A 115,343-nucleotide genomic window follows, 5' to 3' on the forward strand; every position below is an offset into this window, starting at 1 on the left:
ATCTGGACGTTGACTTTTTTGTTTCTGTTTTTTCGTTGATTGTGTTAGTTTTTCTGCCTGTGCTTGTTTTTTCTTGATAGCATTTTCTAAACGCTTCTTCTCTTTTTGAAAATGATCTGCTAAACGCTCTTTTTCGATGCACTCTGCTTCTTTTTGTTTCACATACTCTGTATAATTTCCGTGAAATTCTCTCACGCGTCCCTCTTCAATTTCCCAAATTTTGGTCGCGATTTGGTTTATGAAGAATCGGTCATGACTGACTACAATTAATGTACCGTAATAATAACTTAGTTCTTTAATCAATGTTTCAATACTCTGGCTATCCAAATGAGTGGTTGGCTCGTCCAGTAATAAGCCCATTTGATAATCTGATAGCTGATTGGCTAAACGAAATTTCGCTTGTTCTCCCCCACTAAGAGTCTCCATTCCCATTGTTGGAACAGCAAATCGACTTAACAGTTCGCCATCTAGTTGGTTACTAACGTGGACCTTTGTTAGCTCTTCGCTTTGGGCATAGTAATTAAATTCAATTTCTCTTTGAACTTTTCCACGATCAGGCTCGACTTTACCAGCAATCATTTTTAGTAATGTTGATTTTCCACTTCCGTTTTTTCCAATAATTGCAATTCGTTCATTTTGATAAATCGTTAATTCATCAATAGATAAAATGTTTTTGGCGCCAAAATTTTTTTCAATATTTATTAATTTAACAGCTAAAGTTTCCATTTTTTCCGCTCCTTTTATGAGGGAAAAGTGTACAAAAAAGAGGTAGCCATAAGCCACCTCTTTGATTTCAATCAAAATTATCGAAGGAAAAAGGATACACTCATCCCCTGAAATCACATGTGCTTAGGACTTTTTTATTAACTAAATGTCATTAAAAGTTCAATGCGCAATTTCATGGAAGCAGTCATCTTTGTTCTCCTTTACTTTTTCTTTTCTAAACTATAACAAAAATACCGATGTCCTTCAAGCCTCGGCTACTTGCCGTTCATCCTTGAAGCCTGTTTTCGCGAAAATCCATAATAGTAACAAAACAGCTACCGTTGACTGGATACCTAACATTAAAATCAGATCAAAATGTACAAAACCAACTACCGCAGCAAGAATCGATCCTACACCCAAAACATTCAGCATTAGATTCGCACTTTCCTTAAACGTTTGGATAGAAGAAAAACGACTCTTTCTTGTCATCCATAAAAAGAGAGATGCGCCAAACAAAATCATGATAGTCATAACGAGTAAGATAAACCCCAAACTTAGACTATAGGACAAAATAATCACTGGACGATTGCTGAGATAAAATTGTTCTTCTAGAAATTGTTCAAATTCTTGTGGTGTTTGACTCATTGCTGGTGTAAAAGACGGCCCATAGTTCATCGTATAGCTTCTAGTTTGTCCATTTTCTTGTTGCTGAATGTGCCACTGTGTTTTTTCAAAATTAATAAACGTACCCTTTTGTTGAACACTCTTTGGTAAATCCACGCCCACTATCAGCTCTTGGTTTTCAAAAATGATAGCTTCTTTCCCCTTTAATTCGCCGTTGACAACTCGTAAGTGAGAAAATTGCTCCACACCTGCTTGATCTATCATCTGATTGACCGCTAAAAATTGCTGACTCGGTATTGCTGTAACCTGATTTGCGTAATAAAGAGTGATTGGGATCGTCATAAAAGAGACTAAAAAGACTAATATTAAGAACAATTTTGGCCATGAAAGTTCCTTTCGTCCAGCAAACAAACGTTTTGGTCCAGCTAGACTGGCGAAATAATTAAATGGGAAAGTTTGCATTTCTGATACCTCCTATCCTTTGGTTCCGCCTGAAGTCAGCCCTGTAACAAAGTTCTTTTGTAAGAAGAAGAATAACAAACAAATTGGTAAAGCAATTAAGATTGCTCCCGCTGCAAATAACGATACTCTTTGATTCGTCACATCAGAGATAAATGTTTGCAACCCAACTGCTACGGTTTGGTTCTCAGGTGTGCGTAATAAAAATTTCGATAGCATGAAATCGCCAAATGGTCCCATGAATGCCCACAATGCTTGAACGGCAATCATTGGCTTAACTAATGGCAAAACAATTTGAGCGAAAATTCGAAAATGACCTGCGCCATCTAACTTCGCTGATTCATCAAGGTCGATCGGCACAGTATCAAAATAGCCTTTCATCAACCAAGTATTCATCGGGATGCCACCACCAATATAAATCATTGTTAGGAACCAATACTTGTCTAGCGCATCAAGCAAGAATGCCATAACATAAAAGGCAGTCAAAGCCGCCATTGTTGGCACCATCTGAATAACTAAGAAAAACATCAAACTTGATTTGCGACCAATAAAGCGATAACGACTATATGTGTAACCTGCTAATGTTACAACCGTTACTTGTATCACCATTGTTAATACAGAAATAATCAAGGTATTTTTATACCAAGTGCCATACAATGTTTCATTAAACAAACGTGAAAAATTATTTAATGTCCATTCACCGGATAAGTCTAAGCTAAATGCAGCAATGTTCCCTGGCTTAAATGCTGTACTAGCAGTAATCAATAGTGGATATAAAATAATGATTGAGAGAAATATCAAGAAGGCATACGTAAAAAAATGTGACACACTTCGTTGAAATCTCGCACTAGAATTTATTTTTTTCATCTGCTAATCCCCCATGTTGAACGCATTTGTTTTCTTAAAGACAAGCAAGGAAACACAAATTACTACAGCAGAAATAATCAATGTGATTGCCGAAGCCATTGAATACTGTGGTGATGTCCCTGTTGTCAGTTTATAGATCCAAGAAATCAAAATATCAGTTGAGCCTGCGCCACCACCGACACTACCTGGCCCTCCATTATTAAATAGGTAGATCATCGAGAAATTGTTGAAGTTCCCTGTGTATTGCGTAATGAATGTTGGCGCCGCCACTAAGAAAATTGCAGGTAACGTTATATTTGAGAAACGTTTCCAAGCATTCGCCCCGTCAATTTTTGCAGCTTCATACAAATCTTCAGAGATTGACTGCAAGATTCCAGTGACCATGACATAGATATATGGGAAACCTAACCAACCTTGAACAAGAATAATTGCCACTTTTGTCCAATTCGGATCTGTTTTCCAAGAAATTGCGCCAATATCAACCAAAGGTAAGTTGTTCAAAAATGGGATAACTTGTGTGTTAATCGCTCCAACACTGTCATTAAAAATGTTAGAGAAGCTCATAATTGTAATAAAAGCAGGAACAGCCCAAGGTAATAAGAAAATAATACCAAATACACGTTTAAATTTAATAAACTTTTGGTGAGCAACTACGGCAGTCAACACGCCTAAGCTAATTTGCAAAGTTGTTGCACACAAAGTCCAGATGATTGTCCAACTGAAAACAGATAAAAAAGTATTTCGATAGGAACTTAAAAAGAAGATACTAAAGAAGTTTTTGAATCCCACCCAATCAATCAAACTTGCAGGCGGAATGTGGTTGAAATCGTAGTTTGTAAATGCTGTAAATAAGGTAACCAACACTGGAAAAATAATGGTAAAAATCATTAAAAGATAGGCTGGTAAAGTTAGTAAGTAAGGAAATCCTTCATCCCCAATAGTCTGCAACGTTTCTTTCATTGTTACATTGATTTTTTGGCCATTTTTTCGCATAGTTGCGACACGTCGTGCATCATAAAGATTTAAACCATAAAAGAGAAAGAAAATAATCGTGATGATTAATTGTAATGTTCCTTCAATCAAAATAAACAATGAATGATCTTCTATAGGGATACTTCCCAGTGTTACTAATCCAACTAATGATTGAAAACCACCAAGGATCATTTGAATCACAAAAATAAGAAAGATACTGAAAAAGGCAATTCCTTTCGCTTTTTGTCCATTTGCTAGCTGACCGAAGCCAGGTATTAGCGAAAAAAGTGTCACTTTATTGACTTGAACTTCATTTTTCGTTCCAGACTGTTTCATCTAAAACGCCCCCTAATCATTTGATTCTAACTAGTTAAAGGGGAAGTGACCTAAGCCACCGCTCCCCTTCTTCCTTTATGTCTAGCTTTGTGAAACTTTAATATTTTTGCTCAATTGCCTCAGTAATTGTTTTGACTGCGCTGTTAGCAGATTCTTTTGGTGTTTTAGCACCAGAAGCTGCATCAAACATTAAGTTTTCTGCCCCTGTCCAAACTTCAGCCATTTCCGGAATGTTTGGCATTGCTTGTGCTGTTTCATACTGTTCGATTACCGCAGTTGTCAATTCATCATTTTTAGCTTTAGCTGTTTCACGTGCGCTTTGATTTGCAGGAATTTCATTGACCATTTCGAAGAATGTTTCTTGGTTTTCTTGGTTAGTCACATAATCAAGCCACTTTTGAGCCACATCTTTATTTTTTGCGTAGTTGCTAACAACCCAACCTTTACCTCCACCAAATGGTTGGTAAGATTCACCGTTATTTAATGTTGGAATTTTTGCTACGCCGTAGTTAACTTTACTTTCTTTATATGATTGTGCTTGCCATGGTCCATCAATAATCGCTGCTGCTTTGTTTGAAGTAAACTGTTGTGTCACAAAGTCGCCAGCACTAGTCACATCTTGCATTCCTTTTGGCCAAACATTTTGGAACCAGTCAGTTGCATAAGTGATTCCTTCAACTGCACCAGCATTGTTTAAACCAATATCTGAAGCATCCGTTCCATCTTCACCAAAAACATAACCGCCATAACCTGCAAGTAGTCCGTATGAATAATAAAAATCAGTCCATTTTGCTAGGAAGCCAGTGTTTTTACCTGCTTCTGAATCAAATGCAAATCGTTCGTCTTTCGCAAGATCTTCGACTTCTTTGAATGTTGTTGGCGCTGCATCGATCAAGTCTTTGTTATAATACAAAACCAGTGTTTCAATTACAGCAGGTTCTCCGTAAATTTTGCCATCATAAGTTACTTGTGCTTTATCCGTTTCATCGTAATCTGCTTCATTTCCTAATTTTACTTCTGCTAAGTGACCTTGTTGTCCCAAAGCACCGATTCGGTCATAAGCAGCCATCATCACATCTGGCCCTTTTCCTGCAGGACCATCAAGAGCTAACGCTTCTAATTGGTCAAACATGTCTTTTTCAACTAATTTTATTTTGACATCATTCTCTTTTTCAAACTTACCTTTAATCTCGTTCATGTAATCGGTATAACCTGAATCAACAGAAATCGTTAGTGTTTTCTCATCATCTGCTGCTTTACTGTTTGATTTTCCACCATTACCACAAGCAGCAAGTCCACCAATCACACCGACTGAAAGCAAACCTAAACCTAATGTCTTCATCATTTTACTTTTCATTTTTTATTTCCCCCTGTAGTTTATTTTTCTGTTTTCTTACTAAAATCATTATACTGTTATTAAAAATATTAGTGCAACCGCTTTCTCTTTGTTACCGGTAACAAAATATCAGCAGCTAAGAATAAACCCATGTGGTTGGATCTCAATTTTTTCATCTTTCAAGACATGAACACCTTGTGAAAAAAGTACTTCACTTGGTTGGTCTACGACATACACGTTCTCTGATTCATTAAAAATGGCTTGAACTTTTTGTTGATCTAGTTGTCGAGCAAACGAAATAATTCCTTGTGTTTCAGGTGATGTTTTCCACAAAGTTTCTCCCTCGGATAAAATCAAATGCAACCGTTTGCGCAAATGAATAAGTTCTTTCATAAAGGCAAAAAGTTCCAAGTCTTGCTTTTCTTCGTCCCAAATCATACATTTCCGACAATCAGGATCATCATGTCCTGTTAAACCAATTTCTGTTCCATAGTAAATACAAGGTGAACCTTTTTGTAAAAACATGAACGTCATGACAGCTTTCAGCAACTCTTTATTTTCTTCACACATCGTGAGAATTCGCGCTGTGTCATGGGAATCCAATAAATTGAAAGTTCCTTCATTGACTTGGTCTCGGTAAAGCATTTGTTGTTGATTCATTCCGCTAATCATTTGCGAAACACTGATTTTCTTTTTCACAAAATAATCTTTGATTGAATCTGTAAATGCATAATTCATTACTGCGTGAAATTCATCTCCCTGTAACCAAGCTTGTGAAGAATGCCAGATTTCACCCAAAATATAGATATCGGGTTTTGCCTCAGTGACTGCTGTATAGAATTTCTTCCAGAAGTGATGATCGACTTCATTTGCTACATCTAATCGCCAACCATCGATATCGAATTCTTCGATCCAATAAGTCGCAATCTTTAAAAGATGTGCTTGCACTTCAGAATTTGCCGTATTTAGCTTAGGCATATGTGGCGTAAATGCAAACGTATCATACGAAAGATGTTCTGCTGTTTCTGGCACCTCTGTCAACCGGTAATCGTCCACTGGAAAGGAATGAATATGAAACCAATCTTTATAAATCGACTCTTCACCGTTTTTAATTACGTCTTGCCATTGTGGTGAATCATCGCCCATATGGTTGAAAACAGCATCTAACATCACGCGAATTCCTCGTTGATGCGCTTGCTCAATTAATGTTTTAAATAATTTTTTATCACCGAAATGAGGATCAATCTCTAAATAGTCAATCGTGTCATATTTATGATTAGACGTTGCTTTAAAAACTGGACAGAAATAAATACCATTGATTCCTAAATCAACTAAGTAATCCAGATGATCAACTACTCCTTGCAAATCACCGCCAAAAAAATCATCCCGATCCGGCGCTTTACTTCCCCACGGTAATGTGTTTTCTGGATCGTTATTCGTATCTCCATTAGCAAAACGTTCTGGGAAAATTTGATACCAAACAGTTTCTTTCACCCATTCTGGCACTTTGAAACGATCAATTTCTTGAAAATAAGGCATTCTAAAGTACATGTTTGGTTCTGCTAAAAAGCGATTTTGATAAGGAAACACGCCTTGATCCCCATAAAAACATTCCGTTTCATCTTTGCCAATCACATGAAACCCATATTGGATTCTCCTTGTATCACTATGGACTTCAAGTTCCCAATAATCATGCACATTGGTACTTAATCCTTTTTTCATCGGCACTTCTTCTAAGTACCACTGTTCCGTCGTGAATGTGTATGGATCACCCTTTATCACAAATACTTTTTCGATATCATCTTTGCCAGTTCGTAGCCGCAAACGAAGTGTTTCTTTCGTATACAAATAAGCAAATTCGCTTTCTGGGCGATGATAAACTGCTGCTGTGTTCATGTATTTCCTCCTTTTTTACTTCTAAGATAATTTCACTATAAAAGAATCAAGCACGAAAGACAACGCTTTCAAAAATGTTAACGATAACAAGTTCTCTTGAAACAAAAAAATGTACGAAAACATTTTTTGTTTTCGTACATTCACTTACTGATTGCTTCAATGTTTTTATTGATAGGTTTGTTTCTGGTCACAAACTTGTTCAATCACTTGCCAATCTAACTCAACACCTAAACCAACTCCTTGAGGAACGACAATATTTCCTCTTTCCATTTTTGCCGGTTTCTTTATGACGTCTGCAGTGTAATAACGATCAGCAGCTGAGATATCACCAGGAAAAGTAAAGATATTTTGGCTAGCAAACTGTAAATTTAACGCTCGGCCAATTCCAGACTCGAACATTCCTCCAAGCCAAACTAGTAACTGATGTGTTTGACAAAAATCAACGATTCGTAGAGCTTCTGTGATTCCTCCCACGCGTGGAATCTTCAAATTGATTCCTTGACAACTTCCTAGCGTATAAGCGGTTTTCACATCCTCCAATGTCCGAATATTTTCATCTAAACAAATCTTTGTCTGAAGATGTTGTTGAAGTCTGGCATGATCGACAAAATCTCGTTGATGAAAAGGTTGCTCAATCATCGCTAAGTTCAATTGATCTAGTTGTTTAAATAACTCTAAATCAGCGAATGTATACGCTGAATTTGCGTCTGCCATCAGGGGAACATCTGGGAACTCTTCACGAATAGCACTTAGTGGCACAATGTCATAGCCCGGTTTGATTTTCACTTTGATTCGCTGATATCCTTGTTCAAGATAATTTGATACTTGTGCAATCAAATCCTCTGTTGTTGCATGAATCCCAACACTGACACCAACTGGGATTTCTGATTTGTGGCTGCCAAAATAACTTTGTAAACTTCGCTGTTCTCGTTTCGCAAACAAATCCCAAACGGCCGTTTCCAATGCTGATTTTGCCATAAAATTTCCTTGGACAGTTTGAAACAATGACCAAACATCCCCTACCTTTTGCAAATCAGCTTGAAATAGACGTGGCACTAATTGCTGTTCAATAAGTTGCCGATCCGCACCAATCGTTTCTTCGATATAATCAGGTTGTTCAAAAGAAACTAGCTCTCCGTATCCTTGATTGCCTAGCTCATCTTCTAAAATCAAAAGGTCTAACGCTTTTTCGTTAAGGACACCATAACTAGTTTGAAAAGGGGTAACTAACGGTAAACGTAGTTGGTACTGCTCAACTTTCATAATTTTCATCACATGTTCCTCACTAACAGTGCGTTTTTCTTTTTGCTAACCATTGAGACAATTTGTTCGCAAAAGCTTGTGACTGTTCCAGATGCACACAGTGACCACTATCAGGAATAACTGTCAATGTCGAATGTGGCAGTTGTTGACACAACGTATCCCCAATAGCAAGAAATTTTGGATCTTGTTCCCCTACCACGTATAGAACTGGTTGCTTTAACTCTTCTAATTCCAACCAATAATTTTTTTGTACACCTGTCCCCATAAACCACAAACTCATTGCCAAACCAAATTTATTTTGACTCAATCGCTCATCTCGAATCTTTTTTTGTATTTCTTTCGGTAATTTTTTTTGGCTAGAAAATAACGGAAGATTTTGCCAAAAATCTACAAAATCAACGAGTGGTTCACGCCATAGCCTGAGCGCTAATCGTTGGTCAGACTCTTTTCGCTGTTTTCTTTCTTGCTCGTCTACAATTCCAGGAGTTCCAGCTTCTAAAATGACACCAAGAAGTTTACTTGGATGCTCAATCGCCCAAGCTAATGCGACTCTTGCCCCCATAGAATAGCCTAAAACATACCATTGGTTAATTCCTAATTCCTGTATCAACTGATTGAGGTCCTTCACTATTTCGGACAATTGATAACGCCACGGATGTACAAAAATACTTGATTCACCATGGCCAAGCAAATCAATGAACAGGAAATTATATATTGGATCTTGAAGCAACTGAAACGTTTGCCTCGTTCCAGTGAAACCATGCAAGCAAACAATCGTCTCCTTTGAAGGATCATATTTTTGTTGCCAGCTATACGCATATTTTACGCCACGAATGATCTTATTCATTTATTTCACCGATTTTTTCTCGGTATTCAGCTACTACCTCTTGCCAAAACTGCACTGGTTCATCTTGATTTCCTGCAATCTCAATCAATGTCCAACGATCAGCAAACCGACTTTTCTCGATTGCAAATTCAAATTCAGCTAAGGAAGTTGGTTTGATATACTGGCCATCGTATAAATCAGCCACTTTTGCAAAATCCAATGAAAGTGGTGTCTCAAATAACGGAGTAAAATCTGTTTTATCCAATTGTTTTTGTGGTAAAAAAGAAAAGATTCCGCCACCATTATTATTGAGTAATACAATTGTAACTGGTAACTTCAATGAACGGATCATTTGCAATCCATTCATATCATGAAAAAGTGCCAAGTCCCCAATCAATAAATAAGTCCGTTGTATCGTAGCAGCTGAAATACCGGCTGCCGTTGAAACAATGCCGTCAATTCCATTGATTCCACGATTACCAAATACTGGATAAGAAGTGACGCTACTCATTGCATAACGGTCTACAAAACGAATGGCATTACTGTTTGATAAAAAAAGTTGTTCATCAGCATAAAGTAACTCACTCAATTTCAAGCTGGCACTACTTTCATTGAAAGACTGTGTCAGGGTTTCTTTTTGAAGTACGACTTGTGCTGTTTCTTCAGCTTGCTTCCATCCATTTAGCCAGCTTGAATGCTTTTGTTTTTCTATCGAATCCACAGCTAGGGCTGATTGACAAAAAACGGAAATCGTGAAAGGTAAAAAGTAATTGGTTACGTGTAATAAGTCTTGCCACTGCTCCTGCTCATCGACTAACACAAAAGTCGTCGTTTCTCTAGTTAGTTTTTGTAAATACAGCATGACATTTTTCGTAACTGGTAGCCGACCAAAACGAATTACTACTTCTGGCTGTTCCACCTTTCTACTAGAGAAAATCAACTCGGCATGCTTCAAGTAATTCTCACTTTGACTACCACAGGTTGCTAAATTAGTTAGCGGATCGCCAATAATCGGCCAGCCCAAATACTCTGCAAGCTGGATCAACAATTGTGCTTCTGTTACACTCACTTCATTTCCAACAATCAATAATCCTTTTTTTTCCAACCAATCTGAAAGCTCTGGTATTGATTGGACTGCTTCTTCAGTTTTCGTCAATTTTTCACTCTTAAAAGATTTTTCTAACTGAAAATCTAAATCTGGTAGCAATGGCTCACGAAAAGGTAAATTGGCATGAACAGGCCCCATTGGTATTTGTTGAGCAGTATATCCTAGCTGGACACCTTGCCAATAACTATAACGTTGCATTGACTCCGAGCCTTCCGGAACAGCTAACTCCACAAATTTTTTCACATGGGTCCGATAAAGCTCCTGTTGATTCATCGTTTGAGGTGCACCCACTTCACGTAGTTCTGGCGGGCGGTCTGCAGTTAAAACAACCAATGGATGATTGGTTTCTTTGGCCTCACAAATTGCTGGATAATAATTTGCTGCCGCTGTCCCAGATGTACATAACAAGGCAACTAGTTCTTTTTTTGATCCTTTAGCTAAGCCTAAGGCAAAAAAACCCGCAGAGCGCTCGTCAACGTCAACGTAACATTCAACTTCAGGATCGCGAAAAAGCAATAGTGCTAGAGGTGTAGAGCGTGAACCAGGACTAATGACTACTTTCGTTAACCCACCTTCTTTTAAGCCTTGAATAAAAGCTAACAGATAACTAGTTGTTTCTTGTTTACTCGTCATTGCCTTTCACCCCTCTAATCATTGGTTGAAATTTCAACCTTGTTTCCAATCGTTCTGCTTCTGGATCTGAATCATCAACAATTCCACAGCCAGCATATAATAAGCCTTGATTTCCGCTAAAAATACCTGAACGAATCCCCACTGCAAACTCACCGACATCTTCGGTTAAGTCAAGCCAACCAATTGGTGCGCCATAAAGTCCTCGTCCGGCGACTTCTTTTTCCGCCAGCCAACGTAAAGCCTCTGCCTTAGGCTCTCCACCTAATGCAGGCGTTGGATGCAATTCTCGAACAACATCTAGCAAACTAGTTTGCCCTTTCCTAGAACCTTTGACAGTTACAAATAAATGCTGAATGTCTCGGTTTTTTAAAAGACTCTTATCTGAAACAAGCAATTCACCTTGCGTAAAATCTTTTAGCTGCTTTTTGATTCGTTCGACTACCACTTGATGTTCATATGAGTTTTTAGCGTCTTTTAAAAGTTTCAAACTATTTTCCTGGTCTTCTGTTTGATTTTTCCCTCGTGAAATTGAACCTGCAATGCCCGCTGTTGCAAACATCGTTCTGCTTGCTTCAACAAGTCGTTCAGGCGTTGCTCCGACGAAAGCTTGCTGTTTGTCCTCCAAGGCAAAAACATAAGTATTTGGTTGTTGTCGCAATAAATTTTCGACAATTGTTTCGATTGAAAAAGACTTTCCCTTGAGTTCCATTTGACGTGCTAGAACAACCTTTCTGAGTTTAGCATTTGTTTTTTTGATTTCCTCCACGCTTTCATCAACCAAGGAAACAAACGCGCCAACGTTTCGTTCTTTCCTAACGACATTTGTGCATGAAGATTCGACAGGAGGGTGATCGAGTAAGTTCGCAACTTCATTTTCCAATGATTCAAAGTGTTTCTCAAGTCTTTTAAAAAACTCTGAGTCGCAAGTCTCTTTTTCTTGATGACAAGTTAGCGTGACTACGCAAAAATCCTCTCTTTGAGTAAACAAAATTTCAGGTAATACAAAGTAGCCATTTTCTAGCTTCCTCCAAAATGATTCTTTCGCGCCCTCACGGTCAAACGGGAACCCACCGAATAAGATAGGTGCTTCTTTTCGTTTACTCACCATGCAAAAACTTTTAAAAAACTCCTTCTTAAATCGCTCAATCGCTTCAAATTCTGTTTCCGCATTGAAAAACTGCTTCACTGTTCCTAACCCAATATAGCTTAAGTGACGGTCTGGGGTTTGCCAAAAAAAACGCGCACCACGGTAGTCGCTAGTTTTAGCAAATAACTGACCAAATTCTTGAGACGGAAGTTCATAACTATAACTGAAGTAGGCTTTCTCAGTTGAAGACACTTTTTCTTTCCAATTACTTAAGTTGATTTTCAATATAATTCACTCTTTCTTCTGTCAGAAATAGTCGTTTCAATGGTTTGCCACTCGCCGTTTTTGGAATACGCGACACACTAAAGACTTCACTAGGATGTTTAAACGTTGCTAACGGTTGTAAGACTCTGGCTAATTCATCACTTGTTAAATCAGCCATTTCTCTCACTACTAAATAGGCTACTGGTCGTTGTCCCCAGCGTTCGTCTCTTCGTCCTACCACCACGACTTCTTGGATCAACTCACTCTGGAGCAACGTAGATTCAATTTCTGCAGGATAAATGTTTTCGCCACCAGAGATAATCAATTCGCTCATCCGGCTATCCACATATAAAAAACCATCTTCATCCAGATGACCTAAATCCCCCGTTCTGAACCAGCCATCTTGTGTCCATGATTCTTCGTCGCGATAGTTTAAATAGTGACTAGCAATTGTCGGCCCTTTTAGTAAAATTTCTCCAGTAGTTTGCTGATCCTGGTTCGTTTCGATTTTCAACCTAGTTCCGGTCAACGGGACACCAGCAGAACCCAATTTTTCTGACGCTTTTTCTGGTGATAAAGCAACCACTTGTGAACAAGTTTCTGTCATTCCATAAGACTGGATTACCAATAGTTTTTTGACTACACATTCGCTTAACGTTTCCCGATCAACTGGCCCACCACCCAATAATAGTTTTGGTGCAGTAGCATACCCATTTTCCGGAACAAGCGGTAGAAGGTCTTTTAACGTTTTTGTCACAACAGAAAGACAGATTTCTTGCCCTTCCAATAGCTCTTCATGGATTCTTTCTGGAGAAAAATTCGTATGTAAACGAACACTAATACCCAACACTAATGAACGCAACAAGATTGCCAAACCACTAATATGATACAGAGGCAAACAACAAATCCAGCTCTCAGAAGCTGTCAGTTTCATGTTCATCTTGGTTGCGAAAGCGCTGGCACGATGATTCGCAAATGTTTGTGGCACTCCTTTTGGTTTCCCTGTCGTTCCAGATGTATACATAATAGAAGCAATTTTTTCCTCATCATAACCAGAATCATGATAGTCCAGTTGATCCACTACAGGCAATTGTGTTGGACTTGGAAATTCCAATAAAGAACTAGTTACGGAAATATGTGCATGTTCTGTAATCAGCCACTTAGTTTCAGCATCAGCTAATTGAAATGCAATCTCCTCCGATGTCAGGTGTGTGTTTAAGAACTGAACTTCAAGACCTAACTCCCACAAAGCCAAAATTGTCAAATAACATTGCTCTGAGTTTTGGCTATAAATGGCTACTCTTTTTTCGTTTTCAGGCAATTTTTGTGCAAAATAAGTCGCGTATCTTTGGACAAATTGGTTTAATGCAGCAAAAGACCACCTTTTATTTTCAAAATAAAAAGCTGGTCTAGTTGGATGAAGCTGTGCTTGTTGCTGCAACCAACTCCTTGGATGTAGCCTATGGGAATTTAGGGAATTGATCAAAATCTGGTTCTCGTTTTTCTTTAAAGGCATCGCGCCCTTCTTGTGCTTCATCCATAGTGTAATAAAGTAACGTTGCATCACCAGCAAGTTGTTGAATGCCAGCAAGGCCATCTGTATCAGCATTCATAGCAGCTTTAATCATGCGCAATGCCAATGGACTTTTTTTCAACATTTCTTCTGCCCATTCAATTGTCACATCTTCCACATCAGCTAGTGGAACCACCGTATTAATCCAATTCATTGCTAATGCTTCTTCAGCTGTATATTGTTTGGTCGTGAACCAAACTTCTTTTGCTTTTTTATGACCTACGACCCGCGCTAAATAACCTGCGCCATAGCCGCCATCAAAACTACCAACATTAGGACCCGTCTGCCCGAATTTGGCATTATCAGCCGCAATCGTTAAATCACAAACCAACTGCAATACATTTCCTCCACCAATTGACCAGCCCTTAACCATTGCAATTACTGGCTTGGGAATCACACGAATTAAGCGTTGTAAGTCAAGAACATTTAAACGTGGAACTTGATCGTCACCAACGTAACCCCCATTCCCTCGAACTTTTTGATCACCACCAGAACAAAATGCCTGATCCCCAGCGCCAGTTAAAATAATGACACCGATATCTTGACGTTCACGACTAATTGTAAAAGCGTCCATCATTTCAAAAACTGTTTTTGGGGTAAACGCATTATGAACCTCTGGGCGATTGATTGTGATTTTCGCGATTTTTCCATATTGTTCAAATAAAATTTCACTATATTCTTTAATTGTTTGCCATGTTCTCATAATTTTCCTCCTTCAATTCATCCTTTTTATTATACACAAGAACGAAAGAAAACGGTTAAAAATCCGCGGAATTTTTAGTATTCTGTTATACTAAGAAAAAGAACGGAGTGATATTTGTATGAATTTACTGGAACATTTACAAATCAAAACGCTAGAACTTTCTCCAGAAAAAGTTGTCTTATCTTTAGACATCCACGCCATTCATTTGCAACCTTATGGCTATCTACATGGCGGAATCAATGGCGTTTTGATTGAAACAGCTTGTAGCCTTGGCGCAAATCAACATTTAGAGCAACCTCATTTTGCTGTTGGTGTGGATCTACAAGTAAATCATCTCAATAAAGCACAGACGGGTACGTTAACTGTCATTGCTGTGCCAGACAAAGTTGGACGCTCTTTACAAGTTTGGCATGCAGACATTTTTTTAAATCAACAAACAAAAATCGCAGTCGGACGCTGTACCTTAGCTGTCAAATAAAACAGGTGAAGCTTTCAAGTTATTTTTGAAGAGCTTCACCTGTTTTCAGTAAAACGATTAATGTTTAACTATTACTGTTTGAATGGTTTGATACATCACTACAATTGCACAGAAAATCAAGAAAATCCCCATAACTGCTGGCGCAGAATGTCCCAGCGAGACATATAGCTGTCCACCAATCAATGGTCCGATAACTCTTGCTAACGATTGGATTGCTTGACTTCCACCTTGCACGCGTCCTTGTTCCTGTTGTGTAACTGCTTTAGATAAGAGGCCGTTGAACGCTGGCCCAAAAATTGAATCACCAAAACCAAAGATAAACATTCCGATAATAAATAAACTTGGTTGGTGAAAAATTGTCGAACAAGCAATCAATACATAGCCAACAATTTCAGCACTCATTCCTAAGGTAACAATTTGACGATCCGTGAGCCATTTTAGTAGTCGAGGCATGATTAAGCTTTGAGAAAAAATATCTTGAATACCAATTATTGAAAAAACTAAACCGATAACTGTCGGCTGCCAGTGAAAAGAATCAATCGTAAATTGAGAAAACACTGCTTGAAATGCACCGTTTGGAATCCAAAGCAAAAAACCGGCGAACAATAAACGACTGACTTGCTTAATGGAAAGAATATTTTTTAATTGGGTAAATGGATTTAAGCGACTAACAGGAACTGCGGTCAAGCGACTTTCTTTTGCTAAACTTTCTGGCATAAAGAAGTACCCAAATAAAAAATTGAGAAACGTTACAAAAGCACCGGCAAACATTGGAATTGCATAACCAAAATTAGCAAGTAAACCACCGATCGTTGGTCCGAATACGACACCAACACCGGTAACAGCACTAATCCAGCCAAAATATTTCGTTCGTTCCTCAGCTGGAGTGATATCTGAAAAATAGGCAAAAATCGTACCAATCGTCCCTCCCGTGAACCCTTCAATTATCCGACCAAGAAATAAAATCCAAAGTGCACCACCTAAACCAAATACTAAATAGCCAATTGTTGAACCTAACAAGCAAATCAGCAACACAACTCGTCGGCCAAAGCGATCGCTTAATGCACCTAATCCAGGAGCTGCCAGAAAAACACAAACAGCATATACAGAAGTCAGTGCTGTCACTGCAAGTGCTTGATTGGCTGGATTACTGATATAAGGTTGAACTAAAAATGGAATCACAGGTGAAACAATTGTAAAACCAATGCCTGAAAGAAAAACTGAGATCAAACCAAAAAGAAAAGCCTTTTGGTCGATTTGATTACGTGATTTGATCGTATTTTGTTGATTAGAAAACATAAAAAACTCCTTTGTTATAAATATCATATTGTGTCCCAGGCAACAAAATAATATTCTTTTTTGTGTCCTTGTCAACAATTTTTACGCAAAAAAATAGAGCGAATGATTCGCTCTATTTTCAGTCAACATTTTGCTCTCTAAATTTTCTTCTCACAAACCTAATTTCTCGATTTCCTGATTTAGATGTTGGTCATACTTTGCTAAAAAAAGCCCTAATTCTTCATACTGTTGTTCCGTCACTTGGTCAAAAATCACTTGGTCTCGTTGCTGAAATTCTTGATGTGTCCGTTCGTGCACTTCAAAAACTTCTTTTCCCTTCCCAGTCAATTTGAAATAAACTTCTTTTTTATTGTCAGGTTTTTGATAACTTTCGATATAGCCTTTTTTCACTAATTTTTTAGTTATTTTACTAATTGCACTTCTTGTCATAAATAATGAACTAGCAAGCTTAGTCACATTTGAGTCCTGATTTTTCCCGATGAATTCGATACAGTGGACTTCTGATGGCTGATAGCCTTCTAATCGTTTTTCCATTGTTAATTTGTTCAGCCACGCCATTTTGCTGAAAACATTTCTTGCTTTATCCATAACGGCTGCATTTGTTTCCTTTTTGCCCATTTCTAGCCCTCCCGTAAGCTTCTTCTCACCTAGTATAGTGATTTTTCGAAGTTGATTCAACTACATCCATTATTTTTCAAATCAAAAGAAATGTTCGCTATGCCTAAAAAAAAACACAAACCACAGTTAACATTACACAAAAATTAGGTTATAATGAACTACTTGAAAAAAAGGAATTAAAACAAAATGTGTTTAGGATGTGGATGAATGAGACAAACAAAAGATTTTATTTGGACTTACATAAAAATTCTTTTTGCTTTACTTATTTTAGGTGTAAGTATCAACTTATTTTTAGGCCCTCACCATGTAGCGGCTGGCGGTGTTAGTGGGCTAGGTATTTTATTTGAATCCGCTTTTGGAATGAATCGTGCTTTAGTTATTTTGGCTTTGAATAGTCTCATGCTAGTGCTTGCTATTCTCTTTTTAGGCAAAAAATTATTTTTAAAAGTTCTTTTTGGTAGCATCGTTTTTCCCCTTGTGATTGCCATCGTCCCTGAGACAATGGTGACCTCTGATCGCCTACTATCAGTTATTTTTGGTAGTGCCATTTTTGCCTTAGGTGTTGCGATTTTATACAACAACAACTCTTCTAGTGGTGGAACGACCATCCCTCCGTTAATCTTTAAAAAATATTTTCACTTGAATACATCCATTGGGTTGCTGTTAACTGACGCTGTGGTAGTCTCCTTAAACTTACTTATTTTCGGTTTTGAAGAATTTCTTTATGCCATTCTCTCCATTGTTATTACTTCAATTGTCATGACCTATATCGAAACTGGTCTCAATCGTAAGAAATCAATTATGATTATGAGTGAAGATTCATTAGAAGAAATCCGTATTCGTTTAACTGCGGAGATTGGTCGCGGTTTGACTTTATTAGAAGCAAAAGGCGGCTATAATCGAAAGCCTAAAGAAGTCTTACTGATTGTCACGACGGATCAGGAATTTACTCGGATCAAACCATTGATCAAAGAAATCGATCCAACTGCTTTCGTTATCGCAAATAATGTTGCTGAAGTTACAGGTAGTGGCTTCACCTATCATCCGATTGAATGATGAGCTTTTATGCTTTTTTTAAGGTTCATTCCTTATTATTAGGACATCCCAAAACTCCTAATTTTTTCATTTTCTTTTCTCAAAAAATAAGCAGAACTCATCTTTGGACACAAAGTAAGTTCTGCTTATTTTGATTTCTGTTTAGCTGAAGGAATCCCCATTGATAAACGTCGTGTAAATGTGCTCATCTTCTGTAGATTCGCCTTGGATCAATTGAATAATTTTTTCTGCTGCTAACATTCCCCAACGATGTTTAGAATATGAAATCGTTGCTAACGTTGGTGTTAAAAACTCACCAATTTCGATATGGTCAAACCCGATTATACGAACGTCTTTTCCTATTTCATACGGCGTTTCTTTGAAAAATTTATACACACCTACCGCCATTTCATCATTGAAAGCAAAAATATCAATTGGAAAATCCGGTTGGCTAGCTACGATTTCTTTGGCTGCTTGATACCCAGATGGCTCTGTAAAATCCCCCTCAATTGTTTGATAATCAATACCAAATCGTTGAAGCTCTTTTGTACTTGCAGCTAAACGTTGCTGACTATCATATGCTTTTGTTGAACCCGTAATCAGATGAACAAATTTCGTCTGTTTTGCAACCATTTCACCTACTGCCAGTGTTGCTCCACCTTTATTATCTAACAATACTTTCCGAACATGTTCATGAGAAAGTTTACGATCCAACACAACGATTGAATGTCCCCGTTGTGCAAACTGTAAAATTTCCTGTGAATCAAATGTCCAATCTAAAATGATTGCACCGTCGACCATTCGTTCAGGAATGAATAAATGAGATTTCTCACCACTACAAACAATCATCTCAAAGTCATAAAATGCTAAGCCTTTTTTGATTCCATCTAATAATTCACCATAAAAACTGCCACCATAATCTGCTAAATAAACACCAATAATATTTGTTTGTTGTCTTTTTAATGTACGAGCAGCCATATTAGGAACGTAGTTTAATTCATCCGCAATTGCTTTGATTCTTTCTCTCGTTTCTTCCGTCACCTTTTGGCTACCATTTAAAGCGTACGAAACAGTAGAGATGGATACCCCTGCTTTTTTTGCGATATCTTTAATTCCCACCATGTTGCTCTCATCTCCTAACAATAGATATCAATTCGATTTGTTGCTTGTAAATGCGCTATAATCGCCTGGTTAGATACTTTCAAGCCACCCGTTCGATACGGATTTTTTTCATGTTCAACTGGCAACTCTTGCTGGTTCAACATCACTTTTGATTCACCTGAACCTAAATGGTAATGAATAGTGACTGGTTTTCCTAGCAATTGATAGCGAAGGCTTAATTGGTCCAGCTCAGTTGGCAATACTGGATCGAAGGTTACGCTCTGACTTGTTTCTCGAATACCTAAAACACTTGAGATCAATTGGCCTAAATAAATTCCCGGACCACTTGAATAAATGCGCCAGCCACCTTTTACTGGTACACTTCCATCTTTCAGTTTACCAAAGTTTGATTCCGCTTCATACCTTGTTTTAAAATCTCCATCAGAACTACTGAAATAGACATTTGCTTGTCGTAATTTTGCATGCTTCACTTGGTTCGTTATTCCGATAGGATTAATAATATTGAGTGCATGCCAAGTTTCTTCTGTCTTGCCTAATTTCGCCATGGCTTCTGTAAAACGAATGTGTGCATGCACATATTGTAACCCAATTTCTCTCCCAAAATTGGCAGATTGTTCTGCCCGTTTGAAGTTCGTACTTACACCACCTTGATAAGCCGCTGGGCGATTCATCAACCGAACACCATCAGGAAATTGTAAGTGTTTTTTGATAATGGCTAAATGATGTTCAGCCTGTTTTGGCGTCAGTAATTCAGCAATCATTCCTCTAGTCATTGGCAACAAACGATAATGAATGCCCGTTTTCTGATCATTTGGATGGATCATCAATTCTACTTCGTTTTGTGCGTCCATTCGGACAAAGCCTGGCAAAGTATCGGTTGTGAACATATATGTTTCATAATCCTGTTTTATTTTAGCAACTAATTCACTCAAATGCTGACTATAAGACTGATCGACCTCTCTCAGCAAAATACTTAACTTGTGCAGTACTTGATACGTCAAAGCGACTGTCCAGCTACTTGCCATTGATTTCTTTAATTGATTATCAAATGGTTGCAACGTATCATCCCAATCACCGTCACCGTAGCAAGACAAAGCTGTCCCAGGTAAAAAGTGGGATTCGATATAGGAAATTTCTTTTTTGATATGGTCTAATAGTGTCTCTGCTTCATTTGTTTTCAAAAAAGTTTTACGATCAGTATAAGTTATATTTTCGTTCAGAATGCCCCAATCACTCGTTTTATCCAAGTAATCTGCAACAACCTTCATTGGCCAAACGATTACATCTCCATGGCTTTCATCCGCTTTTTGTGTTTCGTAACGATCAAACATAAACCATTGCGGCCAGTTTCCATCATCAGAGAATTGGTTAGCATAAACTTTTTTGATAATGGACGCAACAACTTCTGGTCGATTCACAGCAAAGAAAAATTCAGTTGGTCCTTGCGAAACATCTCTGGTTCCCCAGGCAGCTCCGCCATATTGTTCTAACCCATGTGGAGATAAATAATGAACTAACATATTATGGGTGTACCAGCGTGCAATCAAATTCATTTGCTCAACTGTTTGTGTTTCATGCACTAATTCAAAGTTGTTTAATAACTCATTGATATATTCTGTATACTGTTGATCTTGTTCAGCAAGAGTTGTTGCTTTAGCTGCTTTAAATTCACCTGTTAGGCTTCCTTCAATTTTGACTGTTACTTCTGCTTGATTTTCAATTAGGAAAATAGTTAGTTTCTGGTCATTATTAGGACTAGCAAAAAACAGTGATTCGTCTGTTAGCTGAAACGGTTGATCCAAGGTGAAACGATAAGCTAGATTAGGATACGTTTGCTGTGTATCTGACTGTTTACTCCCTGTTACCGTCACCACTTGCTTGTTTTGCTCTAACTGATAAGTTGGTTGTGCTTCATCGGCACCCATCACTAGCTGGTTGGTAATCGCGAATGTATAGTTTTTCCCTTTCTGGCTGTGGATCTCTGTTCGGATTTCACGGCCGTCAACCACCGTATAAGTCGTAATGGTCAACAAATCGTCCTCTAATTTATAGTACCATTTAGCCGAATTCAGTCCCATCTCAAATAAAGAAGGCATTGTTAAAATCCGCCAATTTTCGCCCTGTTTCAAATAGATTCTTTGACCAGATTCCTTGATAACATTTAAAGCATTTCGACTATTACTCATCAATTTATTCATTGTCGTATTGCCTAAGACCACTTGGGAATTAAAAATTCCGGGCATATAAACAGTTGTACTTAATAAGGGGCAATCAACATCTAGCTCAGTTCCGCTTAATAAGATATGTCCATGCGTTCGCTCCATTGCTCGCTCTTTTGCTTTAGTAACGACATGATGATAATTGGTTGTAAAAAAGGAAAGTAACTGCTGATTTTCTTGTTCAACTTGTTCTTTCACAGGAAAGTACTTCAAAATTTCTTCTTTAGTCATCGTTTCACCAACAATTGGCTCGCCCAAATGTTTCGTTACTTGTTTTCCTTCAGTCCCCATAAACGAATGACCAAACGTTAATGAATGATACGAGGCTACAACTTCTGCTTTTGAAAAAGCTGGCTTTGTCACAGCCGTTGCTTGATTTGCCAGTGTCCCACCATAAAAAATAATTGTTTGTTTCTCTTGTGTAACTGTTATTTTTTCTGACTGCAACGCAACATAAGCAAATTCATATTGATAAACTTCATTTGCTAAAAATGGCTGGTTCAATGCTTCTGGCTGATTTGTTTCTTTATAACTCTGGCCAAAAAATTGATACCCATCTGTTGAAAAAGCAACAGCATTTGTTAAACTTCCTACTTCTACTAAAGGATAATTTTCCCCTTGAATTTGATTTTGGCGCGAAGAAATCACAAGTTTATCATCGACTTGGGTAATATGGTGATCCAAGTATTGTGACATATACGCCTCGTTTGAACGAACTGCTCCTGGTAACGCATTGCCTAAATCTTGTCCATAAATCACATCTGCTTGCTGTCCCGTTCCTTGCAAATTGACTTGCCAAAACCACAAGCCAGCGTTTGCTAATTGAAAGTCCACTTGATAACTAACTCCTGCAAATTGTCCTTTCCACACCAATTGATTCTCTTTTTGGAAAAACTGACTATGCGCATTCGACCCAATCATTGGCGCAAATAAAATAGTTTCTTCTTGATAAACTCTTAAATAAAGTTGAGTTAAACTACCATCTAAATAATTTCCCATTAGTTGGTTGATCATCATCCCATGACTTTCGATTTCTGCTAAATCACCTGTTGGCAGAAAAGAAAAATGGCTATTTTTTTCTGTCAAATCAATCATTTTTTGTGTCATCATCTAATCTTCCTATCTATTTTTTTAAGTTGAAACGCACCGACGAAACTTCTCGGCTGTTTGGACCAATCATTGCTTCAAACTCACCTGCGTCACTGCTCATTTCTTGGTTACTGTGTACATATCGCAAAAGCGACTCATCAATCGAAAAAGCCACCGTTTTCTCTTCAAAAGGTGCCAAGTGAACTTTCTGGAATCCTTTTAGTTCTTTGACTGGTCGAACAACTTCACCGACTAAATCATGAATATAGAGCTGAACCGTTTCTTCACCCGCAAAAACTGATTGATTTTTGATCGTAACAGAAACAGTTATCTCCGTTGCTGGTGTCAATTCATCACTGGTTAAAGAAATTGCTGAGTAACGAAAATCGCTATAGCTGAGGCCAAAACCAAACGGATATTTTGCATAATTTGAAACATCTAGATATTTTGAAACATATTTTTCATCAGGTGTCGTCTCAAACGGACGACCAGTATTATCACAATTATAATAAATCGGTACTTGACCAACTGTTTCAGGAAAGGACATACTTAATCGTCCACTTGGATTATATTTCCCCCAAAGAATTTCTGCTAATGCTCTTCCACCTTCTGTCCCAGGAAACCATGCTTCAATGATTCCTTTTGCTTCATCAATTCCCTGTAAGTCTAATGGACGACCATTATACAAAGTAACAACAACTTGATCATTTATTTCCAAAACTTGTTGGAAAAATGCTAATTGCGCATCTGGTAAGCGAATATCACTGCGACTTGCGGCTTCTCCACTCATTTCTTCTAATTCACCTAATGCAATAACAACTTTATCTGCTTGTTCTGCTAACAATAAGGCTTCTTGAATCGCCTCAGTCGTTGGTTCTAAATAATCAAATACTTCGTTTCCAACTAACAATTTCTTGCTTAAACTAGCGGCACCTTCAACTAACGAAATTGCCTCTTCTGATTTCCCTTGCCAAGACCACGCACCTAAAATTTTCTTAGAAGCAGCAGCTGGGCCAATAATCGCGATGGTTTCTTCTTTTTTAAAAGGTAAGATATCATCATTTTTCAATAATACCATTGATTTTTTAGCAATCTCACACGCGACTTCTCGATGTTCATTGGATAGAACAATCTCTTTTTCTTTCACTGGATCTGCCCCACGGAATGGTTGTTCAAACAAGCCTAAATCATTTTTCAATTCTAAAATTCGAACGACAGCTTCATCTAATAATTCGACAGAGATCTGTCCTTCTTCAATCAACTCACTTAAATAATTGCTGTAGCAAGTCGTCATCATTTCAATATCTACTCCAGCTAGCAACGCTTGTTTAGCCGCTTCTTTTTCATCTTTGGCAACGCCGTGTGGAATCAGTTCTTTTACTGCACCCCAGTCAGAAATCACAACTCCTTGAAAATTAAGTTCTTTCCTGAGAACTTCTCTAAATAACCACTTATTCCCTGTTGCTGGAATACCATCTATGGTGTTAAAAGAAGTCATTACTAATTTAGCACCTGCTTCTAGTGCAGCCTGATACCCGGGAAGATAGCTTTCTCTCAATTGGCGTTCTGACATGTTCACCGTGTTATAATCACGACCAGCAATCGCTGCTCCATAAGCTGCAAAATGTTTGACACAAGCAGCCACTCTGAAGAAATCTTCTTTTAAATCTTCTCCTTGATATCCCTTCACAAAGCGCTCAGCAAACCGACTATTTAGAAAGGAATCTTCACCCGTTGATTCCATTACTCTGCCCCAGCGCGGATCTCGAACGAGGTCAACCATTGGTGAAAAAGTCACATGTAAGCCAGATACAGCGGCTTCTTTCGCTGAAATCTCTGCCATTTTTTCAGCAGCATCCAGATCCCATGAACTCCCTAACCCTAATGGAATCGGAAAAATCGTACGAAACCCGTGGATGATATCTGCCATCAAAATAGTAGGAATACCCAAACGGTTTTTTTCTAAATATTTTTTTTGGATTCGAATGGCTTCTTCTGCACCTGAAACCCCTAACGTTGTCCCTGCATTTGCAATGGTTGCTTCAGTTAAGCCTAAATCAGCCATTGGACCTGTTCGTTCTTCTGCGTTTTCCGAATAAAATTCTGCTGCTAATTGTAACAGCTGATCGATTTTTTCTTCTAGCGTCATTTTTTCAAGTAAATTCAGAATTTCTTGTTGTTTCATGCGTAAGCTCCTCTATTTATTACCAGACACATTGTACCCATCTAGAATATATTTTTGTAAAAACATAAAGATAATAATAATCGGTACGACCATAAAAGCAGATCCTGCCATTTGTAACGCATAGTTGTTTGCATATTGACCTTTTAATAACTGCAACCCAACTGATAACGTGTAATATTTTTCATCACTTGCCATAATCAACGGCCATAAGAATGAGTTCCAACCACCGATAAATGTGGCAATTCCTTGAACAGCCAATACTGGTTTAGAAATTGGCAAAATGATTCTCGTAAAAATAAACCATTCACTCGCACCATCCAAACGAGCAGCTTCTAATAACTCATTTGAGATTGCTGACATGAACTGTCGGAACAAGAAGATACCATATGCTCCAACCAAGCCTGGCAATACAATCCCCGGCATCGTATTAGTCAAGTTCATTGAATTCATAATCAAGTAAACGGGGATCATTGTCACTTGACCAGGAATCATCATCGTTGCTAATACTAAATAAAAAAGAGGTTCTCTTCCCTTAAATTTATATTTAGCAAAACCAAAACCTGCCATCGCATTAAAAATCATTCCTAAAAAAGAAAATGCGACAACAATCAGCGTATTTTTTAAGTACGTCGTAAAATCAAATGCATTGAACAATTCAATAAAATTATCTAAACTCGCTTTTTCTGGAAAAATTCTAGGTGGAAATTGCATGATTTCCATATCCGTTTTTAACGAGGATAATAGCATCCAAATAAACGGCAACATCCAGACTAGTGCGCCAATCGTTAGAACCAGACCCATAACAAATTTCACTCGTCGGTTACTTTGTAATTCTTTATTCATAACAGTCACACCTCTATAGTTGATTTTCAATATTGCGTTTTTGCATTCTAAATTGGAATAAAGTAACTAGGATAATTACCGCAAATAAAATAAATGACCCCGCAGCGGCATACCCAAATTTACTGAATTGGAACCCATTACGATAAATGAATAACGCAACTGAAGTCGTGCTATCTAATGGTCCACCATTCGTCATTACAAATGGTTCTTCAAAAAATTGAAGCCAGCCGATTAAAGTTGTCACCGTTACAAAGAAAGTTGAAAAACGTAAGGACGGAATCGTGATATAAAAAATCTGTGCTTTTTTTGAAGCTCCATCTAATGATGCTGCTTCATATAATTCTTTGGGGATTCCTTGGATTGCCGCTAAAAAGATTAACATATTTGTTCCAACAGCCCGCCAAACACCCAAGATAATCAAGGATATTTTTGCGATGGTTGGATCCGTTAGCCAAGGAACAGCTGGTAAATGAACTAAAGACAACAAATAGTTCAAGAAACCAAAACTTGGATTGTAAAGATAACTAAACACCACTGCAACGGCAACCACATTGGTAATTGCTGGTGTGTAAAAAATCATTCGAAAAGCTGAGAATAATTTATTTTTTCCAAAGTTAATCATTAACGCTAAGCCTAGCGACATGACAATGACTAACGGCACACCCAAAACAACATAAAAAATCGTATTTTGAATACTTTTTAAAAACACCGGGTCACTAATGATTTCTTGATAGTTATCGAATGAAACAAAATTGATTTTTGACCAATCTGCTAACCCTACCAAGCTCATATCAGTAAAACTAATAAAAAAAGCGACAAAAATCGGAATGATTGAAAAAAGTAAAAGCAAAAGAAGTGCAGGTGCAATAAATAAATAAGGTGCTTTAAGTGTTCGACTTTTTTTCACTTTCAGAACTTCCTTTCTAGAATGGTGAAAGCTAGCTTGATTGCTATTTGACAAGCAAACATTAAATTCTTTCGCCAATTTAATTGAATAAATCGGCCCGAGATAGCGACACGAGTTGCTGACCTCAGGCCCGATAAACTATTTATTTAATAAAGTTTCTGTTTCTTGATTGAATGAATCCATTTCTTTTTGAACATCTTGACCACCTAAATAGATTTGTTCAAAATGTTTCAAATAGTTTTGAGCGATTTCTTCAAATTGTGTGATTAATGGCATTGGTTCTGAATTAAGTAGTTGTTCATTGAAGACACTATAAATTGGATCATCTTTCAATTCAGGATTTTCCCAAGTCTTTTTAGCTGTTGGAAGTGCGTCTGTCAAATGCATCCACTCTAACTGATTGTCTGGCTGTGCCATAAAGTTAATAAATTTCGCCGCGTCATCTTTTTTCTCTGAATATTCAAAAATAGTTAAGTTTGATCCACCCATTGATGAGATATTGTTTTCTTTACCCGGTAACGGTGCGATTGCCCATTTTCCATCAATATCTGGAACAGTATCCTTCACCGTTTTTGCCATCCACGGTCCACTAATGAACATTGGAACCATCGCATCGCCTGAAAACGTTTGGCTGACATCTAAGCCAAGATCTTGCTTAGGCGCATAGCCTTTTTGGATAAAGTTGTTCAAGTAAGCAACACTGTCGACAAAAGGTGCTTGGTCAAATTCTGGTTGGTTATCTTTAATCAAAGGTGAACCATTTTGTCGTGCAAACATGAACCCTAATGTTTGTTCCTTGGAATCAATATTGATTCCATATTTATCATCTCCACGTGCTGCTAATTTTTTCGCAGCATCTTCTAATTCTTCCCAAGTTTTTGGTGGTTCTTTATATCCTACTGATTCTAAGATATCTGTTCGGTAAAACAAGACACGTGTTTCTGCCGCCCAAGGAATACCATAAGACTTCCCATCAAACTGTGTCGTTTCAACAGAACCTTCATAAAAGTTATCTGGATTCATCGCATCGTACTTATCAATGTAACTTGACATATCTGCTAATGCACCAGCTTCTTGAAATTCAGGCATCCAAGTCGTTCCCATCTGTAAAACATCTGGACCACTTTTTGAAGCCACAGCCGTTAGTAGTTTATCGTGTGCATTCGACCATGGGATAGATTGAATTTTCACTTCAATTCCAGTTTCATCTGTAAATTTATCAGTCATTTTTGATAACTGCTTTACTTCGTCCCCCATTCCCCAAATATTTAAAACTTCGCTATCTTTTGCTGAATTATTGCTTGAACCACACGCCGCCAATCCACCAAGTGCCATTACAGCTGTCAATCCTAATAAGCCAATTTTCTTCGATAGTTTCATTTTTTTACTCCTCCATTTTTTAGTGAAACGTTTCTACAGGGAGAAGTATACTAGCTTGCTTCTAATTTGTAAAGCGCTTTCTAAAATATTTTTTCGATAAAAAAGCATTGAAAGCTTGATTTTTTTGATTATAATGAAAGCTAAGTCAGGAACTTGTTTGAATTTTATCAAGCGATTCTTAGAAACGTTTCACCAGAAAGGAGTTTTTTATGAATAAAGACAATAAAGAGACTATACCTTGGTGGCAATCAGCGGTTTTTTATCAAATCTATCCAAAGAGTTTTCAAGACAGCAATCATGACGGGATTGGTGATATCAACGGTATTGTCTATCGCCTTCCCTACTTGCATCAACTGGGAATTGATGCGATTTGGCTATCACCGGTTTATTCCTCGCCTAACGTTGATAATGGTTATGATATTGACAACTATTATGCAATTTTAAATGAGTTTGGAACAATGGCGGATGTTGAACAGTTAATTACCAAAGCGAAGTCTTTTGGAATCCGAATCATTATGGATTTAGTTGTTAATCATACATCTGATCAACATTCTTGGTTTTTGGAAGCAGAAAAAGGAAATAAAAAATATCAGGATTATTATATTTGGCAAAAAGAACCACCCAATACTTTGCAGTCCTTTTTTGGCGGAACGGCCTGGACATTTAACGAAAAACAAAATCGGTATTATTTGCATTTATTTTCCAAACATCAACCAGATTTAAATTGGGAGAATCCCAATATGCGAAAAGAGATTTGGGAAATGATGCGCTTTTGGATTGATAAAGGGATCGGTGGCTTTCGATTAGATGTTATTGATTTGATTGGAAAGCAACCTGAAAAAGAAGTACTCGGTAACGGACCAAACTTACACACATACCTCCAAGAAATGTATCATGAAGTCTTAAAAGAAACTGACCTAGTGACTATTGGCGAAGCAGGAAGTGTGACTCCTGAAACTGCACCGTTATATACGGCACCAGAAAGAAACGAACTTTCAATGGTCTTTCAATTTCAACATATGGCATTAGATGAGCAAACTGGGCACTCAAAGTGGGCACTTAAAAAGTTAAGTGTTCCTGAACTAAAAAAGGTGCTTTCAAAATGGCAAACTGCCCTGCCTGAAAATGCTTGGAATAGTTTATTTTGGAGCAATCACGATCAGCCTCGCATTTTATCTCGTTGGGGAGACTTAAACTATCCATTAGAGAGCGGGAAAATGTTAGCAATCCTGCTTCATTTGATGCGTGGGACCCCATTTATTTATCAAGGTGAAGAAATCGGTATGACGAATTTTCCGATTCATTCCGCCAAGCAGATTCAAGATATCGAAAGTCTAAATTTTTATCATAGTCAACAAGAAGCGGGGATTGCGAAAGAAAAAATTTTTGAAGCGATCAATACCAAAGGTCGTGACAATGCACGTACACCTATGCAATGGGACGATTCGCTCTTTGGGGGATTCTCAACCGTTTCTCCTTGGTACCCAATCAATCCAAATCACGAACAAATCAATGTCGAAGCAAATTTGAATCATCCTAATTCGCTTTTCTTTACTTATCAAAAGCTGATTGCTTTACGAAAAAAATACCCACTTATTATTTGGGGAAACTATGAGTTATTAGATACTCCCCCTACAATTTTTGCCTATAAAAGAAATTACGAACACGAGACTTGGTTAGTCTGCGCAAATTTTTCAGATCAAAAGACTTTCTATTCTTTTTCTGAAAAACCAGAAATGACAATTATCAGTAATTACGATGCCACTTATTCAACACTTGACCAACTTAACTTACGTCCATACGAAACTTTTGTTGTAAAACTTACACCTTGACTACTCTGCTATTTTTCTATTTACGATTTTAGTAACTAGAAAAATAGCAGTTTTTATTTATAGCAAAATTATTTCAAAAGTAACCGCTAACTTAAATTTCATTTTGTCATTTTAATTTCCTGATTAATTCTTTAATTACTAGTTACAATATAGTAAACTTATTTAATAAGATGGTTATTTTAAGATTAACTTTAACTCAACTTGTTTATCACTAATACAAACTGGTACTTTTTCGCATAAAATCAAGGAAATATAACGTTTTTTATTTACGCAAAGATCGAACTAGAGCGCACTAGAAATAGTTTTTTGCCCCTTCCGTCTCAGAAAATCAACTTTACAATAAGAACGTTTGTTCGTATAATATTTTCGAGGTGATCTTATGTTTGCAATTGATGGAGTCTATCTGTGGTTCAACTATGACCCAACACATAAATTCGTTAAAGACTTGTACAAATTTTGGAGTACTGAAATCATATTTGAAGCTATCGAAGATAGATTGCTAATCAATTTATATTATAGTCAAAAAAAATACATTAAGATTTCGGCATCTAAGAGTAGAATTGGCAAGTCAATCTATTTTTTATTTAATGTTAAAACAGATGTCCCCGATGTTCGCCAAAAACATCGACGTTATGACTATATAAAGTATACTTTCGTTGATCCAGAAAGGTATATAGATTAAAATAAGTTACCTAAAAAGGACAAATACAAATTTTATTATCTTATTCATAGTAAGAAGATAATTTTAAGATTGCGAAATACGATACTATTTGTAATCTATAGTATCAGTCCTATAAAATAAACATCTAATTAATTACTCTAAATCCTAATTATAAGCCTTTTTTCTCACTTTTTTTCAAAAATATGGTATGCTTCTTAGTGAATTCAAATATAAAAGAGTTTAAAGCGTAAAACACTTATGGGGAAGTGGTTTGGGGTGCGCTTTAAACTCTTCTTTATTATTATCTCACAGCATGCTTAAAAGGTCTATAGATTAAATTATGTAAAAAAGTGCCTCTTTAAACGTCCTAAAATCCAAACAAGGATAGCATAATATACACTATCGTTGATCCAGAAAACAGGTAAATAAATTTTGCAAAAGCAATAAGTTAAAAACATTACAAAAAAGACAAGGATATCACATCAAGAAAAAATGTTTTGAAAATATCTTTGCCTTTTTGTATTATATCTATATTAAATAATCAATCACAACACATTAACTAATTTATATATTTAATTTGTTGTTTTTCTATAATTGGATAACTAATTAACTTATGACTATCTAAGTCTTCTTTATTCATATCAATTGCAGTAATTTGACTGTCTTCATATGTTCGATAATAATATATTCCTTTGTCAACATTGCAACAAGAAGAATAAATTGTATATTCATATTTTCCATCACCAACATCACACAAACCTTTTTGTTGTTCTACTGAACCTAAGATATGGAAAAATTGACTAATACTTTCTGACTCTGAATCTCCAGATACAGAATTCAGCTTCGTAAAAGTCGCTTTAACAAAACGAGATACTGAGGATAAATCTCCAGGCAAGCCTATCCCTCCCATACCGCGGCTATAGGCATTCAAACTTATTTGATTTGAAAAATTATTTTTAGGAGTTTCACTCGATAAGACACGATAATTGTTTAAATTAAATAATTGATAGTCAAATGAAGGATTATTGGTAAGAACGCCCACAGGGTTATCATATATATGAAGTCCATCTTTCATACTTTCAATGACAATTGATTTTTCTTTATCAGCTAATAGCCAATGTAAAGGGGATAAAGGAAGTTCATCACTATAATTTATATTTGCTAAATTGATATTTTTTAACAATTTTTTAGCTTCTCCTACTGTTGAGCATTGTCCTAAAATCCAAGGAATAAATTCAAAAGGAGATACATTGTCTTTCCCTTCTTGTATTTCTTTATAATCAGCATACCCAGAAAAATTTAGCCCAGCCATACTCAATCCTTTTTCATTTGTCGCATCGTAATAAAGAGGGTAGTCATCTATACCAGCGGCAATACCAATCATTGCATAATGAGTATCCAAATCATTTACCTTTCGAAAATTCAACTTATAATTTCTTGGAGTAACAGTGACTACTTCATTGTAAGATATTTCATAATCAAAATTCCTTCCAAAATAATGATCACTTGTTACATAAGTAATAGACGTACACATAGTTTATTCCTCCTAAATATTGTTCTGTCCACGTTCATTTTACTCCAAAGTTTTCCTCATTTCAAAAGAAAATCACAGAATACACGAAGAAGCGTTTCTATTTGTATAAACTATATCAAAGTTCTATACTTAAATTATCAAATAAAAAGGACGTGAAGATAAATGTCAAATTTAGAAAACAAAGAAGAAAAAGTTGTAAACAAAATTGTTTCTGTTGTCAATAAACTGGATAAAGAGTTAGACGAACTTGATACGTTATCTGAAAATCCAGAAAAAAAACATAACCTAAAAAAATGGTTAGTTGAACGAAAGGCTATTCATGAAATTAAAAAAGTTCTTCATGAAGCTGATAAATATGAAAAATATGATGAAAAAGAACTTGATAAAGAATTTAAAGAAATCAATGACTTATTACTATAATTGATTTATACGACTCATTTTTGAGTCGTCAGACTGCAAACAACACTCTAAATTTAGGAGTTTGTCTACAGTCTGAATAAATTTTAAATTTATTGTCCATAATGTTATTATGAATTTATAGCATTAAGAAAAGAGATAAGACTTTACATTTTTTTAGGAATGTAAAGTCTTATCTCTTTTCTTAATTGTACAATTAGTACTATCTGCACTACTTTATAATTAAATAAATTTTTAGTTATTAACTTGATTAAAATCAGAGATAATATCATTTAATTCAGTTTGAAGGGTTGTAACGATTAAATGGAAATTTTCTTCATCTGTTTTATTATATGGGGATGTTTTCGTTATATATAACAACTTTTCTTTTTCAATTTTCATTAATAACTCTGTCGAAGTCTGTACTTTATCTTGATAATTAAATGCAGACATCCCACTTTGTATAATTGTAATTATTGCTGAAGCAATTGAAACAATCAATAGTAAAGACCTGTGTTCGGAAGCCTGATCAATTAATATTGGGATACTAGCTGATAAGACTATTTTTATAATATTTCCGATAGCAATTACTCTATTATAAAATCGAATTTCTTTTTTTAATCTATCGATTGTAGAATCAATAGATTCGATAAACGCTTTTTGATCCATCATTTTCTCTCCAATCATTTTATTAAAATCATTAACAAAAATATTATAATAGGATTTAATTAAGTTCTAACTAATCACACATAAAAATAAAAAAACATTTGTATTTTATCAAAGTTTTATTATACTTGTCAATTTGTGTACATCCTAAAATATAAGCTATTTGTTTACTTCTGTAGAATATATACTTTGTTGTTAGATAAGTTGTACATGTTTATAGAATCTAAATAATAAATTTTTATGTACCGCCCCTCAAAGAGGGGGGAATTTTTTATCGTTGTGGAATATTTAAATACCAACGCTTGTCATGAAAATCTTGTGCTCCACCCTTAGTATTTCCTTCTGGATCGTTTGTCGCACGCATCATGACGTATACTTTCTTATTAGGGAAATCACGCATATTGAAAGATACATGATAGCCAACTTTAAATAACTTTTACACAACTATATGGCGACTATCGCTACCTGCCAATAAGTGGGAGCAAAAATTATCTAGGAGGAAAAAATGAAAAAGAAAAATGGGGTAACTTGGTTTCTTGCAGGGATTGGGATGGTTTTATTCTTTCAATCAATAATTAATATGGAGGCAACTGCCTCGATTACATTGGGTACCTTACTCTTTGCATTCGTTGGTTGGCAACTAAAACAAACACAAAGAGTTCAATACAAGAAATGGCTTTTGCCAATAATCTTTTCCCTTTCACTGATTCTTGGTGCCTGTGGAACTGGTTCGGCTATAACTACAGAAAGCACCAGTAGTTCGACCAACATAACCAAGTCATCAAAAACAAGTGAATCATCAACTAAAGATACTACTGAGATTTCAAAAGAAAAAGCTAAGAAAAAAGAACTAGAAAATTTAACAAAACAGGCACAACAAGAAGTTGAAAAAGCGGAAAAAGAACCAACCAGAGATCAACTAAACATTGCGTTGACAGCGATTGGAAAAATCCCTGGTGGAAGCAGTGCATTAACTGAACGAACAAATAAAGTTGAACAAACCATCGTTACTGCGGAAAAAAAGGCAGCAGAAGAAAAACGCGTCGCTGAGGAAAAGGCCGCTGAAGCCAAACGAATTGCTGAAGAACAGCGAGTCGCCGAAGAAAAAGCTGCGGCTGAAGCTAAACGTGTCGCTGAAGAGCAGGCTGCAGCTGAAGCTAAACGTGTTGCCGATGAGCAGGCTGCAGCTGAAGCTAAGCGGATCGCCGATGAACAAGCAGAACAAGCTAGAGTCGCTGCGGAACAAGCCGCCGCTGCGCAAGCTGCAGCCCAGCAAAATCAAAACCAACAAATGGTTTATATTGCTCCGGATTCTGGTCGAAAATATCACTATAATCCCAATTGTCGTGGGCTAAATAACGCAAATTCGGTTGTAAGTATTCCATTGTCCGAGGCACAAGGTTCGTATGGTTTATGCGGCTTTGAGGACTAGCAACGAAAATAAATTAAACCACGCATAAAATGCGTGGTTTTTTTACATGCTTTGCGAAAAAATGACTAAAGTCTCTAATAAAAAAATCCTAGGAATTTTTTCATCCTAGGATTTTTTAAATTGTTTCCATTATGAGCCTACCTGATAACAAAAATCACTCTTATCTTTACTCAAATTATTCATTCAAAAACGTGGTAATCGCATCTTGGTTCATTTGATTATCAATGACTAAGACACTTCCTGCATACTCACTGTTACCATAATCCCAAGAGCCGTCAACTGGTACGCTTAGTCGATCGATGCCAGTTGCACCACGAGCAATTGAAAGCAGATGAGTAGCTATAAATGTTGCGGTAACGTCTGTCGAAGTATACCCAATTGCTTTTCCAGCCGCATAAGGTGCTCGAAGTAAGTTAATTGGATTTTTTAGTTGACTGAAAATCGCATTCATCACCTGTTGCTGACGTCTAACACGACCAAAGTCCCCTTCCTCATCCATTCGAAAACGAGCATATTGCAATAAGACATGGCCATCCATTTTTTGGACCCCTTTCTTGATATCGACACCATCAAGATTCAGGTCTTTCTCAGCATCTAGCTTCACACCGAACATAAATAACGCATCAATTACTTTTTCAAACGACTGAAAATCAACTTTTGCGTAATACTGACACTCGATTCCAAAGTTTTCTGCTAACGTCTGCCGGACTAGCTCTGCACCGCCATAGGCATAAGCAGAATTGATTTTGTTTTGCCCGACACCAGGAATGTTAACAAAGCTATCACGCATAAAGGAAACGAGCTTCGGTTTGTGCGCTGGACCTCGTAGCTGCAAAACCATAATTGTGTCTGCCCGACCAGCGTCTTCTCCCCTTGTATCACTTCCCAAAATCAAAATGTTTTTTGCTCCGTTTTCTGACTGAACACCATTAAAGGTCTCAACTGGTGCATTAGCTAAACTACTGTCATGCTCAGCCATAAATTTTCCTACAAAAAAAGAAATACCTGAATAAAGTAGAATAAGAATGAAAAGACCAAAAAGTATTTTCTTCCCTGAACGTTTTTTTCGTCCTTTTGGTGGTGGCTGTGGTGATTTCTTTTTCCGAAAAAATTTCTTTTTCTCAGTTGTTTGCTGATTCAATTGCTCATATTCATTGTATTCATCAAATGGTCGATTCAATTGGTTGTTTGATGAATCAAAATCATTCGAAAATGACTGATTGTTTTGATTTTGTTCTACATGTTGATCTGATTCTCGCTGAATATCCTGTTTTCGTTGACGGCGAGCGAAGAGATTATCTGTATTGTTTTTTAAGGATTTCCCTTTGTTTTTTTTATTGTGACGGTCCATCCGACTCATCGCATTTCCTCCTAATTACCTAATGATAGTTCAAGGATACGTTACCTATCGATAAAAAGCATGCTACTTAAGTCCAATTTAATAAAAAATAACGATTTTTTATTTGAAATACTATTTTTTTCAGTCAATTTCGTAAAAAAGTAGGACAGAACAAACTTCTTGTTTTCCCCCACTCTTCTTTGCTAATTTACCAATAGTCATTCGAGATGCTTTCTTAACAGTGTGCTAAAATTTCTGTCACGATTTGTTGTGGCGATTTGTTCGTCGTCTCAATTTGAAACGTGGCTACTTCTTGATAAAATGCTTTTCTAGTCTGATATAGTTCTGAGAATTCAGCAACTGTCTTCTGTCGTGCCAAAGGTCTCACATTTTTTTCGTCATGAATGACTCTTTGATACAGCTCAGCAATTGATGCTTCTAAAAAAATAACATTTCCACCATTTTTTAGCAATGTTCGATTTCTTTGATTTAAAATAATGCCACCACCAGTAGAAATCACTTGTGCTTTTGAAACAGTCAATTGTTCTTGAAGCAGCTTTGTCTCAGCTTGACGAAAGTGTGATTCGCCATATTTTTCAAAATATTGTGTAATCGTAGTCGCATATTTCTGTTCGAACAATTCATCTAAATCGACTAAAGAAACAGCAAGTTTTTCTGCTAAGAGTGTGCCAATCGTGGTTTTTCCCGACCCCATAAAACCAACAAGTATAATCGAATTATTCATTTGATGTACCTTGGACTAATTTAGCTAAATCACCAAAGAACTGAGGATATGAAATGGCTACCGCTTCTGCTTCCGCTAGTTCTATTTCGCCAGTTTCGACTAACAAAGCAGCAATTTGTAACATCATACCAATCCGATGATCGTTATGGCTAGAAACTTGTTGTTTTTTTTGGAAAACTCGAAGTGGTGTTGGTCCCTCAATGATTAGCCCATCTTCTGTCGCTTGGATTTTTGCACCCAATTTTGTTAATTCTGTCGCCACTGCATCAATTCGATTGGTTTCTTTCACTTTTAATTCTTCGGCATCATAAATTCGGGTTGTTCCTTTTGCTTGGGTAGCAAGTAACGCAATCACAGGTAGTTCATCAATCAGTCGCGGAATGATTGCCCCTCCGATTTCGATGCCTTGAAGTTCAGATGTTTTCACCTGAATCGTTGCTGATTGGTTAACAGAATCTTCTTCCGTTAGCTTGATTTGACCATTCATCTGTTTAACTACATCTAAAATGCCAGTTCGAGTTGGGTTAATACCGACATTTTTTAGTGTAATTTCACTTTCTGGACACAACAAACCTGCAACAATAAAAAACGCAGCCGAAGAAATATCACCGGGAATGTTTACTTCACAGCCGGTTAATTTTTGTGGTCCAACAAGTGTGATTTCTTTTCCTGACTGCTGAATTCGCCCACCAAACTGTTGGATCATTTCTTCTGTATGATTTCTAGAAGGTGTTTTTTCAATAATTGTTGTCGTACCTTCTGCCTGTAAGCTTCCAAATAAAATAGCTGATTTTACTTGAGCACTTGCAACAGGCATTTCATATGTGATTGGTATTAATTGATTTGTTTGATCGATTTTCAGAGGTAACAAACCTTTCTCCGTCGCCCCAGTTATTCGAGCATTCATTTGAGTCAGCGGATCAATGATTCGGTTCATTGGTCGTTTGCTTAACGAAGCATCTCCAATTAACGTTGACGAGAAGGCCGCACCAGCTAAAATTCCTGAAACGAGCCGAACCGTTGTTCCTGAATTCCCACAATCTAGCGGACTACTACTTGGACGTAATCCTTCAATCCCTTTTCCATTGATACGAATAGTTTGGTCTATCTCCTCAGTGATCTCGACACCTAAGTTTCGGAATAGCTGTAACGTTGAAAGGCAGTCTTGTGCCCGCAAAAAATTATGAATAACAGTTTCTCCATAACTGATTGCACCAAACATAACACTTCGATGAGAAATTGATTTATCTGCAGGTACTTGTAAAGTGCCTCGGAGCTTCGTCTGATTTGTCAGTAATTTCATCTTTTGTCCCACTTCCTAACATAGCTGAAATAATAGCTAAACTATTTGTTGCCGTTAAAACTGAGCAATTCGATCGCGATACAAGTCAACAGCTTCTTTTAATTCCCCACAAGTGTCCGCAGAAAATTTTGTTAAAAATGCTTTAGCTATCTCTGTTGCCACGACGCTTTCGCAAATGACGCTTGCTGCAGGAACAGCTGTCGTGTCAGAACGTTCAACACTTGCACGGTATGCTTCTTTTGATTGGATATCAACACTTTGTAACGGACGATATAAAGTTGGAATTGGCTTCATTACTCCTTGTACGATAATCGTTTCACCATTGGTCATGCCGCCTTCGAAGCCACCTAAGTTATCAGACTGCCGAGTAAATCCACGCGTTTCATCCCAAGTGATTTCATCCATGACTTTTGATCCAGGCAAGTTTGCCATAGTAAAACCTAAGCCAAACTGGACACCTTTAAAAGCATTGATACTCATCACTGCTTGGGCGATTTTCGCATCTAGTTTTTCATCCCAATGGACATAGCTTCCCAACCCAGCTGGAACATTTGCTACTAGCACTTCGACTACGCCACCCAAAGTATCTCCCGCTTTTTTCGTCTGATCAATCAACTCTTTCATCGCAGCTTCAACTTTAGGATCAACTACACGTAATTCGGAATTTTCAGAGCGATGTTTGATTTCTTCTACTGTCAAGTTATCCGGTAGTTCACCTCTCAAACCTCCAAGGGCTAATACGTGCCCAGCAACCGAAACGTCCAGTTCCTTAAGCAATTGTTTACAAACGGCTCCAATCGCTACTCGTATTGCCGTTTCACGCGCGGATGATCGTTCCAAAACATTTCTTAAATCGCGGTGACCATACTTCATCCCCCCAACAAGATCTGCATGTCCTGGTCGAGGTCTAGTCACTTGTCGCAGGGGTGCATCTTTCTCAGAAACTTGTTCAGGCGACATCACAGTTTGCCAGTTTTTCCAGTCTTTATTCTCAATAACTAATGTTACTGGGGAACCTAGTGTATAGCCATGACGAACACCCGAAGTAATTTTTACTCGATCCTTTTCGATTTTCATTCTGCCACCACGACCATAACCGACCTGACGTCTTGCTAGTTCAAGATTGATTTCATCAACAGATAAGAAAAGACCTGCTGGCAATCCTTCGATAATCGCGGTTAATTCTAATCCATGCGATTCTCCGGCTGTCAAAAAGCGCATCTCATTTCTCCTCCTTCTTCAAATAATCCATTAATTCATTTAAGGGGGTCGGCAAAATAGTTGCTTCACCAATTTTATTGAGCACAATTAATTTCACTCTATTTCCTCGTGCTTTTTTATCGTGAGTGATAGCTTCAAATAATGCACGCTCTTGCCATTCAGTTGTTTCTTCAGGAAGTTCAAATTTCCGCACCATTTCACGTAAACTTTCCGTTGTTCCTGTTTCCGTTAAACCCTTTTTTTCCGCGACTTTGGTTAATTGAATCATTCCGATTGCAACAGCTTCTCCATGGGTAATCTTTCCATAACCGGCAGTTTTTTCAACAGCATGACCGATTGTATGGCCAAAATTAAGAATTAGTCGTTGCCCATTATCAAATTCATCTGCTTCAACTACTGTTTTTTTTATAGCTAAACACGCTTCAATTATTTGTTCAGATTGCTGAACTATTTCCTCTCGTCCATTTATATTCACTAAGGTTTCCCATAAATTTTTGTCAGCAATTGCAGCATATTTAATTACTTCTGCTAATCCTTCACTGACTCTTCTTGGTGTTAACGTAAGTAACGTATCCGGATCAATCAATACCCCTTCAGGTTGCCAAAATGCACCAATGATGTTTTTGGCATACGAGGTATTCACTGCTGTTTTTCCACCAATACTACTGTCTACTTGAGCAAGTAAAGTCGTCGGGATTTGTAAAAAATGAATACCACGCATAAACGTTGCTGCAACAAAACCTGCTAGATCACCAATTACGCCACCACCTAAAGCAATGATGCCATCACTTCTAGTAAATTGTTTTTCTGTTAGTAACTGAAACAACTTTTCTGCTTGCTGCAATGATTTGCTTGCTTCGCCCGGCTCAATCACAGCTTTGATTACCATGTAGCCTGCATTAGTTAATTGTTCACTCACTGTTTGAGCATAAAGTGAATCAACATTTTTATCAGTTATCAAACAAATTTTTTGTGGAGACCACAAAGCGTTCACCCATTGACCGATTCTCGATAATGCACCTTTTTCAATAATGATTTCATAAGAATGTTGTGGTAGCTCTACTTGAATACTCATGTTCACACCTGCATTTCCTTTGTCATTAGCTATTTAATTTACGAATTTCTTTCATTGCTTTTTCTAAAATATGCACTTCTTCCATCATCTTCAGATACGTTTTTTCATTCAAAGACTGCGGGCCATCTGACCAAGCATTAACCGGATCGGGGTGGATTTCAACAATCATGCCATCGGCACCTGCAGCAACACCAGCACGAGCCATCGGCGGAACCAAATCCCAAACTCCAGTCCCATGGCTTGGATCAACAATGATTGGGAAATGACTAAGCTTTTTAATCAAAGGAACGGCACTTAAATCAAACGTATTTCGAGTTGCCGTTTCATACGTTCGAATACCTCTTTCAATAAAAATAATCTGATTATTATTTTGAACAGCAATATATTCTGCAGCATTTAGCCATTCATTAATCGTTCCAGCAATCCCTCGTTTTAATCCAATTGGCATGCCTGTTTTTCCAACCGCTTCAAGTAAACGGAAATTTTGCATATTTCGTGCGCCAATTTGTAAAATATCACTATAATGTGCCACCATTTCAATGTGGGCTTCATCCATTACTTCAGTGATGACCTGCATATTAAGTTCGTCTGCCGCTTGGCGAATGTATTTCAATCCTTCTTCTTCCAACCCTTGGAAAGCATAAGGTGAAGTTCTTGGCTTGAATGCACCACCACGCAAGATTTTCGCACCACCAGCTTTAGCCATCCGAGCTGTTTCGCGAATTTGATCTAAGCCCTCAATGGAACATGGGCCCGCCATTGTGACAAACGAACCATCACCGATTTTGACGCCGTTAATATCCACAACTGTATCTTGTGGATGAAACTCACGCGAGGTTAGTTTGTACGTATTTGTAATACGAACAATTTCTTCTACTCCGTCGTATCGTTGAAAGGCAACATCCTGAATTTTTCTAGTATCACCAACTAAGCCAACGATTTGTTGCTCATTTCCACGATTCATTTGAACAGCTAAGCCTTCTTCTTTTACACGATTCACGACTTGTGAAATTTGTTCATCTGTTGCATTTTGTTTCATAATAATAATCATTTCTTTTTCCCCTTTATTCAAATAAATCTTTCATGATATCAAGTGGCATTTCGTGATTCGTCCATAAATGAAAAGCCGTTGCACCTTGATATAATAGCATACCTAAACCATTAAAGGCAGGCGCACCTATTTTTTCTGCCTCTTTTAGTAATTGTGTTTTTCTTGGTGAATAAATTAAATCAATCACAAATAAGTTTTCATGTAAAAAGGTAGCTTTTGCTAACGGCGATTGTCCTTCTTTTTTACCCATGCCAATATCTGTTGCATTCACTAATAGCTCACTCGTCTGCAAGTCACGTACGAGTTGTTCCTCATCTGCATAATCAACCACTCGTACGATTGAATCAGTCTGTTCTCCAATTTTTTCAAAGTCACGTTTCACCGTTAAAAATCGTTCATTTTTTCTTTTATATAAAACAACTTCTCTAGCACCTTCAAGAGCAGCCTGGACAGTGATTGCTTTAGCCGCACCACCAGCACCGAGAATAGTTATTTTTTTGTCTTTTATCTTAATTTTTGCGGTTTCTGCCATTGCTTTCACAAAACCAATACCATCTGTATTATAGCCGATCAGTTTCCCATTTTGATTCACGATCGTGTTGATTGCACCAATCAACTGTGCTTCTTGACTTAGTTCATCGACATAAGCGATAGCCGTCGTTTTGTTAGGCATTGACAAATTCACACCTAACATATCCAATGTGCGAATACTTTCAATTGCTCGTGCCAGATTTGTTTGATCTACTTCAAAAGCTAAATATACCGCATCAACACCACAAGCTTGAAACCCACGATTATGCATCCGTGGTGATAAACTATGTTCCGCTGGATTTGCAAAAAAACCTGCAAGTTTTGTTTTCCCAGAAATCACGCTTTGTCCTCCTTGATTGTCCAAAGTAATACTATTTTGTTTATTTATCTTGTCATGAAATATAAAAAAACCACCTAGTGTTTTCGTACTAAACAAAAAGTACAGTAAACGACTACGTGGCAAGATGTCTTGAACTATTCACAAAACGTAAAGCATCTCATGAAACTTATTTAATTTTCACTCAAAGTATAACCTCACGAAACGCCTAAACTGTCTTAGATTGTACTAAGTATAGGACGAATGAAAGGAGCTTGTCAATTCCTTTTTCATTCTACTTCGCCAGCTAAAAAGAGGTAAGGATAGATAGAAGTCCTTACCTCTTTCTTCTGATTGTATCCGATTCAATCAGAAGAAAACGTCCACAAGTTGTAGACACGACTCAATGTTGCGCAAACATTGGCGAAGACATTCGGAACACTCTGGCGTGGTTCTCAATACTACTCATTTTTTTACCTTTTTTAATCAAGAACTTCCTCAAAAAATTGTAACAAATCACTCATTGATAAGTTTTGTTTTTCTTGTGCATTCAAATCTTGAACAATTCGTCCCTTTTGTAAAACAATCAATCGGTTTCCATAATTTAATGCATCTTCCATTCGATGAGTAATCATCAAACAAGTTAATTTTTGTTCCGTGATTCGGCGGTTGGTTAGTTCCATTAATGATTTCGCTGTTTTAGGATCTAAAGCCGCTGTGTGTTCGTCTAACAGCAATAGTTCTGGTACTCGAATCGTTGCCATCAATAAACTTAGGGCTTGGCGCTGTCCGCCAGAAAGTTCACCTGCTGGCGTATCTAAATGTGTTTCCAATCCATTTCCGACTTCTTGACATAATTGGTAGAAAAATTCTTTTTGTTTTTTTAAATTTCTCAGGTGTAAAGGACGCTTTTGTCCACGTTTTTGTGCTAACAATAAATTTTCAGCAACAGTCATTCGTGGCGCTGTTCCCATTTTAGGATCTTGAAACACACGTGCCAGAAACGCTGCACGTTTTTCTTCGGAATCTTTCGTAATCACTCGATCTTTAAACAAAATACTGCCTTGAGAAAGTTGCAGTGTCCCCGCAATTGTATTGAATAGCGTGCTTTTACCTGCCCCATTTCCGCCTAAGACAGTAATAAAATCTCCTTCATTGATTGAGAGGTTGATATCTTCAAGTAAAACTTTATTTTCATTCAGTCCATTATTCACAACTTTTTTTCCATTTTGGATGGTTAAGATTGCTGTCATTTATTTTGCCTCCTTCTCAAAGCCCGTTTTTAGATTCAGCGCTTTTTTCACTTGCGGAATCATCAAACAAAACGCAAGAATGATTGCTGAAAATAGTTTCAAGTAAGTTGTATCAAAACCTAATTTAATAACGATCAAAATCAATAATTGATAAATAATACTACCAACAACAATAGCAATCAATCGTTCCGCCAATGTTAGCTCTTGAAAAATCACTTCGCCAATAATGATCGAAGCAAGACCTATAACGATTACACCAATTCCCTTATTTACATCTGCATAACCATCATTTTGAGCAATTAATGCACCAGAAAGAGCTATCACCCCATTTGATAACGTTAACCCCAAAATTTTCATTCGATCTGTTTTAATTCCCAAAGAACGTGCCATCGTTTCATTATCCCCTGTTGCAATGTATCCTTGACCTAAATCTGTATTGAAGAAAAACAACAGAATAGAAATAATCACACCTAACGCAATTAAACCTAACAAAACTGTATCAAAATAATTTGGTAGTTGAAGTCTTTGGAAACTATCTTGTAAAATGGGACGATTCAATAAAGAAAGGTTAGGTGTTTTCATCACATATAGAATCACTGAATTCAAACCAGACATTACTAGAATTCCAGCAAGGATAACGGGAATCTTTCCTTTTGTATAAAGCAAACCAGTTACCAAGCCGGCTACCATTCCTGCTCCTACTCCTAAAAGTGTAGCAAAAATCGGTGCTACCCCATTCGTAATCGCAGTCACACAAACGGCTGCACCCAACGGAAATGACCCTTCTGTTGTCATATCAGGAAAATCAAGAATTCGATAAGTCATAAAAATGCCCAAACCCAAAATGGCCCAAAGCATTCCTTGTGAAATAGATGAGACGATCATTTGTCTTCCTCCTTTGAACTTTCAGTTGATTTTGTTGACTCCTGTGTCACACTTTTAGCCTTTTCTTTTACCTCTTCAGGAATCGTGACACCTAAGCGAGCTGCTTGCTCTTGATTGATGATAATATCACCTTTATCAAAGGTATAAACAGGTGTCGTAGCTGCTTCATTTTTTCCTAGTGCAAGTTTTGCAGCCATTTTGCCACTTTGAACACCTAATTGGTATTGATTGATCCCAATTGTTGCCAGACCACCTTGTTCAACCATTGTATCAACTGATGGAATAACAGGAATTTGTTCTTTGTTTGCTTCCTTGATAACTGTTTGCATCGCATTGGCAATCGTGTTGTCCAAAGGAATATAGATTACATCAACAGATTGACTCATGACTTGAACTGTTTGTGCAATCTCATTTGTTGAAGGTACTGCATATTTTGTCACTGTCAAACCAGCTTCTTTTGCAGCAGCTTCCGCTTGCGCAACTTGATATTTAGAATTATCTTCCGATGATGCATAAAGAATTCCGATTCTTTTGGCTTGTGGTAGTAAGGTTGTAGCTAATTGGATTTGAGCACTGACAGGCGGCTGATCAGAAACACCGGTCACATTTTTTCCCGGCTTATCTAAGGACTCAACTAATCCTGCCCCAACTGGATCTGTTACAGCGCCTAGCACCACTGGAATCTCACTTGTAGTATTTGCTAATGCTTGTGCTGCAGGTGTTGCGATTCCAATCAGCGCCGCTGGGTTTGATTGAACAAGTTGTTGGCTCATCGTCGCTAATTTGCTTTGATCGGCTTGACCATTTTGAAAGTTTATTTTAAGATTTTTTCCTTCAACCAATCCTTCTTCTTTCAACCCATCCTTGATTCCGCGATAAATTTCATCTAATGCTGGATGACTGACATATTGTAAAACACCGATTTCTTTTACTTCCGTTGTTGCTGGAGCTGCACTTTTCGTCTCAGCCATTTTTTCGTAAACGAAACTACCAATCAAGTAGATTCCCAGTAGCGCTACGACCGCTATCAATCGTTTATTTTTCATTTTTCCTCCTGTTAATAACTAGTTATTTTTGCTATGAACGATAACAATGTTTTAATAAATTGTTTTATATTAAGCAAACCCAACAAAAAAGGACAATTCCTTTTACGGTATTGTCCTTAGTGCACAAAAAACCGCATAGAAGTCTCTATGCAGTAGTCAAATTTCTTGTCTAGCATAGATACAAACTTTAGATTGTTCTCTAAAAAGTCGTATCTATGGGAAAGTTCGCCATCAATACAACTCATCTACGCCAGTTATGCCATGCTTTATTGTTTCCTAGTAAAGTTTGGTTTGATAAGTTCATTGTGGTTCACCCTTTCGTCAAATAATTGATTTAAGTCTAATCGAATTTTTTTTATTCGTCAATAGAAATATTTGCATTGTGCAAATTATTGTGTTGAGTCTGTTGTCATTTCAAGTTCAAGTTTTTTAATATTTGCTAATGGAAGGCGATTCAACTCCGGTACTAATTCTTTTGAAACATCCGTGATTCCTTCCTTACCGATAACGACTCGGTTCGTCTCCTTACCGCCATCAAAAAAAATAAATGTGATTTGTTCCCTGTTGATCCCGTACTCTTTTTCTTCCTCAGCAACGTCATAAATGAGAGGATAAAAATAAATTTGACGATTCAACTCTTCCATTTTCTTTGAATCATTAAAAATAGACAAGACTTGTTCATAGGTTTCACCTTTTGGCACGCAAAACATGACTGATATCGCTTTGCTATCAGCAATTGTTTGCTTGGCATTACTGTAATCAAACCCTTTGACTTTATCAGAGGTGATCGTTGAATACACCAAACTATCTACTTGATCTGCTTTGATTTTTTCAGGTAAAAAAATCATTGAGCCTGCTAACAACAGTGATAAAAAAAGTAAGCCACCTGCACGCCAAAAATATTTGATTGGATTTTCAGCAAACGCGTCACCAAATTGCGTCCAGCTTTCTTGGATTTTTTCTTTTATTTCTCCCCAAATAATAAACACCTCGCTTTTTCCTCCGATGTTGTTTGTTCATTTTCTTTATTATACCTATAAATTAGCACTTTGACGAAAAAAATTGCGTCTCCCTCAGAAATTTTTACTATTTATGCAAAATATAGATTCTTTTCACTGATGAATCACTAGAAACTTGTACGTAAATAGACTAGCGCTTTACTGGCATTACGCCACTATTGGTTTTTATACTTGTTTTTCGTTATAATGAAACTAATTACGAAAAGAAAAGAGGAAGCATTATGTCCTTTGACGGTGTTTTTACCCACGCAATGGTTAGTGAGTTGCGTGATACCTTATTATCTGGTCGAATTTCCAAAATTCACCAACCTTATGAAAATGAAATTATTTTAGTTATTCGCTCGCGCGGAGCCAATCATCGTTTGTTATTATCCGCTCATCCTAGCTATGCGCGAATTCAGATTACGCAAATTGATTATCAGAATCCTGACACCCCCCCTAACTTTGTAATGATGCTAAGAAAACATCTGGATGGTGCTTTGTTAGAAAAAATCGAACAAGTTGAAAATGACCGTGTCATTCATTTTCATTTTATAAAACGAGATGAGCTGGGCGACTTACAAAATATTGTTTTGATTGTTGAACTGATGGGTCGTCATAGCACAATTGTACTGGTCAATCGGGAAAGCGGAAAAATCTTAGATGCAATCAAACACATCGGAAGCTCTCAAAATACTTATCGGTCGCTGATTCCTGGTGTTACGTATGTTGCTCCACCAAAACAAGAACAATTAAATCCATTTTCAGCAGAAAAAGAAAAAATCTTTCAACGTCTTTCCCAATTAGAACTGACACCAAAAATTTTACAGCAAAATTTCCAAGGTCTTGGTTTTGATACAGCACAAGAATTAACAAGTCGCTTGACAGAACAACCTAATGAAAAAATGGCTGTTTGGGAAAACTTTTTCCATGAGTTGAATGATAAACTTTCCCCTACGCTTTATGAAGCAAAAAATAAAGACTTCTTTACCCCCATTTCCTATCAATCAATTGCAAAAACTGCTGATCAAATAACAAACTACTCAACCTTGAGCACGTTGCTTGACGGTTTTTATCATGACAAAGCAGAGAAAGACCGTGCCAAACAGCAAGGTAGCGAATTGATTCGAAAAATGGAAAACGAGCGTAAACGAAATCAAAATAAATTAAAAAAACGAGAACAAACACTAAAAGATTCTGAAAATGCTGAAGATTTTCGTCGCAATGGTGAACTGTTGACCACTTTTATGACTCAAGTCCCACGTGGCGCAACAGAAGTCACGTTACCGAATTACTACGAAGCAGATCAACCTCTGACCATTAAGCTTGATCCTGCATTAACACCTAACCAAAACGCACAGAAGTATTTCCACCGTTATCAAAAGCTAAAGAATGCCGTTAAACTAATTGGCCAACAAATCCAAGAAGCCAAAGACGAAATTCAGTATCTCGATTCTGTCTTAGCTCAACTTGAAATTGCAGGTCCAATGGATATTGAAGCAATCAAAGAAGAATTAACTGATCAAGGGTACTTTAAAAAGAAATCTGCTAAAAAACAAAAGAAAAAGAAACCTTCTCAACCAGATGTTTACTTTGCTGAAGACGGTACTCAAATTCTGGTAGGAAAAAATAATTTACAAAATGATTTACTAACAATGAGAACTGCTAAAAAATCAGATTACTGGCTCCATGCAAAAAACATCCCAGGTTCACACGTGATTATCAAAAGTAACGAGCCATCTGATGAGACGATTACTCAAGCAGCAGAATTAGCTGCTTACTTCTCAAAATATCGTCATTCAGCGCAAGTTCCTGTAGATTTGGTTCAAGTAAAACATATTCGTAAACCAAATGGCTCCAAACCTGGATTCGTTATTTATGAAAATCAGAAAACGATTATCGTGACCCCTGTTGAAGAAATAATTTTACAAATGAAAAAACAATAAGAGTTAATCAATCATTGTCATGTCTTTAACCGATTCATGATAATTGCGAAAAAAACAATTTTTTCAAAACAAAAAAGGTGCCTTCAAATTTCCTATTTGGGAAATTGATGGCACCTTTTTACTTATGTGCTAGGTTCATATGGTCTGTAAGCACAACTTGCTACACCAAGTATCGCATCTTGAAGAAACAGATGCATACGATGCTTGTTTTCGTCACAATGAACCTAAAAAATAGCTATATGTTAGTAGCAGATGTTCTCGCTTGTTTTTTATAAAAATAGACAAAAGAAGCTGACTATCTACTTATTACCTTTAAGACCTGTTTTCATTGCAATATCTTTACTTTTTAAACATCTTATACATGATTTACGGAGTCGGTTTAAATCTCAAATGCATAGTGGATGAAGATTTTGATAGATCAGTTTGCTCTTTAACGGATCCCTCAAAGTCTATTGTCTTTATTTCGTTAAAGCCTAGAACTCCTAACGATTCTGATTTTTGTAATCCTTTCTCATTTTCATAAAGGACAATTTTTTTATTATTCGAAATGAGATTCAGGGCTAACTCTTTTCCTTTTAAATTCTCGTCGGCAGCAAACTGTTCAATCTTGACTTCGACAGATACAGTTGAATTGTTTTCCATTTTGTAAACAGGTGAAATGATTTTTTCTTCGTCTGAACCAAAATTCATTTTTGTTGGTATTGTTAGGTTGATTTCAGATGTATCGATCTGAGTAACGATGCCACCCGGAACCTCGATTGAAGCTTCTGGAATATCTTGCTCGACTGAACTTTCATTTGTTGCTTTTCCTGTTACTTTAACTACTGGATTTTGATTCAACACAGCATCTGTCACTTTTACTTTTACTTGATAAGTAAAAGTTTTACCAGGTGCTAGCTCATCAATACTCACATTTTGTTCACTTCGTGTCACGACTTCCAATCCATCTGGTAACTCAATTGAAAGATTTCCTGACTTAAGTGACGCAACGGAGCTATTATTCGTTAGCGTGTAAACATAAAGTAATTCATCACCAACATTGGTTTCTTCCTCACTTCTTGACAGGTTTTCAACAGTTAGATCTGCAGCCAGCGTTAACTTCGATGCTTTGACGATAAATGGTACCGTGTGGCTATACGCAAATGTTTTTCCGCTCTTCAACGTTTCGACAACGCTGATTACAGCCATACTTCCACCAAGTTTAGAGGTATCTGGATACATTTCGAATTCTTTCACTGACAGTTCATTATAGTTTTCTGTCGAAAGAAATTCATTGATTCGTTGATCCAACTCTGCTTCTGTCGTCCCTTGTTCAATTTCTTGCGCTTGTGGTTTCAACCAATTAACGTGTAATAAAGAATAACCATTTGGTGTCAATTCATAGAAAGCTTCCGTCTGTCCTTCTGCTTCTTTTACTAAGGTTTCATCCCGGCTAATATATGTTTCTGCCCCATTAAGTTGTAAAGTTGGTTTATCTCTATGTGCAGCTGAGGCTGATAGCACGTCACCGTATTGGGCACCGCTTGCTTGTAATTGCTGGTTCCAGTTATCTGACAAATTTTCAGGCGTTTGGTACACAGTATCTGTTTGTAAGGAACAAACTAGTTCCGTCATTGAACCACGATAAATATTGACTAATGGGCGTAGTGTTAATTTGGTTTTTGGTGTTCCTGGTGTTGCGCTCAATTTGGGCATGCCACCCTCATCCAGCAAACTAAGACCAATATTCGGGTCGCTTCCTATGACAATGCTATTCTCATAAAGTACAGTGTAGTCAACTTTGACATCTACAGAAACTTGATAAGTTGGGCTTGTGACACGAACGGTTGCTTGATGCTGGCCAACAGTTGTCCCGCTAATTGGTTCACCGACCCATTCAAATGTTAATTGATTTGCTGATTCAGGACTGGCAGTCACATCAACATAATCTTTAGCTGCTCCAGATAACGTTGTCCCTAAAGGAATGTCAGCAATTTGTTTAGCAGAAACATTTAAGTCGCTTAGTACGTTAAAGGTCACTTCATATTCATAAGTATGAGTGATACCTTCGATTGTTTCTTCTACCAACACTTTTCCTACTGCCTTCCCCGCTTTTGAACGATCTGGATACTGAGTAATCTTCGTTACTTTTAGTCCATTTCCAGTCATTCCAAGAAAATCAATCAGTTCATCCTTCTTCTCATCCAGCTCTTCATTCGTTGTGCTCATTAAAATCGTTAACTCTTTGGCTTCTAATTGATTTAAGCGATAAGGAACAAAGCCATTGGCGGTAACCAAGAAATAAACAATATCTTCATTTTTACCTGAATACTGAATCTCTTTTTCATCTTTCGTATAGAAGTTACGCCATTGTTCTTTATGCCAAATTTTGACGACATCACCTAGTTGAACAGATTGTTGCCCATTTGTTCCAAAATCGTTAACGATTTTATCTGTAGTTAAATTCCCAGTGTTTTCTTTATAGTAAGTCCCTGTCAAATCAGTAAGTTTACCATCCCCTCGTAGGAGCGTCATGGAGTAATAACTAGGGAATATACTGTGAATGCCGTCGGCTCGATATTCTTTATCCATCCCAAAGCTCGATTGAATAGAGTAAGAGTTTCCTTTTTTGCGTAGTGTATAAGCTCCCGCCGTTTGGTCAGTCCGTCCGCGAATTTGAATCGTACTTCCCCAAGATACTTTGTTTGGAACATAAACAGTTGTTTCTGCATTGTTACTTTTTCGTGTTACTTTAACTTCGATTTTTCCGGTTACTTTCATATTGTCAACATCCGGTACACTCATCACTTGCGTCGTATAATCAGATGAATTTAAAACAGTCCCGTCATCCAAACGAACATTGGTAACCATTTTTGAAGCGTCAGTTAGTTCATCTGCTTGTGTTCCTAATTCGACAGTTTGTTCAACCACATCTGCCCAGATTTGTCGATCATCTGTAACTTTGAAAGGCACCTCGTATTCATAAGTATAGGTGTGACCGTCAATCGTTTCTTCTACCAATACTTTTCCTTTTGCCGTTCCCGCTTTGGACCGGTCAGGATACTCAGTGATTTTAGAAACTTTCAATCCATTTCCATTCATCCCAAGAAAATCAATCAAATCACCTGCTTGTTTATCTAACTCTGCATTGGTGGTTTTGGTCGTGATTGTTGTTTCTTTTGGTTTCAACTGATTCAAACGATAGGGAACAAAGCCATCGGCAGTAATTGCGAAATACGTGCTATCTTCGTTCTTGGTTGAGTACGCAATTTCTTTTTCATCTTTCGTATAGAAATTTCGTTTTTGTTCTTTATGCCAAATTTTTACGACATCACCTAATTGAACATGCTGTTGCCCATTTGTTCCAAAATTTTCTACCACTTCTTTGGCAGTATTGGTACCTTTTGTTTCTTTGTAATAGGTGCTACTCAACTGATCGATTTTACCCGATCCTCTTAATAAAGTGATTGAGTGATAGGGTGTATCAGGATAATACCCATGAACCCCACTGGGATAATAGTCATTATCTTGTCCGTAGCTTGAGCGAAGTCGATAGCCGTTACCAATTTTATGAAGCGTATAGGCTCCAGCTACAGAATCTATAATTCCTCGAAGCTGAATCGTATTTCCCCAAACCATTTTAACAGGTACCTGTACATAAGTAGCAGCGCCATTTGATTTACGTGTAATTTTCACACTAATTTTATCTGTAGCTGCCATGTTATCAAAGCTGGGAATTGAGGTGACTTCCGCTGTGTAATCTGAAGCACTGATTGCTGTTCCATCTTCGAGACGCACATTGGTAAACATCTTTGAGACGTCAGGTATCTCACCTGACCATGTTCCCAGCTCGATCGTTTGTTCGACGACATCCGCTAAAATCGTCCCATCAGCTTTTGATTCAGCATACTTATCGGCAGAGTCATTGGTAGAGTCAACTTCCATATTATTTTCATTTTCAGTTGACTGTCCTTCAGAAGATGTAGCAGAGTGTGAAGTATCTTCGTTTTCTACTTGATTACTTTCTTCGTTCAAGCTGACTTTTTCTTGACTTTGGATTGCCTCTGTTGTTTCTTCAGACTCTATTTGGTCCTCACCTGAATTAACTGATACAGGTTCTTCTTCAGTTTGAATTGGTTCTAGACTTTTATTTTTTTCTTGTGCCCATACTGCTGAACTGCCGGCATTGATGATTTGAGAAAAATTTCCGAACAGAACAGAGCCTAGCATGAAACAAATAATTATTTTAGATTTATTTTTCATCTTCTATCTCCCCAGTTCTTCACCACCATCCCTAACTATGAAATCTCTTCCGTTAGCTGACATACAGAACGGCATCAATAGTCGATTGATTAATCTGTTTTTCCTCATCAAAAATCGTATAGATAATCATTACTTCATGACTACCTTCCGACAGACTTTTTTTCAGCTTTACTTCAGATAGTTGGCGATTTGTGGGAATCAAACCAGATTTATATAGTTGTTCATTCCCCTCTTTCAATAAGTACTCAACTTGAATACTGTACGCATTTGTTGGCTTATTTTTCACTGCAAGTTGGGCAACACTCGTTTCTTTAGAGACTGAAATCTCATGCTTCAAGTTAATATTGATCTTGTCTTTATCTACTTCTGACTGCATGAATTTCAACATCTGTTCATCGCTCATCACTTCAAGACCTGTTTCTAACTCAGGCAACCCACTAATTACTCTGGGCTCCGTAAAAAAACGATCCTTCAGAAAGTATGCTGTCATACCTGATGCTAAAAGGAGGATTACTAAAAATAGTAAGACAATTAATTTTCGTTTCTTTTTTTGTTCTTCTTGATTATTGATATTATCCATATGTAACGCTCCTTAATCATGAATAAAAGAGAGAAAAAAATCTTTCATCTCTTTAATTACGTTTCCTCATAAAGGACTCTTACAACAGTATGCTTACTTGATAGCAGTAAAATGTAGACCCATTTGATATTCGGGACGTAATGCAGCATCACCACTTGCTGGAAAATAACTTGGATCAACAGAACCTACGAATGTAAATGTATCAACTGCATCTGTTCCAAGTGAAGTTAAATAGGTTTTCTTAGACAACATTTGACCTGTCTTTTTGTGTAATGCAACTTCAGCACCATTGGAAGCTTTTATTGACAAATCTTGCTTAACATCCACTGCATTTTTTGAAGCAAAATTAGCCACCGCAATACTCAACTTAGTTGTAGTCGAATTATTTTCAATTTTATAGATTGGTGAAATAATACTAGCCGTCGGTGCACCCTGGCCATCTACGCTATTAGCGTATAAAACTTTTGTAGGAATCGTAACATTAATAGTTGATGGATCTTCAGGATCAGTTGGTGACCCTGGATCTGTTTCATCCCATTCACCGATCCAGCCATTTACAGCTACATCTCCAGTTTCGACACCGTCGACAACTTGTGGTGTATCACTAGGATCAATATCTCCACTAGTCCATGCACTTACATTTGTTGGTGCAAAAGCAACTACTCCTCCAAGAATCAAAGTACTTACTAACAACTTTTTAATCATTCTAAATCGCCTCTTTCCTCTTTTCTTTAGAACCTTCTTTACTATTTCAGTTACATAACAGTTAGCTTGGTTAAGTAGTCGTTCTTTCATCGATCTTTGTCTATAAATAAAAGAAACGCGTAAATAGAATTAAGCCTCCAATTTTAAAAATGTCACATAACAAATAACAAGTAGGTTCAATAAAAATTCTATCATCTTATCCGACAAATGAGACAATACAAATCAAGTAGACCGGTAGACTAAAATTGTATATGCAACTACTACAAATAAATATTTTCCTCATTTTATGGAAAAATGATACTTGGAAAACAAGCTGAATCAATCAAAAAGTATGCTTTTTTGACTAGACGATTCCTAAAGAAAAGAAGTACTATTGTATTGTGAGATAACATTAAATAAAACAAGCATATGAGTTAAGCCATCTTTTTACTTTGAAGATGTTCTTAAAGAAATGTTTTTCTATAAAATATACACGATATAATCAGTCTGATAAATAAGCTAAATTAATAACGATAATGATACAAAATGTATCAATTTACCTGTAACAACCATTTTTCACAGTTCAATATTCAATAAAAGAGCATTATTTATAGGTTTCTATCTCACCGTAAAAACGATAGATATCTTTAGGCATCGTTCTTCTCTTATCAAATAGAAATATCAAAATAGAAACGAGGCATACTATGATTATTTCAAATCATTTTGAGCGTGAACTCATTATTTTACACATAATACTTACTAATAAAAGTACTACCTTGACGCTTCTATCAGAAGAAATAGCTATTCCAAAATTAACGATCAAGGGTGATATCCTTAAATTGAACAACTACTTCGTTGAGCATACTAAAAATGAAAATGATCTTATTATTTCAAATAATCAAGGCATCATCTCGATAAACCCAATGTTTTCAGATAATATCATCACTTATTTTTATCAGCTAAAACTTGCGCTCTCCAATAACTCTACTCTTTTTAGGCTCTGTGTCTTATTGCTTACAAATTACAGTATTTCAAAGCAACAAATTCTCGATCATTTATTTATCTCGGAAGCATATTTACTGAAACTCTGTTCACAATTGAATGGTTATCTTTCTCAATTTGATTTATCTGTCAACAGTACAAATCAAATCTACTCTCTTAAAGGAAACGAAATTTGTCTTCGCATGTTTTCATATACAATCTTGCAAGATAATTTTCAAGGAATGGAGTGGCCATTTGATTCCACAACGCCAATCGTAAATTTTGATAATAGTAATTCTGCAATTTCTTTAACCAAAAATCATGCATTGTATTTATTTAGCGAAATAGTGCAACAACGCTTTTTAAATGATAACTTTCTAGTTATTGACCCTGATGATTCGCTCTATGACCTACTGAAACTTTTACAAGAGAGCTACGATGTAACCAAACTATTTAATAAAAGTCCGTTTGAAAATCTTTCAGAAAATGTAGCAGATTCAGAGAAGCTATATCTCAACTTTTTCGCAAGAATTTTTCTGTCCGATTTGATCTCCTCGGAAGCAAAAATTAATTTAGGAAGAAAATTCCAAGAATTTGATCACCCTGCTTGTCGACTAGCAAATGAAATATATTCAAAATTTTCAAATGTTTTCTTGGAACCTATCAGTGCTAACGAAAACGGTATCTATTTGTATTATTTAACGATTTTCAATATTCTCTATTCTATGATTGGTGACAAGTACGTTCTTTTCTTAGAATTGATGATTCCTGTTCCACACTTAAATATTAATAAAACTGATGATTATATGAATCGCATCAAAAAAGAAATCGCTGAACTTTTTGAAGATAAAGCACTAGAAAATTATATTGCCGCATTGCTTTACACTGTTTCTTCTTTTAAAAAAAGTACCACCCTAAAATTATATATTCAAATGTCCAAAGTTTTTACAGCCGTATACGTTATTGAGAAACGTATCCAAACAATTTTCAACACCAACAATATTGTCTTTACAAATAATTTTTCCGAAGCTGATATCGTAATCACAGATAGTTTTGAAAAAAAATCAACTGACCAAATACTTTTCTACCTGGATTCCATCAACAACTCGAACAGGTGGATAGATCTTATTTCGCTCATCCAACAAAAATTTATAGAAAAAATTGATGATAGAAAGAAGTAGTAGCCATTTCTATAAGCTATATGATTTGTAAAAATAGGAATTTAACAGGAGAATTATGTTTCTATCTGTTAATACTTAACATGATTCAATCATCATCACCTTGTATGGACTAAGCTGTTCAACCTCTTTCATTGTTATATACTCTAAACAACTGACTTTTAACGAGACTAAAGAGATTTTTAATAGAATTTTTTACTATCAACCCACCTACCCGTTACATTCACACGATCTAAGAATGTAACTGGGGCTAAAGACATAATAAAAAAGCAACTTCAAATGTAGCGAGCGTCCAAGGTTAGACTAGCAATCTAACTTTGGACGCTCGCTTTCGGAAATTGAAGTTGCTTTTTTATAATGATAACTAACTTATTTTTTATTTGCTAATTCACTTGTTAGTATATCCGTTAAACCTTGAATAAATCGCTGTGCTTCTACACTCAACGTACGTTTACCAGAATGAATGACGCAGAGTTGATTTGGTTGACTATCTGCTAATGGAATAAGTTTGATTTGATCTTTGATACCACCAATAACAATTCCAGATCCAGAAGCATAAGCATCTGTTTCTAGTACTAAGTTCATCAGTGTCCCACGATCACTGGTATAAACAACTGATTCTTGTGCAGGTATCTCAATCAGATCTTCGTAAAAATAAGGAAAATTATTGCCATCTTGAGTAAAGCGTACTTGAGGGTAAGCTAACAATTCTTTTCTATGGATTTTCGTCTGTTTTGCTAGTGGATGTCCTTGTCTCAAAAAAATATGTGTAGAGAACGTATGAATCGTTCTGGCAACTAGCTCACCTTGCTGTAAATAGCGCATGATTCCAGCTTGGTTTTTTTCGTTCATGTATAGCACGCCTACTTCACTATGCTGTTCTCTCACTTCTTCAATCACTTTTGCAGTAGTCGTTTCCATGATTCTGAATTGTTTGATTTCTTGATTGAATTCTGCCATCATTTTGGCAATCAGTGGCCCTAAAAAATCATAGTGTTGAGAAGCCACAGAAAACATTTCGCGTGTTTCACTTGTTTGATAATAACTTTCAAGTGATTCTAATTGAACCAAAATTTTTTCTGCACGTTGCAAGAAATCTTGTCCTGCTTCTGTTAAATACGCGCCTCGATTTGTACGAGTAAATAAACTGATTCCTAATTCAGTTTCTAATTCTTTGATTCCGGTAGACAAGCTAGGTTGCGAAACGAATAACTTCTTAGCAGCCTCTCGAAAGCTACCATTATTCGCAACAGCAATCACATACTTCATTTGTTGGATATTCATGTATTTGACTCCTCAAAATAGTCAATTTTCCGATCATTAAGTGCTTGTAGCGGACGATTATTAGGCTGCGCATACTGTCCTTTAAATGGAGTCAGGAAGTCTTGATTTAACTGCCCAACTTGATCCATAACAAACCACTGAATAGGGCCTGCAGTTGGGGGTGTCGTTAATGAGCCAACATAATGATAGTGGCTCTTCTTTTCAGGGAAAAATACGATTGGATTCATCCAATGTTCATGCGCTGCTAAGTCCCAGCGTTCTTCGTGATTCCGATCATAAAACCAGCCATCCTCATGTCGCAACTCATACATAACTCCAACAACCAAGTTTTCTTGACGCTGATTCGTATGGACAAAATGAAATTCAATGTCTTCGTGTTTTCCATTGATAATATGCTCAGAAGGCAGATGGAAGTGGATATCTGTCAAATAAAATTCTTCACCTTGATATTTGACATAACTGATTTGGTCAAATGGTACTAAGTGGATCGTGTTTTTAAATTCTTTATCTGTGAATTTTTGACATTGATAATGGAAAGAAATCGTTTCTTTCACATCACTTACTTCTTGGCAAGTAACAAGTGGAATAGGTGATTGCAAAGAAAATTCTGCTCCTTTTGCAAACCAATCACATAAACTTGCCCAGTGCTCTGGCCCTCGCTCTCCCGAGTAGCCCCATTCAACATCCATATTTTTTTTCAACGCTTACGTCCTCCTGAGTCTTTCCATAAAAGTTAGTTCGTTCGTTTCTTTCTTTGTAAAGCGGCAGAAATATCTGCTAGAAACTCTTCTTTTCCGAAAAATTCTTGGTTCAATAGTTCTGGAAAAATAAAATCAAAGAAATAATTTACACTTGCTCGATGATCGAATTCTTTAATTGTTAAAATCGATTCAATAAACATTTCTCGGTAAACTTTTTCAGGATTATTTTTGCTGATTTCATCAAATGATTCATACAGCAAATCTACTTTATCCGCGATTGCTAGCAATTCTCCTTCAATCGTGTCATCTTTTCCTTCAAATAGGCGACGACGATAAATTTCTTGAAATTCTTCTGGGATTTCTTGATTAATAAATTCATCAGTCATTTTTTCTTCAACTGTTTGTAACATCCCTCGTAGTTCTTTATTTGCATATTTCACAGGTGTTTTGATGTCACCAATAAAGCGTTCTGTATAATCATGATTCAAAGATTTTTCATATAACAGTTTCCAATCAATCGTCTGTCCATTAGCTTCTTCAATATCGCCTAAAACTTGTGCAATTGATGCTACTCGAAACGAATGTGCCGCCACCGTGTGTTCTGTGTGCTTGAAGAAGCCAGGCGCACGAATAATTTTTTCTAAATTATTTAATCCTAAAAGGTATTCATTTAAGCCCATATTGCCATCTCTCCTCCATACTTTTCCAACAATCATAGCATTTACTCTTCGCATCATGCAATTACAAAGAACTAGATTTGCTGCTTTTTAATTTTTATTTAGCACAAATTCCACAAAAAATACTTGCACGAATAATTTTTCAATGAGTTAGCCGAGTTAAAGAATTAGTTGCAATTTTTTATTAATTTTTTCCTTTTTTATTGAGTCGTTTCCACTTTTCGGAATAAATATATCAAAACTTTTTGATAACACTCTTTCGCTCGTTCACTTGAGCAGTGATTTTAATTAATTGATCAAGATTCGGTGTTTTTGTTCCCGTTTCTTTTTTAAGCCGTTCAAAGGAACAAATAATCAACTCGATTTCTGTATAACTTCCCTGAGCTGATGCCATCAATGGTGTAGCATACATTAGTCTCAAACCAATTTTCGTCAAAAATTCATTTTGCAATAAATTTTTCTGAATCTTCGGCACAATCGGATATCCGTTTTCTTCTAAGACAGTAAACGCTTCTTTAAATGCTGAAGCCGTTATGGAAAATAAGCGAGTTAATTCTTGTTTATTTTTCATTTTTTTTCGATAAATAAGATCTAAGCTATTCAGCACCATAATCAATGCGGCATGGCTTTTCAGCCAGTCAGGTAAAGTTGGATCTGATTGCCATTGATAATTTGTTCGAGCAAAGACTTGATTCAAAAGCTGAGTCATTTCAAAATCATTGGAGTCAAGGTTGATTTTCATTTTACCTCCGTTGAAACGTAAAATTGTGATTAAGTTACTTTCCCTTGTTCCACCAGTATTTTGAAAACCAAAAAAGACTTGCTTAGCTGGATTTTTTTGAACGATTTTTTCTTTTAATAATTCTGGATTCATTTGATTGCCAACAAAAATCACTCGCTGACTGTGATTCCTAGCAATCGGTTCAATCACAGAATCAAAATCATTGTATTTCATTGTGACAAAAATCAAATCACACTTATCTGTTGGGTCTAGCTTTGAAATTATTTTGATTATATCCACTGTTCTTTTCTTCTGAATAACATGTTTTAATTCAAGCCCATTTGTTTCTAAATGCTCCTTCGTCTTTCCTCTGGCAAGTATCGTTACTTCATTCTCTTTATTTTTCGCAAGAATATGTGCAAGATAGCTTCCTTGAATACCTGCACCATAAATTAATAGTTTCATTTTTTCTCCTTTTATGAACACCTGTTTATAATTCAACGAACATCCAGTATAATAAACAGACCAAAGTCAGCAATCAATCATCAAAAATGACAATCTGTTGATTAACGAACAAATCACTTAACATGACAGGAGAATCACATGGATCGACGAGTGCGTAAAACACAAACAGCTATTCAAACAGCTTTTTTCCAATTGCTAAAAAAGCAAGACATCGAACGAGTAAAAGTCAGCGAGATTTGTGAACTAGCAGATATCAATCGCGGGACATTTTACTTAAATTACTTAGATAAATATGATCTTTTAGAAAAAATGATCCAACAATCAATTCAAGAACTAGTTACTTATTGTCAAACAGAAACAGCGGAAACAGACAATCTACTAATAAAAACTTTTCAATTCATCGTAGAGAACCAGGAAACGTATCGAATGTTGATTGCTTCTGATAAGCAGGGTCTATTTACAGATTACCTAAAACAACATATCTTGACTTTTACAGCAACAAACGATCAAGCACAAACAACGGAAGCGATTTTTATTGCAAATGGAATCGTGGGTGTCTTGAATCATTATTTGTCTTCTCGTGAAGCTTCAATTGAATCGTTGTATGAAATCAAGCCCATTATTGAACGATTTCAGTTACCGTCAAACTTAGCAAAATACTAATGATACTATAAAAGACGACAACACTATGAAAATAGTTGTTATCGTCTTTTTGTTATACATTCCAGTTTTCTGGATCTTTTTTCCAACTTTTCAGTAAATTTAATTCTTCTTCATTGATGTAGTTTGCTTCACGTGCTGTTTCAATTAATGTTGAATAGTTAGTCAACGTGACCAAAGGCATTTTCGCCTGAGCAAAATTAGTTAATCCTTTGGGTAGCTCATAAGTAAAGATTGCTGCTACACCTTGCACATCAGCACCTTCACGTGTTGCTGCTTCACAAGCTTCTAACACACTGCCACCAGTTGAGATCAAATCTTCAATGACAACCATTTTTTGACCTTCAAAAATCCGACCTTCAATTTGATTTCCTTTTCCATGATCTTTCGCTTTGCTGCGAATATAAACCATTGGTAAATCAAGGATATCTGCAACCCAAGCAGCATGAGGGATACCTGCTGTGGCTGTTCCAGCAATTACTTCGACTTCTGGAAACTCTTCTTTAATCTTTTTGGCTAAACCATTTGCTATTTCCCGACGAACCTTAGGATAACTCATCGTGATACGATTATCACAATAAATTGGGCTTTTCAATCCACTTGCCCAAGTAAATGGTTGTGTTGGGTTCAAAAATACTGCTTCAATTTCTAATAAGTCTTTTGCAATTAATTTTTCGACAGTCATTCGTGTTAGCTCCATTCGTTTTTTATTGTTTGGTAAGCTTCGTAAGGATTTTCTGCTTGTGTAATTGGGCGCCCAACTACAATGAAAGTTGCTCCAATTTCTCTTGCTCGTCCGGGAGTTACCACTCGCGTTTGATCACCGATGTCTGCTCCTTGTGGTCGGATGCCTGGTGTTAAGCAGACAAATTCAGAATTTGTAGCATCTTTGATTTTAGTTACTTCCAGTGCTGAAGAAACTACGCCATCTAATCCTGCTACTTGTGCACAAGTAGCGTAATGGATCACACTTTCTTCTAAAGGAACTTCAATCAGCTGATCATGATGCATCTCTTCTTCACTTGTCGAAGTCAACTGAGTAATTGCTAATAATAAGGGTCGTTGTTTTCCTTCCGGTGTTCCTGATGCTAAACCACGCATCGCAGCCTCCATCATTCGGATTCCTCCGGCGGCATGTACACAAGTGATATCAACGCCTAACTTTGCTAAGCCACGCATTGCTTTTTCAACTGTATTGGGAATATCATGTAATTTCAAATCTAAAAATACATCATGTCCTGATTCTTTCAGCCAACGGACAATCGCTGGCCCTTCTTGATAAAAGAGTTCCATCCCAATTTTAACAAACAACTTTTCCTCCTCAGGAAATAATTGTAAAAATTGTTCTACTTCGTTTCGGTTTGAAAAATCTAAGGCAATAATCGGTCGCTGATTCATTGTTGACGCTCCTCTCTAACTTCTTGAATAAGTTGTTCCAATGATGCGATACCTAACTCAGCCATTCGCTGAGGTAAAGCATCAATCAATTTTGGGCAAACGTAGGGATCTGTAAAATTGGCGGTTCCAACTGCGACTGCACTTGCACCCGCCATAATCATTTCTAATACATCATCAACCGTCTGAACACCACCCATACCAATAATTGGTAGCTTAGAGACGCCTGCGACTTGATGGATTAAGCGAATCGCAACTGGTTTGATTGCGGGACCTGATAGACCACCTGTTTGATTCGCTAAAATCGGTTTTCTTGTCTTTAAATCAATGCGCATTCCTAAGAGTGTGTTAATCATAGTAAACCCGTCTGCTCCACCTGCTTCAATTGCTAAAGCGATAGGAACGATATCAGTAACGTTGGGCGATAATTTGACATAGATTGGAACCTTAGCAACTTTCTTTACCGCCTGTGTTAGTTGAAAAGCGACATCAGGATCTGTTCCAAACGCAATACCTCCGTGCTTCACGTTGGGGCAAGAGATGTTTAATTCGATTGCCTTCACATTAGGCGCATCACCAATTTTACCGCAGACTTCCACATAATCTTCTTCGCATGCGCCTGCCACATTGGCAATGATTGGCAAATCAGGATATTTTTCTAATTCAGGTAATAACTCATTCATCACGGTTTCTAGTCCGGGATTTTGTAAGCCGATTGCATTTAGCATACCTGAAGGGGTTTCAGCAACACGAGGTGTCGGGTTACCAAATCTTGCTTGTGGTGTCGTTGCTTTAACCATGATTGAACCTAATTGATTCAAATCATAGTACTGTCCATATTCTTTTCCAAAACCAAAACAGCCGCTAGCAGGCATGATTGGATTTTTTAAATCAAGTCCTGGTATTTTTACTGCTAATGATGGTTGTGTCATAGAATCACCTCTCCTGCTTTGAAAATCGGACCTTCATCACAGACTTTCACACTTTTCGTTTCATCTTCTGCCTTGTGGCATACACAAGCATAGCAAGCACCGATTCCACATGCCATGCGTGATTCTAAAGAAAGCTGGACATTAGGATGATCGTGGAAAAAGTGCTCGACCGCCTTAAGCATTCCATTCGCACCACAAGCAAACACTGCGTCTGGTTTTTTATTTTCTTCTGCTAACAAAAGATTACCAACATTTCCTTGGACGCCTGCCGAGCCATCATCTGTAGCAATTTTTGTTTCTCCAAGTTGTTGGAACTTTTCTTCATAGTACATAACATCTGCTGATGCAAAACCTAAAAAGTGCTTGACTTTGACACCTTTTGCTTTTAGTTGATGAGATAATTCATATAATGGTGGAATCCCGATACCACCGCCAACGATGAATGCACAATCTCCAGCTTTTAATCCCGTTAAATCAAACCCATTTCCTAGTGGTCCCATCACATCCAGCGCATCACCTGTAGTCAACGTTGAAAATAATTTAGTTCCGTCACCTTCTACACGATAAATGATTCGACAAGTATTCGTACTTGGATCGATTTTATTTAAACTAATTGGTCTACGTAATAACAAGTCTGCTCTAGGAACACGGATATGAATAAATTGACCCGGACGCTTCATCTCTTGAACTAATTCACCCTTTAGTGTCAGTTCGAAAATTCGTGGTGCTAACTGATTTTGTTGAATGATTTCCATAACTTCTTGTTTCATATCCACACTCCTATACTTATCGACTTTGTTAAAACTCATTGATGAAGCCGTTTTTTATACTCAACCTATTTTTCCATAAAACAGCTCCTCAGAGCAACTCACAACTAGTCAGAACCAGCTAAAAGGATTCTGTTACTTGTCAGTTACTTCAGCGGAGCTAAGTGAATGATGCGAACCTTTTTAAATTGCTTTTGTTGAAAACGCACGTGATTCCATCACTCGAACGATTGCAGCTGCTGTATCAAGTGAAGTAAAGAGTGGTACACCATGTTCAACTGATTCACGTCGGATAATAAAGCCATCTTTTGACGCATTCCCACGGTCTTTATCAATCGTATTCACAACTACTTGTGCTTTTCCTGTTCGAATGATATCGACAACGTTTTCCTCTGTTGTTGTTTCTGAAATTTTCGCTACTGTCGTAACAATTAATCCGTTGTTACGGAAAAATTCAGCTGTATGTTTCGTACCTAGCAAACTGTAACCAATCTCTGCAAAGCGTTTAGCTAAGCCCAATGCTTCTTCTTTTGTTTCGTCTGCAATCGTAAAGAGGACTGCACCATAATCTGGTAGATTTAACCCAGCAGCTCGAAAGGCTTTATACAAAGCTTTGTCTAAGTTTCGATCGGAGCCCATGACTTCACCAGTTGATTTCATTTCAGGCCCTAAGTACGTGTCAACCTTTTGTAGCTTCGTGAATGAAAAGACAGGTGCTTTTACATGGACATCTTCGGTTTCAGGATAAAGACCTGTTTCATAACCTAATTCCCGCAAACTTTGGCCCAAAATGGCTTTGGTTGCTACTTGTGCCATTGGAATCCCAGTTACTTTACTTAAAAATGGTACAGTACGGCTCGCACGGGGATTGACTTCGATCACATAGACTTTTTCTTCATGGATCACAAATTGGATATTCATCATTCCAATACAGTTTAGTCCTAAAGCTAATCGTTTCGTGTAATCTTCAATTGTCGATTTAATCTCTTCTGATAATGTTTGTGGTGGGTATACCGCCATTGAGTCACCTGAATGGACCCCCGCACGCTCAATATGTTCCATGATTCCAGGAATCAAGACAGTTTCTCCATCACAGATCGCATCAACTTCGCATTCACCGCCCACTAAGTAGCGGTCAATCAAAACAGGATGTTCAGGCGAGGCTTTCACGGCATGCTCCATATAATCCTCTAGGTCACGCTGATTTTCTACGATTTCCATTGCCCGTCCGCCAAGCACATAACTTGGACGAACTAAGACAGGATAACCAATCATCGTTGCAATTTTTACAGCTTCTTCTTTACTTGTTGCTGTATCTCCTAGTGGCTGTGGAATCTTTAGTTCTTGCAACGCTTGTTCAAATAAATCACGGTTTTCTGCTCGATCCAAATCCTCAATCGTCGTTCCTAAAATTTTCACACCAGCTTTTGCTAACGGCTCACCTAAATTGATTGCTGTTTGTCCGCCAAACTGAACGATAACGCCAATTGGTTGTTCTAGCTCAATCACATTCATCACATCTTCAAAAGTCAGTGGTTCAAAGTACAACTTATCTGAAACTGAGAAATCTGTGGAAACTGTTTCTGGATTACTATTCATAATGATTGCTTCATAACCTGCTTGTTGGATTGCTTTTACTGAATGAACCGTCGCATAGTCGAACTCCACTCCTTGACCAATTCGAATTGGTCCAGAACCAAGTACCAACACAGATGGTTTTTCTGAGCGACTACTTTCATTTTCAAATTCATACGAGCTATAAAAATAAGGCGTATTTGATTCAAATTCAGCTGCACAAGTATCTACCATTTTGTAGACTGGCAATAACTGATTTTCTTTTCGAAGTTCACGAATTTTTTCTGGCGTTGTTTGCCATAATTGTGCAATCTTTTTGTCTGTAAATCCGTTTTTCTTTGCTAATTTCAACAGCCTTAAATTGGAAGGCTCTGCTTGTAATTGGGTTTCGATTTCAATAATATGGAGTAATTTATCTAAGAAGAATAAGTCAATCTTTGTTAACTCAGCTATTTCCTCAATTGGATAGCCTCGGCGTAAAGCCTCCGCAACATAAAACAGACGATCGTCTTGTGCTCGAACCATTTTTTCAGTTAGCTGGTCTTCATTCACATTTGCCAATTCAGGAAGCTCAAGATGATGTGTGCCGATTTCAAGAGAGCGAACGGCTTTTAGTAACGACTCTTCGATATTTCGTCCAATTGCCATGACTTCACCCGTTGCTTTCATTTGTGTTCCCAGTATACGTTCCCCATTTTCAAATTTATCAAATGGCCAACGTGGGATTTTTGCAACGACATAGTCTAACGCTGGTTCGAATTCTGCATAAGTTGTTCCAGTTACTGGATTTTTCATTTCATCTAAAGTCAAGCCCAACGCGATTTTAGCCGCTAATTTTGCAATTGGATAGCCGGTTGCTTTACTTGCTAGTGCCGAAGATCGTGAAACACGTGGATTTACTTCAATCACATAATAATTAAAGCTATGAGGGTCAAGGGCAAGCTGAACGTTACAACCACCTTCGATTTTCAACGCACGAATAATTGAAAGTGACGCATCACGCAATGTTTGATATTCGTGATCAGATAGCGTTTGACTTGGTGCAAAAACAATGGAATCTCCTGTGTGGATACCTACTGGATCAAAGTTCTCCATATTACAAACAACAATCGCATTATCAGCTGAGTCACGCATCACTTCGTACTCGATTTCTTTATATCCAGCAATACTGCGCTCAATCAAGCATTGCGTAACAGGCGATAAACTCAGCCCATTTTCTGCAGTGATTCGCAATTCTTCTTCATTTTCACACATTCCACCACCTGTACCTCCAAGGGTGAATGCAGGTCGAACAATAATCGGATAACCAATTTGATTCGCAAAAGCGACGGCATCTTCGACCGTAGTCACGATTTCTGATTCGGGAATTGGCTGATTTAAGTCTTCCATCAATTTTTTGAACAAATCTCGATCTTCTGCTTGGTCGATTGCAGAAAGCTTCGTACCCAGAAGTTCAATCTGAAGTTCATCCAAAATTCCTGACTCAGCTAGTTCCATCGCCATGTTTAAACCCGTTTGGCCACCTAAAGTTGGAAGCAGTGCATCTGGACGTTCTTTTCTTAAAATGCGTGAAACAAACTCTAATGTTATTGGCTCGATGTAGACTTGATCCGCAATTTCTTGATCTGTCATAATCGTTGCAGGATTTGAGTTGACTAAAACAACTTCATAGCCTTCTTCTTTAAGTGCAAGACAAGCTTGCGTTCCAGCATAATCAAATTCGGCCGCTTGACCGATAATGATTGGTCCTGAGCCAATCACCATGATTTTTTTGATATCTGTCCGTTTTGGCATTCTTATTGCTCCCTTCCTGCATCCATCATTTCCATAAATTCATCAAATAAGTGTAGTGCATCGTGTGGTCCTGGTGCTGCATCAGGGTGAAATTGCACACTAAAAGCAGGGTAATCGCGATGGCGAATCCCTTCCACTGTTCCATCGTTCACTTCAATATGAGTGACCATTAGTTTATTCGGATCAATTGTGTTTTCATCAACTGCGTATCCGTGGTTTTGTGAAGTAAAGTCAATTCTCCCCGTCGCAATTTCTCGTACGGGATGATTTAATCCTCGATGACCAAATTTCATCTTATACGTGTCTGCACCATTAGCTAGTGCAAACAATTGGTGACCTAAACAAATACCAAAAATCGGTACTTTTCCTTGAATTTCTTGAATCATCTTGATTGCTTCAGGCACATCTTTGGGATCTCCCGGTCCATTTGTCAGCATCACGCCATCGGGTGCAAGTTCGAGAATCGTTTTTGCTTCTGTGTTATAAGGCATGACTGTTAAGTTACAATTTCGTTTGCTTAATTCACGTAAGATGCTATGTTTCAAGCCAAAATCAATTACAACTACATTTCGCCCTGTGCCAGGACTTGGATAAGGTTTGTTGGTCGACACTTGTTGGACTTGATTCGTTGCTAAAACAGTCGCTTTTAATTGATCAAATGCATGTTCAAAACTATCACCTGCATCAACAATACTTGCTTTCATCGTCCCAACTTCGCGAATTTTACGGGTTAAAGCTCTTGTATCAATTCCCGAAATCCCTGGGATCCCTTTTTGTTTCAAAAAAGCATCTAACGTCATCTGATTGCGCCAGTTTGAAGCCACTCGCGCATGTTCCTTCACTACAACACCCTTACAAGTCGGCGAAATCGACTCGTAATCATCTCGGTTCACGCCATAATTTCCAACCATTGGATACGTAAAAGTAATGATTTGACCATTAAAGCTTTGATCTGTAATCGTTTCTTGGTAACCAGTCATACTTGTTGTAAAAACAATTTCACCAAAAACATTTGCATCTGCTCCAAAGGCTTGCCCTTCAAATACAGTCCCATCTTCTAAAATCAGTAATCGATCCATCCTGCTCCTAGACCTCCTTTTGCCAAGCAATTTTTCCGTCAACGAATGTCAACAATGTTTCCCCTTTGACCGTCCAATCAACGAATGGTGTATTCTCACCTTTTGACAAGAAGTCTTCTTTCGCAATTTTATACTCGTGTTCGATATCAAACACTGCAATATCTGCTGGAGCGCCAATCGTTAGTGTCCCAACATTCAAGTCAAAAATTTCTGCTGGTTTAACAGCTAGCCATTCAATCACTTGTTCCAGCGTGAAAATGCCGGTTTTAACAAAATGAGTATAAATCAACTGAAAAGCTGTTTCGCTTCCAACGATTCCGAATGGTGCATTTAAAAAGCTTTGACTCTTTTCTTCTAGACCATGAGGTGCATGGTCTGTGGCGATGCAATCAATTGTTCCATCAAGTAATCCTTCAATCAGCGCTTCGCGATCTTCACGTCCACGTAGGGGTGGATTCATTTTCCAAAAACCAAAATCTTCTGGAATATCTTCATCGATCAAGAGCAAATGGTGCGGCGAAACTTCTGCTGTTACATGAACACCAGCTTTTTTCGCATCGCGGATAATACGAACACTTTCTTTCGTTGATACGTGACAGACGTGGTAATGGACACCTGTTTCTTCCGCTAAAATTAAATCTCTTGCAATTTGCGAAGATTCGGTTGCACTTAAAATTCCCGGCAAATCCAATTCTTTGGCTTTTTCGCCTGCGTGCATAACGCCACCGAACAGTAAGGATTCATCTTCGGTATGGGCAACCAATGCTTTATTATTTTTAGCAGCTTCCTTCATTGCTAGATACATCGTACCTGCTGTTTGTACACCAACACCATCATTGGTGAATGCAAAGGCACCTGCGTCAATCAACGCCTCTTGATCAACTAAAACCTCACTTCGCAACTTTTCAGTGATTGGTGCGTACTGTAAGACTTTCACAACTGCATCTCGCTTGATGATTTCATAAACTTGACTTAGTTTTTCAGCTGTATCAGGCACAGGATCTAGATTAGGCATTGCGCACACTGTAGTAAATCCGCCATGTGCTGCTGCTTTCGTTCCTGCTTCAATCGTTTCTTTATACGTAAAACCAGGTTCTCTTAAATGAACATGTACGTCCACTAGCCCCGGTGTGATGAGTTGTCCTTTTGCATCAAACACTTCATCAAATTCAGTCTCAGAAAATCCAGTACCGATTGCATTGATTTTCCCTTCTTCAATCCAAATTTCTGCAGGTGTTGTTTCATTTTTTCGTGTAATGATTTGACCGTTTTTAATGAGTGTTTTCATGTCTTCGTCCTCCTACTTTTACGCTTTCCCGTTTAGTACTGCCTCTAAAATTGCCATTCTGACAAATACGCCATTGCTCATTTGTTGAACGATTCGTGACTGTAATCCTTCCACTAATGAGTCGGCTAGTTCAACGTCACGATTGACAGGTGCTGGGTGCATGATGATTGCATGTTTTTGCATCTTCTTTGCACGTTCAACAGTTAAGCCATGTTCTTGATGATAACTTTCTTTTGAGAAACTTTCTTTTCCATCATGACGTTCATGTTGTACTCGTAGCATCATCATTACATCTACTTGGTCGAGTAGTTCATCCAGTGGCAAGTAGTGTCCGTAAACTTCAAATTCATTGTCATACCATTCTTCTGGTCCAGAGAAGAAAACTTGTGCGCCTAGGCGTTTCAACATTTGCATGTTTGATTTAGCGACACGTGAATGTGTGATGTCACCAACGATGGCTACTTTCAGTCCGTCAAAATGGCCAAATTCTTCATAAATCGTCATCAAATCTAGTAAACATTGTGTTGGATGCTGACCACTGCCATCCCCACCGTTGATAATCGAGCATTGGATTGTTTTGCTTTGAATCAAATCCTCATAATAGTTTTCATCTCCATGACGAATGACTGCTACATCCACTCCTAATGCGGACATTGTCAAAACGGTATCGTAAAGTGTTTCCCCTTTTGAAACTGAGCTAGTGCTTGCTTCAAACTCGATTACTTCTAAACCAAGCTTTTTCTCAGCTACATCAAAACTTTTATGTGTTCTTGTACTATTTTCGAAAAATAAGTTAGTTGCAAAATATTGGCTCTTTTGTGGTGTCCATTTTGCACCTTGTTTGAACTCTTGCCCGCGGCGAATCAAGCCCATAACTTCTTGGTCTGTTAGTGCTTCAACGGTTAATAAATGTTTTAAACTGATACGTTCTGATTGGATGATCATGAATTTTCCTCCTAGTTTTCTTCGCTACGTGAAGTTTCTGGTAAGATAAGATTTAAAATGATACCAAGGACAGTTGCTAATGCCATTGCTGATAACGTGAATGTTCCTACTTGGAAGACTAAGCCTCCGATACCGACAACCAAGATGACTGCTGCAATCAACAAGTTTTTCTTTTTATCGAAATCTACTTTGTTCTCAATCAAGATTTTCATCCCGCTAGCTGCGATAACACCGAACAAGATAAAACTGATTCCTGAAATAACCGGTCCAGGGATACTTAAGATTAAGGCACTTAGTTTTCCAACAAATCCCAAGATAACCGCGAAGAATGCTGCTCCGCCAATCACGAAGACGCTATGCACTCGTGTGATTGCTAGTACGCCAATGTTTTCTCCATAACTTGTAACTGGAGGGCCACCGACAAACGCTGCAACGATCTGTGCTAATCCGTCACCCATTAATGTTTTGTGCAATCCGGGCTCTTCAAAGAAGTTTCTGCGAGTTAATTTGTTCAGCACCATCAAATGACCAATATGTTCTGTCATTGTTACAAATGCGATTGGTGCCATTGTTGTAATCGCACCTAGATATAATTTTGGTTCATATTGAACAAATGGAATTTCAAAGTTTGGTAAAGCAAACCACGCTGCGTCTGCAATCGGTTGTGTATCAACAATTCCAAAGAGTAAGGCGACGATGTAGCCACTCACGATTCCTAATAAGATTGGAATCAACCCAAGAAATCCGCGTAAGAACATATTGAAGAAAATCGTCAAACCTAACGTGATTAACGCTACGGCAATGTATTTAAAATCGTAGTTACCATTGTTGTACATTGCATTATTTGCAGCGTTTGCTGCTAACCCCAACCCGATAACCATAATTACTGGTCCAACAACGATTGGTGGTAAGATTCGGTCAAGCCATGCTGCACCGATTTTTTTGATAATCAAAGCGACAATCAGGTAAACCAACCCAGTTGTGATTGCTCCTTGCGCAATTGCTGGATAACCATCTGTTTTCATCAACATTTGCATCGCTGCAATAAAGGCAAAGCTACTTCCTAAGTAAGCTGGAATTTTTCCTTTTGTTGTAAACAAGTAAACCAGTGTGCCCAATCCTGAACTGACTAACGCAATCCCCGGATCGATTCCAACTAAAATCGGTACTAAAACTGTTGCTCCAAACATCGTGAATAAATGCTGTAAACTTAAACCAACCCAATGACCTAATTTTGGACGGTCATGAATGTCTAATACAACACTATCATTATGAAATTCTTTTTTCTCTGACATATCTTTTCCCCTATTCTTCCTCTTTTAAAATCATGATACGATCTTGTCCGTCAAGCTCTTGCATCTCTACCAGAATTTCTTCTGCTTTTGATGTTGGAATATTTTTCCCGACATAATCGGCACGAATTGGTAGTTCGCGATGACCGCGATCAACTAGTACAGCTAATGAAATTTTTCTTGGACGCCCTAAATCCATGATGGCATCCATTGCCGCTCGAATCGTACGCCCTGTGTAAAGCACGTCATCAATCAAGATAACTTCTTTTCCTTCTAAAGAAACTGGCACATCTGATGAATGTAGCTCAGGTCCTTCTGCAAGCTCTTTTTTATCATCACGATACAATGTGATGTCTAACTCACCAACTGGAACTTCGATGTCTTCCAACTGTTTTAATCGTTCGGCAATTCGAGCAGCAATATAAATTCCTCGTGTTTTGATTCCCACTAAGACGATGTCTTCAATGCTGTGATTTCTTTCGATGATTTCATAAGTAATTCGTGTCAATGCTCGTTTCATTGTTACTTGATCGACTACTTCTTTGGTTTGCATACTGTTTCCCTCCATTTTTTTGCATAAAAAAACTCCTGCCCTAAGAGGACAGGAGGTATGTTTAGACTGATTGTACAATTTGGTACGTTCATAGATAGCTAATACAGTTGCACTGTTAGCTATACTTCGTCATTGAGCATCACACATATAGCGCACCATATAGTTGATTACTCACACCCTTCTTAGCCTCACGGGACTAAACTTAAAGGACTACTATTTAATTTTCGTTTAAGCTTTTCGTTGTTAATACTATACCGTTGCCAGCATAAAAAATCAATGGCTTTTTCTTAATTTTTCTAAAGTTTTTTCAAACACTTCAGGAAGTGGCGCTTCAAAGACCATTTCTTGTCCGGTAACAGGATGTGTGAAGCCTAACATCTGGGCATGTAAGAATTGACCATTTCCTGGTAAAGTTTTCTTTGGCCCGTATACAGGATCGCCTGCCAAAGGAAAACCAATATATTGCATGTGGACACGAATTTGGTGCGTACGACCTGTTTCTAATTTTAATTCAACCAAAGTAAATCCTTCAAAACGTTCTAGCACAGTAAAATGAGTAACAGCAGATTTTCCATCTTCACGAACGGATTGCATCTTGCGATTGACTTTTGAACGGCCAATCGGCGCATTGATCGTTCCCTTATCGTGCGAAATCTCACCATGAACTAACGCAACGTATTTTCGTAAAGAAGTTTTATCTTTTAATTGTTTTGCCAATGATTCATGTGCTTGGTCATTCTTGGCAACCATTAACAAACCAGAGGTATCTTTATCAATCCGATGCACGATTCCAGGGCGAATCACACCGTTAATGGAAGATAAATCTTTGACATGATACATCAACGCATTTACCAAAGTTCCATGGCTGTGCCCAGCTGAAGGGTGGACAACCATGCCTTGTGGCTTATTGATAACTGCGACATCTTCGTCCTCGTAAACAATTGTTAACGGAATATCTTCAGCGATGACATCTAATGTTTCTGGCTCGGGAATCGCTACAAATAGTTCATCCTTTGCTTTCACTTTATAATTTGCTTTAACGGGTTGACCATTTACAGCAACCACGCCTTCTTTTAACCAAAGTTGGATTTGAGAACGACTATAATCTGGAAATAAGCCTGTTAGGACTTTATCAATTCGTCCTGTTTCTTGTTCGATTGTTGCTCTTAGTTCTGTCATTTTTTCACTTGATCCTTTTCATCTAAAATAATATATATCAATATACAAATCACGCCACAAACTAATGAAATATCAGCGACATTAAAAATCGGAAAGTTCATAAAATCTGTTTGGAACATGTCCACTACATAACCTAAACGCACACGATCAATAAAGTTTCCAATCGCGCCTGCTAAAATCAATGCCAAACCAGTCATAAACCAACGACTTGCTGTCTGCCTGTTTTTAATCATTAAATAAACGATTGCTACCACAGCAACAATTGTTACCACAGTAAAGAACCACATTTTTCCCTCTAGCATGCTCCAAGCTGCTCCCGTATTCCGAATATGGTTTAGCGATAAGACACCAGGAATGATTGATTGGGTTTCTCCTAATGCTAAGTTGCTTGTAATCCACCATTTGACCCATTGATCTATCACAATCAAAGCGCCACTCATTATCCAATATATAACTAACACACGATCAATCCTTTTCTACTTGTTTAAAAATATCTCTTGGTCGAATAATCCCTAATAAATTGCCATTAGGGTTTCCATCTTTTGTAATCAACACTGCCTCTAGCGTCCCTTGCTCACGAAACATCAACTCAACTTCGTATATTTTCGTGTTCGCAGAAACAAATTGATAATTTGTATATTTTCCATCACCAATAATCAAATCTTTCGCTTGCTTCCGTGTTAAGTCAATCACTCCTTGTTGACTTTCTTTAGCCAACCAAAATCCGATTGCTCGTAAAGTAATCAATGCTTCAAATTTCCCTTTATTATACAGTGGAAATTGAGAGTAACGCTTTTGAGCAATCGTCTCTAGCAAATCTAGTAAAGGAATATTTTTATCAAAACCAGTCACTTTCTTTGCAAACTTCGGCAACACCGTGGCTGGACGAATCAATGCCTCTTCAATGACTTGGATCTTGTCAACTGCCCACTCATTTGGCTCTGCAATGACAAAGTCTTCAGCAATTCTTTCATGAACAATTGCGTTCCTTAATTGCGCCATCTGAAATAAATCTTCTTCATATTTACGGACCATTGACCCTTTTTTGCGAGCCAATCGGCGCACTAATTCGGTAAAGCCCATATTACGGGTATTTCCCATTTCCTCACGCATCCATTTTTCAATACGATTGAAGCTACTTAAAAACACATCAGAGTTACTCATATTTGCTAGGGTCCTCCTTGATGACATAAGCTTGGTTCTTAATGAAGAAAAAGAAACCAATCATTCCAATCACAGCTACCAAGCTATAGAATAAATTATTAAAATAAATGGCACTTAAACTCGTGAAAAAAAAGAGTACCGGATACAATTGCAACAGGAGTAAGTTCATCGTAATAACGTACGCATCTTTTGGCAATGCAATTTGATAAACTGGACTTTTTAACCAAAAAAACGTGACTTGCATCGTTAGTGGAACGGTTGCTTCTACTTCCACGCTGTCTTGCTGATTTAAGTAAACAGACTTTCCATTAATTTGTAGTCGAATAGAACTTCCCATTCCATAAAAACCAGTTTTTCTGGTGAATTTTATTTTCATAATGCCCCTCCTATTATGCTTTAGTATAACTTAAAACACAACAATGAAAAAGAAAATACCTTAGATAAGGTTGTGACTCCAAGCGTTCAGCTTCGAAAAAATAAAGAGCAACTGAAAAAAATAGCTTTTCATATTTTTGAACAGTTGAGAGTTATTTCGAGAAGTTGCTTGGGGAACACCGTGAATAAGGTTGTGGCTCCAAGCGGTTAGCTTCAAGCAGTAAGAAAACTTTTCTAAAAATAGTTTCTCATATTTTTGTGAAAAGAGGGCTTATTGCCGAAGAAGCTGATTGGGAAACACCGTGGATAAGGTTGTAGCTCCAAGCGGTTAGCTTCAAAAAAACAAAGAGCGACTGACAAAAATAGCTTTTCACATTTTTGGATAGTTATAAATTATCTCGAGGCGCTACTTGGAGAACACCATAACTTCAGAAAAAGGAGGTATGACAAAAGTTTTGCCATACCTCCCACTTCTTTTGAATCATCCGTTTATCATCAAAACAAACCGATCACTTCTCCTTGATTCGTTACATCCATGTTTAACGCTGCAGGTTTTTTTGGCAATCCTGGCATCGTCATCACGTCACCTGTGAGTGCTACTAAAAAGCCAGCACCTAATTTGGGAACAAATTCTCGAATCGTAATCGTAAAATCAGTTGGTGCGCCAAGCAACGTTGGATCATCTGAAAATGAATACTGGGTTTTTGCCATGCAGATTGGCAAGCCACTCCAACCATTTTTCTCAAACTCCTCGATTTGTTTCTGCGCTTTTTTACTAAATTGAACGCCTTGTCCACCATAAATCTTTTTGACGATTGTCTCTGCTTTTTCCGAAATCGTCGCAGTTGATTGATATAACGGTTGATAATCAGCTGCTTGTTCAGCAATTAGTTCCACTACAGCTTTTGCTAAATCCACACCACCAAGCGCGCCTTGTTCCCATACACTGACACGTTTAGCTAAGACACCTTGGTTTTCACATAACTCTTCTAACAATGCAAATTCTGCTTTCGTATCCGTAACAAACTCGTTGATTGCCACGATTACAGGGATATTGTACGAACGCATATTTTCAATGTGGCGTTTCAAATTAACAAAACCGGCTTTCAAAGCAGATAAATCTTCTTCAAGTAGTTCTGACTTTTGTCTACCCCCGTGCATTTTTAATGCGCGAATCGTTGCAACAATTACAATTGCATCTGGCGCTTTTTTCAAGTTAGGGACTTTGATATCAAGAAACTTCTCCGCGCCCAAATCTGCACCAAAGCCAGCTTCCGTAACCACGTAATCAGCTAATTTTAAAGCTGTTTTAGTCGCTAAAATACTATTACATCCGTGAGCAATATTTGCAAATGGTCCACCATGAATAAACGCAGGTGTGCCATAAATTGTTTGAACTAAATTTGGTTTCAACGCATCTTTTAGAAGTAAAGCAAGAGCGCCTTCTACTTTTAAGTCACCTGCAGTTACAGGTTCTCTGTCAAAAGTATACCCAATGACGATTCGTGCTAGCCGCGCCTTTAAGTCATCTAAATCAGTTGCCAAACATAAAATCGCCATGATTTCACTAGCAACGGTGATGTCAAAGCCATCCTCTCTTGGTACTCCCTGGATTGGTCCACCTAAGCCAACAATCACCTGACGCAATTCACGGTCATTCAAGTCAACCACACGCTTCCAAATAACACGTCTGGCATCAATTTTCAATTCATTTCCTTGATGGATATGGTTATCTAAAAAGGCAGATAGTGCATTATTCGCACTTGTAATAGCGTGCATGTCGCCAGTAAAGTGCAGATTGATGTCTTCCATTGGTAAAACTTGGGCATATCCACCGCCAGCTGCACCACCTTTAATCCCCATGACGGGTCCTAATGAAGGTTCTCTTAAAGCGATTGCTGCCTGTTTGTTAATTTGATTTAGTGCATCTCCCAAGCCAACAGTAACAGTTGACTTTCCTTCCCCCGCAGGTGTTGGGTTAATTGACGTGACCAAAATCAGTTTGCCATCCGGCTTTGCTTTTAGCTCCTCAATTGCCGAAAAATTTATTTTTGCTTTGTAATTTCCATATAATTCCAGGTCCTCATAGCCAAGATTTACTTTATCAGCTATCTCAACAATCGGTTTTAAGTCAGTTTCTTGTGAAATTTGTAAATCACTCTTCATCAAACTACCCCTTTATACGAACTTTAATTCAATTTATTTTATTTTTGTTAAGTTATTTTTATTATACACGTTTTTAATTGAAATAAATAGATAGAAAAGCCATCTCTTTTATTTATTTGACGTACTTATAAATACTCTTTATAATGTGGCTATGGTAGATTTTAAGAAAGGTCGTGAGTGCTTTGACCCAGGGAATCGTGAAGTGGTTTGACAATAAAAAAGGATACGGATTTATCAGTTATGATGAGACGGAAGAGATTTTTGTCCATTTTACCGCAATCGAAGAAGATGGCTTTAAGAGTCTGGAAGAAAACCAAGCCGTTGAGTTTAAGATTATTGAAGGCAATCGCGGAACACAAGCAGCTCATGTTAAGAAATTAAGTTAATTGATTCAATTAAAATCACATTCAATGATAAATGAACAAGGAAATTGTAGTTGAGACAAGGAAAACTTGTCTCAAATTTTTTTATACTTTTAGTAACCCAAAAAGGAGTCGCGGACAAAAGCCCTCAACTCCTTTTTCTCATTGTTTATGAGAACTATTTGATTGATCCTTTGATTTATCTTTTCGTGACTGATAAACAAATACTTCTTGTGAAGTTCCCGCAAAATAATTACGAACGGGTACCCGATCTTTTGCACGTAATAAATAGATTGTCGGCTCTAACTCATCTGTTAATTTTAACTCCAAGCCATGATCATGTGGAGCTACCTTTTCGACTTGCTGTAACGTTAATTTTTTATCTTTCCAAAAAGCAGCATAGCGAATTTTGATTGAATTTTTTTCTAGTACAAACGATCGACGTAACCCTAGCAATAAAAACACAGCAAAAATGCCCATAACTACATTACTTTTCCAATAAGGTCCTGTATTTTCAAGTGACAAAATCAAACTGAAAAAGAAAATAATCAACGTCAATGACCAATAAATGATCGACTGTGCCAATTCTGGCTGCCAGCGAATAATTTTTTTCATTGTCTAACCTCGCATGATAAGTAATAATGCTATAATCATATCATAACATTACTTTATTTTAAAAAGGAGATATTCATGTTACGAGTATACATTGATGCCTCGACAAAAGGCAACCCCGGTCCAAGTGGTGGTGGCATCGTGATTCTTGGAGAAAATCGTTATGAACAGCTAGCTGTTCCTCTTTCTGATGGGTCAAATCACGAAGCGGAATTCGAAGTCTTTTTAAAAACTTTAGAAATTTTAAAGGAAAAGGAATTAAACGCTGAAACGATTTTTTGTTATTCAGATAGTAAAACGTTAGTTTCCACCATTGATAAAAATTTTACAACTAACGAATTATTCCAGCCCTACTTGTCAGCAATCCAATCACTTCTTCCAACGTTCTCTTTGTTTCTTTTACAATGGATTCCTGAAAGTAAAAATAAAGGTGCCGATAATCTAGCTCGACAAGCATTAAAAAAACAACTCCAACAAACAAAAAAATAGACCGAAAACGATGAAGCTTACTAAACTCCATCGTTTTCGGTCTTTTAATAAACTTTTCAAGGTTATTAAGATACTTCCTTAGGTTACGATTTAACTGGTAGAAAAGTTTCCTTATTGCTCAAAGCTAAGCGTTTTGCGCCACAACCTTATTTACGGTGTTCCCAAAACAACTCCTCGCAATAACTCTCAACTGTTCAAAAATATGAAAGGTTATTTTTGTCAGTCGCTCTTTGTTTTTTCGAAACTGGATGCTTGGAGTCACAACCTTATTCACGGTGTTCCCCAATCAGCTTCTTCGGCAATAAGCCCTCTTTTCATAAAAATATGAGGAACTATTTTTAGAAAAGTTTTCTTATTGCTTGAAGCTAAGCGCTTGGAGTCACAACCTTTCACAACAAATAATTATGATCGAAAGTAATCTCCACCTGATACTTCCCAATCTTCTGCTTGACTTGCTCCCGAATAATTTCTTCCAATTTCTCATCAGAAAAATGACATTTCTGTGGAACAACCACATCAAATTGCAAAATTTCCCCTTCTTTTATCACACGAAAATCATGAATTTTAAGTCCTTCTGCTGTAGTTGCAACAATTTCACGCAATGTCTGTAATACCGCTAAATAACGTTCATTACTCACTGGAACAGGATCTAAATGACAAACCAAATCAACTGCTAAACGTTCTTTGAAATCTTTTTCGATTCGGTCAACAATACGATGCGCCTGAGTCAAATCTAAACTATCATCCACTTCGATATGAACAGATGCAAATCGTTTACTTGGTCCATAATTGTGTACTAACAAATCATGATAACCTAAAATTTGATCGTAATTATTCAGCGAATCTTCCATTTCTTCGATTTCTTCTGTTGTAGGTCGGCTACCCATCAACTCATAGACAAAGTCACGAACCATCATTCCACCGCTATACAAAATATATAATGCTAATGCAAATCCAATATAGCCATCGATTCTCCATCCAGTCAACCATTCAATACCCGCTGAAATCAAAACCGCTAACGTTGTAAATACATCATTGTAACTATCAGTTGAAGTAGCTCGCAAAGCATTCGAATCAATTTTTGTTGCGATTCGACTATACATTTTCCCTTGAATAAACTTCAAACCAATTGAAAAAACCAAGACTAAAAAGACAACTGGTGTCAAAATAACATTTTCTGGATGTATAATTTTTTGAAAAGAAGATTCTAAAAATGTAAATCCCACATAAGAAATAATGATTGACACAAATAATCCACTGATATATTCAAACCGTTCATGTCCATATGGGTGCTCTTTATCTGCTGGTTTAGCTGCAATCTTAAACCCAATCAAGGTCAACACAGAGGAAGCAGTATCCGACAAACTGTTGATTGCATCTGCCATGATTGACACACTGCCTGATAAGATTCCAATCATAAATTTGGAAATAAATAAAATCAAATTGGAAATCAAGCCTAAGACACCTGCCAAGATTCCTTGTTTCGTTCGTTCTCTACTCGTTGTTTTTTCTGTCGTTTGTTTTCTTGTCACACTCTTACTCCCTTATCTGAAAAGATCTGCTCTCAATTAAATTTTTTATTCTGGTTTCAAAGGAGTCGCCGCAAAGAGTGCTTTAGCAAGAAGCGGCGTAATAACTCCTGCCCCAATTGCTTCTGGAACACCATTGATTCCCGCAACTCCGATCAAAGTTTTAAATAAAAGTGATGTGTCCACGCCATAAGCATTGGCAGTCGCACTTGTATAAAACATTCCCATAAAACCTAAAACAAGTAAAGTATTCGTTAGGGAACCCAGTACTCCTGCAACAGCAGCCCCCATCACCACAGATTGATTTTTACGATAAATCCAATGAAAGATAACACCGGCAACCAAACCAACAAGTACCCGTGGGACCACTGAAATGATTGGATTCGTAAAGACTAACGTATCAAAAGGAGTCGTCGGCATGGCAAACGCGCGAACAATAGTCGCAATTCCCCAGAACAAGCCAATCAGCATGCCATCTTTAGGTCCTAATACAACGGCTGCTACAATAACTGTAATATGGATGATTGTTAAGCTAATAAACCCTAACGGAATGAAGCCCAGCCAGGGAACCATTGCTTGAACAAGAATGATTGCTAACAAGACTGCGCGTAATACTAAACGAAATGTTTTATTTCTACTATTCATCTTAAACCCCACCTTTTTCTTTTCATCGTAAAAAGTTCTTGCTCATTCGTCAACTATTTACCTTTATCCTAAAATAGACACAAAAAAACAAGCGGACTTGGAATGGCTATTTTTCAATAGCACTCCAAGTCTTGCTTATCTTTGAACGTTAAATTTTAACAAACGATTATTGGTTAAGCAACCAATTTTTTGCTTCGGCTAATGCATCTGGAATACCTGCTGGATTTTTACCGCCTGCTTGTGCCATGTCTGGACGTCCGCCGCCGCCACCGCCAACTTTCGGTGCGATTGCTTTGATTAAGTCCCCAGCTTTTAGTCCGGCTTCATTTGCTTCCTTCGACATAGCCACTAACAAACTAACTTTTCCTTCTTGCTCATTTGCCAGAACAAGAATGTCAGAAATTGCTTTTTGTTTCCATTGGTCTGCTAATTGACGTAATTGATTCATGTCTTTCACTTTCACTTGTGAAGCAATCAATGTTTTTCCAGCAACTGTTTCTGACTCTTTGAAAATGTCTCCGGCTTGTTGATTAGCTAATTTACTTGCTAATTTTTCATTTTCTTTTTGTAATTCACGTAATTGTTGTTGTAATTGTTCTGTTTTTGCAACTACTTCTTTTAATTGAGGTGATTTGACGATTGCTGCAACTTCTTTTAATTGTTGCTCCTCGCCTTCTAGTAGTTCGTAAGCTTCTTTACTTGTAACAGCTTCGATACGACGAACGCCAGCACCGATTCCTGATTCAGAAACAATTTTGAAAATACCGATGTCTTCTGTGTTTGATACGTGTGTCCCACCACAAAGTTCGATTGACCATTCGCCAATGTTGACGACGCGGACTTCACGACCATATTTTTCACCAAACAAGGCCATTGCCCCCATATTTTTTGCTGTGTCAATGTCTGTTTCGATTGTTTGAACTGGAATAGCTTCCCAAATTTTTTCATTGACGATTCGTTCCATTTGAACTAGTTCATCTGCTGTGATTTGGCCAAAGTGAGTGAAGTCAAAACGTAAGTGTCCAGGTGCAACTAATGAACCTGCTTGGTTTGCATGTTCACCTAATGTTTCTTTTAACGCTTTATGCAATAAGTGAGTCGCTGTATGGTTTTTAATGATTCGATTACGCATTGGTTCGTTGATTGCTAAATGATAGATTGTACCTTCTTGCATTGGTGATTTGACTGTTACTGTGTGCATAAATTGACCGTTTGGTGCTTTTTGAACATCTGTAACTGTTGCAACCACTTCTTGTGCATCATTTAAAATCCAACCTTGATCAGCAACTTGTCCACCCATTTCTGCATAGAAAGGTGTTTCAGCAAAAATCATTTGAGCAACGCCTTCTGTTACTTCACTTAGTAATTCTTCGTCTTGAACGATTACTAATAATTTGCTGTCTGCCTCAACTTCTGTGTAACCAATAAATTTGCTATCCACTTTGATATCCGTTAATAATGCTGATTGAACGCCCATTGATTTTTCCGTGCTTCTTGCAGAGCGGGCACGTTCTCTTTGTGCTTCCATTTCTTTTTCAAAGCCAGCATGATCGACTTTCAAACCTTCGTCTTCCGCTACTTCTTCAGTTAATTCTACTGGGAAGCCGTAAGTATCATAAAGTTTAAAGATATCCTTACCAGCTAAAGTCGTTCCGTTTGCTGCTTTTACCTCTTCAATCACTTGGTTCAAGATATCTAGACCTTCATTAATTGTTTCATTAAAGCGTTCTTCTTCTGTCCGAATGACTTTTTCAATAAATTCTTTTTGTTGTAACACTTCTGGATAGTAGCTAACCATGATTTCTCCAACAACTGGAACTAATTTATACAAGAAAGCTTGATTGATTCCCAATTTTTTACCATGCATAACTGCACGACGTAATAAACGGCGTAATACATAACCGCGTCCTTCATTTGAAGGTAGTGCGCCATCTCCAATTGCAAAAGATAATGCACGAATGTGGTCAGCAATTACTTTATAAGAAATATCCGTTGCTGGGCTTTCACCGTACTTCACTTGGTTGCTTAATTTTTCAACCGCATGAATGATTGGCATAAACAAATCTGTTTCAAAATTCGTTGGTGCATCTTGAACGATAGAAACCATGCGTTCTAATCCCATGCCCGTATCAATGTTTTTATGTGGTAGTGGTTCAAATGTGTTGTCTGGTTTGTGGTTAAACTCAGAAAATACCAAGTTCCAGATTTCTAAATAACGCTCATTTTCGCCACCAGGATAGTTTTCAGGATCATCTTCTGCTAAATCATTATAAGATTCTCCACGATCATAGAAGATTTCCGTATCGGGACCACAAGGACCGGCACCAATATCCCAGAAATTGTCTTCTACATCGATGATATGATCCATAGGTAAGCCCACTTCTTCGTGCCAGATGCGTTTTGCTTCCGTATCTTTTGGATAGACAGTAACATATAACTTTTCAGGGTCAAAGGCCATCCATTCAGGACTTGTCAAAAATTCCCATGCCCAGTGGATTGCTTCTTCTTTGAAATAATCTCCGATAGAAAAGTTTCCTAGCATTTCAAACATCGTGTGATGGCGAGCAGTTTTTCCGACATTTTCAATATCATTTGTTCGAATTGATTTTTGTGCATTAGTGATTCTTGGATTTTCTGGAACAACTGAACCATCAAAATATTTTTTTAAGGTTGCTACTCCTGAGTTGATCCATAACAAAGTTGGATCGTTAACTGGCACTAATGAGGCACTTGGCTCGATTGTGTGTCCTTTTGATTGGAAAAAATCTAAAAACATTTGACGAACTTGTGCACTACTTAATTGTTTCATTCCATTACCTTCTCTCGTTGTTTTTCAATACAAAAAACACCATTACAGCCAAGGACGAAAACTCGCGGTACCACCTTGGTTGCAATGATGTTTGATCATTACCTCTTAAACTCGATAACGCTGAGTTGCGTTGATATTTCTATCAAAAGAAAAAAGGGAGCAATTTGATTGGTAACTATTCTTTTTTCAGCCTAGAAAGAATTTTCTGTGAGCCCCTAAAAACAAATCATGTCCTTTTTTGTACTCGTTAAGTATACGCACTTCACCGATATCTGTCAATAAAGCTTTTCTATTTTGGCTCTTTTTGCTGCTCTCCGTCTGTGTTACGATAAATAAAAAGAGTTGATTGGAGGAAAAAATTCATGAACGACTTTTTTGGTAATGATACTTGGATTCAAGCAGCAAGCTTCGCACTTCGCTATGAAGTCTTTGTTTTAGAACAACATATTCCACCAGAATGGGAGTTTGATGCACTCGATACCAGTCAAAGAAATTATTTTTTACTCCTTGATGATCTAATTCCTGTTGCGACTTTACGTTATCAACTGAAAAGCGAAACATGTTTTCAGCCTGACCGTTTTTGTGTGGCAAAACCCTACCGCAAAAAAGGCAGTGGACGTTCACTGTTGCTCAAGGCAGAACAAGTTGCCAAAAATAATGGCTGTCGGTTAAGCTATTTAGTCGCTGAGTTAACAGCGCAGTCATTTTATGAACGCTGTGGGTATGTTTCCTGTACGCCACCTTTTGAAGAAGATGGCATTCTTTGTGTAGGCATGGAAAAAATTTTATGATTAGCTAACTCAATAACAGTATAAAAAAACTTAGACAAATCTAAAAAATCTGTTTGTCCTTAACTCTGATTTCAATAGTAAAACCGCCTAAAATCAACGTTTTCAAAAAACGAATTTTAGACGGTTTTTTTCTTGAATATTTTTGTCTCAGACTCTTTTTTACGAATAAACGGTGTTCAAGAAGTAACTCCTTCCAAATAAGCCTAAATTTCACAAAAATTTGAGAAACAATTTCTGAAAATTTATTCTTATTTATTGGAGTTGAACACTTTCTTCACAACCTTACTCACGGTGTTCTCAAAACAACTCCTCAAGAAAGTTTGCATTCACTTCAAAATGTGGACTGCTATTTTGTGTGCTTGCACGCTATCTTGTCGGAGCAAATCGTTTTGCGCCACATCCTCTTTCACGGTGTTTCCCAAGCAACTTCTCGAAATAATTCATAACTGTCCAAAAACATAAGCAGCTATTTTGTCAGTTCTTCATTATTGTTTCGAAGCTGAGCGCTTGGAGCCACAATCTTTTTATTTGTGTGAACTTTTTTTATTTTTACGAGCTGTTCGTGACTGTTGGCGACGTTCGATTTTACGTTCTTGTTTGTTCTTTTCAGCAATCGCCCAATCAATCTTCTTCTTGTAGCCCGGTTTGATTTTTTTCTTTTTCTTTTTCACTAACCCAATCAAGGTTGGATCCAATGTGTCTTTTGATTTTTCGCGTTTTGTTCGACGATTTCGGTCATAAGTTTTCACAATTTCGCCGTCTTTGATTTCTTTCGGTTCAAATTTGACACCTAACGTTTCCAACATGTCAATTGATTGTTCATCACTTGGCGAATAAAGCGTGATTGCCGTTCCTTTGAGACCATTTCTCCCCGTTCGACCGACACGGTGAATGAAGAAATCTGTCTCTTCAGGAATCTCTGCGTTGATCACATGTGAGACCCCTTCAATATCGATTCCTCGTGCAGCAAGGTCGGTTGCTACTACATATTGAAATTCTAAATCTTGTACTTGGCGCATCACGCGTTTACGTTCGCGAGGAGTGATGCCTCCATGAATTTTCGCAACTTTCAAACCTTTTTTCTTCAAATAATCTGCGATTTCATCAACATGTTGTTTCGTATTTGCAAATACAATTGCTAAATACGGATGACCAATTGTCAATAATTGATAGATCATTTTGTTTTTATCTTTGCCTTTCGTCGACATCAACCAGTTTTCAATATCTTCAGAGATAATTGCTTTTGGTTTGATTTCTTCTATAATAGGGTTTTGCATATATTTACGCAAAAATGGACGCAATTTTTCTGGGATTGTTGCTGAGAATACTAAAAATTGAACTTTTTCAGGTAAACGACCTGCGATTTGATCGACTTCATTTAAAAATCCCATATCCAATGTCATATCTGCTTCATCGACAACAAACGCAAATGCTGTATGGATTTTCAACGCTTGTTCATTCATCATATCTAAAATACGACCTGGTGTTCCAACTACGACATGTGGTTGTTGGTGACGTAAACGATCCAATTGGCGTTGCTTATCCGTTCCACCAACAAAATTGCTGACACGAATTTCTGGTGATGAAAATTGTGCAAGCTGATTAGCGGCCTTATAAATTTGTGCAGCTAATTCGCGACTTGGAGCAGTAATGACTACTTGGACTTCTTCCTTTGTAGCATCAATTTTATTAAATAGTGGCAATAAAAATGTATGTGTTTTTCCAGAACCTGTTTGTGATTGACCAACAATATTTTTTCCTTTGGCAATCAATGGAATCAATTTTTCTTGTACTTCCGTTGGTTGCACGAAGCCCTTTGCTGTCAATGCTTCGTTAATAAATGGTTGAAAGTTGAATTTATCAAAATTATTCATCTATGCACCTCTTCTCTTTAATTTTTCACGACTTTGGCATTATAACACAGCCGCATGATTTTTGCTCTCTTATTCTCAAACAGTGATTCGCGCCTTCTTTACAATATCTCATCAGATTTCATCAGCAATTTTCAATTTATTTATTTTTGATCGTGCTGATGGTGTAGGTATGACTTGCTTTTTCATAAAACAAGACACTTTTTTTCCTCACAAACGAAAGTACGAGATTCAAGACAAAAATTCCTTGAGCAAACATCAAGCCCATAAAAACAAAAATCGCCGTCATTTGCAGTACACCAGTTGATTGGTCCATGATTTGTTGTGAAAATTGAATTGCCCAACTCAAACCATAAAACAAGAAATAGAGATAGCTATAACGAATCAACAATGCCTTAAAAGAAATCCGTTCTTTCTTTTCTTCCACAACTTGAATGCGTACAACTTTTTTTCCAAGTGTCTTACCATTTGTTAGATAAGTCAAAACGATAAAATACAAGAAAACTTCTAGGAAAATCCACTCACTGTTCGTCGTAACGACATCTTTTTTGAACATTAATTGTAGCAAAATGGAGATGACACTATCTAGTATTCCCAAAAATACCCAGTCAATCAAATATGCAACCAATCTTCTTGTTAAGGAAACTTTTTGACCTTTCTCATAAGATATCTCATCCATTCTCGCTCTCGTCGGCAACATGAAAGTGAAAATTGGTGCTATAAGATAACCTAGTGTGCCCCCCAGCGTGTTGTGAAACAAATCATTCACATCAAACAAGCGATACGGTCTAGGATAAATAAAGTACAGACCACTTAATTGTGTAAGCTCAAAAAACAACGATAAGCAAAAGCTTGCAATGATTGTTTTTGCAAAAGATAATCTAAAATAATATCTTAAATAAATCCCAAAAGGTACCAGCAATAAGATATTAAACACTGGTTCTAAAAAGACGCTTTGTTTCATCGCAGCTAAATAAGTACTCGGATCATGAATGTTTAATACTGTTTGATTCCAAAAATGGTGCCATGAAGCAAACAACTCCAGCTCCATTTTAGGTCCTGTCATCTGAGCCACCGTTTCCCTTGCTGGTAATGGTAGAATAACTAGAAAATATGCACATAATAGGTAAAATACAAAAGAATAAAGAATAACACCTCGATATAAGAGAAATGTTCCATATTTACGGTATTCATAAATAAAGAAAACCGACGAAATTGCTAGTGCTAAAAATGGAAATACAAATAATGCAAACCGAATTGGTTCAATATAACTTGCCATAACAGCCCACCACACTTTTTATAAATTTTCTTGAGTATCAACATACATTTTATCAAGCATTTCAATGCTTAATCAAGCAACGACGCTATTATTTCTCAATTCAGCCAATTTGAAGTATCATAAATGGTATACGAGGAGGTGTCGAAGTGCTGAATTTCTATTTTGTCTTTGGAGTTCCAGTTTTTTTATTCGTGCTGTATTTAGGATTTGCGTATCTACGCAAAAAAACCAAAATCCATTATCTAGGTTTTATTTTGTTGATTATTTCCGGCTTCATGATGGTTTTCAACCTTCAAACATGGCAACAAGCCGCCACTGAACTGCAGAACATTTCGTCACAAACACTTTCCGCTCAAATCGGTTATCCAGTTTATCTGATCTGGTTACCAATCATTGTAGCTGGTTGTTTATTCTTCTTAAATCTGATTCGTGGCTATCGTCGCTTAACAAGTTTTAAGAAAAAGAACTCTTAGCTTTTTACTAACATAAATACTACGATAATTGTCGTGGTATTTTGTTTTTCATTTAAGTTTACATAATAAATAATTAGTTAACAAATTCCATTTACTCCGCTAATCACTTGTATTCTCCCACTCTTGATAAAATTCTTTTAAAAAATCACGCATAAATCGTTCACGACGTTGCGCTTCTGTTTTCCCATAAACGGTATTCATTTGTGCAGGCAATAAAAATAACTTTTCATAAAAATGATTGATAACGGTGGAACCTTTACGATAATCGGCTTTATTCGCATACTTTTGCGGCAGCATCTCAGGATCATGAATGGGATGACCATGTCCACCACCAAAATAAGCTGTTCTCAAAATCCCAATTGCACCTAATGCATCCAGCCGATCTGCATCTTGAACAATTTCTCCTTCAATCGTTAATTCTTCAGCATTTTCTCCAAGACTTTTAGAAAAGGACATATTTTCAATAATAGAAAAAATTGCGGTGATTTGATGCTCGGTTAAATCAATCTCTTTTAAAAAAGTAACTAATTCTTTTTTCGCCTGTGCTTCATCAGAAACAACTTTATCATCAATCGTATCGTGAAGATAAGCCGCCGCCAAGGTAATTTCTCGATTAGCAGTTGGTTCTGTTGCTAAGATATCTGTTGCTAACTGAACAACTCGCTTCGTATGGTCTTCTCCATGACCTGTTTGATCATTTTTCAATTGATTGAAACTATACGCAGCTATCTTTTTTAGTTTTTCGCCCATTTTTCTACCCCCACATTAATTTTTCTCCTCATTTTTAACAAATTCATCGAACAGAAAAAGTCTGGAACAAATGAAGCAATGTTCCAGACTTCCAGTTTTAGTTTACTTGGTACACGTCGAAGTATAGGTTTCGCATATATTCAATCAAATAATTAGGATTTAGTGGTTCATTTGTAGCATCCTGAATCAATTGGTTTGGTTTTCTTGAAGCCCCATATTGGTGAATATGTTTTTCCATCCACTTCTTGATTGGGGAATAGTCATCTGAAGCTAAAACCTCATCAATTGACAATTCTTTTTCTAATGCATGTAATAGTTGCGCTGCATACATGTACCCAAGAGCATATGAAGGGAAATAGCCAAAGCTTGCACCTGACCAGTGGACATCTTGAAGGATTCCTTCCAGATCATTGGTTGGCCGAACACCTAAATATTCTTCGTATTTTTGATTCCAGACTTCTGGAAGTTCAGCAATTGCTAAATTTTCATTGAAAATCATTTTCTCGATTTCGTAACGAATAATAATATGCAAAGGATAAGTTAAACTATCTGCCTCAATGCGAATCAAACTTGCTCGTGTACGTTTCAATGAGCGGTAGAAATCAGCAAACGCAATATCAGCAAATGCCCCTTCTGCACATTCTTGGAAGAAAGGATATTGTTTTTCCCAGAAGCTTCGATTACTTCCAACAATAATTTCGTTAAATAAAGATTGCGATTCATGAATGCCCATTGAAGCGCCTTGATAAACGGGTGTATACGCATATTTATCGTCAATATCTTGTTCATACATTCCGTGACCTGCTTCATGGATAACACCAAAAACAGCCATTTGAAAATCATGTTCATTCCAACGAGTTGTGATTCGTGCATCATTGGGATTGATACCGGTCATAAATGGATGGATTGTATCATCTAAACGCCCTCGGCTGAAATCATACCCTAATTGTTCGATAACGCCCACAACGAATCGTTTTTGTTGTTCTTTCGTCATTTTACGTGAAAGAAAACTGGTTTCAGGTTCTGTTCCTTTTTCACTAATTTCTTCACGAATAGACATGATTCCATCTTTTAATTGTGCAAATACTTTGTCTAGAATTTCAACAGTCATGCCTGGTTCATACTGATTCAACAGCACGTCATAAGGTGTCTTTTCATCTTTTTGCCAATAAGGAATCAGCTCTTTGGTCAATTCAATATTTTGTGTCAACGCTGATTCAAAATCAGCAAACTGTTTTGTTTCTCGTGATTTTTGCCATTGACCATGCGCAGAAGAAATTGCTGCGCTATATTTTGTCATCAATTCTTGAGGCACATTATGTTCTAGTTCAAAGTCTTCTTTCACTTTTCGATATGCGGTTTGACCTACTTCAGACAATTCTTCTGGATGCTCGCCAAAATAAGCAAGTGCTTCCTCGATTTTAGGTCCTACTTTTTTCGCAAAGTAAAGGCTGTACAAGTAACTGTCAACAGCACTACGGTATTCACTGGCTTTTTCAGGCATCCCTGTCTGTGTATCCCAGTCCAAAATACCTAATGCTTGTTGCAAAAGGTTAATTTCTTTTAATTCTTGTAAAAATTCTGTTTCTTTCATCTGTCATTCCTCCAAAAATCCAAATTTAAAAACAAATCCTAATCTTCTTTTTTCACACGAGGTGGACGTGTTCCCCAGTACTGGAATAAATCAGTTCTTAAAGCACCGTTATATAATTTACGTTTCTTTGTTGCTTTTTGTCCGTAATATTCTTCAAATGCTAAATCACTGGTCAAGATGTATTTACTCCATGTTTTCAATGGTCTAAATACGTCACCCATTTCTCGATACAGCTTACGAACTGTTTCTTCCTCACCCAAGCGTTCTCCATACGGTGGGTTAGCAACGATTACGCCATATTCTTTATCCGTCTTGAAATCTTTCAACGCTTGTTGCTTAAAGGTAATTGAATCACCCAATCCAATTTCTTCCGCATTCGCTTTTGCGATTTCAATCATTCGTCCATTGATATCTGAACCAGTAATATCTAGTTCTACATCGTAATCAGCTTGTTCTTCTGCTGCAGCACGTACTTCTTCCATGATGTTATTGTCAAACCATTCCCATGATTCACAAACAAACTCACGGTTAAATCCTGGTGCAATATTGTGTCCAATTAAGGCTGCCTCAATACAAATAGTTCCAGAACCACAAACAGGATCATAAAAAGGACGATCTTTACGCCATGTTGTTAGTGCGATTAGCGCAGCTGCCATATTTTCTTTTAATGGTGCGCCACCTTTTTCCAAACGATAGCCACGTTTAAATAAACTTGGTCCTGTCGTATCTAACGTGACCATCACATGGTCTTTCAGCAAAGCAACTTCTAATTGAAAATGAGCACCGGTTTCTGTCAACGGTACAGAAGCTGGCCGGTGATAATACGTACGCAAACGATCAACAATTGCTTTCTTAGTGATTGCTTGACAATCTGGTGTACTATATAGTTTTGATTTAATCGATTTTCCAGCAACTGGAAATTCTGCATCTAAAGGTAAAAAATCTTCCCATGGTAAAGCTTTCACATTTTCAAATAATTCATCAAACGTAAATGCATCAAACTCACCTACAACGATTTTGACACGGTCTGCTGTACGCAACCATAAGTTCGCTGTTGCGATTGTTTCCATCGTGCCCTCAAAACGCGCACGACCGTTTTCCACTTGACAATCAATTCCTAAATCACGTAGTTCTTTCCCAACAAGAGCTTCTAAACCGCTTGCGGCAGTTGCTACAAGGTTAAATTTTCTATTTTTATCCATACTAGTCTCCTTATTTATAAAAAAAACCTTCACAACATCGTTGGAAGGTATTCCCTGATTATTGCGATTTTCTGTAAGCCATGTTTTGTCCTTTATTCCTCCAGGGAGAAGAAATAAAGGGGTAACCATCTATCTGCAGTTTACCTGCCCTTTTGCCTTGTTCTGATTCCTAGCAAAAAGCGCCCCTACCATTGTTTGGGTTGCTCGCTCGAGGGGTTTACCGCGTTCCACCGAATAAGTTTCCCGATTCGCTTCGTCACTGTGGCACTTTCAAGGATACTAAAGCATAGTCGAAACCTTAGCTCGTTTTCCTGCCGTTACTCCTTAGAGTACCTTAGCTTATCTTTTCGCTAAGCACGAACACTACAGACATCACAGTCTGTGCGAGCATGGACTTTCCTCAGCCTGATCAAGTCAGACCGCGATTACCCGAAAACCGCAAAAATTCACTAATTAAAATTGACGTGTTTTTTCGTTGTCATCACTTGCATCTGCATTTGTATAGTTGCCTGCATTTGGTTGTGCAGAAGCAGCTGGTGTTGCTTGGTCAAGTTTTTTTCCAAAAACTTCACGTTCAAGATTTGATAAACGTTTCAAAATATCAAAGTTTGTTACTGCTGTACTCTTAGGTGCTTCTGTTGGTTGCACGCGAGTTTGTGTTCCTTGTGTTTTTGATAGTTGAGCAACTTTAGCACTCAAACGATCATTTTCTTCTTGTAAAGCAAGGAGTTCTTTGCTGTATGCTTCATAATCTTTAATAATATTGTCCAAAAATTCGTCGACTTCAATCGGATCGTATCCACGCATTTTGGTTTTGAATTCTTGTTGTAAAATGTCTTTTGGACTATAAATCAAATTCGCCATATTTACACCTCTATTTAATTCTCGTTTACATTATAACTTTTCTACTTTTCCCATTGTATCGGAAAAATAACTATAAATCAAACACTATCTACTTTTATTCCACAGAATTTTGTAAATCATCCATGCTAATCAAATGAATCTCGTAAGGTTTAACTTCCTGCATTTTTTTTGCATCACGCAAAAAATAATCTGTTTTTCCAATGTATTCTGGGTCATAGATCAACAAAGTACCATCTGTATGTGTAAGTAGAAATTGTGTATGATTTTTTAATTGATTAGGATTTTTATAAGGTAGATGACTGACCGACTCAACGTAGTCTGCCACTTGTTCCGCTAACATTTTCTTTTCTTGATTTGTTTCGTTCCAATTACTACCAAATTCAGCAAACGGATAAATAATTCCTAGATGTAATTTAGGATACTCTTGCTTCAATTCGGCTACAACTTCAGTAACCCATAACTCAACACCAAGGTTGCCACTGCTAATCACCCACTCTAATCCTTCTTCCGTTAATTGGCGAATTTCTTTTTTTAAAACATTTTTAATAACTTTGATTTTTGGATCCTTTTCCTGAAAAACACCCAGTTCAAAGCTTCGATAGCCTGAAACATAGATTACTTTCAATTGATTCACCGCCTGATTTCTTTTCTTTCTCTGCTTTTTTTTGCTATAATGTGCGCAGGAGTGTGATTAAATATGGTCTTACGCTACCCTAATGGCCAACCTTATTCTAAGGATGCCTCTTCAAAACCAAAAATTCAAGGAAAAAAAACTTCTCCTACTATTTTTGGTAACCGAGGTATGTCATTTGAAGAAGCTATCAATGAAAGCAACAACTTTTATCTGTCAAAAAATTTGGCAGTCGTTCACAAGAAACCAACACCTATTCAAATCGTTAAAGTCGATTACCCTCGAAGAAGTGCCGCAGTGATTAAGGAAGCTTACTTTACCCAAGCTTCGACAACAGATTACAACGGTGTCTATCGAGGTTTCTATTTGGATTTTGAAGCGAAAGAGACAAAAAATAAAACCTCTTTTCCATTCAACAACTTTCACGAACATCAAATCAAACACATGGAGTCTTGTTTAAAACAAGATGGTATCTGTTTTGTTTTACTATGGTTTTCTAGTCTAAAACGTTGCTTCTATTTAAATAGTACACATCTGATCGACTATTGGTATCAACAAAAAGATGGCGGTAGAAAGTCTTTGCCACTCGCATTGATTGAAGAACTTGGCATTGAAATCACCCCTGGTTTCCTACCACGCGTCCCTTATCTTGATGCCGTCGATCGCTATCTATCATTATCAAAAGGAGAAAAGCACTAATGGCAAATGAACAAACGAGAACTTCGCGAAGAAAAGCAAGTCCTCCCCAGAAAAAAGGAACGAAATCAAGTTCTGGAAATGGCTCTGGTAAACAAAAAAACGGAAAAAATTTGATTGTCAAAATCTTACTTGGTCTTGTTTTTATTGGTTGTATCTTATTCTTATCTGGTGTTGGTCTGTTTTGGTTTTATGCAAAAGACGCCCCTGCCCTCACTGACAAAGAATTAGACGCTACTGTTTCGTCAAAGCTTTATACTTCCACCGGCGAACTATTTGAGGATCTCGGTGCAGAAAAACGCGAAAAAATCACCGCCAATGAATTGCCACAGCAATTACAAGACGCCATCGTTTCTGTCGAGGATCGTCGTTTCTACAAACATATTGGTGTCGATCCTGTCCGCATTCTGGGTTCGGCGTTATCAAACTTTACGTCTGGCGGACTACAAGGCGGAAGTACTTTGACTCAGCAATTGATCAAACTTTCCTTCTTCTCAACCAAAGCAGAAGATCAAACGCTAAAGAGAAAAGCACAAGAAGCTTGGATGGCTGTCAAGCTAGAGCAAGAAAAATCAAAAGAAGAAATTCTGACTTACTACGTAAATAAAGTCTATATGGCAAATGGTTTTTATGGCATGGAAACAGCCGCAGAAATGTACTTTGGAAAAAGATTACCCGAGTTATCGTTAGCACAAACGGCGCTTCTAGCTGGGATGCCTCAAGCACCTTCCGCTTATGATCCATATACTTATCCTGAACAAGCAAAAAAACGCCGTGACATTGTCCTTTACACAATGCTGCAAAACGAAAAAATCACTCAAGCAGAGTACGATCAAGCAGTAAATGTGCCCGTAACAGATGGCCTGCAAGAATTATCTTCAGGTGATGACAATACAAAAATCGTAGATAACTATGTAAAAGAAGTAATCAACGAGATCGAAGAAAAAACAGACAAGAATGTTTACACCGATGGTCTTGATATTTACACAAATCTTGATTTAGATGCTCAGAAACAACTATATAATATTGTAAATACCGATCAATACGTCACTTATCCTGATGATCAAATGCAAGTTGCTTCCACTTTGATTGACACAAAAACAGGACAAGTCAAAGCACAAATCGGTGCTCGAAAAGTCGCTGAAGACGTTACTCTTGGAAACAACCTGGCTGTCAATACATCACGTGATTTTGGTTCAACGATGAAGCCAATTACGGATTATGCACCTGCCTTTGAGTATTTAAAATATTCTACTGGCAAAACGATTTCCGATGCTCCTTATAACTACGAAGGAACAACTACGCCTGTCATGAACTGGGATAACCGCTACATGGGGACAATCACTTTACGACAAGCACTATACGACTCACGAAATGTTCCGGCAGTTAAACTCTTTAACGAAGTTGGTGCGGACAAGGTCGCTTCTTTCTTAAGCGGCATTGGTATTGATTACCGTACGATTCATCAATCAAACGCCATTTCAAGTAATACAGAAGAGCAGGACGGAACAAAATATGGTGCTTCTTCCTTAAAAATGGCGGCGGCTTACGCAGCTTTAGCCAACGGTGGTACCTACTACAAACCACAATACGTCAACAAAGTAATCTATCAGGACGGAACAGAGGAAACATTTGATCCTGAAGGAACCAGAGCGATGTCAGAAGAAACTGCCTACATGGTAACTGATATCTTGAAAGATACTTTGACAAAAGGAACTGGGACTAACGCTCAGATTCCCGGCTTATACCAAGCTGGTAAGACTGGCACATCTAACTATACAGACGATGAATACGCAAAAATTGGTCTTTCTTCTGGTGTCTATCCTGATATTTTATTTGCTGGATATACACCAAACTATGCGATTTCGGTTTGGACAGGCTACAATGAGAAGATGACACCAGTTACTGATGCTTCATCACACGTTGCTTCTGATGTCTATCGTGAATTGATGCAATATGTTTCTGCCAATGTTTCAAATGAAGATTGGGTCATGCCAAATGATTTGATTCGTGTAAACAATGAACTTTATTATAAAGACCAGTATACTGTACCAAGTTACAGCGCACCAAAAATTTCCAATGTTCCAGTACCTAGTTCAACGGTTGAACCAGAAACAAGCACTACTTCGTCAACCACTGTTGAGTCAAGCACAGAATCTTCAACAACGGTTGAAAGCAGCTCCTCTTCTAGCTCTTCAGTAGAACCAGCGCCTTCAAGTTCGAGCAGCTCATCGACAGTTGAATCAGAAACATCACCAGAAACACCTTCAACTGAGCCACCAACAAGTGATACTGAAAACGCCGCTCGCTCTGAAAAAGCTAGTTCGAGTTCATAAGTTATTACTGATAACTAATTGAGCAGCATAATACACAAAAAAGGTCAGGACGTCATTTCGTCCTGGCCTTTTCTTTTTCTTTCATCCGCATTTTTCCGTCTTGGCACATCGGTAACAAAGGACAAACTTCACACTTTGGATTTCTCGCTGTGCAATGATAACGACCAAAAAAGATCATGGTATGATGTGTTTTCACCCAAAGATTTTCTGGCACTTTTCGCATCAAAGTTTCTTCCACTTCAAGTACACTTGCATTTAATTTACAAATTCGCAATCGTTTAGAAACTCGCTCGACATGTGTATCAACCGCAATAGCTGGAATTCCAAAAGCATCACCTAACACAACGTCAGCTGTCTTACGCCCCACTCCAGGCAATGACATCAGTTCTTCTCGAGTGCTAGGAACTTTTCCATTGAAACGCTCCAATAGTTGTTCCGCACAAGCTTTTATATTCTTTGCTTTGTTTCGATACAGCCCAATCGTTTTGATTTTTGGAATAATTTCTTCGACAGAAGCCTGCGCCAGTGTTTCGGGATCAGGAAATGCTTGAAATAATCCCGGTGTTGCTTTATTTACTGAAACGTCCGTTGCTTGCGCACTCAAAATCACAGCAATCAATAATTCAAAAGGATTTTTATGAACGAGTTCCCCGTGTGCATCGGGAAACATCTTGTACATTTCTTCAATCGCTAACATTGTATTTTCTTTACTTAGCATCTTGTCTTCCTCATCATTTTCTACTTCGTTTCGTTTCTCAGTTCTTCTTCCAACCAATTTGTCAAAGAAACTTTAGGCAAATCCTCTGATTGTGAAGATTGTTCTACTTCTTTTTGTAATAATTGCTGTTTACGTCGTTTTTGTTCTTCCTCAACTTGTTGCTTTGTCCGCAAATTTTTTCGTTCCCAAGATAACAAAATTCGGTCAACATAGTTAAAGCTATACGCTTGGTTCAACACTGCCTCACGCAAAGCAAGCTTTAGTACTTCTGGTTGATAGTGATCTTCTTCTAACCATTGACCAATTCGTTGGAACTCGATTGCAGACAACGGCCGACCAAATTCTTGTTCAAACGAACGGTAAACCGATTGAATTTCTTGCTCTTGTTGATTTTCTTTGGCTTTTGATGCTTGACTATCTAAATACTTTTCAAGTCGTTCATATAACGGAAGTAAATTGTATTGATCCGCTTTTTTACCATCAACAGTAATCGTCTCAATTGCGATAAAGCCACCACTAACCAATCGATTTAAAATTTGATAAACCTGATCTGATTTCAAGCCCATGTTGATTGCTATCAACTGTAAGTCAGGAAAAGAGTCTCCTTCTTGTTGCTTCATGTGCAACTGCAAAACAAACAGAAACTCTTCTGATTCTAACCCCATTTTCCGGTAATTTACGAATAATAAATTAGAAATAGTGGTCTGTCCTGATTGTAGATATTTGGTTAAACTTAGCATGTTCTTTTCCTCCGCTTCAAAATCAGTATACGGAAAAAGAGCAAGTGAAGCAAGTTTGCCTGATTGATTCTTGATTTGACTTCGTTATAAACTGACTAAGGAAGGCACCAAGAATCTTTACCTTACGATTCTTGGTGCCTCCCTCTCCCACTCATTTATCCCCACTGAACAAAGAGTATGATTCATGTTTTTTACAGGTTGATTGCCTCGCCGCCAGTTACACCATAAATTTGTGCCGTAACATAACTTGCTTTATTTGAGGCTAAAAACACATATACTGGTGCTAATTCGGCTGGCTGACCTGCACGTTTTAAAAGGCTATCTTGTCCAAATTCTGGGATAGCTTCGCTCGGTTGCCCCTCATCAAGCTGTAATGGTGTCCAAATTGGTCCCGGAGCAACAGCATTCACCCGAATACCTTTCGGCGCTAACTGCTTCGCTAAGCCAATCGTAAAATTCGCAATAGCAGCTTTAGTAGCTGCGTAATCAAGTAGATGTTCACTTGGATTTGTCGCCTGGACAGAAGTTGTATTAACAATAGCTCCTCCAGCTGGAAGATGAGGAACTGCTTCTTTAACCAAAGAAAACATGGCAATGATATTTACCATAAAGGTATCTTTTACTTGTTGCATCGGCAATTCTTCAATGGATGAACAAGAAATTTGTTGTCCAGCATTTAGAATCAACGTATCAATGCCACCTAATTCAGCTACTGTTTGGCGAATGATTTCCTTAGGTGCTTGCTCATCACGCAAATCAAAAGGCAACAGTACTACTTTGCGACCCGCTTTCTCAATTAGCATTGCAACTTCCTTCGCATCATCTTCTTCTCCAGGAAAAAATTGTAATGCGATATCTGCACCTTCTCGTGCAAAGGCAATAGCAACAGCACGTCCAATACCAGAATCCCCACCAGTAATCAGCACACGGCGATTTTCTAATTGATTGGCCCCTTTGTAAGTTTTTTCACCACAATCTGGTACAGGTTTCATATTTTGTTGGAGAGCTGGTGTATCTTGGTCTTGCTTTGGAAATTTTTCCGTATGGTATAATTTTCGCGGATCTATTAACTTTGGTTCAGTCATACTATTCCTCCTATTTAAAACAAATTTTTCTTCAAAAAAAGCAACTCATACCTAACTACTTTGTGTAATCTTTCGTCAGTAAATGAAGTGCGACCGCAGCTGTTGCTACGGCAGAACCAATTAAAACCAGCAAAAAGCCTAATTCAGAACTTCGTCCCGGTAGTCCACCTGTATTCATCCCCCAGATTCCCGCAATCATTGCTGGAACAGAGATGACCAAGGTTGCTGAATCAAGATACTTCATCAAATGGTTTAAGTGATTATCCATCATCCCACTGAAAAGATTCCCAATACTTTCGAGTAAATCGCGATAAATCGAAATCATTTTTTCCGTCTGTCTTTGTCTTAGTTTCACATCATAAAGCAATTGATCGTCAGCTAGCTTCTCCGCAAAATGATTCACTTCCCACAGTTCATCCAGCGTTTCTTTTTGATCTCGTAATGTATGGTCGATATAAACAATGGCACGCTCTAAATCAGCTTGTTTATAGAGTTCCTCATTCTCAGTGGTCCTGCGTGCGCCTTCATCTAGCGAATCAATTTCTTGCTTCATTTTTTTCAATTCTTTGACAAAGTGCATATAACTATTCAAAATCGTATATGCAATAACTTTTTCAAATGAAATCAGTTCAGTCTGATATTTTTCAACTAAACTTTCAATAAACATCGTTTCGTTTTCGACACAAGTAATCAGTAAATCATCCGAAACGACAAACGAAATTGGCGTTAATCGCTCTTCGATTTTTTGACTATTGCTGGAAAGGTTAAGCAATACCAGTGAGAATGCATTAGCTAGCTTCGTTCCAGGGAGATACTCGACTCTCGAAATCGCCTCAGGGTAAGAAATGCCAATAAAGATTTCTTTAGGTAACTGATATTTTTGTGTGATGTTTTCAATCGTTACTACATCGCTATGATTAATGATTAGCCAATTGCTCTTGGCTTTATCCACCTCTGTTACCTTGTGCTGTTTATCAATAAAGTAATACTTTGGCATTCTTTTTTCCTCCCTTGTGATTTATTTCAGTCTTTCTTTCAAGCGAAACAGTTTCGTTTTCTCCCCCTATAATTAGGATAAACGTTCCAATTTTTTTATTCAAAGGATTTGATTTAAGTTCGTTTTGTCCTCAAAAAATAGTTAGTATGCTTAACAGCTTTCAGTCTACGACTAGCAAATAGAACAGTTCTTGCTAGTAAAGTAAAAAGACCACATAGAATCGTTCCATGCGGTCTTTCGTACTATTTACTTGCTCTGATTATTCATCTGTTTCTAAAACGTAAGGCTCACCTTCATACGTATAACTTGTATTTAATGTGCCATCATTTTCATCTGCATACACACGACGGCTAAATGGGAAACAATGGCTCTTTCCATCCACTGCATTTTCTTTGGCCAAGGTGAAGTGATCTGCTTGTGTCTTATTCAATTCTTCAATCACTTGATCCGCTAACTGATCAATTGTTTCATTATTTTGTTTTGCAAATTTTTGATAATCTTTTAAAAATGCTACTTGTTGGTTAAAGTATTCTTTTTCCATTTGACATTCCTCCAATTTAAACTCCTTCTTTATTTTCACAAAAAATCCGCTAGATTACAACTAATTATACTTTTGAAGCCTTCAAACACGCCCAGAACAAAGAAACACGCCGACAATTCTTCAACTGTTTGTCGGCGTGTTCGTTGTTTATTTATTTTCTGCAATTTCAGCTAAAGCTGCTTGTGCAAGTAAGTTCAAGTAGTTCCAAGGACGATCAAAGTGTGGTTGGAAGAAGAAATCAGATAATGCTAGATCTTCAACTGTCATTTTGTTTTGTACAGCAAGTGACAATGTATTAGCAGATTGTGTAATGTCATATTTCGACATAAATTGTGCACCAACAATACGATTTGTCCCATTTTCATAAACTAATTCCATCAACACTTTTTCAGTTGTTGGCATAAACTCTGGACGATAATTATCTTCAAATAAAGTGGCATGAACATCCAAATTATTTAATGGCGCACTTTCAAGTGTTACACCAGTTGAGCCAATTGTCCAACCAAATAGATATAAACCTGATGTTCCTTGTGTACCACGATAATGCATTTTATTTTCAGTTAAGTTATATCCAATCAACAAACCTTGGCGAACGGCATTTGTTGCCAATGGAATATAATTTTGTGTATTCGAAGGGTTATAGTGAACAACAGCTGAATCACCGGCTGCAAAAATGTCTGGGTTACTTGTTTGCATATATTCATTGACCTTGATTGCGCCGTTTGGCAATGTATCAACTTTTCCAGCAACCAACTCTGTATTTGGTTTAAAACCAACACATAAAATAACCATATCAGCATCAAATGTTTCACTAGGTGTTTTGACTTGTTTTACTTTGCCTTCTTCATCTGAGATAAACTCTGATACATTTTCACCCAAAGCCAAAGTTACTCCACGATCAACCAATTCTTTTTCCAGAACATCTGTGAATGGTTTATCCAAATATTTATTTAAAATACGGTCTAGCCCGTCAATTAAAGTTACTTGTTTTCCAGATTCAACAAAAGCTTCAACCAATTCGATTCCAATATAGCCTCCACCAACGATTACTACGCGTTTTGCATCTTTGGCTTGTGCAATAATTTCATTTGCTTGGTTATAGTTTTTACATAGTAAAATATTTTCTGATTCGATTCCTTTGATTGGCGGAATAATTGGCCATGAACCTGTTGTCATAACTAATTTGTCATAAGAAACTGTTTCAACTTCACCAGTCTTTAAATTTTCTGCAGTTACAGTTTTATTTTCTGTATCAACATCTGTAACATTGTGTTCCATTTTGACTGTCGCACCTAGCCCAGAAAGTTCGTCTGGATTTGAGTAAAACAACCCAGCAGGATCTTTAACTACGCCTCCAACATACAAAGCAATCCCACATGATAAGAATGAGATATTGTCATTACGTTCATAAATTGTTACTTCTGCTTCTGGATGATTATTTAAAATACTTTTTACAGCTGCTGTTCCAGCGTGGGTGCAGCCAATTACAACTACTTTCATGGTAATCCCTCTTCCTGCTAAACTTTTTGTCTTTTGACAATGCTAACTATAGCAAAAATAAAACGTATTCAGAAATTTTATGCTTGTGAATTCACAAGGTAAAATTCGCTTACTTTTTAAAAGGAAACAGGAAGAAAACCTGTTAAAAAAAGCCTCGCGTCGTAGTGTTTGAGACTTCACTAAAAAGAGGATTGTGAAAGCGCAAAAAAATAAAAAACTATTTTAGCCAAAATTCAGATAAAATAGTTTTTTATTGCTTTCTTTTTCACCAAGTATCGCCAAAATAGATTAATTACGTTTTTTCTTTTGTGATACATTTTTTAATTAAACAGACTCACTTGCACGTGCTTGCTGACATTCTGGACACAAGCCATACAGTTCAAGACGATGTTCGTTAATCTCAAAATCAGTCAAACGACTTGCAGCCATCTCAACATCTTCAAGACCAGGATAATGAAAGTCCACGATTTTCCCACAGTTTTGACAAATCACATGGTAATGGCGTGTCGAAGTAAAGTCAAAACGACTTGACGCGTCACCGTAACTCATTTCCTGTACAAAACCAATAGATGTAAATAACCGAAGATTATTATAAACAGTTGCGACACTCATATTTGGAAAACGATGTTCTAACGCTTTATAGATTTCATCAGCTGTTGGATGAGAATGATGTTCGATTAAATACTCTAAAATTGCATATCTTTGAGGTGTGATACGAATATTTTCATGCTTAAGTTTTTCGATTGCCTCGTCTACCAATTTGTTGCCCACATTGACACCTCCTACGTAGTCATTCACATATTATCATACTATTTTTATTTTTTAAAATCTACATTTCATACAGATAAAATTAAAATTCATGCTTTTCTATTAAAAATGTTAAAGTGAACCTAAAGATTAATAAGGTATATAAAAAAGGCCAAGACAAATTTTCGTCTTGACCTTTTTGGTAGCATTGATTTTAGTCCTCTTGATACAATGCAGTTGATAGATAACGTTCACCATTGTCTGGCACAATAACTAAAACTTTTTTTCCTTTACCTAATTCTTTCGCAATTTTTAAACCGGCTGCAATTGCAGCACCAGAAGAAATCCCCACTAAAAAGCCTTCTTGGCGACCGACTTTTCTTGAAGTTTCTATTGCTTCTTCACCAGTGATTGGTAAAATTTCATCGTAAACTTTCGTATCAAGTGTATCTGGTATAAATCCTGTTCCGATTCCTTGAATTTTGTGTGGACCAGCTGGTTTTCCTTCTAAAACTGCTGATTCAGCAGGCTCAACACCGATCACTTTAATTTCAGGGTAAACACGTTTCAATTCATGTCCGGCACCAGTAATTGTTCCTCCTGTTCCAATTCCAGAAACAAAAGCGTCTAACCCAGCTACTCCAAAAGCAGCTTGAATTTCAGGACCAGTTGTCTTTTCGTGGATTTCAGGATTTGCTGGATTTTCAAACTGAAGCGGTAAGAAATAATCATGTTCTTTTGCTAAACGTTCTGCTTCTCTAATGGAACCAGAAATGCCATCAGCTCCAGGTGTTAAAATTAATTCAGCGCCGTAAGCCTTCATTAGCAATCGACGTTCCATACTCATTGTTTCAGGCATTACGATAATCACTCGGTAGCCCTTGGCTGCTCCGACCATTGCTAAGCCAATTCCTGTATTACCAGAAGTAGGTTCAATAATTGTGTCACCAGGTTTCAGACTTCCGTCTTGTTCCGCTTTTTCAATCATGCTTAAGGCAATGCGATCTTTCACGCTACCTCCCGGATTGAAAAATTCCAATTTAACATAAACTTCTGCAGAATCCTCTGGAACTATTTTGTTTAATTTAACGATTGGTGTTTCTCCAATCAAATCAGTAATTGCTTGATAGATTTGTGGCATGAAACTCTCTCCCTTCGACCTGTCTTTACTTCTTCATCATAATACAACCCCATGCTATCTGGCGAATATTTCGTCTTAAAAAATGCGACAAAAAAGTAGTTTAGATCAAATATCTAAACTACTTTTTAAAAAAACTTATCTCAAAACGATTAACGACTTAAGTTATTAAACAGTTAACTCTTGTCCAACCATTAGTGAATAGTCGCTTAATCCGTTTTTCGCCATTAAATCATCAATGGTCATCCCAAATTTTTGGGCAATTCCCCATAATGAATCACCAGAAACAACCGTATAAGTTTGACCTGTTCCAGTTGACTGCGCGCTTTCACCATAACTTGATTGTGTCGTAGATGAAGTCGTCGTTGTGGTCGTGGTTGTTGTCGTGCTTGAAACAGCACCAGTTGATGGTGTGTCAAAACGTGTTAAATTGTACGTACTAATCAATGAGTTTAGCTTATCACCATAAGTTGGGTCAGTAGCATAGCGACCTGTCAAATAAGCTGTAGCATCATAAACGCTTGTCGTATTGCTTTTCCAAGCACCTGAATAGTGATAATCACCAGTTGAAAAACTAGTTGAACGTAGCACATTCGCATGGTCTTGGAATGATTCCCAATAAGAAGAGTATTTACGGAATGGTTCATTCATCGTCACCCATTGACCATTTAAATACTCTTTTGTCGGCATATAAACAACGGCACCATTATAACTTCCTTTAACACCAAATAAGTTATAATTCGGCGCACTTGCTAATCCAGATGTTCCATAAGCACTTTCAAGTAATGCTTGGGCAATCATCACAGAAGCATACAAATCATTGTTGGCAGCAACTTCTGACGCAGACCAACCAATTTGGTTAATGAAAGACTGAGGATCAGTTGTTGTTTGGCTCGCACTTTGTTCATCTGCATGTGCACTTTGTGGTGCTGCTGTAACCATCATTGGCCCAACCAAAAGACTTGTCCCCATTAATGGAGCAATGGCTTTTTTATTAATCACCATAGGTTTCTTCGCCTTATGATGACGGGCGCTACGGGTTTTCAGCTCTTGCATTCGTATTCCTCCTCAAAATAAAAAAACTTTAAATAAAAGTTCTCTCCTTAAAACAAACTTAATTAAATAAATTATACGTTTATTTTGACAAAATCTCAATTTAATCTGAACGTTTTCTACTCATGTAACGAAATTGTAACACTATAGAAATCAAACAGCAATCTTTCTTTACTCAATAAAACAAGCTGGGAATTTACCCCAGCTTGCTTCTTTCATAATTAAATTACTTGTTTTTTATAGTTCTTCGTAGGTTTTTACAACATTTTCAACTGTGAAACCAAATTCTTCAAGAATTTTATTTCCTGGTGCTGATGCGCCAAAATGATTAATTGTAATTGTTGTTCCTTCTGTTCCAACGTAACGTTCCCAGCCAAATGGTGCAGCCGCTTCGATTGCAACACGTTTAGTTACAGCTTTTGGAAGAACACTTTCTTTGTATTCAGCAGATTGCGCTTCAAACAAGTCAAAACTTGGCATTGAAACGACAGAAACGTCTTTGCCATTTTCAGCTAATACTTTCTGTGCTTTAACCGCTAAATCAACTTCTGAACCAGTTGCAATCAAGATACCTTCTGGTGTTTCACCTTGTGCAGGAGAAAGTACATAAGCACCTTTTTTCACCATCTCATCAGCTTTTTCTTTTGTTGATGGAAGAACTGGTAAGTTTTGACGACTCAACACTAAAATTGTTGGTGTTTCTGTTGACTCCATGGCAATTTTCCAAGCAGCACGTGTTTCATTGCCATCAGCTGGACGTACAACATGAACGCCTGGCATGCAACGAACAGAAGCGAGTTGTTCGATTGGTTCATGTGTTGGACCATCTTCACCCACTGCTACTGAATCATGTGTTAGTACATAAATAACTGGTGCTTTTTGAATGGAAGCAAGACGAATAGCTGGACGTAAGTAATCCGTGAATACAAAGAATGTTCCACCATAAATACGTGTACCGCCATGTAATTGGATTCCGTTCATCGCTGTTGCCATAGCAAATTCGCGAACGCCAAACCAGATGTTTCGACCTTCGTAGTTACCTGGTTCGAAATCAGTTTCAGCTGCAACCATTGTATTATTTGAGCCAGATAAATCAGCAGAACCTCCCCATAAGCTAGGAACTGCATTTGAGATTGCTTGAATCATGTCTTTGCTTGACACACGACTTGCTTGGCTATGACCTTCATCATAACTTGGCATCTCAGCATCCCAATTTTCTGGTAGTTTTCCAGCAAACGCATCTTCAAATTGTTGCGCTAATTCTGGATAAGCATTTTTATAGTTAGCAAATTTTTCATTCCATTGTGCTTCTGCTTTTTCGCCATCTTCAACCATTTTTTCGTGGAAACGAGTTGCTACTTCTTCAGGCACTGTGAAATCTGGATAGTCCCAACCGTAAACTTCTTTAGCCATTTTAATGCCATCCGCTCCGAGAGGTGCACCATGAACAGCAGATGTACCTTCTTTAGGTGAGCCATAACCAATAACTGTTTTAACTTCAATCAATGTTGGTTTAGTTGTTTCAGCTTTAGCTGCTTCAATCGCATTTGAGATTGCTTCTAAATCATTGCCATCTTTTACTAAGATATGTTGCCAGCCATATGCTTCATAGCGCGCACCGACGTTTTCTGTGAAAGCTTTTGAAGTTGGACCATCAAGTGAAATATCATTTGAATCATATAAAACGATTAATTTACCTAATTTCATATGTCCAGCCATAGAACTTGCTTCTTGAGAAACGCCTTCCATTAAATCGCCATCACCACATAAAGCATAAGTATAATGATCGACAACATTAAAGTTTTCTTTATTATAAGTTGCTGCAAGATGTGCTTCTGCCATTGCCATACCAACAGCCATGCCAATTCCTTGACCTAGTGGACCAGTTGTTGCTTCAACGCCATCTGTATGATGTACTTCTGGATGTCCTGGTGTTTTTGATCCCCATTGACGGAATTGTTTCAAGTCGTCAATTGTTACTTGATATCCAGATAAGTGAAGTAAACTGTACAACATTGCTGAACCATGACCAGCAGAAAGTACAAAACGGTCACGATCGACCCAATTTCTTGAAGTAACAGGATTTACTTTCAAATGTTTTGTCCAAAGTGCATATGCCATCGGTGCAGCACCCATCGGTAAACCCGGATGACCTGAATTTGCTTTTTGTACAGCTTCAATACTTAATGTGCGGATTGTGTTAACGCCTAGTTGATCAATTTTGTCGAACAAAAGAACCCCTCCAATTTAGGTTTTTTTTACTGTAATTCATTTCATACTCATTTTAGCGGATACAGATCAAAAAATCAATGCTTTTTGGTATTTTTTACCAAAAAGCACACTAACGGTCATGTAAGCCTTTTTCTTTTTGAATTTCTTTTAATTTATCTGGTGTAACATCGTTTCCTTCAGGATCAACAATTTTCATCCCTTCAATATGATGTCTCATACCAGAGCGAAAAGCTGTTAAATATTCTTCTCTCAATAAGATTTGTTCTTTCTCTTCTTCTTTTGAAAGTCCCTCAGCTTTTTTCTTTTTGGCTAATTCATTAATACGTGCAATTTTTTCAGGTGATAACATTATCAGCCCTCCTTTTTCTCTTCTTATATTATATAAAAAAAACAAAAAAAACAACTAGGTATCCATATTTAGATACGAACATTTGTTTGAAACAGCGCTTTTTATGTGGTATTATTTAAATATTAAGTGAAAGAAGGTGTACTTTGTGGCCCGACAAACTGAAACACGACAAATCGAAGTCTTACGTTATATCCACGAACAAGTAACCCGAAAAGGATACCCACCAACCGTTCGCGAGATTGGTGAAGCTGTTAACCTTTCTTCAACATCAACTGTCCACGGACATTTAGCACGATTAGAAAAAAAAGGATTTATTTTGCGCGATCCGACAAAGCCACGGGCAATCGAATTAACGGACTTAGGTTTAGATCAGATTGGAATCAAGCCATCGACTATTCCAATGCTTGGCGTTGTTACAGCTGGTGAGCCGATCCTCGCTGTTGAAGACGCCTCCGACTTTTTCCCTGTACCACCAAATTTAACTTCAGAAGAAGGCAGTTTGTTCATGCTAACCATTCGGGGCGAAAGTATGATCAACGCAGGGATTTTAGACGGAGATAATGTTATCGTCCGAAAACAAGAGAGCGCTAAAAATGGAGATATTGTCATCGCTATGACGACAGAAAATGAAGCAACTTGTAAAAGGTTCTATAAAGAAAAAGATCATTTTCGTTTACAACCTGAAAATGATTTATTAGATCCAATTATTTTAGATGAGGTAGCCATTTTGGGATTGGTAGTTGGTCTCTATCGTAGCCATATTTATTAACATGATTCATTCAAAGAATTGTAGAAAAATTTCTGCAATTCTTTTTTTATTGTTCTTCCCTCTTTACAAACCGAACAAACATTCGTATAATGATTTTACGAACAAACGTTCGCATAAATAAATGAGGTGAGAATTCATGAAATCAATTAGACGTATTGGCTTGGTATTACTGGTTTTATTCTTAGGTATTTTGATTGGCAATTTTGGGATCCAACCGGCATTGATTATTTTTCTTCCGTTATTCACATTGTGGTTTATGTTGTGGGACGAAAAAAAATATCGTCAAGCCGAACAGCGTAGGCTTCATGAAGAACATTTCTATCATGAACATTACTTACGCTCTCGGCAATCTTGAAAGAAAGACCAACGTAAATAATCGTTCGTTACACCTATCTACTGGCTATCATATTTAAGGCAATTGCTCGTTTTCTACTTTGGATTAGCCAAAGTATTCATTCGATAAGATCTATTACTCTTTTATCAAAAAGAAAAAAGACTGGGACAAAGCGAAAGATTCAGTCGTTCTTAACACATTTTTCAATTTAAAAAAGCCTAAAATCAACGTTTTAAAAACGAATTTTAGGCTTTTTCTATTTAAGCTATTTTTGTTTAAGTTCCTTTTTGTATTTCTTAATTAGTTGACTATTTTTTTAACTCCCACGATGCATCACTACCTGGTACAGATTGTGTCCACCATTTAGCAAGATATTGTTTGCCATTATAGTTCACTAAATCGCCAGCGACATAAGTTCCTCCTTTGTAATAATCCACGCTTCCGTCTTCGTTTTTAATTATTTCTTTTTCCCAGACTTGTGCGGATCCTGGAGTATCTCCTTTTGTCCACCATTTTGCAGTGTAAGTTGTTCCTTGATAGCTTACCTTATCACCTTTAACGTAAACTGCCGTTGCTGAATAAGCTGGAATACTTTCTTTTTCTTTAACCGTGACTGTAATTGTTTGTGTTGTTTTTTCACCTTTACTATCAGAAACTGTATACGTGAGAACATTCGCGCCCGCTTTTGAAGTATCTACATCTCCTGTCACAGCTATTTTCGCGGTCAGGTCACCATCTTCTTGATCGTTTGCCGTTACGCCCGCCAATTTATCAAAGTTTGTTCCAACTTCAATTGTTTGATCCTTTAGACCAGAAAAAATTGGTTTCGTATTTGCATTTGGATCAACCACAGTAATCGTCCGAATCTTTTCTGAATGATTCTTCTGACTGTCTGTCACAGAATATGTTACTTGGTATTCACCAACTTTCGCAGAATCAACTGTTCCTGTTGTCGTAATTTTAGCAGTTAGGTCGCCATCTTCCTGATCAATAGCTGTCACACCTGCTAGTACATCAAACGAGTCATTCAACTCAATTGTTTCATTTGTTGCTCCTTTAATTACTGGTGCTTGATCTCTTACACCTAAATCTCCATCAAATTCACCCATAATTTTTGAAAATTCATAGGTTTCTTGCTCAAGTCCTGTATTTTTTAAATCTTCATTCAAATCGTTATCCCGATTCAACGACCAAAAAGAAAGCATTCCAATTTGTTTTTCGTTTGCATAAGCTAACAAAGCTTTAGCATCCGATTGAGTAAATGTTTCATTTGCTTGACTTGATTTTCCTACCCATGGTGTTAAACCAATTTTCTGATAAATTTGTGAATCCGTTAGGTCTTGATTAGCATCACTATAAATTCGTTTTATTTGTCCAGCTAAACTCTCTGATGCTTGTTCGACATATGTATGGTATGTATCTGTTGGTCCTGTAACAAATGACGGGCCAAAACACATCGTCATGATATTTACACCATGAACATTAACCTTTTTCTGAACAGCATCTTGTAGTACGTTATACGCGTCATTGTCTGTCCCTTCGCCTACTAAACCAGTCGGTAAAACAGGGAATGTGTACCAAACGTCAGGAGCTTCGTCACCTAACTTATCTTGCATGATCTTGATTGCATCGTTATTTCTTTCCCAAGCTTCTTTGTCTCGAACGTGAGCCCCTTCAATATCGAAATCAATCGTTGTTAATCCATAATGCTCGACAATCTCAATGTATTTATCCGCAAGTTCTTCAGCGTTATCATAGACATCTTGAAGCGGCGTTCCGTTTTCACCACCAAAAGAAACCAATACATCTCCACCTTGTGCGCGGAACTCTTTGATTTGATTAGCAAATGCAGTGACAACTGAACCATTTGTTCCGGTGCCATCTACATTATAATAGCCGCCAAAAGAGGCCGTCTTCGGATTACTTGGGTCCGATACAATAAAACCAATATTTGCATAACTGATGTTTGATTTCTTCACTTCTTGACCAAGAGGATACAATCCTTGATACCCATTCTCTCCGTTATACCATAAACCACCATCAATGTACGGCGCAAAAACCTTCTCGCCCCACTTCACACCCTGTCCTGCATCAACACCTGCATACGGAGTATTTGGATCAACATTTGGATCAATCGTTGGTTCAAATGGATTAGCAGTAACACCTGCGTTAAGAGTAACTGAACCATCAGAAGCAATTGTTCCTACTTCTTCCCAGCCAGTTGAAGTTGCTTCACCTGATCCTGGCGCTACATCTGTAGCCCCATTTTTCCACCAAGTTGCTGCATAAATTTTACCATTGTGTTTGACTTGTTTTCCTGTTGTGTCTGAACTTCCAAATTCTGTTAACTTTGTGACTTCTGACCATTCCGACCATGCCTCTTCTGTTAAACTTGTTGTTGCTTTTGAACTCGTTTTTTCTTCAGCACGAACTTGGATAATCGGCTGGATTGTTGAGACAGCAAGCCCACCTAACATCAATCCACAAATGAGCGGTGATGCTACCTTTTTTATTAGTTGTTCTTTTTTCAATAAAATCATTTCCCTTCAACAAACTATTTTACAAATTATTTTCGATGAATGTTTACGCATGTTTTGATCCCGGGTTTCAAAAAATGAGTGAAACAATATCTGTTGTGAATATTAATGGACTCTGCCATGCTGAGCAACCCCCAAATAATGTCAGTAATCCGACATATTTAGGGTGTTTTTTTTGTTCAAAATCCCTTTATTTGAAAGTTTTCATTATTGTAAATGCTCTCTTTAACAACACTCCTCAGTAAACTAGTTAAATTGTCATCAAGTGAAGATTTCCTTTTGCTAGCACTCTTTCTATCCTTACAAAACTATGGACATTCACCTCTATTTTCACTATTCTTAGAAGCAATCAATCAACCTTTTTTAGAGTTTAGCGTGAACTTGTTAAGAAAGTTTCTTATCAAATTTCACACAGGCTTTCTTTTGCCAACTGTTTTTTGCTGAAATGAACGAAAATAGAATGAACTCACAAAAAATGTATCGTTATAATATAAGTGTTAATTATGTATGAAAGAACAAGTTGATTACGAGTCATTTTCTTTTATTTTTTCATTGAACCCAGAATAAAATTATTTAATACATCAAAAAAGATCTTCAGAAAAGATCAGACATTGTGTCTTAGTCATTTCTGAAGATCTACTTTTTTCTATTAGTATTCCATCAACGTAATGATGTCATAGCCCTTAATTTTATCACGGCCATGTAAGTCCATCAATTCAATCAGGAATGCACAACCAACAACTACGCCACCTAATTTTTCAATCAGTTCGATCGTTGCTTTGATTGTTCCGCCAGTTGCTAACAAGTCATCACAAATCAACACACGTTGACCTGGTTGAATCGCATCTTTGTGTAAAGTCAATGTATCTGTTCCATATTCAAGGTCATAAGTTACTTCAATCGTTTCACGAGGCAACTTTCCTTTTTTACGAACTGGTGCAAAACCCACGCCCAACTCATACGCTACTGGACAGCCGACAATGAATCCACGCGCTTCAGGTCCGACAACCATGTCAATCCGTTTTTCCTTTGCATAATCGACGATTTGTTTTGTTGCTTCACGATATGCATCTCCATCTGCCATTAGCGGTGAGATATCACGAAAAACGATTCCTTTTGACGGATAGTCCGGAATACTGGCAATATAATTTCTTAAATCCACTGTTTGTTTCCTCCTAGGTTGTTAACCATTTCTTAATGGTAGGAATATCACTTAGTAGTAAAAATTCCTCAACTTTAATTTTCTTTAGTCGCTGTTGATACAGAGTGCTTTCAGTCAACGGGTGACTTTCTGGATGGGCGACTTTTTGCAAAACACCATCGTCTATTGTAACAAATTTCAATTCAAAAAACACCTGAATCATAAAAATTAATAATTTTTCTGGAATTTTTAAATACTGCGCGACTGCTTTTGTTTTATAGCGAATATCAACTTTATCTTGTGTTTTAATAAACTGAAACAAGCGAGCATATTGTTCTCTCGAACCAACTCCATTAAGATAAGCTTCCTGTGAAGAAATACCCAATAAATAAACTCGGCTAAACGTTCCCGCATGAAACACAGCTTTCAGCTCATCAAGTTCTGTTGGGCAATCCACTAATACAAGCGATTCTGGTTGATTCGTTTCCAGCCAACTCTTCATTTGATCCATTTCTGTAAAAGTAACTATTTGTTCACGAATACTTGGGGAGACCTGTTTTTTAACTGTCTCGTCAAATGCTAGATAACATGTTTTTTCTGGTAATGCTACGTGGTCACGGAATCGTTTTGCACGCCAATCAAACACTTGAAGTCCTTTGACCTCGAAATCAGAAACCAATAATTGTGCTTTTTTTCGACCATTCCATTCATTAACTGAGAGTTTCCCAACGATATCAAGTGAATCATTTAACAGTTCATTTTCTTGAGAACCAAATCCAAAAGCAACTGCATCTAGCTGCTCCCCCTCATCTGTTAAAACGAATTTCAAATGTTGTTGATTTGCACCAATCTTTTTTACTTGTGTCGCAGTCACTTGTTTGAATAAAAATTGTGGTACAGGATTATCGGTTCCAAAAGGTGCTAACAATTTCAACTCATCTAATAATGTCAAAGAAGCATCTTTAGGCGAAAGCACCTCATCAATTTTCATCGCTGGTCCTTTCGTCAGATCAATCTGATTTTCTTTCACATACTCATTCATTTTTTCTTGCAACAACTCAATGTTCTCTTGAGGCATAGTCAAACCAACAGCTGCATGATGTCCACCAAAATAAGTAAATAAATCTCTCATTTGATTCAACATTTCATAAAGATTCAAGGCCTCTACACTACGCCCGGAACCCTTGGCAGATCCATCTTCTTTTAAAGTCAGTACAATCGTGGGTTTACCCGTTTCGTTCATAATTTTACCCGCAACGATTCCCAAAACGCCTTCGTGCCAGCCATTATTCGCTAATAAATGGATACTGTTAGCAGGATTTACCATCGCTAATGCTTCTTGAGTAATTTCTTCAACAACGCTTTTACGTTCTTCATTGATTTCATTTAATTTTTTTGCTTGTGTTTGAGCAACTTCTTCGTCAAAAGTCGCCATCAGTTCCACGGCGGGGTTAGGATCACCCATTCGACCAATCGCATTCAAGCGTGGTGCGATGGAAAAACCAATAGTCGTTTCATCAGCATCTTTCATTTTTGCTCCACTTTCAGCAAACAATGCTTGTAAACCAATTCTTTCTGAATGGCGAATAGCATCAATTCCTAGTGAGACTAAACTGCGATTTTCCCCAGTTAGCGACACTAAATCAGCGATTGTTCCAATTGCAACCAAATCTAAAAATTCTGCTGGTGCTTCTTCCAACAAAGCTGTTGCAACTTTGAAAGCCACTCCTACACCTGCTAAATCAGTAAATGGATAATTTCCATCTGGGTGTCGTGGGTGAACGATTGCGAAAGCATCTGGTAACACTGCCGGCATCTCATGGTGATCGGTTACAATAACGTCAACTCCGACACTTTGAGCATAGGCAATTGCTTCATTCCCAGCAACCCCATTATCAACGGTAACAATCAATTGTGTCCCTTGATTAATTTTTTCTTCATAGACAGCTTGGTTCGGTCCATAGCCGTGTTCAAAACGGTTAGGTAAAAAGGCCTCTACTTCTGCCCCTAGTAATTCAAGTGTTTCTTTCATAATTGTCGTACTGGTGATTCCATCGGCATCGTAATCGCCATACACAAGAATCTTTTCGCCACTGATAACTGCCTCTTGGATTCTGCTGATTGCTTTATCCATATCATGCATCAAGTACGGATCATGTAATTGTTGTTCTTTTGGATATAAAAACTGTTTGATTTCTTGTTCTTCCTGATATCCGCGCTGCCAAAGCATTCTGCCAATAAAAGGAGATAAGTTATGGTTATTGATTAGCTGAAAAAAAGCTTCAGGTGGTTCTTCGGCACTTAATTTCCAATCATAATTTGCTTGCTTCACTGTCTCACTCCTAACTTAGTTATTATAGCAAACGAAACCGACAAAAAGAAGAGGTGGAAAAGAAGGGTGTGGCGCAAAACGCTTGGCTCCGACAAGATAGCGCGTAAGCACTCAAAATAGCTTTCCATATTTTGTAGTGAGTGCAAGCTATATCGAGGAGTTGTTTTGGGAACATCGTAAATAAGGTTGTGGTTCCAAGCGGTCAGCTTCGAAAAAATAAAGAGCAACTGCTAAAAATAGACTTTCATATTTTTAAACAGTTGAGAGTTATTGTGAGAAGTTGCTTGGGGAACACCGTAAATAAGGTTGTGGTTCCAAGCGGTCAGCTTCGAAAAAATAAAGAGCAACTGCTAAAAATAGACTTTCATATTTTTAAAAAGTTGAGAGTTATTGTGAGAAGTTGCTTGGGGAACACCGTAAATAAGGTTGTGGTTCCAAACGACCAGCTTCAAGTAATAAGGAAACTTTTCTAAAATGAGAATAAAAGCTTATTTTAGCTTTAGCTAGCACCTAGATGACTTTCCCCTAAACAAGCACAAAAGGAGCGCGACTTCGTCACACTCCTTTTCTAATTCAGTTTGACTAACTGATTAATCAAAATAATTGAAGCTTTGTTGTGGAGATTGAGCTCCGTCTTCTTTGGTGTCACCAGTCTCTTCTAATTGACTGATTTTCACCGTTTTCGCTTGTAGTTCTGCTTGGTAAGCGGCCTCTAATTCTGCCCGTTCATTACGAAATTCGCGTTGTTGTTCTTCTTTTGCTGTCTCAATTTTTTGCTGTACGCTACTTTGATATTCAGCAAGTTCCTGTGTTAAGTTTTTGATTTCTTTTTTTTGTTGCCACAAACTAGCTGAAGCTGTTAAAAAGACGATCAAAGCGCCAATCAGTGCTGAACCAATAATAACTAAAATTAATGGCGCTGAAAATGAAGCAAACCCCAGACTCACCGGAACTTGTTCAATGTTGAATACTGCAAATAAAACAATCACTAATACTAAAAGAAACCCTAAAATCACACTGCTTTGTTTTTTCATTTTTTCACCTACTTTTTATTAAAAATTCCCCCAGCTAAATAATCCCCAATGTGTGGGAAAAGCGTATAGAATTTGGCTGCGATTTCCATGATAACTGGTTGGTTGATTTCACGTTTTGGATGACTCATATTCCGCACAATTTGTTTTGCTAACTTCGTTGGATCTAGTACGATTTGTCCTAAGTTAGCTAAGTATTCTCCGCTTGGATCTGCTTTATCGAAAAATTCTGTAGCAATTGGCCCTGGATTAACAGTCGTGACTGCGACCCCAAATGGTTTTAATTCCAATCTCAATGCATTGGAAAAACCAATCACAGCAAATTTAGTTGCAGAGTAAATCGTTGATTTAGCTGTAGCCATTTTCCCTGCCATTGAGGCTAGATTAATGATGTGCCCACTCTTTCTTTCTGCCATATCAATTGCAAATTTT

Annotated in this window: 99 protein-coding genes, 1 other RNA gene and 1 pseudogene (2 of these 101 cut by a window edge); 17 read left to right on the forward strand and 84 right to left on the reverse strand. The window is 37.5% G+C overall.

Annotation, left to right across the window (positions count from 1 at the left end; genetic code table 11):
• The 12 genes from abc-f to menB all read right to left on the reverse strand — a co-directional run.
• A protein-coding gene (abc-f, locus tag IGJ76_RS07060; RefSeq protein ID WP_067482150.1) for a ribosomal protection-like ABC-F family protein crosses the window boundary here: on the reverse strand, window positions 1–726 show its 5' portion. Its footprint begins 744 nt before the window's first position; 726 of the gene's 1,470 nt are visible here — the first part of the coding sequence; it begins with the start codon at window positions 724–726; the stop codon falls past the left edge of the window.
• Between the two features lie 243 nt (window positions 727–969).
• Complete coding sequence (locus tag IGJ76_RS07065) at window positions 970–1,791, reverse strand: maltodextrose utilization protein MalA (RefSeq protein WP_086270918.1); 822 nt, start codon at window positions 1,789–1,791, stop codon at window positions 970–972.
• A gap of 12 nt (window positions 1,792–1,803) precedes the next feature.
• On the reverse strand, window positions 1,804–2,655 hold the full coding sequence (locus IGJ76_RS07070) for a sugar ABC transporter permease (protein ID WP_071868410.1): 852 nt from the start codon (window positions 2,653–2,655) through the stop codon (window positions 1,804–1,806).
• Window positions 2,656–2,658: 3 nt separating this feature from the next.
• Window positions 2,659–3,963 carry a carbohydrate ABC transporter permease gene (locus tag IGJ76_RS07075; protein WP_067482155.1) on the reverse strand — a complete coding sequence of 435 codons (1,305 nt, stop codon included), beginning with the start codon at window positions 3,961–3,963 and terminating at the stop codon, window positions 2,659–2,661.
• Between the two features lie 97 nt (window positions 3,964–4,060).
• Window positions 4,061–5,320 carry an extracellular solute-binding protein gene (locus IGJ76_RS07080; RefSeq protein ID WP_270492620.1) on the reverse strand — a complete coding sequence of 420 codons (1,260 nt, stop codon included), beginning with the start codon at window positions 5,318–5,320 and terminating at the stop codon, window positions 4,061–4,063.
• A gap of 108 nt (window positions 5,321–5,428) precedes the next feature.
• Complete coding sequence (locus IGJ76_RS07085; protein WP_430596517.1) at window positions 5,429–7,195, reverse strand: glycoside hydrolase family 13 protein; 1,767 nt, start codon at window positions 7,193–7,195, stop codon at window positions 5,429–5,431.
• 165 nt (window positions 7,196–7,360) lie between these two features.
• Complete coding sequence (gene menC / locus IGJ76_RS07090) at window positions 7,361–8,467, reverse strand: o-succinylbenzoate synthase (protein WP_270492623.1); 1,107 nt, start codon at window positions 8,465–8,467, stop codon at window positions 7,361–7,363.
• Window positions 8,468–8,480: 13 nt separating this feature from the next.
• Complete coding sequence (gene menH / locus IGJ76_RS07095) at window positions 8,481–9,305, reverse strand: 2-succinyl-6-hydroxy-2,4-cyclohexadiene-1-carboxylate synthase (RefSeq protein ID WP_430596518.1); 825 nt, start codon at window positions 9,303–9,305, stop codon at window positions 8,481–8,483.
• The gene (gene menD, locus IGJ76_RS07100; RefSeq protein WP_430596519.1) at window positions 9,298–11,025 is read right to left on the reverse strand and encodes a 2-succinyl-5-enolpyruvyl-6-hydroxy-3-cyclohexene-1-carboxylic-acid synthase; all 1,728 of its coding nucleotides are present in this window, start codon (window positions 11,023–11,025) and stop codon (window positions 9,298–9,300) included. Before menD ends, menH begins: the two co-directional genes overlap by 8 nt.
• Complete coding sequence (locus IGJ76_RS07105) at window positions 11,015–12,397, reverse strand: isochorismate synthase (RefSeq protein WP_430596520.1); 1,383 nt, start codon at window positions 12,395–12,397, stop codon at window positions 11,015–11,017. Before IGJ76_RS07105 ends, menD begins: the two co-directional genes overlap by 11 nt.
• Window positions 12,378–13,892, reverse strand: a complete 1,515-nt coding sequence (menE, locus tag IGJ76_RS07110) for an o-succinylbenzoate--CoA ligase (RefSeq protein WP_430596521.1) — start codon at window positions 13,890–13,892, stop codon at window positions 12,378–12,380. Before menE ends, IGJ76_RS07105 begins: the two co-directional genes overlap by 20 nt.
• The gene (gene menB / locus IGJ76_RS07115; protein ID WP_430596522.1) at window positions 13,837–14,652 is read right to left on the reverse strand and encodes a 1,4-dihydroxy-2-naphthoyl-CoA synthase; all 816 of its coding nucleotides are present in this window, start codon (window positions 14,650–14,652) and stop codon (window positions 13,837–13,839) included. Before menB ends, menE begins: the two co-directional genes overlap by 56 nt.
• A gap of 118 nt (window positions 14,653–14,770) precedes the next feature.
• Here menB and IGJ76_RS07120 point away from each other — a divergent pair, with 118 nt between their 5' ends.
• A complete protein-coding gene (locus IGJ76_RS07120) occupies window positions 14,771–15,130 on the forward strand; it encodes a PaaI family thioesterase (RefSeq protein WP_067482170.1) in 360 nt (119 codons plus the stop codon).
• A gap of 57 nt (window positions 15,131–15,187) precedes the next feature.
• On the opposite strand, the gene IGJ76_RS07125 is transcribed toward IGJ76_RS07120, so the two are convergent.
• Both IGJ76_RS07125 and IGJ76_RS07130 read right to left on the reverse strand, forming a co-directional pair.
• Entirely contained in the window at window positions 15,188–16,429 is a 1,242-nt protein-coding gene (locus IGJ76_RS07125) for an MFS transporter (protein WP_067482172.1), read from the reverse strand.
• 150 nt (window positions 16,430–16,579) lie between these two features.
• Window positions 16,580–17,047 (reverse strand): MarR family transcriptional regulator, encoded by a 468-nt coding sequence (locus IGJ76_RS07130; protein ID WP_067482174.1) that lies wholly within the window; start codon window positions 17,045–17,047, stop codon window positions 16,580–16,582.
• 207 nt (window positions 17,048–17,254) lie between these two features.
• Between IGJ76_RS07130 and IGJ76_RS07135 the strand changes: the two genes are divergently transcribed.
• Complete coding sequence (locus IGJ76_RS07135) at window positions 17,255–18,103, forward strand: YitT family protein (protein ID WP_067482176.1); 849 nt, start codon at window positions 17,255–17,257, stop codon at window positions 18,101–18,103.
• A gap of 141 nt (window positions 18,104–18,244) precedes the next feature.
• Here the strand turns inward: IGJ76_RS07135 and IGJ76_RS07140 are convergent, their stop codons facing one another.
• From IGJ76_RS07140 to IGJ76_RS07165, 6 genes are all read right to left on the reverse strand, one after another.
• Window positions 18,245–19,204, reverse strand: coding sequence for a LacI family DNA-binding transcriptional regulator (locus IGJ76_RS07140; RefSeq protein ID WP_067482178.1), 960 nt, complete (start codon window positions 19,202–19,204; stop codon window positions 18,245–18,247).
• Window positions 19,205–19,218: 14 nt separating this feature from the next.
• Window positions 19,219–22,530 (reverse strand): GH36-type glycosyl hydrolase domain-containing protein, encoded by a 3,312-nt coding sequence (locus IGJ76_RS07145; protein ID WP_430596843.1) that lies wholly within the window; start codon window positions 22,528–22,530, stop codon window positions 19,219–19,221.
• 16 nt (window positions 22,531–22,546) lie between these two features.
• Complete coding sequence (gene bglX / locus IGJ76_RS07150; RefSeq protein ID WP_430596523.1) at window positions 22,547–24,697, reverse strand: beta-glucosidase BglX; 2,151 nt, start codon at window positions 24,695–24,697, stop codon at window positions 22,547–22,549.
• Between the two features lie 12 nt (window positions 24,698–24,709).
• Window positions 24,710–25,540 (reverse strand): carbohydrate ABC transporter permease, encoded by an 831-nt coding sequence (locus IGJ76_RS07155; RefSeq protein WP_067482185.1) that lies wholly within the window; start codon window positions 25,538–25,540, stop codon window positions 24,710–24,712.
• 13 nt (window positions 25,541–25,553) lie between these two features.
• Window positions 25,554–26,447 (reverse strand): carbohydrate ABC transporter permease, encoded by an 894-nt coding sequence (locus IGJ76_RS07160; RefSeq protein ID WP_067482187.1) that lies wholly within the window; start codon window positions 26,445–26,447, stop codon window positions 25,554–25,556.
• Between the two features lie 138 nt (window positions 26,448–26,585).
• Window positions 26,586–27,827, reverse strand: coding sequence for a sugar ABC transporter substrate-binding protein (locus IGJ76_RS07165; protein ID WP_067482189.1), 1,242 nt, complete (start codon window positions 27,825–27,827; stop codon window positions 26,586–26,588).
• A gap of 209 nt (window positions 27,828–28,036) precedes the next feature.
• On the opposite strand from IGJ76_RS07165, the gene IGJ76_RS07170 reads away from it, so the two are divergent.
• Together IGJ76_RS07170 and IGJ76_RS07175 are read left to right on the forward strand one after the other, a co-directional pair.
• A complete protein-coding gene (locus tag IGJ76_RS07170) occupies window positions 28,037–29,659 on the forward strand; it encodes a glycoside hydrolase family 13 protein (RefSeq protein ID WP_430596524.1) in 1,623 nt (540 codons plus the stop codon).
• Between the two features lie 379 nt (window positions 29,660–30,038).
• A complete protein-coding gene (locus tag IGJ76_RS07175) occupies window positions 30,039–30,341 on the forward strand; it encodes a DUF5960 family protein (RefSeq protein WP_067482193.1) in 303 nt (100 codons plus the stop codon).
• Window positions 30,342–30,879: 538 nt separating this feature from the next.
• Here the strand turns inward: IGJ76_RS07175 and bsh are convergent.
• A complete protein-coding gene (gene bsh / locus IGJ76_RS07180; protein WP_067482195.1) occupies window positions 30,880–31,854 on the reverse strand; it encodes a choloylglycine hydrolase in 975 nt (324 codons plus the stop codon).
• A 162-nt stretch (window positions 31,855–32,016) separates the two neighbouring features.
• Here bsh and IGJ76_RS07185 point away from each other — a divergent pair, with 162 nt between their 5' ends.
• Entirely contained in the window at window positions 32,017–32,274 is a 258-nt protein-coding gene (locus tag IGJ76_RS07185; protein WP_002295273.1) for a hypothetical protein, read from the forward strand.
• Window positions 32,275–32,505: 231 nt separating this feature from the next.
• Here the strand turns inward: IGJ76_RS07185 and IGJ76_RS07190 are convergent, their stop codons facing one another.
• Together IGJ76_RS07190 and IGJ76_RS07195 are read right to left on the reverse strand one after the other, a co-directional pair.
• Window positions 32,506–32,937 carry a DUF4231 domain-containing protein gene (locus IGJ76_RS07190; RefSeq protein WP_172843727.1) on the reverse strand — a complete coding sequence of 144 codons (432 nt, stop codon included), beginning with the start codon at window positions 32,935–32,937 and terminating at the stop codon, window positions 32,506–32,508.
• Window positions 32,938–33,187: 250 nt separating this feature from the next.
• A pseudogene (locus IGJ76_RS07195) lies at window positions 33,188–33,340 on the reverse strand (N-acetylmuramoyl-L-alanine amidase); the annotation flags it as partial.
• 81 nt (window positions 33,341–33,421) lie between these two features.
• Between IGJ76_RS07195 and IGJ76_RS07200 the strand changes: the two are divergent.
• Window positions 33,422–34,348 (forward strand): hypothetical protein, encoded by a 927-nt coding sequence (locus tag IGJ76_RS07200; protein WP_067482199.1) that lies wholly within the window; start codon window positions 33,422–33,424, stop codon window positions 34,346–34,348.
• Between the two features lie 175 nt (window positions 34,349–34,523).
• Here IGJ76_RS07200 and IGJ76_RS07205 read toward each other — a convergent pair whose 3' ends face one another.
• The 11 genes from IGJ76_RS07205 to IGJ76_RS07255 form a co-directional block, all read right to left on the reverse strand.
• Window positions 34,524–35,708, reverse strand: coding sequence for an LCP family protein (locus IGJ76_RS07205; RefSeq protein ID WP_086270909.1), 1,185 nt, complete (start codon window positions 35,706–35,708; stop codon window positions 34,524–34,526).
• A gap of 214 nt (window positions 35,709–35,922) precedes the next feature.
• On the reverse strand, window positions 35,923–36,432 hold the full coding sequence (locus IGJ76_RS07210) for a shikimate kinase (RefSeq protein ID WP_086270908.1): 510 nt from the start codon (window positions 36,430–36,432) through the stop codon (window positions 35,923–35,925).
• A complete protein-coding gene (aroA, locus tag IGJ76_RS07215) occupies window positions 36,425–37,735 on the reverse strand; it encodes a 3-phosphoshikimate 1-carboxyvinyltransferase (RefSeq protein ID WP_071868422.1) in 1,311 nt (436 codons plus the stop codon). Before aroA ends, IGJ76_RS07210 begins: the two co-directional genes overlap by 8 nt.
• Window positions 37,736–37,789: 54 nt before the next feature.
• Window positions 37,790–38,956: a chorismate synthase gene (gene aroC, locus IGJ76_RS07220; protein WP_270345416.1), complete on the reverse strand. Its 1,167-nt coding sequence runs from the start codon at window positions 38,954–38,956 to the stop codon at window positions 37,790–37,792.
• A gap of 1 nt (window position 38,957) precedes the next feature.
• Complete coding sequence (gene aroB, locus IGJ76_RS07225; RefSeq protein ID WP_071868424.1) at window positions 38,958–40,031, reverse strand: 3-dehydroquinate synthase; 1,074 nt, start codon at window positions 40,029–40,031, stop codon at window positions 38,958–38,960.
• 25 nt (window positions 40,032–40,056) lie between these two features.
• Window positions 40,057–41,082, reverse strand: a complete 1,026-nt coding sequence (gene aroF, locus IGJ76_RS07230) for a 3-deoxy-7-phosphoheptulonate synthase (RefSeq protein WP_067482211.1) — start codon at window positions 41,080–41,082, stop codon at window positions 40,057–40,059.
• 13 nt (window positions 41,083–41,095) lie between these two features.
• A complete protein-coding gene (locus tag IGJ76_RS07235) occupies window positions 41,096–41,953 on the reverse strand; it encodes a shikimate dehydrogenase (protein ID WP_270345414.1) in 858 nt (285 codons plus the stop codon).
• Between the two features lie 458 nt (window positions 41,954–42,411).
• The gene (locus IGJ76_RS07240) at window positions 42,412–43,182 is read right to left on the reverse strand and encodes an ABC transporter ATP-binding protein (protein WP_067482215.1); all 771 of its coding nucleotides are present in this window, start codon (window positions 43,180–43,182) and stop codon (window positions 42,412–42,414) included.
• Window positions 43,183–44,067 carry an ABC transporter permease gene (locus IGJ76_RS07245; protein WP_067482217.1) on the reverse strand — a complete coding sequence of 295 codons (885 nt, stop codon included), beginning with the start codon at window positions 44,065–44,067 and terminating at the stop codon, window positions 43,183–43,185.
• Window positions 44,064–45,113, reverse strand: coding sequence for a tryptophan ABC transporter substrate-binding protein (gene trpX / locus IGJ76_RS07250; RefSeq protein WP_086270906.1), 1,050 nt, complete (start codon window positions 45,111–45,113; stop codon window positions 44,064–44,066). Before trpX ends, IGJ76_RS07245 begins: the two co-directional genes overlap by 4 nt.
• Before the next feature lie 389 nt (window positions 45,114–45,502).
• Entirely contained in the window at window positions 45,503–46,102 is a 600-nt protein-coding gene (locus IGJ76_RS07255; RefSeq protein WP_075491476.1) for a hypothetical protein, read from the reverse strand.
• Between the two features lie 251 nt (window positions 46,103–46,353).
• On the opposite strand from IGJ76_RS07255, the gene efbA reads away from it, so the two are divergent.
• Window positions 46,354–48,057 (forward strand): fibronectin-binding protein EfbA, encoded by a 1,704-nt coding sequence (gene efbA, locus IGJ76_RS07260; RefSeq protein WP_430596525.1) that lies wholly within the window; start codon window positions 46,354–46,356, stop codon window positions 48,055–48,057.
• A 366-nt stretch (window positions 48,058–48,423) separates the two neighbouring features.
• Here the strand turns inward: efbA and IGJ76_RS07265 are convergent, their stop codons facing one another.
• The 3 genes from IGJ76_RS07265 to IGJ76_RS07275 form a co-directional block, all read right to left on the reverse strand.
• A complete protein-coding gene (locus tag IGJ76_RS07265) occupies window positions 48,424–52,299 on the reverse strand; it encodes a hypothetical protein (RefSeq protein WP_430596526.1) in 3,876 nt (1,291 codons plus the stop codon).
• Between the two features lie 52 nt (window positions 52,300–52,351).
• Window positions 52,352–52,879 carry a hypothetical protein gene (locus IGJ76_RS07270; RefSeq protein WP_430596527.1) on the reverse strand — a complete coding sequence of 176 codons (528 nt, stop codon included), beginning with the start codon at window positions 52,877–52,879 and terminating at the stop codon, window positions 52,352–52,354.
• Window positions 52,880–52,972: 93 nt separating this feature from the next.
• Window positions 52,973–53,584 (reverse strand): hypothetical protein, encoded by a 612-nt coding sequence (locus IGJ76_RS07275; protein WP_067482229.1) that lies wholly within the window; start codon window positions 53,582–53,584, stop codon window positions 52,973–52,975.
• A gap of 683 nt (window positions 53,585–54,267) precedes the next feature.
• Between IGJ76_RS07275 and IGJ76_RS07280 the strand changes: the two genes are divergently transcribed.
• Window positions 54,268–55,725, forward strand: a complete 1,458-nt coding sequence (locus tag IGJ76_RS07280; RefSeq protein WP_270492635.1) for a helix-turn-helix domain-containing protein — start codon at window positions 54,268–54,270, stop codon at window positions 55,723–55,725.
• Between the two features lie 366 nt (window positions 55,726–56,091).
• Here the strand turns inward: IGJ76_RS07280 and IGJ76_RS07285 are convergent, their stop codons facing one another.
• From IGJ76_RS07285 to IGJ76_RS07300, 4 genes are all read right to left on the reverse strand, one after another.
• Window positions 56,092–57,006: a LysR family transcriptional regulator gene (locus tag IGJ76_RS07285; protein WP_067482233.1), complete on the reverse strand. Its 915-nt coding sequence runs from the start codon at window positions 57,004–57,006 to the stop codon at window positions 56,092–56,094.
• On the reverse strand, window positions 57,003–57,707 hold the full coding sequence (locus tag IGJ76_RS07290; protein WP_067482235.1) for a carbonic anhydrase family protein: 705 nt from the start codon (window positions 57,705–57,707) through the stop codon (window positions 57,003–57,005). The genes IGJ76_RS07285 and IGJ76_RS07290 overlap by 4 nt, the downstream gene beginning before the upstream one ends.
• Window positions 57,708–57,739: 32 nt before the next feature.
• A complete protein-coding gene (locus IGJ76_RS07295) occupies window positions 57,740–58,387 on the reverse strand; it encodes a YfbR-like 5'-deoxynucleotidase (protein WP_067482237.1) in 648 nt (215 codons plus the stop codon).
• A gap of 232 nt (window positions 58,388–58,619) precedes the next feature.
• Entirely contained in the window at window positions 58,620–59,570 is a 951-nt protein-coding gene (locus IGJ76_RS07300) for a ketopantoate reductase family protein (RefSeq protein ID WP_430596528.1), read from the reverse strand.
• A gap of 138 nt (window positions 59,571–59,708) precedes the next feature.
• On the opposite strand from IGJ76_RS07300, the gene IGJ76_RS07305 reads away from it, so the two are divergent.
• Window positions 59,709–60,233 (forward strand): TetR family transcriptional regulator, encoded by a 525-nt coding sequence (locus IGJ76_RS07305; RefSeq protein WP_071868955.1) that lies wholly within the window; start codon window positions 59,709–59,711, stop codon window positions 60,231–60,233.
• Window positions 60,234–60,285: 52 nt separating this feature from the next.
• Here IGJ76_RS07305 and pyrE read toward each other — a convergent pair whose 3' ends face one another.
• From pyrE to IGJ76_RS07380, 15 genes are all read right to left on the reverse strand, one after another.
• A complete protein-coding gene (gene pyrE, locus IGJ76_RS07310; RefSeq protein ID WP_071868956.1) occupies window positions 60,286–60,915 on the reverse strand; it encodes an orotate phosphoribosyltransferase in 630 nt (209 codons plus the stop codon).
• Between the two features lie 5 nt (window positions 60,916–60,920).
• Entirely contained in the window at window positions 60,921–61,628 is a 708-nt protein-coding gene (gene pyrF / locus IGJ76_RS07315) for an orotidine-5'-phosphate decarboxylase (RefSeq protein ID WP_071868957.1), read from the reverse strand.
• The gene (locus IGJ76_RS07320) at window positions 61,625–62,557 is read right to left on the reverse strand and encodes a dihydroorotate dehydrogenase (protein WP_067482246.1); all 933 of its coding nucleotides are present in this window, start codon (window positions 62,555–62,557) and stop codon (window positions 61,625–61,627) included. The genes pyrF and IGJ76_RS07320 overlap by 4 nt, the downstream gene beginning before the upstream one ends.
• A complete protein-coding gene (locus tag IGJ76_RS07325) occupies window positions 62,554–63,327 on the reverse strand; it encodes a dihydroorotate dehydrogenase electron transfer subunit (protein WP_071868958.1) in 774 nt (257 codons plus the stop codon). Before IGJ76_RS07325 ends, IGJ76_RS07320 begins: the two co-directional genes overlap by 4 nt.
• Window positions 63,328–63,507: 180 nt before the next feature.
• Entirely contained in the window at window positions 63,508–66,693 is a 3,186-nt protein-coding gene (carB, locus tag IGJ76_RS07330; RefSeq protein WP_071868959.1) for a carbamoyl-phosphate synthase large subunit, read from the reverse strand.
• Between the two features lie 2 nt (window positions 66,694–66,695).
• On the reverse strand, window positions 66,696–67,772 hold the full coding sequence (locus tag IGJ76_RS07335) for a carbamoyl phosphate synthase small subunit (protein WP_067482251.1): 1,077 nt from the start codon (window positions 67,770–67,772) through the stop codon (window positions 66,696–66,698).
• A gap of 7 nt (window positions 67,773–67,779) precedes the next feature.
• Window positions 67,780–69,060: a dihydroorotase gene (locus tag IGJ76_RS07340; protein WP_218657831.1), complete on the reverse strand. Its 1,281-nt coding sequence runs from the start codon at window positions 69,058–69,060 to the stop codon at window positions 67,780–67,782.
• Window positions 69,061–69,078: 18 nt separating this feature from the next.
• The gene (locus IGJ76_RS07345; protein WP_067482255.1) at window positions 69,079–70,005 is read right to left on the reverse strand and encodes an aspartate carbamoyltransferase catalytic subunit; all 927 of its coding nucleotides are present in this window, start codon (window positions 70,003–70,005) and stop codon (window positions 69,079–69,081) included.
• Window positions 70,006–70,016: 11 nt separating this feature from the next.
• Entirely contained in the window at window positions 70,017–71,300 is a 1,284-nt protein-coding gene (locus IGJ76_RS07350; protein WP_067482257.1) for a solute carrier family 23 protein, read from the reverse strand.
• A 10-nt stretch (window positions 71,301–71,310) separates the two neighbouring features.
• The gene (gene pyrR / locus IGJ76_RS07355; RefSeq protein ID WP_067482259.1) at window positions 71,311–71,850 is read right to left on the reverse strand and encodes a bifunctional pyr operon transcriptional regulator/uracil phosphoribosyltransferase PyrR; all 540 of its coding nucleotides are present in this window, start codon (window positions 71,848–71,850) and stop codon (window positions 71,311–71,313) included.
• Window positions 71,851–72,123: 273 nt separating this feature from the next.
• Window positions 72,124–73,029 (reverse strand): RluA family pseudouridine synthase, encoded by a 906-nt coding sequence (locus IGJ76_RS07360; protein WP_067482261.1) that lies wholly within the window; start codon window positions 73,027–73,029, stop codon window positions 72,124–72,126.
• The gene (lspA, locus tag IGJ76_RS07365; RefSeq protein WP_071868963.1) at window positions 73,026–73,490 is read right to left on the reverse strand and encodes a signal peptidase II; all 465 of its coding nucleotides are present in this window, start codon (window positions 73,488–73,490) and stop codon (window positions 73,026–73,028) included. The genes IGJ76_RS07360 and lspA overlap by 4 nt, the downstream gene beginning before the upstream one ends.
• A 4-nt stretch (window positions 73,491–73,494) precedes the next feature.
• Window positions 73,495–74,193 carry a CBS domain-containing protein gene (locus IGJ76_RS07370; protein WP_071868964.1) on the reverse strand — a complete coding sequence of 233 codons (699 nt, stop codon included), beginning with the start codon at window positions 74,191–74,193 and terminating at the stop codon, window positions 73,495–73,497.
• Window positions 74,186–74,569 (reverse strand): hypothetical protein, encoded by a 384-nt coding sequence (locus IGJ76_RS07375; protein WP_067482267.1) that lies wholly within the window; start codon window positions 74,567–74,569, stop codon window positions 74,186–74,188. The genes IGJ76_RS07370 and IGJ76_RS07375 overlap by 8 nt, the downstream gene beginning before the upstream one ends.
• Window positions 74,570–75,063: 494 nt before the next feature.
• On the reverse strand, window positions 75,064–76,734 hold the full coding sequence (locus IGJ76_RS07380) for a formate--tetrahydrofolate ligase (protein ID WP_071868965.1): 1,671 nt from the start codon (window positions 76,732–76,734) through the stop codon (window positions 75,064–75,066).
• A gap of 182 nt (window positions 76,735–76,916) precedes the next feature.
• Between IGJ76_RS07380 and IGJ76_RS07385 the strand changes: the two genes are divergently transcribed.
• Window positions 76,917–77,120 carry a cold-shock protein gene (locus IGJ76_RS07385; RefSeq protein WP_067482445.1) on the forward strand — a complete coding sequence of 68 codons (204 nt, stop codon included), beginning with the start codon at window positions 76,917–76,919 and terminating at the stop codon, window positions 77,118–77,120.
• 138 nt (window positions 77,121–77,258) lie between these two features.
• Here IGJ76_RS07385 and IGJ76_RS07390 read toward each other — a convergent pair whose 3' ends face one another.
• Complete coding sequence (locus IGJ76_RS07390; protein ID WP_270492644.1) at window positions 77,259–77,711, reverse strand: EbsA family protein; 453 nt, start codon at window positions 77,709–77,711, stop codon at window positions 77,259–77,261.
• 75 nt (window positions 77,712–77,786) lie between these two features.
• Between IGJ76_RS07390 and IGJ76_RS07395 the strand changes: the two genes are divergently transcribed.
• Complete coding sequence (locus IGJ76_RS07395) at window positions 77,787–78,197, forward strand: ribonuclease HI family protein (protein ID WP_071868967.1); 411 nt, start codon at window positions 77,787–77,789, stop codon at window positions 78,195–78,197.
• A gap of 389 nt (window positions 78,198–78,586) precedes the next feature.
• Here IGJ76_RS07395 and IGJ76_RS07400 read toward each other — a convergent pair whose 3' ends face one another.
• The 3 genes from IGJ76_RS07400 to alaS all read right to left on the reverse strand — a co-directional run bounded on the left by IGJ76_RS07400 (window position 78,587) and on the right by alaS (window position 83,180).
• A complete protein-coding gene (locus IGJ76_RS07400; RefSeq protein ID WP_430596529.1) occupies window positions 78,587–79,729 on the reverse strand; it encodes a cation diffusion facilitator family transporter in 1,143 nt (380 codons plus the stop codon).
• Between the two features lie 45 nt (window positions 79,730–79,774).
• Window positions 79,775–80,371, reverse strand: a complete 597-nt coding sequence (locus IGJ76_RS07405) for an ECF transporter S component (RefSeq protein WP_071868969.1) — start codon at window positions 80,369–80,371, stop codon at window positions 79,775–79,777.
• 166 nt (window positions 80,372–80,537) lie between these two features.
• Window positions 80,538–83,180: an alanine--tRNA ligase gene (gene alaS / locus IGJ76_RS07410; protein WP_430596530.1), complete on the reverse strand. Its 2,643-nt coding sequence runs from the start codon at window positions 83,178–83,180 to the stop codon at window positions 80,538–80,540.
• Window positions 83,181–83,542: 362 nt separating this feature from the next.
• Here alaS and IGJ76_RS07415 point away from each other — a divergent pair, with 362 nt between their 5' ends.
• A complete protein-coding gene (locus IGJ76_RS07415; protein ID WP_270346688.1) occupies window positions 83,543–83,971 on the forward strand; it encodes a GNAT family N-acetyltransferase in 429 nt (142 codons plus the stop codon).
• Between the two features lie 524 nt (window positions 83,972–84,495).
• Here IGJ76_RS07415 and IGJ76_RS07420 read toward each other — a convergent pair.
• Together IGJ76_RS07420 and IGJ76_RS07425 are read right to left on the reverse strand one after the other, a co-directional pair.
• Entirely contained in the window at window positions 84,496–85,845 is a 1,350-nt protein-coding gene (locus IGJ76_RS07420) for a DEAD/DEAH box helicase (protein WP_270346689.1), read from the reverse strand.
• 136 nt (window positions 85,846–85,981) lie between these two features.
• Window positions 85,982–87,121: a VanZ family protein gene (locus tag IGJ76_RS07425; RefSeq protein ID WP_430596531.1), complete on the reverse strand. Its 1,140-nt coding sequence runs from the start codon at window positions 87,119–87,121 to the stop codon at window positions 85,982–85,984.
• Window positions 87,122–87,267: 146 nt separating this feature from the next.
• Between IGJ76_RS07425 and IGJ76_RS07430 the strand changes: the two genes are divergently transcribed.
• Entirely contained in the window at window positions 87,268–87,594 is a 327-nt protein-coding gene (locus tag IGJ76_RS07430; protein ID WP_071868972.1) for a hypothetical protein, read from the forward strand.
• Between the two features lie 99 nt (window positions 87,595–87,693).
• Here IGJ76_RS07430 and IGJ76_RS07435 read toward each other — a convergent pair whose 3' ends face one another.
• The 6 genes from IGJ76_RS07435 to IGJ76_RS07460 all read right to left on the reverse strand — a co-directional run bounded on the left by IGJ76_RS07435 (window position 87,694) and on the right by IGJ76_RS07460 (window position 92,638).
• Window positions 87,694–88,344, reverse strand: coding sequence for an HD domain-containing protein (locus IGJ76_RS07435; RefSeq protein WP_086270897.1), 651 nt, complete (start codon window positions 88,342–88,344; stop codon window positions 87,694–87,696).
• Window positions 88,345–88,441: 97 nt separating this feature from the next.
• Window positions 88,442–89,938: a carboxypeptidase M32 gene (locus IGJ76_RS07440; RefSeq protein ID WP_430596532.1), complete on the reverse strand. Its 1,497-nt coding sequence runs from the start codon at window positions 89,936–89,938 to the stop codon at window positions 88,442–88,444.
• Between the two features lie 38 nt (window positions 89,939–89,976).
• Entirely contained in the window at window positions 89,977–91,140 is a 1,164-nt protein-coding gene (locus tag IGJ76_RS07445) for a THUMP domain-containing class I SAM-dependent RNA methyltransferase (protein WP_086270895.1), read from the reverse strand.
• A 69-nt stretch (window positions 91,141–91,209) separates the two neighbouring features.
• Window positions 91,210–91,577, reverse strand: an RNA gene (rnpB, locus tag IGJ76_RS07450) — RNase P RNA component class B.
• Between the two features lie 16 nt (window positions 91,578–91,593).
• On the reverse strand, window positions 91,594–92,004 hold the full coding sequence (gene gpsB / locus IGJ76_RS07455; protein ID WP_067482295.1) for a cell division regulator GpsB: 411 nt from the start codon (window positions 92,002–92,004) through the stop codon (window positions 91,594–91,596).
• Between the two features lie 94 nt (window positions 92,005–92,098).
• Complete coding sequence (locus IGJ76_RS07460; protein ID WP_071868976.1) at window positions 92,099–92,638, reverse strand: DUF1273 domain-containing protein; 540 nt, start codon at window positions 92,636–92,638, stop codon at window positions 92,099–92,101.
• 63 nt (window positions 92,639–92,701) lie between these two features.
• On the opposite strand from IGJ76_RS07460, the gene recU reads away from it, so the two are divergent.
• A complete protein-coding gene (gene recU / locus IGJ76_RS07465) occupies window positions 92,702–93,334 on the forward strand; it encodes a Holliday junction resolvase RecU (protein ID WP_413130717.1) in 633 nt (210 codons plus the stop codon).
• Window positions 93,334–95,667 (forward strand): PBP1A family penicillin-binding protein, encoded by a 2,334-nt coding sequence (locus IGJ76_RS07470; protein ID WP_218657835.1) that lies wholly within the window; start codon window positions 93,334–93,336, stop codon window positions 95,665–95,667. Before recU ends, IGJ76_RS07470 begins: the two co-directional genes overlap by 1 nt.
• A 52-nt stretch (window positions 95,668–95,719) precedes the next feature.
• Here IGJ76_RS07470 and nth read toward each other — a convergent pair whose 3' ends face one another.
• The 11 genes from nth to IGJ76_RS07525 form a co-directional block, all read right to left on the reverse strand.
• The gene (nth, locus tag IGJ76_RS07475) at window positions 95,720–96,385 is read right to left on the reverse strand and encodes an endonuclease III (RefSeq protein ID WP_067482306.1); all 666 of its coding nucleotides are present in this window, start codon (window positions 96,383–96,385) and stop codon (window positions 95,720–95,722) included.
• Between the two features lie 20 nt (window positions 96,386–96,405).
• Entirely contained in the window at window positions 96,406–97,125 is a 720-nt protein-coding gene (locus IGJ76_RS07480) for a DnaD domain protein (protein WP_071868979.1), read from the reverse strand.
• Window positions 97,126–97,316: 191 nt separating this feature from the next.
• Window positions 97,317–98,210: an SDR family oxidoreductase gene (locus tag IGJ76_RS07485; protein WP_067482310.1), complete on the reverse strand. Its 894-nt coding sequence runs from the start codon at window positions 98,208–98,210 to the stop codon at window positions 97,317–97,319.
• A 55-nt stretch (window positions 98,211–98,265) separates the two neighbouring features.
• Window positions 98,266–99,207, reverse strand: a complete 942-nt coding sequence (locus IGJ76_RS07490; protein WP_067482312.1) for a magnesium transporter CorA family protein — start codon at window positions 99,205–99,207, stop codon at window positions 98,266–98,268.
• 259 nt (window positions 99,208–99,466) lie between these two features.
• Window positions 99,467–99,748, reverse strand: coding sequence for a DUF5960 family protein (locus IGJ76_RS07495; protein WP_429941378.1), 282 nt, complete (start codon window positions 99,746–99,748; stop codon window positions 99,467–99,469).
• Between the two features lie 147 nt (window positions 99,749–99,895).
• Window positions 99,896–101,248 (reverse strand): NADH oxidase, encoded by a 1,353-nt coding sequence (locus IGJ76_RS07500; protein WP_067482316.1) that lies wholly within the window; start codon window positions 101,246–101,248, stop codon window positions 99,896–99,898.
• 324 nt (window positions 101,249–101,572) lie between these two features.
• Window positions 101,573–102,019, reverse strand: coding sequence for a peroxide-responsive transcriptional repressor PerR (gene perR, locus IGJ76_RS07505; protein ID WP_067482318.1), 447 nt, complete (start codon window positions 102,017–102,019; stop codon window positions 101,573–101,575).
• Window positions 102,020–102,209: 190 nt separating this feature from the next.
• Complete coding sequence (cysK, locus tag IGJ76_RS07510) at window positions 102,210–103,136, reverse strand: cysteine synthase A (protein ID WP_218657838.1); 927 nt, start codon at window positions 103,134–103,136, stop codon at window positions 102,210–102,212.
• Between the two features lie 165 nt (window positions 103,137–103,301).
• Window positions 103,302–104,189 (reverse strand): glucosaminidase domain-containing protein, encoded by an 888-nt coding sequence (locus IGJ76_RS07515; protein WP_067482322.1) that lies wholly within the window; start codon window positions 104,187–104,189, stop codon window positions 103,302–103,304.
• Window positions 104,190–104,423: 234 nt separating this feature from the next.
• Window positions 104,424–106,418, reverse strand: a complete 1,995-nt coding sequence (tkt, locus tag IGJ76_RS07520; protein WP_071868981.1) for a transketolase — start codon at window positions 106,416–106,418, stop codon at window positions 104,424–104,426.
• Window positions 106,419–106,527: 109 nt separating this feature from the next.
• Window positions 106,528–106,767, reverse strand: a complete 240-nt coding sequence (locus IGJ76_RS07525; RefSeq protein WP_067482326.1) for a DUF896 family protein — start codon at window positions 106,765–106,767, stop codon at window positions 106,528–106,530.
• A 145-nt stretch (window positions 106,768–106,912) separates the two neighbouring features.
• Here IGJ76_RS07525 and lexA point away from each other — a divergent pair, with 145 nt between their 5' ends.
• Entirely contained in the window at window positions 106,913–107,536 is a 624-nt protein-coding gene (lexA, locus tag IGJ76_RS07530; RefSeq protein ID WP_067482328.1) for a transcriptional repressor LexA, read from the forward strand.
• Between the two features lie 136 nt (window positions 107,537–107,672).
• Window positions 107,673–107,891 (forward strand): hypothetical protein, encoded by a 219-nt coding sequence (locus IGJ76_RS07535; RefSeq protein WP_067482330.1) that lies wholly within the window; start codon window positions 107,673–107,675, stop codon window positions 107,889–107,891.
• 287 nt (window positions 107,892–108,178) lie between these two features.
• On the opposite strand, the gene IGJ76_RS07540 is transcribed toward IGJ76_RS07535, so the two are convergent.
• The 5 genes from IGJ76_RS07540 to IGJ76_RS07560 form a co-directional block, all read right to left on the reverse strand.
• Window positions 108,179–110,410 (reverse strand): immunoglobulin-like domain-containing protein, encoded by a 2,232-nt coding sequence (locus tag IGJ76_RS07540; RefSeq protein ID WP_071868982.1) that lies wholly within the window; start codon window positions 110,408–110,410, stop codon window positions 108,179–108,181.
• A gap of 646 nt (window positions 110,411–111,056) precedes the next feature.
• Window positions 111,057–111,569, reverse strand: a complete 513-nt coding sequence (locus IGJ76_RS07545) for an adenine phosphoribosyltransferase (protein ID WP_067482334.1) — start codon at window positions 111,567–111,569, stop codon at window positions 111,057–111,059.
• A 13-nt stretch (window positions 111,570–111,582) separates the two neighbouring features.
• Complete coding sequence (gene recJ, locus IGJ76_RS07550; RefSeq protein ID WP_218657839.1) at window positions 111,583–113,880, reverse strand: single-stranded-DNA-specific exonuclease RecJ; 2,298 nt, start codon at window positions 113,878–113,880, stop codon at window positions 111,583–111,585.
• A 590-nt stretch (window positions 113,881–114,470) separates the two neighbouring features.
• Window positions 114,471–114,914 (reverse strand): LapA family protein, encoded by a 444-nt coding sequence (locus IGJ76_RS07555; RefSeq protein WP_067482338.1) that lies wholly within the window; start codon window positions 114,912–114,914, stop codon window positions 114,471–114,473.
• Window positions 114,915–114,922: 8 nt separating this feature from the next.
• Window positions 114,923–115,343 carry the 3' portion of an SDR family NAD(P)-dependent oxidoreductase gene (locus IGJ76_RS07560; RefSeq protein ID WP_071868984.1) on the reverse strand. It continues 368 nt past the right edge of the window, so 421 of the gene's 789 nt are visible here — the last part of the coding sequence; its start codon lies beyond the right edge, outside the window; it ends in the stop codon at window positions 114,923–114,925.

The sequence above is a fragment of the Enterococcus sp. DIV0175 genome, from assembly GCF_050529075.1.
Lineage (GTDB): Bacteria > Bacillota > Bacilli > Lactobacillales > Enterococcaceae > Enterococcus_B > Enterococcus_B thailandicus.

Coding starts and splice junctions, on each gene's coding strand:
- efbA (WP_430596525.1), top strand. CDS start 46,354: ATGTCCTTTGACGGTGTTTTTACCCACGCAATGGTTAGTGAGTTGCGT.
- trpX (WP_086270906.1), bottom strand. CDS start 45,113: ATGAAAAATAAACGATTGATAGCGGTCGTAGCGCTACTGGGAATCTAC.
- IGJ76_RS07175 (WP_067482193.1), top strand. CDS start 30,039: ATGTTTGCAATTGATGGAGTCTATCTGTGGTTCAACTATGACCCAACA.
- IGJ76_RS07320 (WP_067482246.1), bottom strand. CDS start 62,557: ATGACACAACCATCATTAGCAGTAAAAATACCAGGACTTGATTTAAAA.
- carB (WP_071868959.1), bottom strand. CDS start 66,693: ATGCCAAAACGGACAGATATCAAAAAAATCATGGTGATTGGCTCAGGA.
- IGJ76_RS07285 (WP_067482233.1), bottom strand. CDS start 57,006: ATGAATATCCAACAAATGAAGTATGTGATTGCTGTTGCGAATAATGGT.
- IGJ76_RS07425 (WP_430596531.1), bottom strand. CDS start 87,121: ATGGCAAGTTATATTGAACCAATTCGGTTTGCATTATTTGTATTTCCA.
- IGJ76_RS07440 (WP_430596532.1), bottom strand. CDS start 89,938: ATGAAAGAAACAGAATTTTTACAAGAATTAAAAGAAATTAACCTTTTG.
- menC (WP_270492623.1), bottom strand. CDS start 8,467: ATGAAAATTATGAAAGTTGAGCAGTACCAACTACGTTTACCGTTAGTT.
- IGJ76_RS07485 (WP_067482310.1), bottom strand. CDS start 98,210: ATGACTGAACCAAAGTTAATAGATCCGCGAAAATTATACCATACGGAA.
- bsh (WP_067482195.1), bottom strand. CDS start 31,854: ATGTGTACGTCTATTACTTATGTAACAAGTGATCATTATTTTGGAAGG.
- IGJ76_RS07360 (WP_067482261.1), bottom strand. CDS start 73,029: ATGACAGAACTAAGAGCAACAATCGAACAAGAAACAGGACGAATTGAT.
- nth (WP_067482306.1), bottom strand. CDS start 96,385: ATGCTAAGTAAAGAAAATACAATGTTAGCGATTGAAGAAATGTACAAG.
- IGJ76_RS07070 (WP_071868410.1), bottom strand. CDS start 2,655: ATGAAAAAAATAAATTCTAGTGCGAGATTTCAACGAAGTGTGTCACAT.
- pyrR (WP_067482259.1), bottom strand. CDS start 71,850: ATGCAAACCAAAGAAGTAGTCGATCAAGTAACAATGAAACGAGCATTG.
- IGJ76_RS07065 (WP_086270918.1), bottom strand. CDS start 1,791: ATGCAAACTTTCCCATTTAATTATTTCGCCAGTCTAGCTGGACCAAAA.
- IGJ76_RS07300 (WP_430596528.1), bottom strand. CDS start 59,570: ATGAAACTATTAATTTATGGTGCAGGTATTCAAGGAAGCTATCTTGCA.
- IGJ76_RS07145 (WP_430596843.1), bottom strand. CDS start 22,530: ATGACACAAAAAATGATTGATTTGACAGAAAAAAATAGCCATTTTTCT.
- IGJ76_RS07375 (WP_067482267.1), bottom strand. CDS start 74,569: ATGAAAATAAAATTCACCAGAAAAACTGGTTTTTATGGAATGGGAAGT.
- IGJ76_RS07495 (WP_429941378.1), bottom strand. CDS start 99,748: ATGGAAAAAGAATACTTTAACCAACAAGTAGCATTTTTAAAAGATTAT.
- pyrF (WP_071868957.1), bottom strand. CDS start 61,628: ATGAATCAGCGACCGATTATTGCCTTAGATTTTTCAAACCGAAACGAA.
- IGJ76_RS07155 (WP_067482185.1), bottom strand. CDS start 25,540: ATGAATAAAGAATTACAAAGTAACCGACGAGTGAAATTTGTTATGGGT.
- aroB (WP_071868424.1), bottom strand. CDS start 40,031: ATGAGTATTCAAGTAGAGCTACCACAACATTCTTATGAAATCATTATT.
- recU (WP_413130717.1), top strand. CDS start 92,702: ATGGTCTTACGCTACCCTAATGGCCAACCTTATTCTAAGGATGCCTCT.
- IGJ76_RS07535 (WP_067482330.1), top strand. CDS start 107,673: ATGAAATCAATTAGACGTATTGGCTTGGTATTACTGGTTTTATTCTTA.
- IGJ76_RS07245 (WP_067482217.1), bottom strand. CDS start 44,067: ATGATCGTCTCATCTATTTCACAAGGAATGCTTTGGGCCATTTTGGGT.
- IGJ76_RS07555 (WP_067482338.1), bottom strand. CDS start 114,914: ATGAAAAAACAAAGCAGTGTGATTTTAGGGTTTCTTTTAGTATTAGTG.
- IGJ76_RS07125 (WP_067482172.1), bottom strand. CDS start 16,429: ATGTTTTCTAATCAACAAAATACGATCAAATCACGTAATCAAATCGAC.
- IGJ76_RS07435 (WP_086270897.1), bottom strand. CDS start 88,344: ATGGGCGAAAAACTAAAAAAGATAGCTGCGTATAGTTTCAATCAATTG.
- aroA (WP_071868422.1), bottom strand. CDS start 37,735: ATGAAATTACTGACAAATCAGACGAAGCTCCGAGGCACTTTACAAGTA.
- IGJ76_RS07210 (WP_086270908.1), bottom strand. CDS start 36,432: ATGAATAATTCGATTATACTTGTTGGTTTTATGGGGTCGGGAAAAACC.
- IGJ76_RS07130 (WP_067482174.1), bottom strand. CDS start 17,047: ATGGGCAAAAAGGAAACAAATGCAGCCGTTATGGATAAAGCAAGAAAT.
- IGJ76_RS07165 (WP_067482189.1), bottom strand. CDS start 27,827: ATGAAACTATCGAAGAAAATTGGCTTATTAGGATTGACAGCTGTAATG.
- IGJ76_RS07240 (WP_067482215.1), bottom strand. CDS start 43,182: ATGACAGCAATCTTAACCATCCAAAATGGAAAAAAAGTTGTGAATAAT.
- IGJ76_RS07305 (WP_071868955.1), top strand. CDS start 59,709: ATGGATCGACGAGTGCGTAAAACACAAACAGCTATTCAAACAGCTTTT.
- IGJ76_RS07340 (WP_218657831.1), bottom strand. CDS start 69,060: ATGAAAACACTCATTAAAAACGGTCAAATCATTACACGAAAAAATGAA.
- IGJ76_RS07490 (WP_067482312.1), bottom strand. CDS start 99,207: ATGCCAAAGTATTACTTTATTGATAAACAGCACAAGGTAACAGAGGTG.
- IGJ76_RS07415 (WP_270346688.1), top strand. CDS start 83,543: ATGAACGACTTTTTTGGTAATGATACTTGGATTCAAGCAGCAAGCTTC.
- IGJ76_RS07080 (WP_270492620.1), bottom strand. CDS start 5,320: ATGAAAAGTAAAATGATGAAGACATTAGGTTTAGGTTTGCTTTCAGTC.
- IGJ76_RS07500 (WP_067482316.1), bottom strand. CDS start 101,248: ATGAAAGTAGTTGTAATTGGCTGCACCCACGCTGGAACAGCAGCTGTA.
- aroF (WP_067482211.1), bottom strand. CDS start 41,082: ATGATTATTATTATGAAACAAAATGCAACAGATGAACAAATTTCACAA.
- IGJ76_RS07390 (WP_270492644.1), bottom strand. CDS start 77,711: ATGAAAAAAATTATTCGCTGGCAGCCAGAATTGGCACAGTCGATCATT.
- IGJ76_RS07350 (WP_067482257.1), bottom strand. CDS start 71,300: ATGTCAGAGAAAAAAGAATTTCATAATGATAGTGTTGTATTAGACATT.
- IGJ76_RS07335 (WP_067482251.1), bottom strand. CDS start 67,772: ATGGATCGATTACTGATTTTAGAAGATGGGACTGTATTTGAAGGGCAA.
- IGJ76_RS07185 (WP_002295273.1), top strand. CDS start 32,017: ATGTCAAATTTAGAAAACAAAGAAGAAAAAGTTGTAAACAAAATTGTT.
- alaS (WP_430596530.1), bottom strand. CDS start 83,180: ATGAAACAATTAAGTAGTGCACAAGTTCGTCAAATGTTTTTAGATTTT.
- IGJ76_RS07190 (WP_172843727.1), bottom strand. CDS start 32,937: ATGATTGGAGAGAAAATGATGGATCAAAAAGCGTTTATCGAATCTATT.
- menE (WP_430596521.1), bottom strand. CDS start 13,892: ATGCCTTTAAAGAAAAACGAGAACCAGATTTTGATCAATTCCCTAAAT.
- IGJ76_RS07170 (WP_430596524.1), top strand. CDS start 28,037: ATGAATAAAGACAATAAAGAGACTATACCTTGGTGGCAATCAGCGGTT.
- aroC (WP_270345416.1), bottom strand. CDS start 38,956: ATGCGCTTTTTGACAGCCGGAGAATCGCATGGATTAGAATTAACCGCG.
- IGJ76_RS07540 (WP_071868982.1), bottom strand. CDS start 110,410: ATGATTTTATTGAAAAAAGAACAACTAATAAAAAAGGTAGCATCACCG.
- IGJ76_RS07120 (WP_067482170.1), top strand. CDS start 14,771: ATGAATTTACTGGAACATTTACAAATCAAAACGCTAGAACTTTCTCCA.
- IGJ76_RS07200 (WP_067482199.1), top strand. CDS start 33,422: ATGAAAAAGAAAAATGGGGTAACTTGGTTTCTTGCAGGGATTGGGATG.
- IGJ76_RS07295 (WP_067482237.1), bottom strand. CDS start 58,387: ATGGGCTTAAATGAATACCTTTTAGGATTAAATAATTTAGAAAAAATT.
- IGJ76_RS07140 (WP_067482178.1), bottom strand. CDS start 19,204: ATGGTGGGAATTAAAGATATCGCAAAAAAAGCAGGGGTATCCATCTCT.
- cysK (WP_218657838.1), bottom strand. CDS start 103,136: ATGCCACAAATCTATCAAGCAATTACTGATTTGATTGGAGAAACACCA.
- IGJ76_RS07275 (WP_067482229.1), bottom strand. CDS start 53,584: ATGATTAAAAAGTTGTTAGTAAGTACTTTGATTCTTGGAGGAGTAGTT.
- menH (WP_430596518.1), bottom strand. CDS start 9,305: ATGAATAAGATCATTCGTGGCGTAAAATATGCGTATAGCTGGCAACAA.
- pyrE (WP_071868956.1), bottom strand. CDS start 60,915: ATGACTGTCGAAAAATTAATTGCAAAAGACTTATTAGAAATTGAAGCA.
- IGJ76_RS07280 (WP_270492635.1), top strand. CDS start 54,268: ATGATTATTTCAAATCATTTTGAGCGTGAACTCATTATTTTACACATA.
- IGJ76_RS07270 (WP_430596527.1), bottom strand. CDS start 52,879: ATGGATAATATCAATAATCAAGAAGAACAAAAAAAGAAACGAAAATTA.
- IGJ76_RS07395 (WP_071868967.1), top strand. CDS start 77,787: ATGTTACGAGTATACATTGATGCCTCGACAAAAGGCAACCCCGGTCCA.
- IGJ76_RS07525 (WP_067482326.1), bottom strand. CDS start 106,767: ATGTTATCACCTGAAAAAATTGCACGTATTAATGAATTAGCCAAAAAG.
- bglX (WP_430596523.1), bottom strand. CDS start 24,697: ATGAAACAACAAGAAATTCTGAATTTACTTGAAAAAATGACGCTAGAA.
- IGJ76_RS07345 (WP_067482255.1), bottom strand. CDS start 70,005: ATGATCATCCAATCAGAACGTATCAGTTTAAAACATTTATTAACCGTT.
- IGJ76_RS07370 (WP_071868964.1), bottom strand. CDS start 74,193: ATGAGTAACTCTGATGTGTTTTTAAGTAGCTTCAATCGTATTGAAAAA.
- IGJ76_RS07075 (WP_067482155.1), bottom strand. CDS start 3,963: ATGAAACAGTCTGGAACGAAAAATGAAGTTCAAGTCAATAAAGTGACA.
- IGJ76_RS07135 (WP_067482176.1), top strand. CDS start 17,255: ATGAGACAAACAAAAGATTTTATTTGGACTTACATAAAAATTCTTTTT.
- gpsB (WP_067482295.1), bottom strand. CDS start 92,004: ATGGCGAATTTGATTTATAGTCCAAAAGACATTTTACAACAAGAATTC.
- IGJ76_RS07470 (WP_218657835.1), top strand. CDS start 93,334: ATGGCAAATGAACAAACGAGAACTTCGCGAAGAAAAGCAAGTCCTCCC.
- IGJ76_RS07405 (WP_071868969.1), bottom strand. CDS start 80,371: ATGAATAGTAGAAATAAAACATTTCGTTTAGTATTACGCGCAGTCTTG.
- IGJ76_RS07480 (WP_071868979.1), bottom strand. CDS start 97,125: ATGCTAAGTTTAACCAAATATCTACAATCAGGACAGACCACTATTTCT.
- IGJ76_RS07205 (WP_086270909.1), bottom strand. CDS start 35,708: ATGAGTCGGATGGACCGTCACAATAAAAAAAACAAAGGGAAATCCTTA.
- IGJ76_RS07515 (WP_067482322.1), bottom strand. CDS start 104,189: ATGCAAGAGCTGAAAACCCGTAGCGCCCGTCATCATAAGGCGAAGAAA.
- IGJ76_RS07445 (WP_086270895.1), bottom strand. CDS start 91,140: ATGGATAAAAATAGAAAATTTAACCTTGTAGCAACTGCCGCAAGCGGT.
- IGJ76_RS07085 (WP_430596517.1), bottom strand. CDS start 7,195: ATGAACACAGCAGCAGTTTATCATCGCCCAGAAAGCGAATTTGCTTAT.
- IGJ76_RS07325 (WP_071868958.1), bottom strand. CDS start 63,327: ATGAAACAAGAAGTTATGGAAATCATTCAACAAAATCAGTTAGCACCA.
- IGJ76_RS07380 (WP_071868965.1), bottom strand. CDS start 76,734: ATGAAGAGTGATTTACAAATTTCACAAGAAACTGACTTAAAACCGATT.
- IGJ76_RS07420 (WP_270346689.1), bottom strand. CDS start 85,845: ATGAATAATTTTGATAAATTCAACTTTCAACCATTTATTAACGAAGCA.
- menD (WP_430596519.1), bottom strand. CDS start 11,025: ATGACGAGTAAACAAGAAACAACTAGTTATCTGTTAGCTTTTATTCAA.
- IGJ76_RS07265 (WP_430596526.1), bottom strand. CDS start 52,299: ATGAAAAATAAATCTAAAATAATTATTTGTTTCATGCTAGGCTCTGTT.
- menB (WP_430596522.1), bottom strand. CDS start 14,652: ATGAGAACATGGCAAACAATTAAAGAATATAGTGAAATTTTATTTGAA.